96 protein-coding genes and 1 pseudogene (2 of these 97 only partly in view) are annotated in these 115,343 nt (G+C 57.3%); 21 read left to right on the forward strand and 76 right to left on the reverse strand.

All coding sequences use genetic code 11. From position 1 onward, the window contains the following. The 9 genes from FE795_RS16270 to FE795_RS16310 all read right to left on the reverse strand — a co-directional run. On the reverse strand, positions 1-683 hold the 5' portion of the coding sequence (locus tag FE795_RS16270; RefSeq protein ID WP_003805184.1) for an S-(hydroxymethyl)glutathione dehydrogenase/class III alcohol dehydrogenase. 424 nt of this gene lie to the left of the window's left edge; 683 of the gene's 1,107 nt are visible here — the first part of the coding sequence; it begins with the start codon at positions 681-683; its stop codon lies off the left edge, out of view. A gap of 154 nt (positions 684-837) precedes the next feature. Next, on the reverse strand, positions 838-2,079 hold the full coding sequence (gene clsB, locus FE795_RS16275; RefSeq protein WP_003805185.1) for a cardiolipin synthase ClsB: 1,242 nt from the start codon (positions 2,077-2,079) through the stop codon (positions 838-840). Positions 2,080-2,126: 47 nt separating this feature from the next. Then, complete coding sequence (locus FE795_RS16280; RefSeq protein WP_003805186.1) at positions 2,127-2,978, reverse strand: endonuclease/exonuclease/phosphatase family protein; 852 nt, start codon at positions 2,976-2,978, stop codon at positions 2,127-2,129. 18 nt (positions 2,979-2,996) lie between these two features. Beyond that, a complete protein-coding gene (gene aspS, locus FE795_RS16285; RefSeq protein ID WP_003805188.1) occupies positions 2,997-4,784 on the reverse strand; it encodes an aspartate--tRNA ligase in 1,788 nt (595 codons plus the stop codon). A 42-nt stretch (positions 4,785-4,826) separates the two neighbouring features. Beyond that, on the reverse strand, positions 4,827-5,486 hold the full coding sequence (locus tag FE795_RS16290; protein WP_003805190.1) for a DUF502 domain-containing protein: 660 nt from the start codon (positions 5,484-5,486) through the stop codon (positions 4,827-4,829). An 11-nt stretch (positions 5,487-5,497) separates the two neighbouring features. Beyond that, positions 5,498-5,761 (reverse strand): FmdB family zinc ribbon protein, encoded by a 264-nt coding sequence (locus tag FE795_RS16295; RefSeq protein ID WP_003805193.1) that lies wholly within the window; start codon positions 5,759-5,761, stop codon positions 5,498-5,500. Positions 5,762-5,967: 206 nt separating this feature from the next. Continuing rightward, positions 5,968-7,227 (reverse strand): putative Na+/H+ antiporter, encoded by a 1,260-nt coding sequence (locus tag FE795_RS16300; RefSeq protein ID WP_003805195.1) that lies wholly within the window; start codon positions 7,225-7,227, stop codon positions 5,968-5,970. A 43-nt stretch (positions 7,228-7,270) separates the two neighbouring features. Further along, on the reverse strand, positions 7,271-8,215 hold the full coding sequence (gene ubiA / locus FE795_RS16305) for a 4-hydroxybenzoate octaprenyltransferase (protein ID WP_219235329.1): 945 nt from the start codon (positions 8,213-8,215) through the stop codon (positions 7,271-7,273). Between the two features lie 210 nt (positions 8,216-8,425). After that, positions 8,426-9,622: an aminotransferase-like domain-containing protein gene (locus FE795_RS16310; protein WP_003805199.1), complete on the reverse strand. Its 1,197-nt coding sequence runs from the start codon at positions 9,620-9,622 to the stop codon at positions 8,426-8,428. Positions 9,623-9,915: 293 nt separating this feature from the next. Here FE795_RS16310 and FE795_RS16315 point away from each other — a divergent pair, with 293 nt between their 5' ends. From FE795_RS16315 to FE795_RS16325, 3 genes are read left to right on the forward strand one after another with little or no spacing between them, the layout of a single operon-like run. Next, complete coding sequence (locus FE795_RS16315) at positions 9,916-10,521, forward strand: HutD/Ves family protein (protein ID WP_131071063.1); 606 nt, start codon at positions 9,916-9,918, stop codon at positions 10,519-10,521. A gap of 3 nt (positions 10,522-10,524) precedes the next feature. Continuing rightward, the gene (gene hutI / locus FE795_RS16320; RefSeq protein ID WP_131071064.1) at positions 10,525-11,754 is read left to right on the forward strand and encodes an imidazolonepropionase; all 1,230 of its coding nucleotides are present in this window, start codon (positions 10,525-10,527) and stop codon (positions 11,752-11,754) included. Continuing rightward, on the forward strand, positions 11,751-13,172 hold the full coding sequence (locus FE795_RS16325) for a formimidoylglutamate deiminase (RefSeq protein WP_219235332.1): 1,422 nt from the start codon (positions 11,751-11,753) through the stop codon (positions 13,170-13,172). The genes hutI and FE795_RS16325 overlap by 4 nt, the downstream gene beginning before the upstream one ends. Positions 13,173-13,379: 207 nt before the next feature. Here FE795_RS16325 and hutH read toward each other — a convergent pair whose 3' ends face one another. Both hutH and hutU read right to left on the reverse strand, forming a co-directional pair. Next, positions 13,380-14,915 carry a histidine ammonia-lyase gene (gene hutH, locus FE795_RS16330; RefSeq protein WP_219235334.1) on the reverse strand — a complete coding sequence of 512 codons (1,536 nt, stop codon included), beginning with the start codon at positions 14,913-14,915 and terminating at the stop codon, positions 13,380-13,382. An 18-nt stretch (positions 14,916-14,933) separates the two neighbouring features. Continuing rightward, positions 14,934-16,664 (reverse strand): urocanate hydratase, encoded by a 1,731-nt coding sequence (gene hutU / locus FE795_RS16335; RefSeq protein ID WP_059318091.1) that lies wholly within the window; start codon positions 16,662-16,664, stop codon positions 14,934-14,936. 280 nt (positions 16,665-16,944) lie between these two features. On the opposite strand from hutU, the gene hutC reads away from it, so the two are divergent. Further along, positions 16,945-17,676 carry a histidine utilization repressor gene (gene hutC, locus FE795_RS16340; protein ID WP_219235336.1) on the forward strand — a complete coding sequence of 244 codons (732 nt, stop codon included), beginning with the start codon at positions 16,945-16,947 and terminating at the stop codon, positions 17,674-17,676. A 178-nt stretch (positions 17,677-17,854) separates the two neighbouring features. Here hutC and FE795_RS16345 read toward each other — a convergent pair whose 3' ends face one another. Next, positions 17,855-18,709, reverse strand: coding sequence for an AraC family transcriptional regulator (locus FE795_RS16345; protein ID WP_131071068.1), 855 nt, complete (start codon positions 18,707-18,709; stop codon positions 17,855-17,857). A 132-nt stretch (positions 18,710-18,841) separates the two neighbouring features. Between FE795_RS16345 and FE795_RS16350 the strand changes: the two genes are divergently transcribed. After that, positions 18,842-19,396, forward strand: a complete 555-nt coding sequence (locus FE795_RS16350) for a GNAT family N-acetyltransferase (RefSeq protein WP_219235338.1) — start codon at positions 18,842-18,844, stop codon at positions 19,394-19,396. Positions 19,397-19,652: 256 nt separating this feature from the next. On the opposite strand, the gene FE795_RS16355 is transcribed toward FE795_RS16350, so the two are convergent. Further along, a complete protein-coding gene (locus tag FE795_RS16355) occupies positions 19,653-19,787 on the reverse strand; it encodes a DUF2938 family protein (protein ID WP_003805223.1) in 135 nt (44 codons plus the stop codon). Positions 19,788-20,197: 410 nt separating this feature from the next. On the opposite strand from FE795_RS16355, the gene cml reads away from it, so the two are divergent. Continuing rightward, positions 20,198-21,397, forward strand: coding sequence for a CmlA/FloR family chloramphenicol efflux MFS transporter (cml, locus tag FE795_RS16360; RefSeq protein ID WP_131071071.1), 1,200 nt, complete (start codon positions 20,198-20,200; stop codon positions 21,395-21,397). 173 nt (positions 21,398-21,570) lie between these two features. Here the strand turns inward: cml and FE795_RS16365 are convergent, their stop codons facing one another. Genes FE795_RS16365 through FE795_RS16375 form a run of 3 tightly spaced genes read right to left on the reverse strand, consistent with a single transcriptional unit; the run spans position 21,571 to position 23,746 of the window. Next, on the reverse strand, positions 21,571-22,059 hold the full coding sequence (locus tag FE795_RS16365) for a GNAT family N-acetyltransferase (RefSeq protein WP_131071072.1): 489 nt from the start codon (positions 22,057-22,059) through the stop codon (positions 21,571-21,573). A gap of 19 nt (positions 22,060-22,078) precedes the next feature. After that, positions 22,079-23,110 (reverse strand): LLM class oxidoreductase, encoded by a 1,032-nt coding sequence (locus tag FE795_RS16370; RefSeq protein WP_131071073.1) that lies wholly within the window; start codon positions 23,108-23,110, stop codon positions 22,079-22,081. A 12-nt stretch (positions 23,111-23,122) separates the two neighbouring features. Then, positions 23,123-23,746 carry a glutathione S-transferase family protein gene (locus FE795_RS16375; protein WP_003805232.1) on the reverse strand — a complete coding sequence of 208 codons (624 nt, stop codon included), beginning with the start codon at positions 23,744-23,746 and terminating at the stop codon, positions 23,123-23,125. A gap of 145 nt (positions 23,747-23,891) precedes the next feature. On the opposite strand from FE795_RS16375, the gene gcvA reads away from it, so the two are divergent. Next, positions 23,892-24,776 carry a transcriptional regulator GcvA gene (gene gcvA, locus FE795_RS16380; RefSeq protein ID WP_131071074.1) on the forward strand — a complete coding sequence of 295 codons (885 nt, stop codon included), beginning with the start codon at positions 23,892-23,894 and terminating at the stop codon, positions 24,774-24,776. Between the two features lie 262 nt (positions 24,777-25,038). On the opposite strand, the gene FE795_RS16385 is transcribed toward gcvA, so the two are convergent. Together FE795_RS16385 and FE795_RS16390 are read right to left on the reverse strand one after the other, a co-directional pair. Continuing rightward, the gene (locus FE795_RS16385) at positions 25,039-26,256 is read right to left on the reverse strand and encodes an FAD-binding oxidoreductase (RefSeq protein ID WP_131071075.1); all 1,218 of its coding nucleotides are present in this window, start codon (positions 26,254-26,256) and stop codon (positions 25,039-25,041) included. Positions 26,257-26,261: 5 nt separating this feature from the next. Further along, complete coding sequence (locus tag FE795_RS16390) at positions 26,262-27,305, reverse strand: aromatic ring-hydroxylating dioxygenase subunit alpha (protein ID WP_131071076.1); 1,044 nt, start codon at positions 27,303-27,305, stop codon at positions 26,262-26,264. Between the two features lie 184 nt (positions 27,306-27,489). On the opposite strand from FE795_RS16390, the gene FE795_RS16395 reads away from it, so the two are divergent. After that, complete coding sequence (locus FE795_RS16395; RefSeq protein ID WP_003805243.1) at positions 27,490-28,440, forward strand: LysR substrate-binding domain-containing protein; 951 nt, start codon at positions 27,490-27,492, stop codon at positions 28,438-28,440. A 238-nt stretch (positions 28,441-28,678) separates the two neighbouring features. Here FE795_RS16395 and FE795_RS16400 read toward each other — a convergent pair whose 3' ends face one another. Continuing rightward, on the reverse strand, positions 28,679-29,872 hold the full coding sequence (locus FE795_RS16400) for an amino acid aminotransferase (protein WP_003805245.1): 1,194 nt from the start codon (positions 29,870-29,872) through the stop codon (positions 28,679-28,681). A gap of 462 nt (positions 29,873-30,334) precedes the next feature. Between FE795_RS16400 and FE795_RS16405 the strand changes: the two genes are divergently transcribed. After that, complete coding sequence (locus tag FE795_RS16405; RefSeq protein WP_131071077.1) at positions 30,335-31,084, forward strand: tyrosine-protein phosphatase; 750 nt, start codon at positions 30,335-30,337, stop codon at positions 31,082-31,084. Here FE795_RS16405 and FE795_RS16410 read toward each other — a convergent pair. The 8 genes from FE795_RS16410 to FE795_RS16445 all read right to left on the reverse strand — a co-directional run bounded on the left by FE795_RS16410 (position 31,081) and on the right by FE795_RS16445 (position 37,228). After that, on the reverse strand, positions 31,081-32,181 hold the full coding sequence (locus FE795_RS16410) for an MBL fold metallo-hydrolase (protein WP_131071078.1): 1,101 nt from the start codon (positions 32,179-32,181) through the stop codon (positions 31,081-31,083). The genes FE795_RS16405 and FE795_RS16410 overlap by 4 nt on opposite strands. A 349-nt stretch (positions 32,182-32,530) precedes the next feature. Then, entirely contained in the window at positions 32,531-33,637 is a 1,107-nt protein-coding gene (locus FE795_RS16415) for a hypothetical protein (RefSeq protein ID WP_059318084.1), read from the reverse strand. A 26-nt stretch (positions 33,638-33,663) separates the two neighbouring features. Beyond that, a complete protein-coding gene (locus tag FE795_RS16420; RefSeq protein WP_059318325.1) occupies positions 33,664-34,686 on the reverse strand; it encodes a Nif3-like dinuclear metal center hexameric protein in 1,023 nt (340 codons plus the stop codon). A 249-nt stretch (positions 34,687-34,935) separates the two neighbouring features. After that, a complete protein-coding gene (locus FE795_RS16425; protein WP_131071079.1) occupies positions 34,936-35,286 on the reverse strand; it encodes a DUF2294 domain-containing protein in 351 nt (116 codons plus the stop codon). Between the two features lie 42 nt (positions 35,287-35,328). Beyond that, positions 35,329-36,273, reverse strand: coding sequence for an ornithine cyclodeaminase family protein (locus tag FE795_RS16430; protein WP_219235340.1), 945 nt, complete (start codon positions 36,271-36,273; stop codon positions 35,329-35,331). A gap of 12 nt (positions 36,274-36,285) precedes the next feature. Then, positions 36,286-36,564, reverse strand: a complete 279-nt coding sequence (locus FE795_RS16435; RefSeq protein ID WP_003805258.1) for a 2Fe-2S iron-sulfur cluster-binding protein — start codon at positions 36,562-36,564, stop codon at positions 36,286-36,288. An 11-nt stretch (positions 36,565-36,575) separates the two neighbouring features. After that, entirely contained in the window at positions 36,576-36,920 is a 345-nt protein-coding gene (locus FE795_RS16440) for a hypothetical protein (RefSeq protein ID WP_059318082.1), read from the reverse strand. Further along, on the reverse strand, positions 36,920-37,228 hold the full coding sequence (locus tag FE795_RS16445; protein ID WP_003805261.1) for a 2Fe-2S iron-sulfur cluster-binding protein: 309 nt from the start codon (positions 37,226-37,228) through the stop codon (positions 36,920-36,922). Before FE795_RS16445 ends, FE795_RS16440 begins: the two co-directional genes overlap by 1 nt. Before the next feature lie 200 nt (positions 37,229-37,428). Here FE795_RS16445 and FE795_RS16450 point away from each other — a divergent pair, with 200 nt between their 5' ends. After that, entirely contained in the window at positions 37,429-37,620 is a 192-nt protein-coding gene (locus FE795_RS16450) for a hypothetical protein (RefSeq protein ID WP_131071081.1), read from the forward strand. On the opposite strand, the gene FE795_RS16455 is transcribed toward FE795_RS16450, so the two are convergent. From FE795_RS16455 to FE795_RS16480, 6 genes are all read right to left on the reverse strand, one after another. Further along, complete coding sequence (locus FE795_RS16455; protein ID WP_003805265.1) at positions 37,617-38,651, reverse strand: 2Fe-2S iron-sulfur cluster-binding protein; 1,035 nt, start codon at positions 38,649-38,651, stop codon at positions 37,617-37,619. The genes FE795_RS16450 and FE795_RS16455 overlap by 4 nt on opposite strands. Positions 38,652-38,671: 20 nt before the next feature. Further along, positions 38,672-39,151: a GlcG/HbpS family heme-binding protein gene (locus tag FE795_RS16460; protein ID WP_003805267.1), complete on the reverse strand. Its 480-nt coding sequence runs from the start codon at positions 39,149-39,151 to the stop codon at positions 38,672-38,674. A gap of 31 nt (positions 39,152-39,182) precedes the next feature. Further along, positions 39,183-40,643, reverse strand: a complete 1,461-nt coding sequence (locus FE795_RS16465; protein ID WP_131071082.1) for an aldehyde dehydrogenase family protein — start codon at positions 40,641-40,643, stop codon at positions 39,183-39,185. A gap of 60 nt (positions 40,644-40,703) precedes the next feature. Next, positions 40,704-41,438, reverse strand: a complete 735-nt coding sequence (locus tag FE795_RS16470) for a TenA family transcriptional regulator (RefSeq protein ID WP_003805271.1) — start codon at positions 41,436-41,438, stop codon at positions 40,704-40,706. A gap of 124 nt (positions 41,439-41,562) precedes the next feature. Next, positions 41,563-43,044: a gamma-glutamyltransferase family protein gene (locus tag FE795_RS16475; RefSeq protein ID WP_059318079.1), complete on the reverse strand. Its 1,482-nt coding sequence runs from the start codon at positions 43,042-43,044 to the stop codon at positions 41,563-41,565. Then, complete coding sequence (locus FE795_RS16480; RefSeq protein WP_003805276.1) at positions 43,041-44,558, reverse strand: hypothetical protein; 1,518 nt, start codon at positions 44,556-44,558, stop codon at positions 43,041-43,043. Before FE795_RS16480 ends, FE795_RS16475 begins: the two co-directional genes overlap by 4 nt. Positions 44,559-44,728: 170 nt before the next feature. On the opposite strand from FE795_RS16480, the gene FE795_RS16485 reads away from it, so the two are divergent. After that, on the forward strand, positions 44,729-45,469 hold the full coding sequence (locus FE795_RS16485) for a TSUP family transporter (RefSeq protein ID WP_131071083.1): 741 nt from the start codon (positions 44,729-44,731) through the stop codon (positions 45,467-45,469). A 95-nt stretch (positions 45,470-45,564) separates the two neighbouring features. Next, positions 45,565-46,272: a GntR family transcriptional regulator gene (locus tag FE795_RS16490; protein ID WP_003805280.1), complete on the forward strand. Its 708-nt coding sequence runs from the start codon at positions 45,565-45,567 to the stop codon at positions 46,270-46,272. Between the two features lie 146 nt (positions 46,273-46,418). Here the strand turns inward: FE795_RS16490 and FE795_RS17380 are convergent, their stop codons facing one another. Further along, positions 46,419-46,544, reverse strand: coding sequence for a hypothetical protein (locus tag FE795_RS17380; protein WP_268885612.1), 126 nt, complete (start codon positions 46,542-46,544; stop codon positions 46,419-46,421). Positions 46,545-46,592: 48 nt separating this feature from the next. Further along, the gene (locus FE795_RS16495; RefSeq protein ID WP_059318077.1) at positions 46,593-47,141 is read right to left on the reverse strand and encodes a ferritin-like domain-containing protein; all 549 of its coding nucleotides are present in this window, start codon (positions 47,139-47,141) and stop codon (positions 46,593-46,595) included. Between the two features lie 544 nt (positions 47,142-47,685). On the opposite strand from FE795_RS16495, the gene FE795_RS16500 reads away from it, so the two are divergent. Then, positions 47,686-48,228, forward strand: a complete 543-nt coding sequence (locus tag FE795_RS16500) for a Chromate resistance protein ChrB (protein WP_131071084.1) — start codon at positions 47,686-47,688, stop codon at positions 48,226-48,228. Beyond that, positions 48,212-49,435 carry an MFS transporter gene (locus FE795_RS16505; RefSeq protein ID WP_003805288.1) on the forward strand — a complete coding sequence of 408 codons (1,224 nt, stop codon included), beginning with the start codon at positions 48,212-48,214 and terminating at the stop codon, positions 49,433-49,435. Before FE795_RS16500 ends, FE795_RS16505 begins: the two co-directional genes overlap by 17 nt. 250 nt (positions 49,436-49,685) lie before the next feature. On the opposite strand, the gene ssb is transcribed toward FE795_RS16505, so the two are convergent. Together ssb and FE795_RS16515 are read right to left on the reverse strand one after the other, a co-directional pair. Further along, positions 49,686-50,198: a single-stranded DNA-binding protein gene (ssb, locus tag FE795_RS16510; RefSeq protein WP_059318076.1), complete on the reverse strand. Its 513-nt coding sequence runs from the start codon at positions 50,196-50,198 to the stop codon at positions 49,686-49,688. Between the two features lie 258 nt (positions 50,199-50,456). After that, positions 50,457-51,668 carry an MFS transporter gene (locus FE795_RS16515; RefSeq protein ID WP_003805292.1) on the reverse strand — a complete coding sequence of 404 codons (1,212 nt, stop codon included), beginning with the start codon at positions 51,666-51,668 and terminating at the stop codon, positions 50,457-50,459. Between the two features lie 111 nt (positions 51,669-51,779). Between FE795_RS16515 and uvrA the strand changes: the two genes are divergently transcribed. Continuing rightward, a complete protein-coding gene (gene uvrA, locus FE795_RS16520) occupies positions 51,780-54,743 on the forward strand; it encodes an excinuclease ABC subunit UvrA (protein ID WP_131071870.1) in 2,964 nt (987 codons plus the stop codon). 122 nt (positions 54,744-54,865) lie between these two features. On the opposite strand, the gene FE795_RS16525 is transcribed toward uvrA, so the two are convergent. From FE795_RS16525 to FE795_RS17325, 3 genes are read right to left on the reverse strand one after another with little or no spacing between them, the layout of a single operon-like run. After that, positions 54,866-55,990, reverse strand: coding sequence for a deoxyguanosinetriphosphate triphosphohydrolase (locus FE795_RS16525; RefSeq protein ID WP_059318073.1), 1,125 nt, complete (start codon positions 55,988-55,990; stop codon positions 54,866-54,868). A gap of 5 nt (positions 55,991-55,995) precedes the next feature. Then, entirely contained in the window at positions 55,996-57,084 is a 1,089-nt protein-coding gene (aroB, locus tag FE795_RS16530) for a 3-dehydroquinate synthase (RefSeq protein WP_003805299.1), read from the reverse strand. After that, positions 57,085-57,690: a shikimate kinase gene (locus FE795_RS17325; protein ID WP_003805300.1), complete on the reverse strand. Its 606-nt coding sequence runs from the start codon at positions 57,688-57,690 to the stop codon at positions 57,085-57,087. Positions 57,691-57,809: 119 nt separating this feature from the next. Between FE795_RS17325 and FE795_RS16535 the strand changes: the two genes are divergently transcribed. The 4 genes from FE795_RS16535 to FE795_RS16550 all read left to right on the forward strand — a co-directional run bounded on the left by FE795_RS16535 (position 57,810) and on the right by FE795_RS16550 (position 64,905). Beyond that, entirely contained in the window at positions 57,810-60,257 is a 2,448-nt protein-coding gene (locus FE795_RS16535) for a penicillin-binding protein 1A (protein ID WP_003805303.1), read from the forward strand. A 96-nt stretch (positions 60,258-60,353) separates the two neighbouring features. After that, positions 60,354-60,488 carry an LPS translocon maturation chaperone LptM gene (gene lptM, locus FE795_RS16540; protein ID WP_003805306.1) on the forward strand — a complete coding sequence of 45 codons (135 nt, stop codon included), beginning with the start codon at positions 60,354-60,356 and terminating at the stop codon, positions 60,486-60,488. A 41-nt stretch (positions 60,489-60,529) separates the two neighbouring features. Next, positions 60,530-61,798, forward strand: a complete 1,269-nt coding sequence (lysA, locus tag FE795_RS16545) for a diaminopimelate decarboxylase (RefSeq protein WP_003805308.1) — start codon at positions 60,530-60,532, stop codon at positions 61,796-61,798. Between the two features lie 194 nt (positions 61,799-61,992). Then, positions 61,993-64,905: a putative bifunctional diguanylate cyclase/phosphodiesterase gene (locus tag FE795_RS16550; protein ID WP_131071085.1), complete on the forward strand. Its 2,913-nt coding sequence runs from the start codon at positions 61,993-61,995 to the stop codon at positions 64,903-64,905. A gap of 565 nt (positions 64,906-65,470) precedes the next feature. Here the strand turns inward: FE795_RS16550 and ccsB are convergent. From ccsB to FE795_RS16565, 3 genes are all read right to left on the reverse strand, one after another. Next, complete coding sequence (gene ccsB, locus FE795_RS16555) at positions 65,471-66,829, reverse strand: c-type cytochrome biogenesis protein CcsB (protein ID WP_039944080.1); 1,359 nt, start codon at positions 66,827-66,829, stop codon at positions 65,471-65,473. A 12-nt stretch (positions 66,830-66,841) separates the two neighbouring features. After that, complete coding sequence (locus FE795_RS16560) at positions 66,842-68,884, reverse strand: cytochrome c biogenesis protein ResB (protein ID WP_131071086.1); 2,043 nt, start codon at positions 68,882-68,884, stop codon at positions 66,842-66,844. A gap of 222 nt (positions 68,885-69,106) precedes the next feature. Continuing rightward, positions 69,107-69,811, reverse strand: a complete 705-nt coding sequence (locus FE795_RS16565; RefSeq protein WP_051010476.1) for a c-type cytochrome — start codon at positions 69,809-69,811, stop codon at positions 69,107-69,109. A 157-nt stretch (positions 69,812-69,968) separates the two neighbouring features. On the opposite strand from FE795_RS16565, the gene yihA reads away from it, so the two are divergent. Together yihA and hemB are read left to right on the forward strand one after the other, a co-directional pair. Then, a complete protein-coding gene (gene yihA / locus FE795_RS16570; RefSeq protein WP_003805318.1) occupies positions 69,969-70,592 on the forward strand; it encodes a ribosome biogenesis GTP-binding protein YihA/YsxC in 624 nt (207 codons plus the stop codon). Continuing rightward, a complete protein-coding gene (hemB, locus tag FE795_RS16575) occupies positions 70,589-71,608 on the forward strand; it encodes a porphobilinogen synthase (RefSeq protein WP_003805319.1) in 1,020 nt (339 codons plus the stop codon). The genes yihA and hemB overlap by 4 nt, the downstream gene beginning before the upstream one ends. 118 nt (positions 71,609-71,726) lie before the next feature. Here hemB and dsbD read toward each other — a convergent pair whose 3' ends face one another. The 33 genes and pseudogenes from dsbD to FE795_RS16745 all read right to left on the reverse strand — a co-directional run. After that, the gene (gene dsbD, locus FE795_RS16580; protein WP_131071087.1) at positions 71,727-73,652 is read right to left on the reverse strand and encodes a protein-disulfide reductase DsbD; all 1,926 of its coding nucleotides are present in this window, start codon (positions 73,650-73,652) and stop codon (positions 71,727-71,729) included. Between the two features lie 37 nt (positions 73,653-73,689). After that, on the reverse strand, positions 73,690-74,076 hold the full coding sequence (gene cutA / locus FE795_RS16585; RefSeq protein ID WP_219235342.1) for a divalent-cation tolerance protein CutA: 387 nt from the start codon (positions 74,074-74,076) through the stop codon (positions 73,690-73,692). A gap of 47 nt (positions 74,077-74,123) precedes the next feature. After that, positions 74,124-75,098, reverse strand: coding sequence for an AraC family transcriptional regulator (locus tag FE795_RS16590; RefSeq protein WP_003805326.1), 975 nt, complete (start codon positions 75,096-75,098; stop codon positions 74,124-74,126). Between the two features lie 122 nt (positions 75,099-75,220). Next, positions 75,221-75,766, reverse strand: a complete 546-nt coding sequence (locus tag FE795_RS16595; protein ID WP_003805328.1) for a flavin reductase family protein — start codon at positions 75,764-75,766, stop codon at positions 75,221-75,223. A gap of 121 nt (positions 75,767-75,887) precedes the next feature. Beyond that, on the reverse strand, positions 75,888-76,973 hold the full coding sequence (locus tag FE795_RS16600) for an LLM class flavin-dependent oxidoreductase (protein ID WP_003805331.1): 1,086 nt from the start codon (positions 76,971-76,973) through the stop codon (positions 75,888-75,890). A gap of 508 nt (positions 76,974-77,481) precedes the next feature. Further along, on the reverse strand, positions 77,482-77,868 hold the full coding sequence (rplQ, locus tag FE795_RS16605; protein WP_003805334.1) for a 50S ribosomal protein L17: 387 nt from the start codon (positions 77,866-77,868) through the stop codon (positions 77,482-77,484). A 204-nt stretch (positions 77,869-78,072) separates the two neighbouring features. Then, positions 78,073-79,056 (reverse strand): DNA-directed RNA polymerase subunit alpha, encoded by a 984-nt coding sequence (locus FE795_RS16610; RefSeq protein WP_003805337.1) that lies wholly within the window; start codon positions 79,054-79,056, stop codon positions 78,073-78,075. A gap of 152 nt (positions 79,057-79,208) precedes the next feature. Beyond that, entirely contained in the window at positions 79,209-79,832 is a 624-nt protein-coding gene (rpsD, locus tag FE795_RS16615) for a 30S ribosomal protein S4 (RefSeq protein ID WP_003805341.1), read from the reverse strand. An 11-nt stretch (positions 79,833-79,843) separates the two neighbouring features. Continuing rightward, positions 79,844-80,242, reverse strand: a complete 399-nt coding sequence (rpsK, locus tag FE795_RS16620) for a 30S ribosomal protein S11 (RefSeq protein ID WP_003805343.1) — start codon at positions 80,240-80,242, stop codon at positions 79,844-79,846. 14 nt (positions 80,243-80,256) lie between these two features. Beyond that, a complete protein-coding gene (rpsM, locus tag FE795_RS16625) occupies positions 80,257-80,622 on the reverse strand; it encodes a 30S ribosomal protein S13 (protein WP_003805346.1) in 366 nt (121 codons plus the stop codon). Positions 80,623-80,658: 36 nt separating this feature from the next. Next, complete coding sequence (rpmJ, locus tag FE795_RS16630) at positions 80,659-80,772, reverse strand: 50S ribosomal protein L36 (RefSeq protein ID WP_003805360.1); 114 nt, start codon at positions 80,770-80,772, stop codon at positions 80,659-80,661. A 32-nt stretch (positions 80,773-80,804) separates the two neighbouring features. Beyond that, the gene (gene infA, locus FE795_RS16635; RefSeq protein ID WP_003805361.1) at positions 80,805-81,023 is read right to left on the reverse strand and encodes a translation initiation factor IF-1; all 219 of its coding nucleotides are present in this window, start codon (positions 81,021-81,023) and stop codon (positions 80,805-80,807) included. 9 nt (positions 81,024-81,032) lie between these two features. After that, entirely contained in the window at positions 81,033-82,358 is a 1,326-nt protein-coding gene (secY, locus tag FE795_RS16640; RefSeq protein ID WP_003805363.1) for a preprotein translocase subunit SecY, read from the reverse strand. A 12-nt stretch (positions 82,359-82,370) separates the two neighbouring features. Beyond that, positions 82,371-82,811 carry a 50S ribosomal protein L15 gene (gene rplO, locus FE795_RS16645; protein WP_022983333.1) on the reverse strand — a complete coding sequence of 147 codons (441 nt, stop codon included), beginning with the start codon at positions 82,809-82,811 and terminating at the stop codon, positions 82,371-82,373. Positions 82,812-82,822: 11 nt separating this feature from the next. After that, positions 82,823-83,008, reverse strand: coding sequence for a 50S ribosomal protein L30 (gene rpmD / locus FE795_RS16650; RefSeq protein WP_003805366.1), 186 nt, complete (start codon positions 83,006-83,008; stop codon positions 82,823-82,825). A 3-nt stretch (positions 83,009-83,011) separates the two neighbouring features. Then, on the reverse strand, positions 83,012-83,533 hold the full coding sequence (gene rpsE, locus FE795_RS16655) for a 30S ribosomal protein S5 (protein ID WP_003805367.1): 522 nt from the start codon (positions 83,531-83,533) through the stop codon (positions 83,012-83,014). A gap of 12 nt (positions 83,534-83,545) precedes the next feature. Then, positions 83,546-83,899: a 50S ribosomal protein L18 gene (rplR, locus tag FE795_RS16660; RefSeq protein ID WP_003805368.1), complete on the reverse strand. Its 354-nt coding sequence runs from the start codon at positions 83,897-83,899 to the stop codon at positions 83,546-83,548. Positions 83,900-83,920: 21 nt separating this feature from the next. Continuing rightward, positions 83,921-84,454 (reverse strand): 50S ribosomal protein L6, encoded by a 534-nt coding sequence (gene rplF, locus FE795_RS16665; protein WP_003805369.1) that lies wholly within the window; start codon positions 84,452-84,454, stop codon positions 83,921-83,923. Between the two features lie 12 nt (positions 84,455-84,466). Then, positions 84,467-84,862: a 30S ribosomal protein S8 gene (rpsH, locus tag FE795_RS16670; protein ID WP_003805370.1), complete on the reverse strand. Its 396-nt coding sequence runs from the start codon at positions 84,860-84,862 to the stop codon at positions 84,467-84,469. Positions 84,863-84,873: 11 nt separating this feature from the next. Then, positions 84,874-85,179, reverse strand: coding sequence for a 30S ribosomal protein S14 (gene rpsN, locus FE795_RS16675; RefSeq protein WP_003805371.1), 306 nt, complete (start codon positions 85,177-85,179; stop codon positions 84,874-84,876). Between the two features lie 10 nt (positions 85,180-85,189). Then, positions 85,190-85,729 (reverse strand): 50S ribosomal protein L5, encoded by a 540-nt coding sequence (gene rplE / locus FE795_RS16680; RefSeq protein ID WP_003805372.1) that lies wholly within the window; start codon positions 85,727-85,729, stop codon positions 85,190-85,192. Positions 85,730-85,741: 12 nt separating this feature from the next. Beyond that, positions 85,742-86,062 carry a 50S ribosomal protein L24 gene (rplX, locus tag FE795_RS16685; RefSeq protein ID WP_003805373.1) on the reverse strand — a complete coding sequence of 107 codons (321 nt, stop codon included), beginning with the start codon at positions 86,060-86,062 and terminating at the stop codon, positions 85,742-85,744. A 13-nt stretch (positions 86,063-86,075) separates the two neighbouring features. Further along, a complete protein-coding gene (gene rplN / locus FE795_RS16690; protein WP_003805375.1) occupies positions 86,076-86,444 on the reverse strand; it encodes a 50S ribosomal protein L14 in 369 nt (122 codons plus the stop codon). Between the two features lie 279 nt (positions 86,445-86,723). Then, positions 86,724-88,664 carry a bifunctional diguanylate cyclase/phosphodiesterase gene (locus tag FE795_RS16695; RefSeq protein WP_131071089.1) on the reverse strand — a complete coding sequence of 647 codons (1,941 nt, stop codon included), beginning with the start codon at positions 88,662-88,664 and terminating at the stop codon, positions 86,724-86,726. 105 nt (positions 88,665-88,769) lie between these two features. After that, positions 88,770-89,402 carry a transglutaminase-like cysteine peptidase gene (locus tag FE795_RS16700; protein WP_219235345.1) on the reverse strand — a complete coding sequence of 211 codons (633 nt, stop codon included), beginning with the start codon at positions 89,400-89,402 and terminating at the stop codon, positions 88,770-88,772. A gap of 455 nt (positions 89,403-89,857) precedes the next feature. Continuing rightward, a complete protein-coding gene (locus tag FE795_RS17385; RefSeq protein WP_268885621.1) occupies positions 89,858-90,391 on the reverse strand; it encodes a type I secretion C-terminal target domain-containing protein in 534 nt (177 codons plus the stop codon). Between the two features lie 23 nt (positions 90,392-90,414). After that, a pseudogene (locus FE795_RS17335) lies at positions 90,415-101,183 on the reverse strand (Ig-like domain-containing protein). After that, positions 101,170-110,595 carry a retention module-containing protein gene (locus tag FE795_RS16720; protein WP_219235351.1) on the reverse strand — a complete coding sequence of 3,142 codons (9,426 nt, stop codon included), beginning with the start codon at positions 110,593-110,595 and terminating at the stop codon, positions 101,170-101,172. Before FE795_RS16720 ends, FE795_RS17335 begins: the two are co-directional and overlap by 14 nt. 175 nt (positions 110,596-110,770) lie before the next feature. After that, positions 110,771-111,385: a response regulator transcription factor gene (locus FE795_RS16725; RefSeq protein WP_003802989.1), complete on the reverse strand. Its 615-nt coding sequence runs from the start codon at positions 111,383-111,385 to the stop codon at positions 110,771-110,773. Between the two features lie 108 nt (positions 111,386-111,493). Next, the gene (locus FE795_RS16730; protein WP_230406343.1) at positions 111,494-112,780 is read right to left on the reverse strand and encodes an HlyD family type I secretion periplasmic adaptor subunit; all 1,287 of its coding nucleotides are present in this window, start codon (positions 112,778-112,780) and stop codon (positions 111,494-111,496) included. Positions 112,781-112,851: 71 nt separating this feature from the next. Then, positions 112,852-115,035 (reverse strand): type I secretion system permease/ATPase, encoded by a 2,184-nt coding sequence (locus FE795_RS16735; RefSeq protein ID WP_100214874.1) that lies wholly within the window; start codon positions 115,033-115,035, stop codon positions 112,852-112,854. Continuing rightward, the gene (locus tag FE795_RS16740) at positions 115,019-115,240 is read right to left on the reverse strand and encodes a hypothetical protein (protein ID WP_003802992.1); all 222 of its coding nucleotides are present in this window, start codon (positions 115,238-115,240) and stop codon (positions 115,019-115,021) included. Before FE795_RS16740 ends, FE795_RS16735 begins: the two co-directional genes overlap by 17 nt. 41 nt (positions 115,241-115,281) lie before the next feature. Then, positions 115,282-115,343, reverse strand: partial view of a TolC family outer membrane protein gene (locus FE795_RS16745; protein ID WP_080584989.1) — the end only. It continues 1,480 nt past the right edge of the window; only the last 62 of its 1,542 coding nucleotides appear in the window; its start codon lies beyond the right edge, outside the window; its stop codon occupies positions 115,282-115,284.

The raw sequence follows: 115,343 nt of genomic DNA on the forward strand, positions 1-115,343 counted from the left end.
CGGGCCATGGCTTCGCGCTCGGGGTTGATATCCACGCCAATGATCTTGTCCGCACCCACCATCTTGGCGCCCTGGATCACGTTCAGGCCAATCCCGCCCAAACCAAACACCACCACGTTGGCGCCCGCTTCCACCTTGGCAGTAAACAGGACAGCGCCCAGGCCGGTGGTCACGCCACAGCCGATGTAGCACACCTTGTCGAACGGAGCATCACTACGGATCTTGGCCAGCGCAATTTCAGGCACCACGATATGGTTGGCGAAGGTCGATGTGCCCATGTAATGGTGAACCGGTTTGCCGCCGATGGAGAAACGCGAGGTGCCATCGGGCATCAAACCCTTGCCCTGGGTAGAGCGAATGGCTGTACACAGATTGGTCTTGCGCGACAGGCAGGATTTGCACTGACGACATTCGGGCGTGTACAGGGGGATTACATGATCGCCAGGGCGCAGGCTGGTGACACCCGCGCCGACATCCAACACCACGCCTGCACCTTCATGGCCCAAAATGGCGGGAAACAAACCTTCCGGGTCAGCGCCCGACAGGGTGTAGTAATCAGTATGGCAAATGCCTGTCGCCTTGATCTCGACCAACACTTCGCCTGCTTTGGGGCCTGCCAGATCGACCTCTTCAATCGTTAGCGGCGCGCCCGCTTTCCAGGCAACAGCTGCACGTGTTTTCATGTGGTCCACCCTCCGGGTAAAAGTAATTATGGTTACGGTCAACTCGGTCCTTCGGGACCAAACTATTAAAGTATAAGAAATATTTTATAAGGCGCGGCCTGTCGGCCGACTCCTTGTATGGGTAAAGCCCCGCCTGAGCAAAGCCGCACCGACCTCAGTACAAGGACGATTTGCCCGTCAAGAGCACACCCAGACGCAACATACCATATGCCAGATAATCGACCAGCCTGCTCAGCCAACCCAGACGCTGATAGTGTTCCTGATGAACCCGCGTGGCATTGTGCTCGATTTCGTATTCCAGCTTGGCCTGCAAATCCCGGGTGAACGGCGCATCCTGAATCAGGACATTGGCCTCACGCGCCAGCAACAGGCTGAACGGGTCCAGATTGGATGAGCCCACCATGGAGTAATCATCAATGACCGCCACTTTGGCGTGCAAGTAACTGGCCTTGTACTCGTACAGCTCGATGCCGTGGTCCAGCAACTGCCCGTACATAAATCTACAGGCCCGATATTGCAGAAAATACTCGGCATGACCTTGCAGCAACAAACGCACCCGCACGCCCCGCTGTGCCGTCTGCTCAATGCGTCGCCGCAGGCTGCGGCCCGGGAAAAAGTAAGCATTGGCCAAAATCACCTGTTGCTGCGCCTTGCCCAGCAGGTGCAAGTAAGCCTGCTCAATCTGCTGACGATAGCGCACATTATCCCGCAGCAACAAGGTGGCCCGGACCCCCTCGAACACCTCTCCGGCCTGCTGCGCTTTCTTGCGAGCCTGACGCCGTTTGCGCCACTCGCGCCAAGTGGTGAAGCGTTGCGTAAAACTGTCCCAGTCCTTGCGTCTGCGCCAGGCCATGCGCAGCCACAAGGCCTGTTGGGCGCGCACCATATCATCGACGATCGGCCCCTCGCAGCGCACGGCAAAATCAAAACGTGGCCTGCCCTTCCCATCGATTAGCGGCACCTCATCAAAATCATCCAGGATATTGATGCCGCCCACAAAACCAATGCGCTCATCAACCACCAGCATCTTGCGGTGCAACCGGCGCAAACGTCGTAGGGATAGACGCGGCTCCCGCCATCCTTTGGGCTTGGGTCGGTAAATTCGATAACGCGCTCGCATGGCCTTTAACTGCTCAGCGATCTGCAAGGCATAGACATCACTGCCAAAGCCGTCGATCACCACACGCACGCGTACCCCTCGCTCACAGGCCCGACGCAAGGCGTCCAGAACACTGTGACCGCTATCATCCAGGTTGAAGATATAGGTTTCCAGATGCAGGCGCTTGGTGGCCTGATCGATCGCCTGACAAATAGCCGGAAAAAACTCCTGCCCATTTTGCAGCAAGGTGATCTGATTACCATCGTGCCAAAGTGGATCGCGCTTCAGACTCGGCATGTTTGCAAGGCCTATGCGTTAAGAAACCACTGAACGGCAAAGCTCCTTCAGGGCAGCTCCAGCTCAGTCAGGATAGGGGCATGATCAGACAACTGCTTCCAGGGGTCCCCCACCAGCACACGGGCATTACGGACCGCGAAACCACGCTGATAAACCCGATCCAGTCGTAGCCAGGGGAATGCCGCTGGGAACGTGCGGGGAGGAGGCGTCATGCGCGCTGCGCCGTTCACACCCAGTTGTATGCCCTGCTCAGGCACCACCAACCCGCTTTTACGCCGGGTACGCAGCCACTTGATGGGCTGGCGCAAGCGGAAACGGTTATCAACCTGTCCGCGAGGCGAGAAAGAAAACACTTCGTACAGGTTCAATTGCTGCACAAAAATCGGGGCCAGCCGGTTATTCCAGTCATTGAAGTCGCCCGCAATCAGCAACGGCTCATCGGCCGGGACAATGCGCTTGATGCGATCGAGCAGCGCCTGCACCTGACGAACCCGGCCACTGTTAAACAGTCCCAGGTGGACCACAATGCAGTGCACCGGGCGGCCATCAATATCAATGACCGCATGGAGTAGACCACGCTGCTCCATGCGGTGATCCGAAATATCCTGGTTTTCATACTGCAGGATAGGAAAACGCGATAGCAAGGCATTGCCGTGGTCCGTATACGGACGAACCACATTGCAGCCATAGGCCGTATTCATGCGCAAGGCCGCAGCCAAAGACTCATGCTGGGCGTCCAGACTGCTTTGCAGCTGGTTGCGCCCCTGCACTTCCTGCAAAAACAGCAAGTCGGGAGACAGTCCGTACAGTCCCAGGCGCAAATCCGCCAAGGACTCTCGTTTGCCAGAAGCCGAGCGTCCTTTGTGAATGTTGTAGCTGACTACCCGAATCACTGACACGCCGTCCCCCGATTTGACTTATTTGTTGTCCACGGCCCGCAGACGGATATGCAACTCGCGCAGTTGCTGCTCATCCACCGCCGAGGGGGCCTGAGTCAGCAAACACTGAGCACGCTGCGTCTTGGGGAACGCGATCACGTCACGAATCGAATCCGCGCCCGCCATCAGGGTAACCAGTCGGTCCAGACCCATGGCCAGACCGCCGTGTGGAGGCGCACCGTATTGCAAGGCATCGAGCAGGAAGCCAAATTTGAGCTGAGCTTCTTCAGGGCCAATCTTCAAGGCATTGAATACTTTGCTTTGAACATCGGCGCGGTGGATACGGACCGAGCCGCCACCCACTTCCCAACCGTTCAGCACCATGTCGTAGGCCTTGGCAAAGGCCTTGCCGGGATCGGTTTCCAACAGATCTTCGTGACCATCTTTGGGGCTGGTGAACGGGTGGTGAGCGGCGAAGTAGCGGTTCTCGCCCTCGTCGTACTCGAACATGGGGAAGTCCACCACCCACAGAGGTTTCCAGCCTTCTTCAAATAGGCCGTTTTCCTTGCCGAACTCGCTGTGACCGATCTTGATACGCAGCGCGCCGATCGCATCGTTGACGATCTTGGCCTTGTCGGCACCAAAGAAGATCAGGTCACCATTCTGAGCACCTGTGCGCTCCATCAACTGCTTCAGAACCTCTACATTGATGTTCTTGACGATGGGCGACTGCAGGCCCTCAGGAATCGAGGTCACATCGTTGACCTTGATGTAGGCCAGGCCCTTGGCGCCGTAAATACCGACAAACTTGGTGTAGGCGTCGATTTCGCTGCGGGGCATGGCGCCACCGCCAGGAATGCGCAAGGCAACCACACGGCAGCTTGGGTCGTTGGCCGGTGCGGAAAAGACCTTGAAATCCACTTCACGCATCAGGTCAGCCACATCCACGAACTCCAGCTTGACGCGCAGATCAGGCTTGTCCGAGCCGTAGCGCTGCATGGCTTCAGTCCAGCTCATGGTGGGGAACTTGGGCAGCTCCACATTTTGCACCGTGCGGAAAATATGTGTGACCATGCCCTCGAAAATCTCGCGAATCTGCTCTTCGTTCAGGAAAGAGGTTTCGCAGTCGATCTGGGTAAATTCGGGCTGGCGGTCCGCACGCAAGTCCTCATCGCGAAAGCACTTGGTGATCTGGTAGTAGCGGTCAAAGCCCGACACCATCAGCATCTGCTTGAACAGTTGGGGCGACTGGGGCAGCGCAAAAAATTCGCCGGCGTTCACACGCGAAGGCACCAGATAGTCGCGAGCGCCTTCGGGGGTGCTCTTGGTCAACATGGGCGTTTCAATATCGATGAACCCCAGGTCGTCCAGGTAGCGACGGGCCTGCATGGACACTTTGTAGCGCAGCATCAGGTTGTTCTGCATTTGCGGACGGCGCAAATCCAGGACACGGTGCGTCAAACGGGTGGTTTCGGACAGATTGTCATCATCAAGCTGGAAAGCGGGTGTGACCGAAGCGTTCAGGATCTCGATTTCGTCACAGACGATCTCGATTTCGCCCGAGCGCAGATCCGAATTGACCGTGCCTTCGGGACGAGCCTGAACGCGACCGGTAATGCGCAGGCAGTACTCATTACGGATGCGCTCAGCCACTTCAAAGGCCTGCACGTTGTCAGGATTGACCACAACCTGCGCCAGACCCTCACGGTCGCGCAGATCAATGAAAATCACACCCCCGTGGTCGCGGCGACGATGTACCCAGCCAAACAAATTGACCGTCTGGCCCAGGTATTCTTTGGAAACCTCGCCGGTATAACACGTACGCATCTAGGATGACTCCGAAATAGTAAAAACTGCAAATTGGAAAATTCAGGTTCCAGCCAAAGGGGGCGTCCCTTCAGGGCCCGCAGGCTGGTCAGAAACTGGGGGTAGGGCTATGGGCTCGACAGGGCTGACCACGCCCATGGATACGATGTATTTAAGCGCTGCATCCACCGTCATGTCGAGCTTGTGAACGTCCGCCCGAGGCATCATCAGGAAAAAACCGGAGGTCGGGTTGGGCGTCGTGGGCACGTAGACACTGACAAAGTCGTCTCCCAGTATCTGCGCCACTTGTCCGCCCGGTGTACCGGTTAAAAAGGCAATGGTCCAGGAGCCGGCCCTGGGATACTGCACCAGGACAGCCTCGCGAAAAGCCTGACCGTCGGGTGCCAACACCGTATCGCTGACTTGCTTGACCGAATTATAAATGGAACGAACCAAAGGAATACGCCCAAGTAGCAATTCCCAACGATCCACCATCGCACGGCCCAGGTAATTGGCCGCCAGCAAACCCGTGCCGAACAAGACCGCCAGCACCAGCAAAATTCTAAAACCGGGAATCCGCAGGCCAAACAAGGCCTGCGAAGACAGGAACTCCGGCACAACGCTCTCCAGCGTCTCGATCAGCAAGGTCAGCACCCAGACTGTAATGACCAGGGGCACCCAAATGAGCAGACCAGTGACGAAATAACGCTTGAAGGGGCGCATAAGAAATAGTGTTAACTGGACGTTGAAGGCGCAGGCGCCGACGAAGCAGCTGGCGTGGATGCCGAGCCGCTGTCCGCAGGCTTGCTGCCACCCTGGTTACGGAAGTCCGTTACATACCAGCCCGTACCCTTGAGCTGGAACCCGGCCGCCGTTACCTGTTTGGTAAAGGTGGGCTGATTGCATTCTGGACAAACCTCTAAAACGGGGTCCGACATTTTTTGCAGCACATCTTTTTCGTATTGGCACGAGCTGCATTTATACGCATAGATTGGCACGACTCATCCTAACTAAAAAAAGCCGAAACAAATTTCGAGATACCAGTAAATGGGGGCGGCACCTGCCCATTTCAAGCCGGCGCCCCGCTCAACGAGCCCCCGCAAACACGTCACGGGAGCGCTTCTGGCTTGATTTTAGCCCTTTTGGCGTTCAATCGCACTGAACTTGCACCCCACCAGAGTCACCGCGCAAGGTGGCACCAGGTTCAGATCAGAAACAGGCAGGCAGCAACCAGGGTGGGCGCGGCCGCACTGAGCAACAAGCGCAACGGCGAGATGGCGCCGTCCGGGAAACTGCCTTTCAAAATGGAGAAACCGGCTGGATTGGGCGCATTGGCGATCACTGTCAAACCGCCCCCTGTGACCGCACCCGCGACCAACATGTAACGCCAGATTTCCGAGGTCCCCTCAACCAGGGAGCCCAGGTAAGTCAAGGCCGCGTTGTCGGTGACAGCCGTCAAGGCGGTAGCCCCCCAGAACAGCACCGTGGGCGACAGACCACCCAGCAGATCCTGAAGCCACCATTTTTGTAGTCCACCCAGCACCACCAGCCCTGCCAGGAAAAAGCCGACCATCAAACCTTCACGCACCAGCAAGGGGCTTTGGTAGTGTTTGTACGAGTGGGCATAGCCGATGAACAGCATCAACAAGGCCATGAACACAATTGGATGATGCGCGCCCAAGACAATCGCAACCAGAAAAGCCACATGAATGGCCATGACGGTCACAGGCACGGAACGCTGCGTCTTGGCTTCCTGGGGCATGCCCTGGCCCATTTCCAGCAAGGCCTTGCGGCACACCAGCGTGACCAACGTGGCATTGATCAGCACCGCGACGACCGCACGCCACCCGAAGTGGGTGGACATATAGGCTGTATCCCAGCCAAAGGTACTGGCCACCATCAGGACGGGCGGGGCCGCATAGGCCGTCAGGACGCCGCCGATGGAGACGTTCACAAACAGAACACCCACGGTCAAATACTTGAAGCCGGCATGGCCTTGATGACGGAAATAGGCTTTATGCAGCAGGAGCGCCGCCAGGGTCATGGCGGCCGGCTCGGTAATCAGCGAACCGGCCAGAGGCACCACGGAAATCGTAATGAAATACGTGGAAATCTTGTCAGACATGGGAAGCGCACGGGCCAGGACGGACACCGTCTTGTTCACCAGCTCTAAAATGGGACGGCTGGCCGCGACCACCATGATCGCAAACACGAACATGGGTTCGGTAAAGTTGCGCCCTTCCAGATACTCAATCGCCGACTGTAAATCCACAAAAACAGCCATATAGGCCACCAGCACACAGGCCCACACGCCAAACACCGCCTCAACCTCGGACAACATGTGCCACAGCCCTGCATGGCTGCCGCCTTTATTGGCCAAGCGTGCAAACACCGGAACCGAAAAGGTGTGGACGATGGCAATGGCAAACAGCGCCGTTGCAACATACTCAAGAGGAGAGGCCATTTTTCAAACCTTTAAAACTTTACGTAAATTGCTTGAATACGTATCAAGCCAAACGGAGAGTGCCGGCCAAAGCAGCCACCACCAGCAAGACACCAACCCAGATGTTGGCACGGAAAAGGCGCAGGCCTCGTTCGGGATAGCGCACGTCAAAATGCCGCATTTGCCACAGCAGATGCAGCGCAATCAGCGCCATGACCGCGTAATACAGAATACGCTCGTTCAGCAGATAACCGCCGATCAGCCAGCACAACATGGCGGCAATGTAAAAACCGCTGATCCAGGTCTTGCCTGCCTCGCGAAAACGCAGCGCCGTGGAGTGCAGACCCAGCTTGGTATCGTCAGCCATGTCGATATAGGCATAGATGGAGTCGTAGCCAACCTGCCACAAAATCGCGCCCACCCACATCAGGATGGCACCAAAAGGCACCATGTTCTGGGTGTCCGACCAGGCCATCAACATGCCCCAGTTAAAGCAGATGCCCAGGACCACTTGCGGCCAATAGGTAAAACGCTTGCACAGGGGATAAATCATCACAATCGGGAGCAAGGCCAGCGCCAGCCACCGGCTGTATTCATTGATCGCCAACAGCAGCAAGGCACACACGGCCATTTGCGCCAGCACGAAGAGCACGGCCTGACGCATGGTGATCTGGCCACTGGTCAAGGGACGAAAACGGGTACGCTCGACCTGATGGTCGAAATTGCGATCCGCCATATCGTTAAAGCAGCAGCCAATACCGCGCATCAGCAAAGCGCCCAGGGAAAAGATCACCAGACGCCACAAGGTGGGCAGTCCGTCCGCGGCCTGCACCAGAGCGGCAAGCGCGGGCAGCAGAGTCAACCAGGTGCCTACTGGCCTATCCAAGCGGCACAGCCGGGCATACGGCCCCCAGGAGGCAGGCAGATAGCGGGCTACCCAATCATTGTTGGGGCGCATATCAGACAGATCTGGACGCGGGGGGGCTTTCGAAGCGGATGGAGATGTCATAGAGGTAAAACCCAAATCCAGGCCCTGGGCCATAGACCGAAAACAAGCATACCCTCTGACAGAGGGTATGCGGTGGATTCCAGAAACCCGTTCACGCTCTGGGAGCCAAGAAAGTGCAATAAGCGGCGCTGAAAACCACAACGCTGGCTGAGCCAGCGCTTGAAAAGGCGCAAACCCGTCTGGCTGCGCCCCATGCCCGTCAGATAGCGATCAGGCTTCTTTGATGAGTTTACCCAAGATGGCAATGCCTTCGCGAATTTTTTCCTCGGGTACGGTCGCAAAGCTCAGGCGCAATGTGTTGCGCTTGACGCCATTGCCCGCGTAGAACGGCTCACCAGGCACAAAGGCCACCAGATTTTCAATGGCTTTTTGCAACAGGGCCGTGGCATCCACGTGCTCGGGCAAGGTCACCCAAATGAACATGCCACCCTCAGGACGGGTCCATTGGGCCGTGTCCGGGAAGTTCTTGTCCATGGCGTCCAGCATGATGGCGCACTGTTTCTGGTAAATATCGCGCACTTTGGGCAGGTGCTGTTCCAGGAAACCGTTATGTACGGCTTCGTAAACCGCCATCTGTGTCAGTGTGGACGTGTGCAAGTCCGTGGCCTGCTTGATCTGCACCAGTTTGTCGATGATTTTGGCAGGGGCCACGATGTAACCCAGGCGCAGGCCGGGAGCCAGCACTTTGGAGAACGTGCCCAAACGCACCACTGTCGCGCCTGCCTTGCGCCCCAGGGACAGCAGGCTGGGCAGGCGCTCGCCGGCATAACGCAACTCGCCGTAGGGATCGTCCTCGATAATAGGAATATGGGCCGCAGCGCAGCGCTCCACCAGATCCTGGCGGCGTTCCAACGGCAGACGCAAGCCGGTCGGATTCTGGAAATTGGGCAAGGCGTACAACAGACGAGCGCCCATGGCCTCCGGTGCCGAGACATATTCGGGAATCATGCCCTGACCGTCAGTCGGAATGGCGACGAAAGAAGGATCGTAGACCGACAAGGCTTGCAAAGCGCCCAGATAGGTCGGGGACTCCACCAATACCTTGCTACCCTCGTCAATGAACAGCTTGCCCAGCATGTCCAGCGCCTGCTGGGAACCGTTCACCAGCAAAATCTCATCGGCCTGAACGGGCGCGCCTTCGGCGCTCATTTGCTCGGCCAACCATTGGCGCAGCGGCAGATATCCTTCAGTCGTGGTGTATTGCAGCGCAGTCCGCCCCTGCTCGCTCAATACCTTGTTGAACGCGCTTTGCATTTCCTCGACAGGAAAGCCGACTGGAGTGGGCAGACCGCCCGCAAAGGAAATAATCTCGGGTCGCGCCGTGACCTTGAGAATTTCACGAATTGCGGAGCCACTCAGTTTCTGGGCACGTTGGGAAAAGGTAAAAGGCTGCGAGAGGGTATCCATGATTCGGAAAAGTCCTGAAGAAGAACGATTAAATACTTCATATGCAAACTTTATAGCTTGCAACAATGAACGCAGGATGCCGGAAAACCAGGCATCCTGCACCTTTGAATGAATTATGACGCGGGTTTATTAGCGTATACCTTGCCACCAAGCGGCTTGCAGCGCAAGTAGCCAACGCGCATCCGCTCCGGATTTACCCTGAAAAAACAAGCTCTCGGCCCAGACAAACGTCGCGCTTTGTCTATACTTCATTATTGTATATACAATTAAAATCCGCATGGAGCCCTGCCACCATGAGCCAGCCCCACCCAAGCACTTTGTTTGGTCTGCTAACCATCAGTAAGCTGCCCGTGCAAAACTGGAAAAATGGGGGCGGCACCACACGCGAGATCCTGTGCCATCCCCCCCAAGCAGGATATGAAAGCTTTGACTGGCGCCTTAGCCTGGCCCATGTGCAGACCTCCGGTGATTTTTCCCGTTTTCCCGGTATAGAGCGCCATATCCTGCTCATCGAAGGCGAGCACATGCAGTTGATTCACAACGAACAGCGCCATGCACTGCATCCCCTCCAACCCTATGTCTTTGCGGGTGAGGACAAGGTTAGCTGCTTCTTGGCGCAGGGCCCTACCCAGGATTTGAATCTGATGGTGCGCCGGGGCCGGGCCCAGGGCCGTCTGCAGGCATGGGCGGGACGCGACACTCCTGTGCAGCTGGAGGCAGGCACGCACTTTCTGTACGCACCACGCGGCGGCTATACATGTCAGGCTGGAACCGCAAGCTGGGCTCTGACCGCAGAACAGGCCCTGATCGGCTCCACCTCTGTCTCCGTCTCCTTGCAACTGACCGCCGATCATGCCGCGGCCCCGCTGGTCTACGCGTATATCGCCCCTACGGAATGACTGATGAACTACACACTCTGGACTGATTTACGTCTGGCTCCCCGCGCCGACCCCGAACACGTCATTGAGGATGCCTGCCTGGTCGAACAAGCGGGCCGCATCGTCTGGATGGGGCCCCGGCATGCACTCCCCCCCCAATGGCAACAGGCCAAACACGTACACAAGCTGGACAATCGCTGGGTCACCCCCGGCCTGATCGACTGTCACACTCACCTGGTTTACGGTGGCACCCGAGCCCAGGAATTCGCTTTGCGGCTGGCCGGAGCCTCCTATGAGGAAATAGCCCGCCAGGGAGGCGGTATTGTTTCAACGGTTCAGGCCACCCGTTGCCTGAGCGAGGAGCAACTGCTGGCCCAGTCCCTGCGTCGTCTGGATGCTTTGTTGGACGAAGGCGTGACCGCAATCGAAATCAAGTCGGGCTACGGCCTGGATCTGGACAGCGAGCGAAAAATGCTGCGCGTGGCCCGGCGTTTAGGAGAGTTGCGCCCGGTCACAGTGCGCACTACCTTTTTAGGTGCTCATGCCCTACCCCCGGAGTTCGCAGGTCAAACCGACGCCTATGTGGATCAGGTCTGCAGCCAGATGATGCCCACCCTGGCACAAGAGGGGTTGATTGACGCTGTGGATGTATTTTGTGAACGCATCGCCTTTGATCTGAGACAGTCCGAGCACGTACTGAAAGCGGCCCAAGCCCTAAAACTACCTGTAAAAATGCATGCCGAGCAGCTCTCCAATCTAGGGGGCACAGCAATGGCGACACGCTACCGCGCCCTGTCCACCGATCATCTGGAGTATCTGGATGAAGCAGGGGTGCTCGCCATGAAAGAAGCCGGAACGGTTGCCGTACTGCTGCCCGGCGCCTATTACTTCCTGCGTGAAACCCAGTTGCCCCCGATCGAGCTGCTGCGCAAGCACGGCGTACCCATGGCCTTGTCCACCGACAGCAACCCCGGCACCTCTCCCTGCACCTCCCTTCTGTTGATGCTGAACATGGGCAGCACCTTATTCAGGCTAACGGTGCCTGAGGCCCTGGCCGCCGTCACCCATCATGCCGCCCAAGCCCTGGGAGCCCCGGACATCCGCGGAGAACTGAGCATTGGGTCCCGCGCCGATTTTGTCGCCTGGGATATCGAGTCACTGTCGGAACTGGTCTACTGGCTGGGCCTGCCCCGCTGCGCCCTGGTGGTGTACCAAGGCGCCATCAGCCGCGATCTGCGCAAGGAGTCATCATGAACCCTGTCCAACAGCATGAAGCCCTGTGGGCGCCCTGGGCCTATTTGGACGGCCACTGGCAAGCCGATGTGCTGATGCGCTGGGACATGCACGGCACGCTGACGCAGGTTCTGCCTGGAACCTGCCCGCCCGCCAAGGACGCGAGCGATAAGGTGTATCGGGCACAGGGCGCCGTGCTGCCAGGGATGCCCAATCTGCATTCGCACGCTTTTCAAAGTGCCATGGCAGGCTTGACGGAATTTCGGGGACAAGACCAGGACAGCTTTTGGAGCTGGCGCGACCTGATGTACCGTTTCGCCGCCCGTCTGGAGCCTGAACACCTGTATGCGATTGCCCACTGGCTTTACATACAAATGCTCAAGGCCGGCTATACCAGCGTCTGCGAGTTTCACTACCTGCATCACCCGCGTGAGGGAGGCCGATACAGGCCATCGGGTCTGCTGGCCCAAGGGATTCTGGAGGCGGCCAGCGCCAGCGGACTGGCGATCACCCTGCTGCCGGTGTTGTATCAGTACAGCGACTTCAGCCGCAAAGCACCGCGACCGGACCAAGAGCGCTTCCTGAACAGCCCCACGCAACTGCTGTACCTGCTGGAATCCTTGCACAGCAGCCACCCTTTGAACGTGGACCGGCGCTATGGCGTGGCGCCCCATTCCCTGCGTGCCACCGATGTGGGTTCCATCAGCACGCTGATCGACGGCCTGCATAGCCTGCCCTCCCGCCATCAGATTCACATCCATATTGCCGAGCAGATGGCCGAAGTGCTGGCGTGCCAGGAGCTCAAGGGTTGCAGTCCGGTCGCCTACCTGTTCGATAACTTCAATGTGGACGAGCGCTGGTGCCTGGTTCATGCCACTCACATTGGCGAGCCGGAGCGTCAGCAAATTGCCCGCAGTGGCGCAGTGGCGGGCCTATGCCCGACAACCGAAGCCAATCTGGGGGACGGCCTGTTTCCGGCCGCTGCTTTTCTGGCCGACCATGGCCACTTGGGCATCGGATCAGACAGCCACATCTGCGTGGACTGGCGCGCCGAACTGCGTCTGCTCGAATATGGCCAACGTTTAAGCCGTCAGCAACGCAACGTGCTGGCTTCGCCTCGACAGCCCTATGTCGCAGACTATTTATTTGGGACCTGCGCCCGCGGTGGGGCGCAGGCGTCAGGGCGGGCCACGGGGCAGCTTGCCCCCGAGCATCAGGCCGACCTGATGGTGATTGATCTGGCTCACCCCAGTTTGGCGGGACTGGATCAATCACATTGGCTCTCCGCCCTGGTCTTTTCAGAGCGCGCCCACACCAATCCGATTCGCGACGTATTCGTCAGTGGCAAAGCCTGTGTGATCGACGGCCAGCACCCCCAGGAGGAAACGGCGTTTGCCGCCTATCAAGACACACTGAGCCAGCTGTTGGACCGCGCCTGAAAAAACGAGCCTGAAAGCCTTACCCGGCAGGCCCTAGTCCGCGCTCGGCCCGACAGTCCTTGGCTCGCCATCGCGGTCAACAAAGCCTGGCGCAGTCGTTTTTCACTGGGTTGTCCGCCACGTCATTATGCAAAAAACCTGGCTCCGCCCATCTGGGCCAGGGCCACTGGCATGAAGACAACAAGGCTCGGGAGTACGCCCTGGACCCTAAAACAGGTCGGCTGCCGTGCCAGCCAGACTCTCGTCCAGCACCAGGGCTTTCAGGGCCTCGATATCGGGAGCCAGATAACGATCCTGATCGTAAAAAGGCACGGCCTGACGAATCGCGTCCTGCACCTTTCTCAAGTGCTCGGAAGTCAGCAAAGGAGCATGAAAATCAATGCCCTGCGCCGCACACAGCAATTCAATCGCCACAATTGCAGCGGTATTTTGTGCCATATCCTCCAGTCTGCGCGCTGCAAAGGTCGCCATGCTGACGTGGTCTTCCTGGTTAGCCGACGTAGGCAGGCTATCCACGCTGGCAGGATGTGCCAAGGACTTGTTTTCCGAAGCCAGCGCCGCCGCGGTCACATGGGCAATCATGAAGCCCGAATTCAAACCGGCAGAAGGCACCAGAAACGGTGGCAAACCGGAAATGCTGGCATCAATCAACAACGCGACTCGACGCTCTGCCAAGGCACCCATTTCGGCAATCGCCAGGGCCAGGCCGTCGGCGGCGAAGGCCACCGGCTCGGCGTGGAAGTTGCCGCCGGAAATCACCTGATCGGGCTCACCGTTCTTGCCGGGGAATACCAGCGGGTTGTCCGTGACGGCATTGGCCTCGATCAGCAAGCTGCGCTCATTTTGCGTGATGAGATCGTGGATCGCGCCCATCACCTGGGGCTGGCAACGCAAGCTGTAGGGGTCCTGCACCTTGTTGTCATTGTCCCGATGCGACTGGCGAATCTGGCTGCCAGCCAGCAGCTCCCTATACAAGCGGGCCGCGTAAATCTGTCCTGGCTGTCCACGCACCTCATGGATACGCGCATCAAAAGGCGCATCACTGCCTTTGGCGGCGTCCACACTCAAGGCTCCGGCCAAAATCGCATTGCGGAACAAGGTCTGGGTGCGGAACAAGCCATGCAATGCCAGGGCCGTAGACACTTGCGTGCCATTGATCAGAGCTAGCCCCTCCTTGGCGGCCAGCACAATCGGGGTGATACCAGCCTTGGCCAAAGCCTGCTGGGCAGGCATCCATTCGCCCTGCCACTTGGCCTGCCCTTCCCCGATCAGCGTCAAGGTCATGTGCGACAAGGGTGCCAAATCACCCGATGCGCCCACCGAACCTTTGGACGGAATGAAAGGCACCACGCCCGCATTCAGAATATCCAGCAAGGTCGTGACCACATGCGAGTGTATGCCCGAAAAGCCACGCGCCAGACTGGCAATCTTCATGGCCATAATCAGCCGTGCCACCGCATCGGAAACCGGCTCACCCACCCCTACGGAATGCGACAGAATCAGGTTCTTTTGCAGCTGTTCCAGATCGTGGTCGGGAATGCGTTGCTGGGCCAGCTTGCCAAAGCCGGTATTGATGCCATAGGCAGGATGACCTGCACGGATGATCTTGGCCACAATGGCCGAGGACGCGTCCATCGCCCCCACCGCCTCTGCCGGCAGAGTCAGAACAGTCGGTTTCTGCCAGATCTGGCGCAGTTGCGCCAAAGTCAGTGCGCCGGGAGAAAGCTCGATACTCTTGCTCATTTATCTGTCCTGTTTTTCTTACTTGATCATGGGCAGTGTCAGCCCGAAATTCTTGGCCGTTTGAATCGCCAGCTCGTAACCTGCATCCGCATGACGCATCACACCACTGGCGCAATCGTTAATCAAGACCCGCTCCAGACGGGCCGCAGCCTGCTCGCTGCCATCGGCCACGATCACCATCCCCGCGTGCTGGCTGTAGCCCATGCCCACGCCGCCGCCGTGATGCAGCGACACCCAGCTGGCCCCCCCAGCTGTGTTCAAGAGCGCATTGAGCAAAGGCCAGTCCGACACGGCATCCGTGCCGTCCCGCATGCTTTCGGTTTCGCGATTGGGACTGGCTACCGAACCGGTGTCCAGATGGTCACGTCCAATCACAATCGGCGCTTTCAGCTCACCCTTGCGCACCATTTCGTTAAAGGCCAAACCGGCACGATGACGCTCGCCCAGCCCCAGCCAACAAATTCGAGCAGGCAGACCCTGGAAAGCGATACGTTCCTGTGCCATGTCCAGCCAGCGATGCACGTGCTCATTGTCGGGGAACAGCTCTTTGATTTTCTGGTCGGTTTTATAGATATCTTCCGGGTCGCCCGACAAGGCCACCCAACGGAACGGGCCTTTGCCCTCGCAAAACAAGGGGCGAATATAGGCTGGCACAAAACCGGGGAAATCGAAGGCATTGGCCACGCCCTCATCAAACGCCACTTGGCGAATGTTATTGCCGTAATCCACAACCGGAATGCCCATTTTCTGGAAATCCAGCATGGCTTTTACATGGATGGCGCAAGACTGGGCAGCAGCTTGCTGAATGCGGACGTGTTGCGCCGGATCTTTCTGAGCGGCCTGCCACTGCTCCACCGTCCAGCCTGAAGGCAAATAGCCATTGAGCAGATCGTGGGCAGAGGTCTGGTCCGTCACCAGATCAGGCTTCAAACCACCGGCTTGAGCGCGTCGCACCAGTTCGGGCAGCACATCGGCGGCATTGCCCAGCAAGCCAATCGACACGGCTTCTTTAGCAGCCGTGTGTTGGGCAATCAGCTCCAGTGCATGGTCCAGATCGCGCGCCTGCTTATCCAGATAACGAGTCTGCAAACGGAAGTCGATACTGCTTTGCTTGCATTCAATCGTCAGCGATACCGCACCGGCAAAGCTGGCAGCCAAAGGCTGTGCGCCGCCCATCCCCCCCAGGCCAGCCGTCAGAATCCAGCGCCCGGCCAGCGAACCCCCAAAATGCTGACGACCTGCCTCAGCAAAAGTCTCGTACGTGCCTTGCACAATGCCCTGGCTGCCGATGTAGATCCAGCTGCCCGCCGTCATCTGTCCGTACATGAACAACCCGGCCTGATCCAGCTCGTGAAACTTCTCCCACGTGGCCCATTTGGGCACCAGATTCGAGTTGGCCAGCAGCACGCGCGGCGCATCACGGTGGGTACGGAACACGCCCACCGGCTTGCCGGACTGAATCAGCAAGGTCTGGTCATCCTCGAGTTGGCGCAGACTGGCCAGAATCTGGTCATAGCACGCCCAGTTTCGAGCCGCACGCCCGATGCCACCGTACACCACCAGATGTTGGGGGTTCTCGGCCACGGCCGGGTCCAGATTGTTCTGAATCATGCGGTACGCGGCTTCTGCCACCCAGTTCTTGCAACTGAGCTGTGTACCCGTGGGGGCATGAATCTCCCGCGCAGGATCGAAACGGGGGTCCTGGCTGGCCGTCGAAGTGTGATGATCAGGCATGGTGCTGTCCTCCATCTGAGGTGTCTCTGGATACGCGCTGGTTCTATCTGGCAGACTGTTTCCACCCAGGGAAGGCAGGTCCAAGCGCCGACAAAACAACGGTTTTCTTGTAAGCTTTTGCCAATGTATAGTCATTTCCAATAGTTGTCTATACATATGCCTGCCCTGGCAGCGCCGCGAAAACAGACGGCCAGGGACACTGTCGGGGTATTAGAATCATGGCCGGTGCAGCACCCCCGATGGTTGCCTGCACAAACCCTTGAGTGTGAACACGTCCCTACAGGAAAGCATCAGCATGGTTGCCCCTTTGACGAGCAACTCGTCCTCCGAATCGGCTCTCCCCGTCTATGTACAGATCAAGAACTATGTCGTGGAAAAGATTCAGACCGGACAATGGCGGGAAGGCGATCTGATTCCCACAGAGCTGGCCTTATGTGAGCAGTTTGGCGTATCACGCATGACGGTCAACCGGGCCCTGCGCGAACTGACCAACGATGGACTGCTGATCCGCATCAAGGGTTCGGGCACGTATGTAGCCCAACCCAAATTCCAGTCCACGCTGATCGAGATACGCAGCATTGCACAAGACATACGCGAGCGCGGTCATCAACATAGCTGTCAAGTGCTGAGCATGGAGCGGCTGCAGGCCAGCCCGGCACAGGCACGCCTGTACGGCATTGCTCCGGGCGCGGCGCTGTTTCATTCCATTATTGTGCATGCCGAGAACGGCCTGCCTATCCAGTACGAAGATCGTCTGGTGGATGCGCGCATGGCACCCGACTATATGGAGCAGGACTGGAGTCAGATCACGCCTAACGAATATCTGGTGCGGGTCGCCCCCTTGCCAACCGGCTTTTACAGCATTGAAGTGCTGGTGCCACCCACCGGAATCGCACAGGCCCTGCATATGAAAGAGCAGCAGCCCTGTTTGGTGATGGACCGCCGCACGTTTTCCAGTGAGCAGTTCACTACTCACGCTAGGTTCTGGCATCCTGGCGATCGCTACAAATTCACGGGACGGATGTAGGCCCCAAACCGGCGCCGCTTCGAGTTTGCTTCCCAAACATAACTCTCAAGCGCAGCGGCACCTCGCCTTCCGGGCCACACAACACCGCCATGTTCGTGCCGCACGGACCTGACACGACCCGCACCACTGGCCTGTTCGCTTGCGAACCACGCCAGAGCGGGCCTGCTCACACTCTCGATCAGCCCGGCGTGCGTTCACCTTGCGCATGCTGGCGATAACGGCTCAAAGACAGCCCGGTGTGGCGCTTGAAGTAGCGACACAGATACGAGGGGTCCCCAAAGTTGAGCTGATCGGCGATCTGCCCCATCGCCAACTGGCTGTAGGAAAGCAGCGCCTTGATTTCCAGCACCACTTGCCTGTCGATCAAGGCCTTGGGGCTGTCGTTGAAAAACTCTTTGGTCAGCTGGGACAGGTAAAACGGGGTGATATTGAGCGCATCCGCGTAAAACTTGACCTCACGATGCTGCCTGCACTGCTGTCCAACCCGTTCCCAGAACCGCCAACTGATCTGCTCCTTGCGGCTGAACGTCTTTCCGCCTTGATACTCGGGCGGAATCTGATCGGCAATCCGCAGAAAGAAATTCTGCAACTGATTGCGCAGCATGATGTGCTGATACAGCGTGCGGGTTCGCACAATCTCGCGCAGTTGCACCAGCCAAGCCGCCAGCAAGGCCCGGTCTTGTTGCGGGGGCACGCACAGTGGATGGTCATGCAGGAACACAAACAAGGCATTAGGCAATTGATACGCCACTTCTGACGCCAGGCTCTTGGGCATCAACAGGAAAAACACCTTGAAACCGCGCGAACGCTTTTTCAGCAGCGCAATCGTGTCCTCCGCCAAAACCAGCACATCCTGAGGCCGTACAGGCTGATCCTTGAAGTTCAGGCTGATCAGAGCGTGGCCCGACAGGCAGATCATCAAGGTCATATAGGCATGACCAAAAGACAACGGCATGCCCATGCTGTCAGCCAGCGTTGTCTCGCCCGTCAGCCAGCCGTCTTGGGTGCTGAGTAATTGTGGAGTGTGATGCATGATGTTGTCCTGCTCTTTAGCACTCGGCACCCTGCAAGACTTGCTAAAAGTACCGAAACTACCAAGGTCCTGCTCTGTTCGCTCACGCCGCCCGCTTCTATTCTGTTTTCTGCTTCATTGTGAGTAAAGAAAATGACACTTCAAACAGAAAGACTCATTTTACGCCCCTGGCAGAACAGCGACGCCGAGGATTTGTATGTATACGCCAACGACGAGCGAGTCGGCCCGATTGCCGGTTGGCCTGCTCATACCAGCGTTGAGGAAAGTGCCGAAATTATCCGCACAGTTTTCAATATGCCCGAAGTGTATGCCGTCGAACAGAGAGACAATGGCCGGGCTATTGGATGCATTGGCATACTGATCGGCAAGAACAGCAACTTCAAGCTCAGTGAAGAAGAAGGTGAAATTGCCTATTGGATTGGCGTCCCCTACTGGGGTCAGGGCTTGATCCCCGAGGCCGTGCGCGAAGTGATGCGACACGCGTTTGAAACGCTGAAACTGAACGCACTGTGGTGCGGCTACTTTGCCAACAATACCCAATCACACCGTGTGCAGGCCAAATGCGGGTTTCGCCATCACCGCACCGAGGAAAACAAATACAACCCGTTCCTGCGAGACTACCGGACTGAACACATCAGCCGCATTACGGCCCAGGAATGGCTGGCCTTGCCCAAACAACAGGCCTAATCCCAGCCACCACCCTCCGGTCAGCTGGAATCGGCATCCTGGGGCTGACTTACACACGAGAACAGCTCCTGGACTTCTTCGATGCTCAATGTCAGACCCAATCGTGACTGCAAGCACTCAGCCCAGGATGTCGCCCATCAGAAACACGACACTGCCCATGGCAAACAGGCTCAGGGCAAGCAGAGAGACGGCCGACGGGAAGGTGCCGGTAGTTTTCAGATTACTCATGACAGATGTCCCAACAAATTACATCGCCTTAGGCCACTTGCTGGGTCAGCAAGGCCGCAAGGTACATGCCCAGACCGAAAATCGCGTGTGTCAGCAAACTATGCAAACGATGGGTCCAAGGCGTAGGGGTACGCGACGCAGCCAATGCCCCGCCGCCAACCATACGCAATGTCCGACATTCCCGCGCTTGCTGAAAGCCGCTGCGATCCGGGTCAGGAAGAACAAGACCGGCAGCCCCAGCGAGGCAGTGTCGCGTCTGGCCAAACCTTTGCCGGGCAAAAAACCACCAGCCATCACAAGCTGAGGCTTCAAGACCGTAAAAGCCTCCCCCTATAATGAGCAACTGTCGCGCCACATCCCTTTCAACTGGGCAGATGCCGCCATGCAGCGTTTCCCCCGCGACACATCTTCAAGCTATTTCTGTGAGGAGCCGTCTGAATGACGAGCACAAAGTCAGCAACTGAGTAAGCCGCAACAAGCTCTTGTCTTGTTGCGGCGCTCTGTACTTCCAATCCCGCTGATTGATAACAAACAGACGCCGCCCGATTCCTTTTTTCGAGTGGTAATTTTGTTATGTCTTGCTCACGCTCTTCCTGGGCTCATACGCTGCCAGCCGCCTTGCTGTTGATGGCGCCTTTTGACATCCTCGCGTCCCTGGGGATGGATATCTACTTGCCCGTCGTACCGGCCATGCCGGAGCTTCTGGGCACGACCCCAGCCCTCATCCAGCTGACCCTTAGCCTGTACATGCTGCTATTGGGTGCGGGGCAACTGATCTTTGGCCCTCTGTCGGACCGCATAGGCCGACGACCAGTTTTGCTGGCCGGAGCCGCGCTGTTCGTGCTGGCCTCAATCGCCGCCGCCTTATCCAGCACCGCCTGGGCTTTTGTAGGTTTCAGAGTGCTGCAAGCACTGGGGGCCTCGGCCACCCTGGTGGCCTTGTTTGCCACCGTACGCGATGTCTACGCCGATCGTGCCGAAGGGGTGGTGATCTACGGCCTGTTTAGCGCCATCCTGGCATTCGTACCCGCCTTGGGGCCTATTGCAGGTGCTCTGATTGCCCGTGCGGGCGGGTGGCAGGCCATCTTCCTGAGCCTGGCCGGAATGGGTCTGCTGGCCTGGCTCCACGCGCTGTTCCGTTGGCAGGAAACTCGGCCTGCCAAACCACTGCATTCACAACAGTCCGCGCTGGCCGTCTTCAAAAGCCCAGCCTTTTGGGTCTATACCCTGGGTTTCTCCACCGGGATGGGGACATTTTTCGTCTACTTCTCCACGGCCCCACGCGTCCTGATCGGACAAGCGGGTTACTCAGAAATGAGCTTCAGCCTGGCCTTTGCCAGTGTTGCCCTGGTGATGATTGCCACCACCCGCCTGTCCAAAACCTTTGTGGCCCGCTGGGGAACCGCCGGGAGCCTGAAGCGCGGCATGGGCGTGATCCTTCTTGCCACCCTCTTGCTGGCAACCGGGCAGATCTTGCTGGAACCTTCCTTTACCAGCTTTATCCTGCCCATGTGGCTGGCCGCCATCGGCATTGTGATGACCGTATCCGTCACCGCCAATGGCGCCTTGGCTCAATTCAACGACGTGGCCGGCTCCGCCGTGGCGATCTACTTTTGCGTGGAAAGCCTGATCGTTAGCGTGATCGGCACCTTGGCAGTGACCTTATTGGATGGGGATACGGCGTGGCCGCTGGTGGTGTTTGGACTAGGGATGAGCAGTGTGGTGTTGCTTGCTTTGATGTTGCTGGAGGCAAAGAGCAAACGCGAGGTTTGAAGATAAAAAAGGGAAGGTTTTCGGTATGCCTTCCCTCCATTTGGATCACCCGCCGCCACTGTTCATGAGTAATCTCAGGAGCGAGCTACGGCGGACAACAATGCAATCAAGCGTCCCCATGTCCGTAATCCCAGTTCCAAGAACACATAAGGACTGGGATTACGGGCATTAAGTCAGCAAGCCGTCCCCAAACTCAAGTCATACGTCACCCAAACGGTTGCCTGAGCCAGACCATCGTATAGCCTTCGCGCCTGGGCATTGTCCTGCGCCGTAATCCAGCGCAGGAACGGCCAGCCTTGCTCCTTACCTGCCTGGGAGACTGCCTCAATCAAACGGCGGCCCAGCCCGCCGCCTCGCTGTTCCGGCAACACAAACAAGTCATCCAGAAAACCAGCCTCCTTGCCCAGCAAGGGCTCCGGGAAAGGACGGTAATGCGCCAAACCCAGCAGCACACCATTCGCCGTAGCTACCACCTTCCCCTGCAAAGGATGCTGCGCATCCAGCAGCCAGGACCAGGTACGAGCCAGGATCTCTTCATTCATGGGCTCTTTGTAAAACTCGGCGTACTGCCGATACAGTAACTCCCAAGCGACACGGTCTTGCGGCTGCAAATCCCGGATCTGAATACCACCGGCTATCGGCTGTTCTGCACGGCTAGTCATGCTTGTGTTCCCCTGTCGCTTACCATGCTGTTGCAAGGGCAGGCTGCGCCTGGTGAGAGGCAAAATGTGGCAGCACATACTCAGCCAACTCCTGGATAATTCCCGCCGCCGGTCGCTGCGCAAACTGAATACCCAAAGCAGCATGATTCACACCGGCTGCCTGCCATTCTTCCAGCAAGGTGATCAGCCCCTTGCGACCGGTACGCAGTGTAAAACCACCGCGCAACGGTGTGCGTGGGTAATCGGGGTCATCCACCAAATCCAGCCATTCATTGGTCATGTGCGGACGGAAACCGCCATCTGGAATCCGGGCGCGCCAAGCCCGAATTTTGGCAGCCAGCTTTTGCGGACCTAGCGGTGTATGTGTGGCTTCCGGATAGGTCAGCCAACCATCGGCATGTTCGGCGATCCATTCGGGCGACTGCCCCGAGGAGCTGGTGACAATCAAGGGAATGGAGCCATGCACAGGCTTGGGTAACAGCTCTGCGGTATCGAAGCGACCTAGCGGAGAGTCGATATCCAGTTGCCCCGCTTGCGTTAGCTGACGGAAATAGCTGACAGCCTGCGCAAAACGCTCTGCCCGTTCGGCCCGCTCCACGCCATAGGCGGGAAACTCCACGGGCCTGTCCCCGGAAGCAATACCCAGCACCAAGCGTCCACCGGACAACTGATCAATGGTGAAAGCGGATTTCGCCAGGTCGATCGGGTGACGCAGGGAGAAAATCGTGCTGCCCGTGGCCAAGGCCACCCGCTTGGTGCGAGCAGCCAGAAAAGCCAGGTAAGTAAAGGGATCGAACACCTGCCCCGCATCTCCGAAACTTGGATCATACAAGGGCACATCACGTACCCACACCGCTGCAAAATCCTGGCGGTCTATCTCCTCTAGCAGCGCTGCCTGCCCGGCCAGCACACTCATATCGCCTTGATAAAAACGCAGAGGCAGGAAGATCCCCATGGTCAGACGACCCGGCGCAAACATGCGGCTATAGCCAGGGTGATTGGCAAAGGCAGGGAAAGATGCGCCTTGAGTCAGGCTTGTTTCAATCGTCATGCTGTTTTCCCCTCAGGCGCCAGTAGCAGGTTCAGGCAAGGTGATGCCTTTACGGACTGCGGGGCGTTGGGCCACGCGATCATGCCAGGCACTCATGTGCGGGTACTGGCTGAAATCAAAGTCGATAATCCGCGCAATATGCATCCAGCCAAAATGCGCAATATCGGCAATGGAATAGTCCTGTCCCGCCAGATAAGGATGGTCTGCCAAGCGTGTATCCAGCACGGTGAACAGATCATTCACCAGACGGCGGTAGCGCTCGATGGCGGCCGGAATCTTCTCTTGCGCGAACAGCTCGAAATGCACGCGCTGGCCCAGAATCGGCCCCACGCTGGAGGAATGAAATTGCAGCCATTTGATCGTTTCCCAGCGCTGAACAGGATCTTTTGAAAGCAATTGGCCGGTTTTTCCCGCCAGATACAGCAGGATCGCGGCGGACTCGAACAGAACAACAGCTGTTTCATCATCCGTCATCACCGGGATACGCCCATGTGGATTCAGGGCCAGAAACTCCGGCTGCTTATGCTCATTCGCTTCGATACGCACGTGATGCAGGCGATACGGAAGTGCCAGCTCTTCCAGGGCGATGGTCACCTTAAAGCCGTTAGGCGAACTATCGGTGTACAGATCAATCATGGCGTGGCTCCCAAACAGAAAGTTCGCTCTTCTTTTGGATATAGATAAGCTAAACTTTAAAAACGATTCAGAAGCCCATTTTCCCCATTTAGATAGCCAAAGAAAAACGATTAAATCTGCTTGATAGATTTAGATAAACTAAATCATGAATCCTGTCTTTCCTTTACAAGCTCTGCGCGCCTTTACCGAAGTCGGACGCTACGGCAGCATCAAGCTGGCCGCCCAGGCACTAGGCGTAACCTCGGGCGCAGTCAGCCAGCAAATCCGGCTGCTGGAAGACCGCTTGGGCGTGACACTGTTTGTGCGCAGCCACCACAAAATGAGCCTGAGTCAAGCAGGTGAACAGGTCTACCCTGCCCTGCTGACGGCGTTTGACCAGATCGAACAGGCCATGCATACGCTGGAAGCCACCAAGCACAGGAAGACACTGACGATCAGCACCGTGCCTTCCTTTGCCGCTTCCTGGCTGATTCCCCGGCTGGCCGATTTCAAGCAACGCCATCCCGATATCGAAATCCGTGTGGAGGCGTCCCCCACGCTGGTGGACCTGCGTCGCGACAAAGTGGATATCGCCATTCGCCACGGCTTGGGCGTATACCCCGGCTTGCAGGCCGAGCCCTTGATGGCCCCTGTCTTGCTGCCTGTAGCCAGCCCTGCGTTGCTGCAAGACAAGCCAGTCATTCAGGAGCCAGCAGATTGCCTGGAGTGGCCACTGCTACAAGATGCCGACCGGGCCGACTGGGCGCTTTGGCTGTCTGCCCACGGGGTGGAGGACGATGCACGCGCCGATAGAGGCACAGCTTTTGAGGATGATTACCTGCTGATACGCGGCGCGATTGCGGGCCTGGGACTGGCTTTGATACCGCAAGAATATGCGCAAGATGAAATAGCCGCAGGCCGCTTGGTGCAAGTGTTGGACAAGCCCTGGCCAGCCCGCTTTGCCTACTACCTGGTGACCTTGCCCGATACGAGGCAAAAAACAGAGGTCCGTGCCTTTAGTGATTGGATAAGCGAGCAAGCCCATTCATAGCAAGGTAACCAAGCTTCTTCCTGCTGCTGTGGTGGTAACAATGACCGCTATCGCACAGCGGTAGGGAGAAACAGACAGCACCTCATCGCTTCCCAATCCAGTCTCCGTAGGACCACCACGTCAACAGCCCTCATGGCCACGTCCCCCGGCTCCAGACATTGAAAATCCGCCTGACTTCCAACAAGGAAGCATATGATTTTTTTTGAAAAAAAACCCCGTCCCAAAAGGACGGGGCCAACCTCAACAAGCAATTGAAAAACTCTTAAGGCAATTCCACGGCCACCGGACCACGGGGACGGGAACAGCACAGCAAGACTTTGCCCTCTGGCACAGGGTCCAGAGGCTCTTCAAAATAATCGACCTCGCCCGATACCAGGGTGCACATACAGGTATTGCACAGGCCGGCCCGGCAATTAAAGTCCGGACTCAAGCCCGTTTCCTCAGCCAGATCCAGCAGGGAAGGACAGTCCTCATGCCATTGGGCCTGACGACCGTCGGGCAGGAACGTCACGGTTTGCGTCGCATCCACGGCGGTTTCCGCACTGGTTTGCGCAGCAGCTTCAGTGATGGCGGGGAGCAACGCCTGCTCTGCGTTCACCCCTGCGGCGCTGGAGACCACGGCCGTTTGCCCCTCAGGCTGAACCGTGCTGGCGGCAGTATCGCCAGCCAGGGTGTTTTCCAGCACCGTGGCCGGGCCAAAAAACTCGTAGTGAATGCGCTCTCGCGTCACTCCCAGACTACGCAGAACGCCGTAATTGCTCTGCATGAAGGCACCAGGCCCACACAGGTAAAACTCGTAATCATCCAGCGGTAGCCAACGCTGCAAATGCTCACGGGTAATCAGTCCCGCCACATGGTGCAAACCGGCTTGTACGTCATCTTCAGTCGGGTTGCGATAGCAGAAGTAAAGTTGCACGCCGTCACGCTGTGTGGCCAGTTCACGCATTTCATCCGCAAAGGCATGAACCGAGCCGTTATCGCAGGCGTGAATCACGTAGACCTTACGCTGACTGCGTTTCAGCAAACGATGCAGCATGGCCAGCAAGGGAGTCTGGCCCACGCCGCCACTTAGCAGCACCACAGGCCGCTGGCTGCTCTCGTCCAGCACAAACTCGCCAAGTGGCCCTGCCGCGCTCAGCACATCACCTGGCTGCACCTGTTGATGCAGATAGGAGGAGGCCAGACCATCGGCCACGCTTAACCCTACCGGGGCCTTCTCGTGTTTGACGGAAATACGCAAGCGGTCCGTGCTGTCGGGGTCCCCCGACAGACTGTAATTACGCAGCACGGTTTGTCCGTCAATTTCCAGACGAAACACCAGATACTGGCCTGGCTGATAAGGCGGCATCACACCGTCCACCGGGGCCAGCACAAAGGAGGTAATCACATCGCTTTCACGCTGTTTTTCCAGAACACGGTAATCCCGAAAACGGCGGCTGGCCGGGGATGCAGTGGACGCAGATGAGGCAGTCGGGCTCATGACGCTCAAGCCGCCGGGGTCTCGCTGGCGTCCGTCTGCTCGGCCTGGATCAGCTGGCTGATCTTGCGACGGAAGCGCAAGGGGCCGGAATCCAGCGGCAAGTCCAAGGCAGCGGGACGCTCTTTCAGGGCTTTATGCACCTCTTCCAGAACCACTTTGTCTTCCAGGAACGCATGGCGCACGTCTTCGTTGAAAATCTTGGAAATGGCCTCGTCATCCGGGCTGAAGTTGCGCAGCTGGAACCAGAAGTAGCGGGTGTGTTCCTCGTCGATGGGGGTCAGGAAGTTATAGGAGTCCATCAGGAAAACGTCTGGGTGGTACTCGCTGGGCTGCTCGGTGGCGGCACCGGCAGGCAGGAAGATGGCCTTGATAACGGCCAGCGACGGGAAGCGTACTTCGTATTGCTGCTTGCGGTCGCAATTGCCTTCAAATTTCACAAACTGCTTGTAAAACGGCGCAACTTCCACGTTTTTTGACCAGCGCGAGACCGTCACGCCATTGTCCTCAACCTTCACCGTCAGGGGCAGGCCGATGATGTCGGGGCTACCAAACGAGCTTTGGTGTACCCAGGATACGTGCGAGGGGTCCAGCAAATTGTCGGTGACGTACAAGTAATTGCAGTCCAGTTCCATGGCATCGCCACGATTCACGCCCCATTCGGGATTGTCCCACTCGGGGATATCAATCAATTTGGACGGGTCTGCCAGCGCAGGGTCCCCCATCCAGACCCAGACCAGACCATAACGCTCCGCACAAGGATAACTACGTACCACCGCACTTTTAGGAATTTGCGCCACGCCGGGCGCCTTGGTACAGGAGCCGCTGCAATCAAAGGTCAGGCCGTGATAGCCACACTCCACCTGATCACCAATCAAGCGACCTTTGGACAAGGGCAGACGACGGTGCGGACAGGAATCTTCCAAAGCAACCGGCTGGCCGTCTTCTCGACGGTACAGCACCAGATTTTCGCTAAGCATACGCACGGGCAGCAAGCTGCGGCCAAGCTGCGCAGCTAAAGCGCCAACATACCAAGCATTACGTACAAACATGGTTTACTCCCAACTCTGAATGCGACGCATGAAGGCGAAACGCATCCACCCATGCTCTATGTGTCTTTGAAGAATGCCGAGCCAAGGCCCAGGATCATCATAAACGCAATTAAATTCAGGCTACTATCCATTTCGTTTAGAATTTCTAAACCTAAATGACTGTTCTGAACGGGGCCTACCGATCATGGATACTTTGCCTCCCCTACGTGCCTTGCAAGTCTTTGAAACGCTGGGCCATAGCCAAAGCCTGCAAGAAGCCGCCCGACGTCTAAAAATTACACCCGGTGCGATCAGCCAGCAATTACGGTTGCTGGAACAGTCGCTGGGCTGCAGCTTGACCTACAAGGAAGGCAAGCGCCTGCGGCTGACGGCGGCCGGGGTACGCTTTCACGAAATTTGCACCCAGGCTTTTGAGCTCCTGCGTGACGGCCGGCAAGAAATGGAGCGGTCGCGCAATACCAGCCTGTTATCCATCAGCGCCCTGCCATCCATGCTGAAAACCTGGATGGCCCCGCTGGCATTTCGATGGCAAGAGCACTATGACCCAGAACTGACGCTGCATCTGAAAGGCAGCCATGCCGAGCCTGATCTGGAAGCAGAACAGATTGATTTTCGGATTACCTATGGGCAAGCAGCCGCCCGCCCCCGCAGCTTTACCGAACTGTATACCGATCGAGTCGTCCCCGCCTGCAGCCCGCTTCTGCTGCAAGGGCAGGCTCCGTTGCGGCATCCACGTGATCTGCTGAACTATCCGTTGCTGTCCTCGGACTGGCAGCCGCGCTTTACCTCGCCACCGTCCTGGCGAGACTGGTTTGAATCGCTGAGCGTCGACCCCGGCGAGCTGCCCTTGGATCGCTTCCGCGTTTTTTCGCTCTCGCATATGGCTTTGGAATGCGCTGTCGCCGGTCAAGGGTTTGTTTTAGCCCAATGCTCGATGATAGAAAAAGAAGTCCGCCACGGGCAGCTTATCCTGCCCTTCTCCCATTCCTTACCCCTGCCCTGGCCCTACGTGTTGACTCGACGGGCAGGCGCCTTTGAATCGCCCCATAGTCAGGACTTTCACCGCTATTTACTAAACCGGGCTCGACAACAGGAGCAGATCAATCAGGAGATTCTGTCCCGGGCGTTAGCCTAAGTCCGCCGCCGACAGCCGGTTTCAAGAGGGCTGGGTTGAACCGGCCCAATACAGGCAAGCGACTTACCGGCCAGGATGCTGGGTGATCCAGCGGCCTGATCTGGATGGACGGGTCGGGCTGCGTTGCCGCTCAGTCTGGGTAGACTTCCTTTCCTCCAATTCACCGAAAAAAAACGTGTTGCCGGCCCCACAAAGGCTGGCAACACGTTCTTGGCTTCGTCAGCAACGACGGTACGGTTTAGGCCACGACTGCCGCCATCGACTCCGCAAAATAATCAACGTTGGACTGATTCAGGCCAGGCACGCTGATGCGGCCCGATTCCAGCACGTACACGCCATAATCGTCACGCAGCTTCTGAATCTGCTCTTTGCTCAGCCCGGTGTAGCAGAACATGCCTTGTTGTTTGACGAAATAGCTGCTGTCGTACTGGGGCGCCAGTTCTTTCAAACGCTCGTGTACACGCTTGCGCATGGCAGCGATACGCTGACGCATGGTTTCCACGTCAGCCGACCATTCCGCCAGCAAGGTTTCATCCGACAAGACCGAGGCAATCGCCTGACCACCATGCGAGGGAGGATTGGAGTAAATGCGACGTACCACCGCTTTCAACTGCCCCAGAACACGATCTGCTTCATCGGCGCTCTGGCACACCACCGACAACCCGCCGCAACGCTCGGAGTAATAGGAAAAGTTCTTGGAAAACGAGTTTGCCAGCAGGAAGCTCAACCCGGCATCCACCATGGCACGTACGGCAAAGGCGTCTTCATCCAGACTACGACCAAACCCTTGATAGGCCATATCCAGGAAAGGAATCAGCTTGCGCTGCTGCAGCACAGGAATCAGTTGCAGCCACTGCTCATCGCTCAGATCGGCCCCGGTGGGGTTATGACAACAAGGATGCAACAAGACAATGCTGTACTCGGGCAGCACGGAAATGTCCTCCATCAACCCAGTGAAGTCCAGACCGCGAGTGGCTGGATCGTAGTAGCGATAGGTATGGGTACGAATGCCCGATCCCCGGAAAATGGAGTGGTGGTTATCCCAGGCCGGGTCACTGATCCACATTTCACTCTCGGGGTAGGCTTCGTGCAAAAAGTCGCCCCCGACTTTCAAGGCGCCGGAGCCACCCAGTGTCTGAATGGTCGCCACACGTCCTTCCTGCAGCACCTTGCTGTCGGCACCAAACACCAGCTTCTGTACAGCGCTGCGGTAAGAAGCCAAGCCTTCAATAGGCAGATAGCCACGTGGCTGGCCCTTGGCGGCCCATTGCTCTTCAGCGCGGCGAGCCACGTCCAGCAGGGGCAGACGGCCTTGCTCGTCGTAATACAGACCAATGGTCAGGTTAACCTTGCGATCGCGCGGATCGGCGTGAAATGCCTCATTCAAGCGGAAAATCGGATCACCACCATAGGCCTGCAAATGCTCAAACATGCTTGTTCCTTGAAAAATTACGGTTCTGGGCCGTCCGGTTGGTCGACGGTCTGTCCAAATATGCATTGACCTTATACCTTGGGCCTGCTTTAGCCACTATATCGGGGATCTTTTGGCAGCACCTGAGCATGCGAGCGATGCGTGAATGCCTCATCAGACTTGTCCCCCCTGACCAGGCACCACACCTGTTCTTGTCTAGTCGGTGCAGGCAACGCATCGCGCGCCTCCCTATCTCGCCTTGGGTCAGTCGGATTCAAGGGACATGAAGGCATGATGGCGGTCGCGTTGCCTGGGCCTTGCCAGCAAAGAATATACATGGCTTTTTCGCGATGCAGGAAGCCTCGTCAGCGCTGGGCGGGGTTTTGCCCGACCTGCCGTTCCTATGTCACCGTATTGTCATATGCAGATCCTGCTCAAGACCGTTAACATGAGACTTTCATCGTTTCCACACAGGAGTCCGCCGTGCCCGTATCGTCGCTGCCCAGTCCCGTATCCTGCCCTTTAAAAGGGGCCAGCAATTTCCGTGATATTGGCGGCTATGCCACGGACTCCGGCTCTTTTCGTAAAGGTCGTGTCTACCGCTCGGACCATCTGGCAGATTTAAGCCAGCAGGATCTGGACATCCTCAAGGAGCTGGGCATTGCGCGCTCCCTGGATTTTCGCGGGGCGCACGAGCGCAAACGTTCGCCTTACCAGTACAGCTTTTTGACCAGTCACGCCCTGATAGTCGAACCCACCGTCTTACCCGATTTTCTGGACATGCTGGCTCAAGGCCAGGGGGATGTGCAGGCTGCGCACGCCACGATGAACAAGACCTACACCGAGTTCGTAACCACCCATGCCCGCACCTTTGCCCAGGTCTTTGATCAACTGCTGCAAGCCGATACGCCCGTGGTGATGCACTGTACGGCCGGGAAAGACCGGACTGGCTTTGCCGTGGCCTTGTTGCACCGCGCCGCTGGCGTCCATCCAGATGATGTCATGCACGACTATCTGCTGACCAAGCAGTTCTTCCGCCGCCCCGATCTGCCTGATAACCGGGGTATCCGCGACGAAGTACTGGATATTCTGTGGGGTGTTCAGCCCGAGTTTTTGGAAACCGCCTTCAAGACTATTGATGCTACCCACGGCAGCCTGGATCGGTTTTTCCAGGATGCCTTACAGCTCAGCTCCGCCCGACGCGAGGCCCTGCTGGAACGCTACGTCGCCTAAACCACCCTCACGGAGGTCGCGGGCAGTTCCCAGTGACCTTCCAGACTCAAGGCCGGTCCCAGCACATTGCGCCAGGTTGGCAGATCATGCATTTGCGTGAACAAGGGCATGCAATAACGCGGCTGCACCATATCCACCAGCCAGCGCAAATCGGACAGACGGGGATGCACATTCCAGCACAAGGTGTGAGTGCCGCGCGGCGCGTGCGGGGCGACATAGCCGGTGTGTATCAGCAAGCGGCTGCCGGGCGCTGCCTCCGGGTCCAGGGAGTGCAGCCGATGCTCCCGGATCAGCTCGCCCGCTTTGCCCTGACACCCGTCCGGTTCGCCGGCCAGCACCAGGTGAGCATGCGGATCAAAGGCGGCAGCACGCGGCATGAGCTCGCGCAACGCCTGTTGCACCCCAGGCAATAACAGGTCACTGCTCTGACTGATCATGCGGGTCAGGTTTTCATAGCAGGACGCATCCATGCTCCAGTCCTCGTATCCTTGCTGCTGACGCCACAGGGCAATCTCTATTGCCCGGCCCGAAGGCGGCACCGGCAACAAGGCGGGATGAGACTGTAACAAGGATTCCAGAATGCTCCAGGCCACATGATGCGACTGGTCGTACAACCCGTAAGAGGCGTCCAGTAAAGCCAGATGCGCAGGTGGTGGCAAGTCAAACGGAAACAGCAGGGATTCGCAGGAAAAATCCCCGCTATAAAATAGCCCGCCCCCCACATCCAGATGCAGCCAGACACCTCCCAGCGCGTGGCCGGACAAGCCGGTACGCACAGCAATATCACCGATATAGGTCGTGCCGCGCGTGGGCAGCTCGCGCCAGGTTCGCCCGGCAGGCAAACTGCGTGCGGTGGAGGCGGTGGCATAGACAGGAATATGCTCGGGCAGCTTGGACAGCGCGCCGATATGGTCCTGGTGATCATGGGTGACCAGGATGGCATCCACCTCCAGTCCGTGATACCAGTCGCACGCCTGCCCGGGATACAGCGGGCCGCCTGCATCCAGCAGGAGTCGCAGGCCACAGGCCTGTACAAGGATAGCGGCGGGCGCCTTGCCTCCATAACCGCTCAACACCGTCACCTGGGTCTGGTTCATGGTCCTTCCCCCACAAGGCCGTGTGATCCACACATCGCCAAGCCACACCCGGCATCCTGCTGTGTCGCAGGGCTAAGCACCGGGCACACAGGCAAAGCATCGATTAGCGCAATAGGCCGCAGCACAGGCTGCCGGACAGAAAAAGGCATCAACTTAAAGAACCAGAGTCACCGAAGTGCCCTGCCTTAAAAAGACTACGACAGGCTCAGGTTAAACAAGAGTTCTTTCAGCCCTGTTACAGTTTTATGGCAGTTCGATGGCAGTGTGGGCTCGCGGACAAAACCGGCAAAAATAAAAAAAAGAGCGCCAACATCAGCGCTCCGAAAGTGGGGGAACAACAAACAGGATTTCAGACAATCAAAGGCGTCAAGAACACAGCCAGCACCACCGCAGTCAGCAAGCGCATCACGATGCCCAAAACAGCCGCTACCATGACCTCCTTTTCATTCAGATCCGAGCATTCGGCCCAGACCACGGGAATCTGCCCAAAGACCGCAGACAAGGGCAAGCCGGAGGACGCCAGTACAAACGAGCCCACCACCAACGACGGGTCCAGGGTCGAGGCAATCGCCTGCAATTTGCCCATCGCCAGGGTAGGGCTGACCAGCATGGCCAGCAAACCGGTTTCAGGGTGAATGTTCAAGGCCAGCAAACCACGCTCAAGCACCGCACTGATCGGCGCCCAGACGCCGATATGCTCAAGCAGGCCAATGACGCAAAACACCAGAGCCACTGCCGGGATCAGAATCAACAGCAAGAGCTCTACCCCTTCCCGGGCCGCCTTGAACAACATGGGCGCAAAATCGATATTCGGCGTAAAGCGGGGGGCCGCGAGTAAATCCACCGAACGAACATTGCGGTAGACCAGGCGTGACAACAGCAGGGGGGACAGCAGCAAAGGACCGAAGATCGCAATCAGCACCACGGCAAAGACATTGACCCCCGCAAAGGTCAGCGCCATCATGCCCAACATGAAGGTCGAGAACGACTGTTGGGACTGCACCATCGTGGCCACTGCAATCTTCTGCTCGTCCTTGGTGGCCCCGGCCTGGCGCAACAAAGGTCCCGAGATACGGCCAGCCGCGTTGATGTCGCCAAAAATGTTGTACACACTGGGAATAATCACCGCTGGATTGATCCCGATAGCGCGCATGGCGGGCATAAAGACCCGCATCATGGCGTCGGTAAAACCCAGGCGCTCCAGCAGGCGTCCAATGATGACGCTGATAATGACCGCCACCCCCACCTGTCCGGTCAAGAACACATCCACCACGACCGGTTTGACCTTGTTGAGCACGGTATCAAAGGCACCGGACAAGGTAGCGGGATAGAAAAACAGCGTCAGCATGGCCAGGATCAACAAGCCCAGGCCGACTGCCTCAATACGCTCCAAAGGACGACGTCCCGCAGGCGCTACATGCACTACTTTGTCGATTTCTATTGTTTTGTTATCCATGTCTCTCTCCGTTCAGGAAGCTGGACCTACTGGAAGCTCAACACGTTCTTGCCCATCAGATGGGCGGTCGAAAAGTGCTGGGCGTAGTCGCGCAAGCGGGCGCCTCCTACCTGATGCACGGGTGTGGAGGTGACCCGGTCACGGAACATCACCACCTCGACACCCTCGAGCAAGGCGCTCAAGGCATAAGCCAGCGGCAGCCCATTTTCCAGAATTTCCAGCACATGACTGTTACCCACCAGGAAATTCAGGCCCAGCTCCCGAGCACACTCAATCAGTGCATGACCGTCATAAACCCGGCTGATCGACGCCAGCACCGTATCCACCCCCGGATTCTCGGCCACCGCCTGGCGCAGATGTTCGGGGCTGAAACCGGTATGGGGGAAAATATGCAAAATGCGACCCACCCGGCTGCTGCGTTCCCCCAGACGAATCGCGCCGCGGGTCAGGGTGCTGGTCTCCAGAATGCTCTCGTTGCCCTTGATGCGACGTTCCGCCTGCAATAGTTGATCCTCCAGATCCAGACCCATGAATCCGTCCAGGCGATCGAGCATATCGCCCAAGGTGCTGACCTCCTCCAAGGGTTCACCCACGAACATGACATTGCCATGAATGGCCCCGTAGGCGATATCGCTTTTTACGACTTTGTGACCATGCAGATACGCAATACCCGGATGCAGGCCGTGAAACGCCTCGTGGCATTCCAGCGCCGCCACGCCGTACAGGTCCAGATAATCCTTCAAGGTCACGCCCCCACAACTGGCCGCATCGGCAATCGGGTGGTGCGCGACAATGGCATCCACACCCGTAGCGCCAGCCAGCTCAATACTTAGCTCGGACATGGTCATGCACACTGCCACCTTGCGCACTTCCTTGTTGGGATCACCATGAATCAAGCCGGGTATCTCCAAGACTTCCTTACCGTAAATCCCCGAGGACTTCCAGATCACGAAGGGATGATGGCCGCACTTGACCTCATCCATACAGGACACCATGCGTCCCCCTGTGATTACATTCAATGCATCTAGCAAATCGGCTACATAGGCCATGATTTTGTCTCCAAATAAAAAGCCGGCCTCCGGCCCTGGGAATTCCCAGGGCCCGAGGCCGGCGGTATGCAAGCACTTCCTGTCGGCAACTTCCCCGAAGCAGGCCTGTCACGGCCTGAACCCGGCTCCGCAGCCCGATGCACACAGCACATCCGGCTTCAGAAGGAAGGACAACAAGACTGTCTACCAGTCAGCTTCTTTTTATCGATTTGGAATTCAGGGCGGCCGCTCACACCACCGCCACTGCATTCACACTCCTTTTTGCAACAACACCATGGTGGAAGACAACTGCGCGACGGCATCGTAGTCCTTGAAGATGGCCACAACATCCAACCCGTACTCTTCCACCAAAACCTGCTTCATCTCCTTTTTGAAGGCCTTGATCAAATACAGATCGGCCAGATCCGCAATATGCGCATTTTCCCGGCTCAGGGTCTGCAAAGCGGGCTGACGCTTGTGCACCGCCAACATGCTGATCCTGTCCTCCGTTACATCTATTTTCAGTGTCACGACACCAGATGCAAAAATACTGCTATTGATGCGGTTGTAATCCCGGGTCAGCGCCTGCTTGAATTCGCCTATAGAAGAAAAGCCTGCCATTCCCATTGCCTACCCCCAACATGCTTGAATTATTGTCGTTTTTCAGTGTGCAGCAACGACCTCCTGCGCCGCCTTGCCAAGCTGATAACGGCGATACGCCAGTCCAGCGACCGCAATATCCTCAATTGCCACACCCACTGATTTATACACGCAAATACCCTGTGCGTCGTAGCCCTGACCCGGGTCTAATTGCAACCAATCGCTGAGCTCGCACAACTTGCCGTGGATACCACAGTCCGGTGCCGCCAGAATCAAGTCTCCAGCCTCAGCCAGTGTCTGCTCCCCCCACTCCACCACAACCGTGCCCGCCCGCTCCAGACAGGCATCGTCCAGCTCCCGCGCAACCGGCAAACTGGAGCCGACCGCCGCCACAAAGCAGCCGGGCTTGAGTGTGCGTCCATCAAACAGGGGCTCCCGACTCCGGCTGGCCGTCACCAGAATGTCCGCCTGTACGGCGATCTCCTCAGGACGCATGGCACGCACCGGTACACCGCATTCCAGCTCCAGCTTGCGACAACGCTCCTCGTTCACATTCGGGCTCCAGACCAGAAGCCGACGCACGTCAAAAGCCTGACAAAACTGCATGGCATGCGCGATCCCTTGAGCGCCCAGACCCAGCACGCCCAGGGTTTGGGCTTGAGGATTGGCACCCCGACGCGCCGCCAACACCGAACAGGCTGCTGTGCGCCATTGCGTAATCGCACCGGCCTCCAGCGTGGCCAAGGCCTGACCACTGAGAGCATCAAACAACACGATGACAAAGTTGAACGCGCCCCGCACCGTCGTGTAGATCTTGGCCCCTGCCACCTGTTGGCTTGGTATGACCGCCCCCAGGGTGGACAGACGCGTCTCCCCCACCTGCGTGCGCACACGACGCTGCTGGGCCGCGCGCCCCTGTCCAAACTCCAGAAAGGCCTGCTCCAGCACACCCTGCACGGCGGCAGCGTCAAGCAGTTCATGGAGTTGCTGATCGGTCAAATGCAGCATGGGCGACTCCTCTTACCAGCTCACCGTGACATCGCCACGAACAAAGGTCTGGCACGCCATGCGAAAGCCCTCTGCCAGGTCCTGCTCCGACAAATGCTTGTGTTCTTTGGCCTTGACCTCATCCGTATTGTCCAGTCCTTCGGTAATACGGCATTTGCAAGTCCCGCAAATGCCTCCTCCGCACTTGAACGGTATACCGCCCCGCTCCCGGATTGAGACCCGCAGCAAGTTGCTGTTTTCTGCGGCGGACACCACTAAGTCATTGTTCGATGCAAATGTAATCTGAACCATATTCTGCTACCTCAGGATTGCTGCTGTGCCGGGGTCTGGTCCCCAGCCTGGTGACCGACGGCCTGACACTGACGCAACTCGGCCTGGATGCTGCCAAACTGCGTCAGCCCGGCCAGCTCTTCATAAGCCTGCTCGGCGGTTGCAAACTTTTCCATTTGCCGGGTAGGAATGTCATTGATCGTGCCGTTGGGCGTCTCTTCCACAATACGCACGCGCGACCCTTCCTGAATGCGCGCGATGGCAAACACCGCTTTGAAACGTCCCTGAAAATGGTATTCATACGCTGCCACCGTCTCCACACCCACACCCGGCTCCGTGCGATATTCCCCCGGCTTGCTGGTCAGTACCACATACATCACTGCACCTCCTGCATTTCAGCCTGCTCCAGAACAATGTCCTGCGTAATCCACAACTGGCAGGCCAGCCGCCAGCCCTGATCCAGGCGTTCACCCAATTGCTTTTTCTCTTTCCAGTTGGCGGCAGGCAGATGCTCGGCCCCGTCCAGCACACGACACGCGCATTTGGCGCACTTGCCCATGCCGCAACCGTAGGTCAAATGAGGAAAGGGGAATTGCTTGATGCCCGCCCTGACCACCAAATTCGTGTTCTCCTGCACTTCGCCCACATGAGTCTGGCCGTTTTTATGAAAAGTAATGGTTGGCATAAGACCTCCTGCTTGCTGCCAATGATGCGACCGGATTGCGAGCCCTGACCGCCTGAAAAACCAAGAACGGTATACCAAGTCAAAAAATGCGCTTTCTCCGCAACAGATTTCCTTAGTTTTAAACACAAATTTCTGTCAATTTGAGTAGAAACCCCTATTGCGGTATACTTAATTCAATTAAAACCTTAAACGAGACTGTCATGAAAACCCCCGTCGAACGTCGCTATTTGCAGCGTCCCGTCGGCGAGCAGTTGCTGCCTCATTTGGCTCAGCGCAAGCATCTGCGCCGTCGTATTCCACTCATCAATCTGCCCTCGCTCACTGAGCTGTTTGGTAGCCGAAAGAAGCGCGACCCCAAAGCGGCCCACGATCAGCTCCCGCACAACGCCTAGGCAAGAGAAGGCTCTGCCGCACGGGTATCGGACTGAAAGTTGAAGGCATCGGCATACATGAACTGCTCATTGGCACCATGTTCCTTGAACAGGCCACGTGCCTGCTCAATCATCACGGGCGAGCCGCACAAGTAGATGGCATGCTCTGACAGGTCGGGTTCATCCCGGCATACCTGTTGTTGCACATAGCCCCGAGCGCCTTGCCAGCTCTCGTCAGCATGGGAGAGCACCGGGACAAAACGGAACTCGCACAAGCGGTCCGCCCAAGACTCGATTTCCTGGGCCAGATACAAATCCTCGGGTCGGTTCATCCCCCAGTACAGGCTCACGGGCGGGCAATCTTCCTTGTCCAGCAAGGACTCCAGAATTGCCTTGATCGGTGCAATACCCGTACCGGTGGCCACCATGACCATGGGCCTCCAATCTCGCTCACGCCAATAGAACACGCCCAAGGGCAGTTCCAGTCGCAGTTCGTCTCCAGCCTTCAAGGCTGGCAGATGCACCTGGGTAAAACGACCGCCTTCCACTTCCCGCACATGCAGTTCAATCCGACCCTGTGCCGCATCGGCATTGGCCATGGAAAAACTGCGCGCACGCCCGTCCTCGAGCAGGATGTTCAGATACTGACCCGGACGAAACTGCACTTGCACGTCCTGGGGCAACTGCAAGGTCAAGCGCCAGATTCCCTGGCACGCCCGCTCCACGCGATGAACCTGCGCCCTGACTTGCTGCACTTCAGGCAGCTCATCACGATGGGCAGCCAGACTGATTTCAATATCGGCATCCAGTCGAGCCTGGCAGGCGGCGGCATGGCCCTGCTCGTGTTCTTCATCAGTAATGCTCATGGGCAGGCTGTCATCCTCGTAACACACCTTTCCGCGAGTGACCTGAATGCGGCATGTGCCACAGCCACCGAACTCGCAGTCGCTGTAAATACGTACGCCTTGGCGCTGGGCGGCCTGCAAGAGGGTCTCCTGCGGTTCTACCCAAAACTGCTCGCCTGTTTCCTTGATATCGACACGATGGGCCATGACCCGTCCTCCTGATGCCACTATTTCTTGATATCGGCCTGAACCAATACATCCAGACCCTCATCCTTCAAGGCCTCGGCCAGCGCCTGCAAGCCAGCAACCCCGGCTGCCGTGTCCTGCTCGCCATTACCACCACTCAGGCCTATGCCACCAATCACTTCGCCATTGACCACAATGGGGTAGCCACCCACAAAGGCGGCAAAACGCCCCTCAAAGCTCAGCTGAATACCGAAAGCCTCATTGCCGGGCAAGGCCGGACCATTGGGCGCGGTAGTGAACAAATGGGTCGAGCGCTTATGGCCCGCCGCTGTAAATGCCTTGTTCCAGGCAATCTGGGCACCCGTGATACGCGCGCCGTCCATGCGTTCCATCACAATGGGATAGCCGCCCTCATCGACCACACACACTGTCTCCAGCACACCAATCTCTTTGGATTTGGCAATCGCCGCGTCCACCATCAAGCGCGCTTCGCGCTGTTCCAGACGTAGGATCTTTTTCATAATGCTTCTCGGTAAATCGGGTTAATAAAATTCAGATGCCGCGATACACGGTCTTGATCTGGGTGTAGAACTCCAGACCCGCACGACCGGATTCACGGAAGGTAGACGTGCTGGACTGTTTCAGCCCGCCAAACGGAGCATTGATCAGATTACCGGTCGTCGTGCGGTTAATCTTGACGGTCCCGGCCTCGATATCATTGGCAAAGCGATGCGCATACTCGGCACTGCGTGTCACGATGGCAGCCGACAAGCCGTATTCGGTATCGTTGGCCATGGCCAACGCCTGCTCATAGGAATCGATTTCCAGCAAGGCAATCACGGGTCCAAAAATTTCTTCACGGGCAATACGCATCTGCTGGGTCACGTCCGTAAACAAAGCCGGGCGCATGAACAGGCCGCGTGCGTAGTCGCCTTCGGTCAAACGTTCGCCGCCCAGTAAATGGGTGGCTTCCTGCTTGCCAATGGCCACATATTCCAGAATGCTTTCCAACTGGCTTTCGGTGGCAATAGGCCCCAGATCGGGATTGCCATTCAAACCATTACCCACGGTCAAGGCGCTGACTTTCTCTACCAAGCGCCGCGTGAATTCTGCTTTGACCTGACGATGCACCAGCACACGGCTGGTCCCTGTGCAGGCTTGCCCACTCAGAGAAAAGCCACCCTGCACCACCAGCTTGACGGCCAGATCCAGGTCGGCGTCCTCCATGACAATCAAGGGATTCTTGCCACCCAGCTCCATTTGGGTCCGGGTGCTCATACGTGCCTGACGACAAATGTCTTCACCCGCCTGGGTCGAGCCAGTAAACGAAATAGCGCGTACCTGAGGGGATTGCACCAGCGTGGGCCCTACTTCACTGGCCCTGCCATGCACCAGATTCAGCACACCAGCCGGAATCCCCGCTTGTGCAAAGGCTTCACACAGGTAGTAGCCGGTCAAGGGCGTATCAGACGACGGCTTGAACACAACGGTATTCCCGGTGATCAGAGCGGGGGCAATCTTGCGTGCCGGGATGGAGATGGGGAAATTCCAGGGCGCAATCACTGACACCACACCCAATGGCTCGCGCTGGGTATAGACCAGTTGCTGCGCATCATCCTGGGGAAATGTCTCGCCGGTGTAGGTCTGGCCTTCAACCGCATAAAAGCGCAGGGTCTGGGCCGAGCGCCCGACTTCCATCTTGCTTTGCGCCAGCGTCTTGCCTTCTTCCCGCGTCAAGCCTTGCGCAATGCGCTCCACATTGGCATCGAGCCACGTGGCCGCTGCATTCAATATACGTGCCCGAGTGGTGATCGGCGTGGCCCGCCATCCGGCAAAGGCAGCCTGGGCAGCAGCCACGGCGGCCTGCGCATCCTGCGCTGTGGATAGCGGGAAAATGCCCACTACATCGTCCCGATCAGCCGGATTCAGATTGGGCTGCGTACGTCCGCTCTGGCTGGGTTGCCATTGCCCATCAATAAAATTGTCGAAAACGACGTCCTTGAGATTTTCCACCGCTGTACTTCCTTGTCTCTAGATTGGCGGGCAGCCCATCTGCCCGCCCGACTTTCCGGCTCAGGCCGCTTCCAGTTGCAATTCCTGCAGGCTGATCTCGTCTTTGACGTAGTCGTTGTACAAGGAAGTTGTATACAGTAGACGCATTTCGGCGCCAATTTCACAGATACGCAGGCAGCGCTGCTGCAGTTCCACGGTGTTGGCGTGCTCCAGCACGATCTGGTAGCCGCGTTCGCCATGAATCTCGTCGGACACGATATGCAGGTCGAAAAACTCCACCTCTTCGTCGGTAAAGCCGTACTTTTCGCGCAATGTGGGCGTTTGCTTGCGATAAATCGAAGGCACCTGGGACTCCAGGCCCACCACCAGACCAGCAACCGCCACCACCGGATCTTCACGCATGGCAATGGCGTAGCACCAGGCCTGCAGCGCACGCGTGGTGGCATTCATATTGTCAGGGTTTTCAATACGGGCCCGTGTCGTGCCGCAAGCCTCGCCAAAGCGGATCAGCAGATCGGTGTGGCGGTCACCACCAATTTCCTCTTCGTACATATTGGCCAGCAAGAAGTCTTTGGCTTCCACGTATTCGGCGGGAGTGCGGGCATACAGATAACCCAGGTAATCGGCAAAAGGGCCCACATAGTGATAGTGGTTTTCAGCCCAGCGAGCCAGATGCTCACGGCTTAATTTGCCAGTTGCCCAGGCAATGCTGAAAGGAGAGGTGTTGGCACTTTTGCCCTTGATGGCGGTTTCCAGTGCGGTGCGAAATTCATCGCGATTCAGCAGTTTTTCCATGACTGTTTCCTTGTTGAAAGACGTCGCCCTTTGCTGCAGTCGACGAAAGATGAGGTTTGGACTATTTAAGTATATTGTATACCGTCTACTATTTTAGAAAGTAGGGAATAACCCTGCCTGGCTCTCAGCCCAGCGCGACACAACCATCTTTGCGCGGATCGGAAACGGCCTTCAAACGGCCGTCCGCCAAACGTTCGACCGCCTGGGCGCCACCGAAATCGCTGCGACCTGCCAGCTCGCCGACTCCCTTATCAGGCGGTCCATACGCCGAACCACGCAAGAAAGCGGCGCAATGTGCATCAAACCCCTCTTCCAAAGCCAGTCTGCCCGCTGCCTCCAGACGCCAGCGTGGGGCAAACAAAGCGCGCTCTAGCGGCCAGCCGTCGCGCAGCACACGTGTCCAGATCTGGATCTGGCCCTGCGGCTGCATCAAACCGCCCACCACACCCAAGCCCATATGAAAGCGGCCGGAGCGCAAAGCTACGGAAGGCACGACGGTGTGATAAGGCCGTTTTCCTGGCCCTGGCCCATTGACATGCCCCGGCCCGGAAAACCCGAACCCCCGGTTTTGCAACACAAATCCACAACCGGGCACCGCATAGCCCGAGCCAAACCGTTTGAAAATACTGGACATGAACGTGACCGCCAGACCCTGTCCATCCACCACTACCGTGCAGACGGTGTTGCCTGCCGGATCGCACACCACCCGGGAAGCCTGAGCCATGGCCGCTTCAGTGGCTTGAACCAGCGCCAGTTCAGCAGCCGCCTCGTCGGCCGGCCGATGCCAGGCAGCCTGAACCGCCTCCAGCACGGCGACGCCATGTGTATTGGGAGGACACTCAAAAAGACTGAATTCACCAAGAGCCGTGCTCACCGGTTCACAGAAAAAGCCCTGATGCCGCTGAAAGTCCTGGGCACGCAATAAGCCCCGTACCTGCTTCATGGCCCGTTCCGCCTGCTGGGCGGGACGCCCCAGATAAAAAGCATCTGGCCCCTGCTCGGCAATCTCTTGGAGCACAAGCGCCAACTCGGGATTCACATAGCGCTCACCCGCCTTGGGGGGATTGCCAGCACGATATAAGGCGGCACAGGCCGGATCACGGTGTAGAACAAAGTCAAAGATGTGCCATTCCCGGGCTGCCACGGGCGCCACGGCAAAACCCTCCCGCGCGGCCTCGATAGCCGGCTGGAACAGGCTTGCCCAAGCCAGGCGCCCATAACGCTGATGCATATCCCACCAACCCCGCACCAGTCCCGGCGTGGTGATCGACAAGACATGGCGCTCGGGAATACGTTCTCCTGGCAAGGCCTGAACCTGCTGAGCCGTCAGCAGCAAAGGGGCTGCTCCGCTGCCGTTATAGGCCACAGGCGTACTGTCTGGCGGCGCAATCATGGCCAACAGATCGCCCCCTATACCCGTGGCCATGGGTTCGACCACCCCCATCACGGCATCGGCAGCAATCGCGGCATCGACCGCAGTGCCCTTGAGCTCCAGCATGCGCTGCGCTGCCCGTACAGCCAGAGGATGACCCGCCGCCACCGCCCACTGCTGTCCCAGCCCTTGCTTTTCGCCCGCACGATAGGCTGTCGTCTCCATATCGCTCATCCAAATATCAGCACTGCGCAGATCGTCGAGAGCGCCATCCCACTTAGCACGGGTATCGTCAACGCGCGCACCAGATCCAGAATGTGTACACGGGCGAAACCCGCCACGGCAATCAATGACGACCAGGCAATCAGAGTGCCTCCTCCCGTCCAGATAGCGCCGATCTGTCCTACTGCAGCCAAGGTTTCCACTTCCAGGCCGGAGACCGGGCTCAAAGCCGAGGCCAGGGTGCCGGTCAAAGGCAAGCCCGAAAAGCCCGAACCATCAATGCCCGAGATCATACCGACCAGCAGCACACCAAAAGCCACCAGGAAATGATTGTCCGGAATCAGGTGCTGACCGGCTGAAATCAGCTCGAACAGCAAGCTGGGCGTCTGATCCAGCGGCGTACCCAAAATAGCGGACGTTGCTTCACTAGCCCCCAGAAAGAAGAAGCCGGCAATGGGCAAGACCGAACCCATGGCGCGAAACGCGAACACAAAACCATCGGTCATATGATCCGGGCAGGTATCCAGCATACGTCGCGGGCCTTCGGCCATACAGGTGGCAATCATCATCAGCACAAAGGCCACGCCACCCACCAGACCGGCAGCATCCCCGCCCCGCAGCACCGGCAGGGATGGAATAAAGCGCGGCAAAAGCATGATGCCAATGACACCCAGAAAGGCCAGCGGCGTGGCCCAGGCGAGGATGCGCGAATAACGCTCTTCCTTGGCTGTCAGCCCCACATGCACCGTATGCTCATTCCCGGCGGTGCCACGGGCAATCTCTGCCTTGTCATACGTTCCTTGGGACTCGACCTCATCCAAGGTACTGTCCGGGGCCTGTCGCATCCAGGCATCCAGCAAACGGCTGTCTGCCGGTTTGAAATGACGCCGCATCAGCAAAAACGCCAGACTCAGGGCGACCCCACCCGTAATCCAGGACAAGACCAGCGCACGATCTGCCAGGACAGCCACATCCGCACCGACACCGGCCGCCTTGGCGCTGATACCGGGAGCCACGCCGATAATGTAATCTGACGACAAGGCCATACCCTGCCCGCAAATGGCAATGGCCATGGCCCCCACCAGGGGCGGCAGGCCTGCGGCGATGGCAGCGGGAAGCAGGATGGCCGAGACCAGTGGCACCGCAGGTGTAGGCCAGAAAAACAAGGAAATGAAATAGGTAGCCGCCGCAATCATCAAAAACGACGATCCACTATTGACCATGACCTTACGAAAGGGGGCCACCATCTTTACATCGGCTTCCAGGCGCTTCAAGGAATTGAGCAGCGCCGTCATGAAGGTAATTACCAGGAAAATATTGAACAGTTCCTGGGCCGCCACAAAACTGGCTGAAAAAATGCTGATGAAGCCCTGAATCGGGCTGCCTGTTATGGCGGTAACAACGGCCAAGGTGCCAATCACGGATGGCACCACCACGTTGGCCCGGAAGATCATCGTAATGATGATCACCAGAACGCTGATCAAATAAGCCCAGTGCGCCGCACTGAGCACCACGTCGCTTTGCATGTATCCCCCTTTCCTTCTCTTTTTTCTGACTATCGAGCACACCTGAAACGGTATACTATCTTCAATCTTTATTTCATATCAGAAAAATCTACCGGAAATTGGGGAAAACTCTGAGAGTTTGAAGAGTAAAACTTCCGGATTGAATACCTTATACAAATAAAAGGATGGGTATGGCGGCTTTAATCGATCTTGTGGACCCGCTATCCTGGTTGCTGATGGCGTGTCTGGTGGTTCTGGCCGCTTTTCTGCAAGGAGTAGGCGGGATTGGCTTTGCCATGCTGGTGGCCCCCATTGCAGCACTGATCTTCCCGCAACTGGTTCCTGGCCCCTTACTGGCTCTGGGTGGCAGTGTCTCCTTGCTGGCCGCGCTGCGAGAGCGCACCTATATCGTGCCGCATGTCGTGACCTGCGCGCTAGGGGGACGTGCTGTGGGTTCGGTCATAGCCGTACTGGGCATGACACAGCTGCCTCTGGAAGCCGTTAACCTGGGTTTTGCGGTCGCTATCCTGGCCGCCGTCGCACTGAGCGCCTGGGGCCTGCGCATCCTGCCCTCCCTGCGCAACATGATTCTGGCCGGCATTGCATCGGGCATCATGGGCACACTGACCTCGGTGGGCGCCCCTGCCCTGGCCATGGCCATGCAAAATCTGGCTCCTGCACAGCTACGCGCTTCTCTGGGTCTGATTTTATTTTTAGGCGCCAGCCTGTCACTGCTACTGCTTATTCTGGCAGGCCTGTTCACCCTGCAGCAGGCCATGCTCAGCATCGTGCTGTATCCGTTCATGCTGCTGGGCTTTGCGTTGTCAGGACAGCTACGCCATAAAGTCAGCCTGACCTTGATGCGCAGGCTGCTGTTGGGCATCTGCTCGCTCAGCGCACTCGCGTTGATTGCACGGACTTTATGGAATTGATTGCTTAGGGGCCAAACTGTATACCATATTCAGAAAAGCACGCTCACGCCGTATAATCATGCCTGGCCCTTTTGCCCGATTGCACAGGTCGTACCATGAATATCCCCAGCTTCAGCCTTCCTCATTCCTTGACCGGCTCAGACAACCGTCGTCTGGGTGATCAGCACGCGTCATTGTTTGCGGTCATCCGTGATCAATTACGCGAGCGCATTCTGAGTGGCGAATTTCACCCCGGTGACCGACTGGTGGAGGGCAAGCTGGCTACCGAGCTGGGCGTCTCGCGCATACCGGTACGAGAAGCCCTGCGAGAACTGGCCTCAGAAGGGCTGGTCACTATTGAGCCACGCCGTGGTGCCTCGGTGGCCGTGCTGTCGGCAGAGATCGCCTACAACATGGCTGAAGTACGCGCCACCTTGGAAGGCCTCAACGCAAAGCTGGCTGCCCAGCGTCGCGATCCCGCCAATATCGAGAAGCTGCAAGCTATTCTGACCCAAGGCCACGACGCGATGGACGCTGGCAATCTGGACTTGCTCAAATCCCTGAACCGGCAATTTCATGAAACCCTGGCCACCATGTCGGGCAATATCGTGCTAACCGAACTGATGCGCTCCTTGCGTGATCGCACCGCATTGCTCTTTGCGCCCAGCAATTTGCAACGCATCCGCCAAAACTGGGAAGATCACGCTCAGATTCTGAATGCCGTCGTAGCCGGCAATGGTGATCTGGCCAACCTGCTGGCCACCCAGCATGTCCATAATGCGGCCAAAGCGTATCAGGACGCCCAAAGCGGCGAGAAACCCTGATCGATCAAGTCGGCGTGCTCCACCTCCAGCGCTGGACCTGAGCCCGTGCACAGGGTTCGTCGACCCTGAAAGACGCGTGCCCCAGCGTCCGCATTGATTTGACTGTTGAAAGTCGCAGCGCGCGTGCCGTGGGCAGCCTGCACGCCCTACTCTTGAGTCACACGACGTGCCAGGCTGGCCTTGCACAGGGGCTTCGTCACGACGGTGCCCACCTCCCCGGCCATGGCTCGCCACTCGCCCCATCGCTGCCCTGCTTTTTCAGAATCAGACAATAAAAACCCCGGCAATGACCGGGGTTGGCTGGGCTATGATCAGCTCAGTTAAATGTCCAGCAGATCTCCCATATCATCTGCGTGTTCTTCCTCAACAGCCATAATCTCAATCAGCATCTGGCGGGTCGTGGGGTCGGTGTCGCCGATACGTTCAATCATCTGCCGGTAGGACTCAATGGCAATACGCTCGGCAATCAGATTGGCACGGATCATGGATTTAATATCACTGCTGTCGTCATATTCCGCGTGGCTGCGTTCAACCAGATTCTGAGGATTGAAGTCTGGCTCGCCGTTCAGTTGTACGATCCGCTCGGCAATACGGTCGGCATGCTCGGCTTCTTGCCGGGCATGCTCCAGAAACTCGGCTTTGATAGGTTCATTGTTCAAACCGGTGGCGGTGAAATAGTGGCGCTTGTAGCGCATCACACAGACTAGCTCGGTGGCCAGAGCTTCATTGAGCATCTGAATGATTTCTTCGCGATTGCCCTTATAGCCGGACGCCACCGCCCCATCGTCCACAAACTTCTTGGCAGCCGCGCGAATAGCGGCAACATCAAAGGGACCGTGGTTTGGTGTCACAACTTTATGCTTACTCATTGCATTCCTCCGTATTGATTCCCACCGCGAACGCGCGGCGCCGTATCACGCAACAACCGGAAACGAACACACGGACTTCAGAACCAACCAGAGCTTGCGTTAAGAACAAGCACGTTACCTAAGCCTGGGTTTGAAGTCTGCACGCTGCTTGTGGTTGAGACCGGTCGTGCAAGAAACTGAACAAAGTGGATAGGCTGTTTCATAGTAGCGACTGCTCTCGCGCTTGAAAAGCTGAAAACGGCGGCAGGCGTCAGCCGACACACAGGCAGATTTACGCAGCAGGGCTGGCAAGCACTCACCCCTAAAACACGGAAAACTGACGAGCCATGCGGCTTAGCCAGGACATGGGGTGCCGGCACAAGAGGCCGGAACACGCCCTCATTGTGTTCAAGCCGAGATACAAGACCAAACACTTGGATACAGGCGCACGCTGTTTTCAGGGTGGAAGCGTCCCTTGGCCTCGTAGGCCAGATAAGGCCGATGCCTATTTTAAGAATCAATGGATTCTATTAATATGAATCGACCGTTACTTTTATTGCGGACAATGACTTCAAGAAGCTGGATACTACTGACTTACAAAGTCCCTGCGGAACCCAGTGCCAAACGTCTGGCACTGTGGCGACGCTTGAAAAGCCTGGGGGCGGTTTATCTGCAAAACGGTGTGTGCGTCCTGCCCAAAACGGATGAGCATGTGCGTCGCCTGAAAGTGCTGGAAAATGACATCGCGACCATGCAAGGCGAGTGTGTCCTGCTAGAGACGGTTGCCCTGGACAAAGCCCAGGAGGATAAAGTGATCGCCCGCTTCACGCACGAGCGCAACGATCAATACCAGGAACTGCTGGGTTGCTGCCGGGACTTCGAAGCCGAGATCGACAAGGAAATATCGATTCAGAAATTCACCTATGCCGAGCTCGACGAAGAGGAAACCGACCTGAAGAAACTGGAGAGCTGGTACGAAAAAATCCAGAAACTGGATTTTTATGGCGCTCCCCTGGCACAGATTGCTCAAGAGCGTCTGCAAGCGTGCAGGGCCCGACTGGAAGCCTATGCCCAAATGGTCTACGACGCCCATGAAGAAAACCGCTGATCCCATGCCTGCCCAGGCCCTCGCCTCCCGAGCCAACATTCACCGTAGCGTCTGGGCGCTGGGTTTCGTGTCCATGTTCATGGACATTTCCTCCGAGCTGATCCATGCCCTGCTGCCTATCTACATGGTTACGGTCCTTGGCACCTCGGTACTGGCAGTGGGCCTGATCGAAGGTATTGCCGAAGCCACAGCCTCCATCATGAAAGTGTTTTCCGGTGCCCTCAGCGACCGTTTTGGCAAGCGCAAGCTGCTGGCCGTCATTGGCTATGGCCTGGCTGCCCTGACCAAACCGATTTTCCCCCTGGCGAACTCCTTGGACTGGCTGGTCGGCGCCCGTTTTGTCGATCGCATTGGCAAAGGCATACGCGGCGCCCCCCGCGACGCTCTGGTTGCCGATGTCACTCCACCCGAACTGCGCGGCGCAGCCTATGGCCTACGGCAAACGCTCGATACCATTGGCGCATTTATCGGCCCTTTACTGGCAATCGGACTGATGTGGTGGACGGCCAATAACTACCAGCTAATCTTCTGGGTCGCAGTCCTGCCCGCCTTTACGGCCCTTGCTATTTTGGTGTTCTTTGTACGCGAACCCAAGCTACCCGCCACAAACCGCCCCCGCACACTGCCGCTGAACCGGCAAGAATTAGGCCGCCTGGGCTCCCGTTACTGGTGGGTAATCGTGATTGGTCTGGCCTTTACCCTGGCCCGTTTTAGCGAAGCCTTCCTGATTCTGCGCGGCGAATCCAGCGGACTGCCACCCATGTGGGCCCCAGCCGTGCTGGTCCTGATGAGTGTGGCCTTCTCGCTGTCTGCCTACCCTGCCGGTGTCCTGTCCGACCGCATGCGTAAAACCGATCTGCTCCTGATCGGCGTGGCCTTGCTGATTGCAGCAGACCTGATTCTAGCCTTCGTCCCCGGCCTGTTTGGCCTCGGTTTAGGGGTAGCGCTGTGGGGACTGCACATGGGATTTACTCAAGGCCTGTTCAATGTACTGATCGCTGACAGCGCCCCCGCCGAACTACGCGGCACTGCCTTTGGCCTGTTCCACCTGCTCACCGGCATTGCACTGCTGCTGGCCAGTGTGATTGCGGGCCTGCTGTGGGACTCCATCGGCTTTCAGGGGACATTTGCCGCTGGCGCACTCTTTGCCGTCTTGACGGGAGCTGGTCTGATCGCCCTACGGCGCTCTGCCCAAGGACACTTTTAAAACGCCGCCTGAGACGATGCAGCAAACGCAGACTCGGGTTCTGCCCACCGTGCCGCCCAACGGGGTTGGAGCTAGCTACCTACCCTCAACGGCTCACTGGTTTTCGCCACGCGAGTCGGGACTGCGCAGCCAGGGCGTCAAACGGGGCCCTGCCTCATTGCGAACCGTCGACCTCGTCGACGACGACCCACAAAAAACCCTGGCCCGCACGCTGCTAACCAGGGTTTCTGAGCCTGAAGGCTGCTGGGAATTAGAACGGAATGTCGTCATCCATATCGGCCAGATTATCCGACATGGGTGCGGGGTTGCGGGGGGCCTGTTGCGGTGCCTGCTGCGCAGGAGCAGGACGCTGAGCGCGCTGAGGAGCCGGCGCACCACCGCCGTATTCGCCACCGCCCATGCTGCCACCACCCATCTCGCCGCCACCATCACGACCACCCAGCATTTGCATTTGCTCGGCAATGATTTCAGTCGTGAAGCGTTCCTGGCCGTCCTGACCCGTCCATTTACGGGTACGCAGACGACCTTCCACGTAGACGGGACGGCCTTTGCGAAGGTACTCACCGGCAATTTCAGCCAGGCGGTTGTAGAACACCACGCGGTGCCATTCCGTTTCCTCGCGGCGTTCGCCGGAGGTACGGTCTTTCCACTGCGAAGTCGTGGCAATGGAAATATTGCAGATGGCCGAACCTTCCGCGCTGTAGCGTACTTCTGGGTCACGGCCAAGATTGCCCACCAGAATGACTTTATTTACCGATGCCATGAAAAAATCCTGTAGTCAAAATTTCAATATCAAGCCGTATTATCGTGGATTCGTGCCTTAATTAACACTCCCACGCGGCTGCCGGCGAGACTGTTTTGCCCATGCCGACCATCCCCGTACGACACCTTGAAAGGCCTGTCAGGCTCTGCAGCCCAACCCTGTCGCAGCCATGCCCAGCTCTTGCTACCTGGGCCCATCCGGTCACCTTACAGGCGCCTGCCCGCCCGCTTGTTGCACAGGCGTAACCAACACCGCCTTTCAGTATTTGTCTTTGAACCCACGCGCCGTCAGTAGCCAGAGCACGGCCAGGGCGGCACCCGTCCACAACACCCATTGGATTTGCCCACGACCCGCCAGGACGCCCCCGACCAGCCCACCCGCAAATACGCCCAGGGACTGAGAGGTGTTGTAAAAACCCAGCGCCAAGCCCTTATATTCGGGCGGTGCCACACGCGAGACCAAAGACGGCTGCAAGGCTTCCAGCACGTTAAAACCAATGAAAAACAAGGTCAATGCAGCCACCATGGGCACCAACGCATCGCGTGCCCACGGCATGACAGCCAGTACCACGATCAACAGCAACACAGCCAGTTCCAACGCTTGCTTATGGCGCTTGCGAGTCTCGGTCCAGAACACCGCCGGCACCATCAGTACAAAGGACACCAGGATGACGGGCAGGTACACCTTCCATAAATCCTGCGTTCCATAACCGCCCAAGGTAGCCAGAATACCCGGCACCACGATGAACAAAGACATCAGGATAAAGTGCAGACAGAACACCCCAAAATTCAGGCGCAACAAATCCATATGACGCAAGACCTGCCCAGCCGTGACCCGCACAATCGAAGCGGGCGCTTTAGGGGCGCTGGGCACAGCAAAAGCCGCGATCAACAGACAGACAAAACCCAGCAAACTGATCGCCCAGAACAAGCCTGACAGTCCGAATTGTCCCACCAGAACTGGGGAAAGAACCAGCGATACGGCAAAAGACAGACCAATCGAGCCGCCTACCATGGCCATTGCACGCGTCCGTACCTCAGGGCGCGTGGAGTCAGCCACCCAAGCGGAAATAGCGGCCGAAACCGCCCCCAAACCCTGGATACACCGCCCGACTGTCACCCAGTCGATATGTTGCGCCAGGGCCGAGATCACCCCGCCAATCACAAACAGCGCCATGCCAATGACAATCACCGGACGACGGCCAAAGCGGTCCGAAGCCATGCCCAAGGGAATCTGCAACACGGCCTGTGTCAGGCCATAGGCCCCCAGAGCAAGGCCGACGCGGGCGGCATCATTGCCGCCTGGCAACGCGTGCGCGGCAACAGCGAACACGGGGGTAAGCAAAAACAGGCCCAGCATCCGAGAGGCAAACAACAAAGCAAGCAGGATGCTGGCCTTGCGTTCCTGCCGGGTCAGACTCAGGCGTGCTGGGCGCGAGCCGGCCGTATTCATGGTTTGATGTGTACTCATTTAATACTCTGTCACAACTGGGCTGCCAAGGAGCCCCGTTACCCGTTCACATAAATTCTGACGCAACGCGCTATAGTAGCAAGTTGCCTTTTGACAAGCCTAAATAAAGCGATGGAAGCCATCCGCATTCGTGGTGCCCGTACCCACAACCTGAAAAATGTCTCCGTAGACCTGCCACGCCACCAGCTGGTCGTGCTGACGGGGCTGTCCGGTTCTGGGAAATCCTCTCTTGCCTTCGACACTTTGTATGCCGAGGGCCAGCGGCGCTATGTGGAAAGCCTGTCCGCTTATGCACGCCAGTTTCTGCAACTGATGGACAAACCCGATGTCGACCTGATCGAAGGCTTATCGCCGGCCATTGCCATCGAACAAAAGGCGGCGGGCCATAACCCGCGCTCGACAGTCGGTACCACAACCGAGATCCACGATTATTTGCGCCTATTGTACGCGCGCGTCGGCACACCTTACTGCCCGGACCACCATCTGGCACTGCAGGCCCATAGCGTGAGCCAGATGGTAGACCAGATTCTGCAATGGGAACCAGAAACCCGTATCGCTGTGCTGGCTCCCCTGCACCGCGCCCGGGTAGGCGATTTGCAACTGGAACTGCGTGGCTTGCAGGCCCAAGGCTTTGTGCGGGTACGGGTCGATGGGGAAATCTCCAGCATTGAAGATCTGCCGACGCTCGATGCCGAGCAGGCTCATGATCTGGACCTGGTGATAGACCGGCTGCGTATCCGGCCCGACAGCCAGCAACGTCTGGCAGAAAGCCTGGAAACCGCCCTGTCCACCAGCAATGGGCGCTGCCTGGTGGTCAATCTGGACACCGGTCGGGAACAGCCCTATTCCAGCCACTACGCCTGCCCGGTCTGTGATTACTCCCTGCCCGAGCTGGAACCGCGCCTGTTCAGCTTCAACAATCCGGCCGGCGCCTGCCCGGAATGCAACGGTTTGGGTCAAGTCGATGTGTTCGACCCGGAACGCGTTGTCGCTTTCCCGGAACTGAGCCTGGCCGGCGGTGCGATAGCGGGCTGGGATAGACGCAATGCCTTTACCTATACCCTGCTGACCAGCCTGGCAGCCCATTATCACTTTGATATCGACGCACCCTTCGAGTCCCTGCCCGACGAACTGCGCCACACCGTGCTGTATGGCTCCGGCGCTGAGGAAATTCCTTTTCTCTATTTGAACGAGAAAGGTCGCACCACGGTGAAAACTCACCCCTTTGAAGGTGTGATTCCCAATCTGCAACGTCGCTGGGCGGAAACCGATTCCAGCGCTGTGCGCGAGGAACTGAACAAGCTGCGTCGCACCCAGACCTGCCCAGCCTGCCATGGTGCACGCCTGCGTCTGGAAGCGCGTCACGTCCGTATTGGGGACGACCCGGTTCCCGATCCCACAGAATGCAAGCATCAGGCAGGCGCCGCGCCTGCCAGCCCAGCAGCCCGCAACGTCGACAAATTGCCTGAAAATACTGCGCAGTGCGCACAGGCAAGCGCCACAACTCAAGGACAGGCCAAGGGTCTGGCCATCTATGAAGTCGAAGCCCTGGCTTTGTCTGACTGCCTGGCCTGGTTCGAGCACCTTTCGTTAACAGGGGCAAAAAAAGAGATTGCCGACCGTATCGTGCGTGAAATCCGCCTGCGGCTGGAGTTTCTGAACAATGTGGGTCTGAACTACCTGTCTCTGGACCGCAGTGCCGACACCATCTCGGGTGGCGAGGCGCAGCGTATTCGTCTGGCAAGCCAGATCGGCTCCGGCCTGACCGGGGTAATGTACGTTTTGGATGAGCCCTCGATTGGCCTGCATCAGCGCGATAACGACAAGCTGATCCAGACCCTGCAACACCTGCGGGACCTGGGCAATAGCGTGATTGTGGTCGAACACGACGAGGACATGATCCGCAGCGCCGACTACGTCATTGATATGGGCCCGGGCGCAGGCGAACACGGCGGACAGATCACCGCTCAGGGCTCTCCCACAGAGCTGGCCAGCAACCCGGCCTCGATGACCGGGCAGTACCTGTCCGGGCAACGGAAAATTGCCATTCCCAAACGCCGTCCAGTGGATGACAGCCTGAACTGGCTGCGCTTGTACGGCGCCAGCGGCAATAATCTGAAATCGGTGGATCTGGCGATTCCTGCAGGCCGGCTGGTTTGCATTACCGGGGTATCCGGCTCCGGCAAATCCACCCTCATCAACGACACCCTGGCCACGGCTTTCTCGCATCTGCTGCATCGCGCCCACGCCGAACCTGCCCCCTATGACCGCATGGAAGGGCTGGAACATTTCGACAAGATCATCACGGTGGACCAAACACCGATTGGCCGTACTCCGCGCAGTAACCCAGCCACGTACACCGGCATGTTCACCGCTATTCGCGAGCTGTTTGCCAGTGTGCCCGAGGCTCGCCTGCGCGGCTACGACCCGGGTCGCTTCTCTTTTAACGTCAAGGGCGGTCGCTGCGAGGCTTGCCAGGGCGATGGCGTGGTCAAGGTCGAGATGCACTTTCTGCCCGACGTCTACGTGCCTTGTGATGTCTGCCAGGGCCGTCGCTACAACCGCGAAACCCTGGATATCCGCTACCGGGGTCGCAATATCAGCGAAGTGCTGGATCTGACCGTTGAGCAGGCGCTGGAGTATTTTGATGCGGTCCCCGCAGTGGCCCGCAAACTAAGCACTCTGATCGATGTAGGGCTGTCCTATATACGTCTGGGTCAAAGCGCGACCACTCTGTCCGGGGGTGAGGCTCAACGAGTGAAATTGTCACTGGAGCTGTCCAAACGCAGTACCGGCCAAACCTTGTACGTGCTGGACGAGCCGACCACCGGCCTGCACTTTCAGGATATTGCCGTCTTGTTGGACGTGTTGGACAAGCTGGTCGAGTCTGGCAATAGCGTGGTTGTCATTGAACACAACCTGGATGTCATCAAGACCGCTGACTGGCTTGTGGACATGGGGCCGGAAGGCGGCCAGGGCGGTGGACAGATTGTGGTGCAAGGCACCCCGGAAACGGTTGCCGCCTGTGAACAAAGCCATACCGGGCGCTATCTGAAGCCTTTGTTGCAGCGCTAAGGTCCTGCTTCGCAGGACGCTACCACCAGAGATCCAGGCTTAAAGACCGCTCATTCGCCGCATCCTGGGCCATTAAAGCGGTTTCTACGGCCGTGCCTCCTGGTGAGGTCGATCTATCAGGCCTACATCTTGAATATCGCGTCATGTTCGCGAATGGCATGGCGGTCCGTCATCCCCGCAATGTAGTCGGCGATGGCCCGGGCCTGGGCAATAGGGTCTTCACGACGATGCTCGGCCGCCAGCAGGCGCGGATCATCCAAAAAAGCGTGAAACAGTTCGCGCACAATATTCTGTGCCTTGCTCATCATGCGCACCACTTTGTAATGACGGTATAAGTTGGCATGCAAAAACCGCTTGAGCTCATCAGCCTGAGCGCGTAGTTCCGGCGAGAACCCAGCCAGGCGCGGTAACTGACGAATCGCCTCCACACTATCAGGACGGTGCTCCTCCAGCCTGGCACGCGTGGTTTCGGTTAAATCGACCACCAGGGTATTGATCATGCCACGGATAATTTCAGCTACCAGACGCTGACCACTCAAGCCCGGGTACTGAGTCTGCACATGCTCGTAATGATCACGAAACAGACGCAGCTCCAGCAATTGCTCCAGACGAATCAGGCCGGAGCGCAAACCGTCATCAATATCATGATTGTTGTAAGCAATTTCATCAGCCAGATTGGCCATTTGCGCTTCCAACGACGGTTGGGTGCGATCAATGAAGCGCTGGCCGACCTCGCCCAATTCCCGCGCATGTTTTAGTGAGCAGTGCTTCAAAATCCCTTCGCGGGTTTCAAAGCACAGGTTCAGACCATTGAAGGCGGCATAGCGCTCTTCGAGCTCGTCCACTACCCGCAGGCTTTGCAGATTGTGCTCAAAGCCCCCGGCCTCGGGCCGCAGGCTTTGCATGCAACTATTCAAGGTATCCTGACCCGCATGGCCAAAAGGGGTATGGCCCAGATCATGAGCCAGGGAGATCGCTTCAATCAGGTCTTCGTGCAAGCCCAGATTGCGGGCGATGGCCCGCGCCAGCTGGGCCACTTCCAAACTATGCGTCAAACGTGTCCGAAACAAATCACCTTCGTGGTTAATGAAAACCTGGGTCTTGTATTCCAGCAAACGAAACGCATTGCAGTGAATAATCCGGTCGCGGTCCCGCTGAAAGGCATTCCGGCCTTGGGGCGCTGCCTCTGCATAACGCCGACCGCGGGACTGTTCAGGGTGACAGGCATAAGCGGCAAGCATTTGCATGGGTTTTACTCCTGTTCCACCGTTGTAAAGCGGGCCAAGGCCTGGCGCACCACATCAGGCGCTACCGCCTGAACCTTGGCATGAGCTAATTTATCCAGCAGCACAAAGCGCAACTGGCCACCTTCATTTTTCTTGTCCACCTGCATCAGCTGCAGCCAACGGTCCGCAGGCCATTGTGGTGGCGTGACCGGACATCCGCTGGCTTGAACCAGGGCCTTGATACGGGCCACATCCTGAGCCGGCAGGCCACAAACTAAATGGGACAGTTCAGCGGCCATGATCATGCCGCAGCCGACGGCTTCACCATGCAGCCATTGACCATAGCCCATACCGGACTCAATTGCGTGACCAAAAGTGTGGCCAAAGTTCAAGATAGCGCGCAGACCAGACTCGCGTTCGTCCTGCGAGACCACCTCGGCCTTCACTTCGCAGGAGCGGCGGATCGCATGAGCAATCTGCTCCTGATCCAGACGGCGCATGGCGGCGATCTGCTCCTCACACCAGTTGAAGAAATCCAGATCGTAAATCATGCCGTACTTGATGACTTCAGCCAGACCGGCGGAAATTTCGCGAGCGGGCAGCGTCCTGAGTACATCGGTGTCTATTTCCACCGCGATGGGCTGGTAGAAGGCGCCCACCATATTCTTGCCCAGCGGATGGTTGATGGCTGTCTTGCCACCGACTGAAGAATCCACCTGCGCCAGCAAGGTCGTGGGGACCTGCACAAAGCGCACGCCCCGCATAAAGCAAGCTGCGGCAAAACCGGCCATATCACCAATAACCCCGCCACCCAATGCCACGATCAGAGCTTTGCGATCCAGATGACTGCCCAGCAGTGCGTCAAAAATCAGGTTCAGGGACTCCCAGGTCTTGTAAGCTTCGCCATCGGGCAGTTCAATCACGTGAACCGGTTTGCCAGTGGTGACCAGAGCTTCCTTGACCGGCGCCAGATACAAGGCCGCTACGGTAGGATTGGTGACAATTGCAATGGCGGAGGTATCAGCGGGCACGGTGTCTGCAAGCTGCGCCAGACGTCCGGCAGCGATATGGATGGGATAAGCGCCACCCTGGGCGTCAACATGCACTACGGACATTTAGCAACCTCGTTCTTTCAACAGAGACAATAAATGGCGCACCGCATGATGCACCGGCGCCGAGCCGGTCTCAAAGCGGATGTCGGCCACTTCTTCATAGAGGGGTTCGCGCGCCTGCAGCAACTCCTGAATGCGAGCCCGAGGGTCCGCCGTTTGCAGCAGTGGCCGGTTACGATCTCGGGCCACGCGACGGTACAGTTCATCTACCGTGGCGCACAAGTACACTACGATACCGCGATCTTTGATGATCTGGCGATTGGCCTCGGACAAAATAGCCCCGCCACCCGTTGCCAGCACAATTCCGCTCTGGCGCGAACAAATATCGAGCACTGCAGATTCACGTTTGCGGAACCCTTGCTCACCTTCGAACTCAAAGATAGTGGACACTCGCACCCCGCTTCGGGCTTCCAGCTCGTGGTCCAGGTCCATAAACTCGCGTTTGAGTTCCCGCGCCAATTGACGGCCAATGGTCGTTTTACCGGCCCCCATCATGCCCACCAAAATAATGGGTCGAGGGCCAGTTTGTTGTAAATGGAGCAGCTCGGCGTCTGTTAAGGGATCAGGATGTTCTACAGGCATCAGCTCGGCGGGTAAAGAGTGGTTCATTTGTGTATTATCCCATTAGCCTTCCCTAAGCACAGTCCGCTTGCTTAGTATTATTTTGTTACATTGATACTTGGTATGAGGCCCAGTCCTGCTGCGTTTGGACTTTAAAATCAGCCCTAATGAGTTCTTCTTCCCGCTCCCCCAATTCTAAGCCCGAGCAAAGCTCCGGTTCCTGGCTTGCCCGCCTCATCATCAAGACCTCGGTCTTTTTTGTGGGGCTTGGTCTGTGTGCCGCCCTGCTCGGGTCACTTGCGCTAGCTCTGGCCTGGCCCAACCTGCCCGATCTTAGCGCCATGATCGACTACCGCCCCCGAGTGCCGCTGCGCATTTATACGGCGGACAAGGTCTTGATCGGTGAATTTGGCGAAGAACGCCGCAATGTGCTGCGTTTTGACGAAATCCCCGATGTCATGAAATCGGCCATTCTGGCGGCCGAGGACGACCGTTTCTACCAGCACGGTGGTATTGACTGGATGGGAGTCGGTCGCGCGGCCCTGGCCAACATGACCCATATGTCCAAGACACAAGGGGCCAGTACGATCACCATGCAGGTGGCCCGCAACTTCTACCTGTCTTCGGAAAAAACCTATACCCGCAAGTTCTATGAACTGCTGCTGACCTTCAAGATTGAAGCGACGCTGACTAAAGACCAGATTCTGGATCTGTACATGAACCAGATTTATCTGGGTCATCGTGCCTACGGATTTGCGGCGGCGTCACGAACCTATCTGGGCAAGCCCCTGGGTGAGATCACCACTGCTGAAGCCGCCATGCTGGCCGGCATTCCCAAAGCGCCTTCGCGCTTTAACCCGATCGCCAACTTTGAACGCGCCAAAACTCGCCAGGCCTACGTGCTGGGCCGCATGCGCTCACTGGGCTACATCACGGAGCAGGAATACCAGGATGCGATGGCACAGGAAATCGTGGTGAAGTCAGCCTTGGGCACCCCTGCTGGCGGTTACGCCATTCATGGCGAATACGCGGCTGAACTGGCCCGCCAACTGCTGTACGGTGTCTATCAGGACAATGTGTATTCGCGCGGCTTCAACATCTACACCACCATCAACTCCACCGACCAGGAAGCTGCCTACCTGGCTGTGCGCAACGGTATTTTGGATTACACCCGTCGCGCCCCCTACACAGGCCCGCAAGGTCAGGTGGATCTGCCTGCAGGCATTGAAAACGACCATGCCCAGTTAGATGCCATTTTGGACGACTTGCAGGACAAGTACCCCGATACCGGCGATCTGTTGACCGGTGTGGTGCTCGATGCCAACCCCAATCTGATCCGGGTTGCCCGGACCGCCCAGCAAATTATTGATGTCAACGACAAACGTGCCTTGAAGATCGTTGCGCGGGGCCTGGTGAACAATGCCAAGGCAGACGTGCGCATTCAGCGCGGCTCGGTAGTCTATCTGTTCCGCAATGGCGATTACTGGGAAGTAATCAATATGCCGGCGGTACAAGCGGCTTTTGTGTCGGTCCGCCCGCAAGACGGCGCGATTCAGGCCATGGTGGGCGGCTTTCACTTCTCCGATGGGAAGTTCAACCGCGTCACCCAAGCCTGGCGTCAGCCTGGCTCGGCCTTCAAGCCTTTCATCTACGCGTCCTCGCTGGAGCGCGGCCTGACCCCCGCCACCCAGATTTCAGATGAACCTTTTGTGCTGACCGCGGCCCAGACCGGCTCCAAGCCCTGGACGCCCAAGAACTACGGGCGCACGTACGAGCCCATGTTGACCATGCGTCAAGGTTTGTACAAATCCAAAAACATGGTGTCTATCCGTATCATGCAGGCCGTCGGGCCCAAGTATGTACAGGAGTATGTGACCCGCTTTGGTTTCGACAAGGCACGCCAACCCGCCGTTCTACCTTTGGCTCTGGGCGCGGGCAGCGTAACGCCCTTGCAAATGGCGGGTGCCTACTCGGTCTTTGCCAATGGTGGTTACCGTGTCGAGCCTTACCTGATCGACTACGTCACTGACAGCAGCAACAAGGTCATCATGCGCGCCAAGCCAGTGGTGGCCGGCGATGCCGCCGCCCGGGCTATTGATGCCCGTACGGCTTACGTCATGAACGATCTGCTGCGTGGCGTGGCGACCTCCGGGACGGGTGCGCGCGCGTCACGCGAATTGAAGCGTACCGATATTGGCGGTAAAACAGGCACTACCAACGATTCTCAGGATGCCTGGTTTGCTGGCTACACCCCCGAGCTGGTCGGCATCGCCTGGATGGGCTTTGACAAACCGCGCAGTCTGGGCTCCGGGGAAACCGGCGGCGGTGCCTCCATGCCCATCTGGATCAATTACATGCGCACTGCCCTCAAAGACAAGCCTGTGGTGCCTCCTGGCCCTGTGCCCTCTGGCCTGTCACGCATCAATGGGGACTTTTACTTTGACGAGTTCCCACCCGGTCAGGCCATTGCTCGCGTTGGTTTACCTGCTCCCGGTGACGGCGCCTTGCAACAGGGCGGCGGGGATCAGAACGATGGAATTGGTGACCTGCTGCGGCAGCTGGATTCTGATGCCAGCCCCTCGGGCGCTGCCGCGCAACCCTTTGTTCCCTTTTAAATCACCTACCCAAACGCCGGCCTAGCCGGCGTTTTTTTGCTTTGTCCTTCACAATGGCATAATGCTCTGCATTGTCCGCACTGGTTTCATACCTACATGAACAAACTACGTTCCTCCCGTTTGCTGGCCTTGTTGGCACTGAGCGCCTTGCTGGGCGCCTGCGGTTACAAAGGCCCCTTGTACCATCCCCCAGCGCAGGAATCAGCGGACGCCCAGACAGCGCCGCGCTGATTCCCGCCCTGCTCGCCTAACCTCTGTTATTTGTCGACACCATGACCGTTGCACCTCACTTTCAATTTCAGAACAACACGCTACACGCCGAGCAAATTCCCCTGAGCAAGCTGGCTGAAGAATTCGGCACCCCTCTGTATGTGTATTCCCGCCAAGCCTTGCGCGATGCTTGGGAGTCCTACCGAGTGGCTGGCCAGGACCGCAAGTTGTTGGTGTGCTATGGCATGAAGGCCAACTCCAATCTGGCCATTTTGCAAGAATTTGCCCGCTTGGGTACCGGTTTTGATATCGTCTCGGGCGGCGAGCTGGCCCGTGTCATCGCTGCCGGCGGCGACCCTGGCAAAGTGGTGTTCTCAGGTGTGGGCAAACAGGTTTGGGAAATCGAAGCGGCTCTGAAAGCAGGCGTGAAGTGTTTTAACGTCGAGTCCGAAGCGGAGCTGGAACGTGTAGCACAGGTTGCGGAACGCATGAATGTGAAAGCGCCTGTTTCCTTGCGCGTCAATCCAGACGTGGACGCACGCACCCACCCTTACATCTCTACGGGCCTGAAAGACAACAAGTTCGGCGTGCCCATTGACCAGGCTCCCCGCATCTACGCACGCGCCCAAGCGCTGCCTAGCCTGAACATTGTGGGTGTGGACTGTCATATCGGCTCGCAGATTACCGAAGTCAGCCCCTATCTGGATGCGCTGGACAAACTGATCAAGCTGATCTTGGCCCTGAAGGAACAAGGGGTGAACCTGACTCATCTGGATTTGGGCGGTGGTTTGGGGATTCGCTATACCGACGAGACACTGGTGACCCCCACCCAACTGCTGACCGAAGTCTTTTCCGCCCTGGACACCAATGGCCTGGGCCATCTGGAGATCGTGCTGGAACCCGGCCGCTCCATGGTGGGTAATGCAGGGGTGCTGCTAAGCCGCGTGGAATATCTCAAGCATGGCGAGACTAAAAATTTCGCCATTATTGATGCCGCCATGAACGACCTGATTCGCCCCACGCTGTACGATGCCTGGCACAGCGTGGAAGCGGTAGAGCCTCGCCCAGTGACCGAGACCACTCCCCGCTATGATCTGGTTGGCCCTATCTGCGAAAGCGGCGACTGGCTGGCCCGCGACCGCCAGCTGGAACTGAAACAGGGCGATTTAATTGCCATCATGTCCGCTGGCGCCTATGCCTTTACGATGGCCAGCCAGTACAACACCCGCCCCCGCGCGGCTGAGATTCTGGTCGATGGCGATCAGGTTCACCTGATCCGCCCCCGTGAGACCGTGGACAGTTTGTTTGCCACCGAACGTTTACTTCCCTAAGTCGGGTCTGGATGGCAGATCATAACCATTCAGCCTTAAAGAACTCTCGAATCTGACCGTAAAACAGGCCGGGACTGTACTGCCCTTATCAGGCGCAGCAGTCCCGGCCTGTTGCATCCTTGCCGGGAAAGCACAGATTTCGCTGTCAGTGGCCAGACAGTTCGATGGTAAGCGCTGGAGACTGTACCACCATCATGACCACCCCCGGGATACCGACACACGGCTTCGAGCCGGTTACTTCGGCCAGCGAACGCCTGATTCGCGGCTTAAGTCTTTACGTCATCCCTTTGTTTCTGATCATGCTCACGGTATGGGCATTACTGTTCCTGCCGAATCGCTACCCTTCCGTGCCCGGTCAAAGTTTGAGCATTCAGGCACTGGCCAGCCAGCAAGAGCAGGCGGACGCAGAGTTACTGACGCAATTGGAGAACGCTCCGTCCCGGCAGCGGCTTCACCTGAGCGAGCCCCATTGGCTCCTGTTGACCTTGCCTGCCCCCTTCCCCCAGCAGGAGCAGGTCCTGCACTTTCCTGCCTCTCCCATTTCCTCGCTGCACTGCGTGGATGCTCGCAGTGGACGGCCCTTGCGCAACAGCGAGCTGGACCCGCCGACGCCTCTATCACCAGCGCCGGTCAAAAGCTATACCCTGGAGCTGGGTCAGGTCGACCACCCTGACAGCGTGCTATGCCGCGTCGAGACTTCGCGACCTGCCCTCTTGCAAGCCCAGCTTTGGGCCAGTGCTGACATCAGCCATTCCTCGATTCGACTCAGCCGGGGCATCGGGCTACTGGAGGGCGGCTTACTGACCATGGCCATGTTCATGCTGGTTCTGGCAGCCACCAACCGTGCCTGGATCTATCTGCTGCTATCGGTCTGGCTGATTGGCAACCTGCGCCTGGGCGCGATGGCCATGGGTTGGGATACGCAGTGGCTAGGGCAGAACCTGCCCGCCCAGTACATGCCCGTACTGCGCCAGCTCACGATTGCCTGCTACTTCATTCTGAGCTATTCCCTGTTTACCGTCCTGCTGGGCAACTCCATCACTACTGCCCGCCTGCAGCGCCTGCTCCCCACCGTCGGCATCCTGGGTCTGATCCTGCTGCCGGTCTCCCTGCTGGCGCCGGCCTCGATATTCCAGCCCCTCATGTGGATCAGCACTATCTACGCACTGTGCTGCGTATCCGCCGTGCTGCTGTCCATTCTCCTGCACACCCGCTCGCGCATCTTGCTCTGGCAACTGGTGCTGCTGAGCATGGCGCTGTGCATGCTGATTTCAGCCATTTTTCTGGTGGCGTTTGGCCGCTCCAGCTTTGTCGAGAATTTCAACGGCGTCATCGCTTTCCTGTTGTCCAATCTGATGGTGGCCCTGGCGGTAGGCGAGCGCCTGCGTGAAGACCGTAGTGAATCCCTGCGCGCCCGCAATGAATTGATGGCGCATTATCTGCTTACCCCCGTTGGCATGTTCACCCTCAATGAAGCGGGGATGTTCTTGCGCATCAGCCCCATTCTGGCCCGCATGTTGAACATCGATGCCGATCCGAGCGAGAGCCCCATCCACTGGACCAACTTTTTTCCCGAGCAAGACTGGAAAGCGGTCGCACAAAGCACCCAGAACGGTCAGGATGTGACCATCACTTATTACGACGCAGACGCTCAACCATGTCAGTTCGCCTTGCGTGTAGCGATTGTCAATCAATGTATTGAAGGATCCTTGCAAGATATCACCGCCCGGGCCGAGACGTACCGTCAACTGCGCCTGATGGCTGACAACGATCCGGTCACCAATGTGCTGAACCAGCGCGGTATCGAAAAGGCACTGGAAGGTCTGCTCAATCGTAGCCAGAACGACAAGCCCTGTCTGCTGGCCTATCTGGACCTGAACCACATCAAGTACGTAAACGGCACCTTCGGACACTCGTCAGGGGATGCGCTGCTGCTGAAAGTATGCGAACAGCTGGAATCGGTTCTGCGCAGTAAAGACAAAATAGGCCGCATCGGCAGCGACGAATTCGTAATTATCTTTGAAGACTGCGAGCCAGAGCAGGCGCGCGTGCTGGCCAATGGCGTACTCGAATCACTGAACAAAAGCCCCCTGCTGGCCGGAAACCGCAGCTTTAACCTGCGCAGTACACTGGGTCTGGTCGAAGTCGCTCCCGGCATGGCGCCTCAGGAAGCCATCTCCGCTGCCAGCCGTGCAGCCCGCGATGCCCGCCGCCTGCATCAGGACATGATTATCTACGGGCAGGACTCCAATGCCCTGCAGGAACACGCTGAAGAACTGCGCCTGTTTGAAGAGCTGGAAGGGGGCTCCTCGCGCGCCCTGTACCTGGAAATGCAACCGATTGCGGCCTTGCGCCGCCCCATGGACAGCCTGAACTTCGAGGCTCTGCTACGCGTGCGGGACTCCTCCGGTCAATTGATTCCCACTGGCCGCATTATTGCCGCCGCCGAAGAAAGCGGCACCATCACCATCATCGACAAATGGGTGTTCTCGGCCACGCTGGAGTGGATGGCCAAGCATGAGGCCCAGTTAAGCAAAACCCAGTGGGTCACCATCAACCTGAGCGGTGTGTCCCTGAATGACGACACTTTCATTCAATGGTTCTTTGACATCCTGGCGCGTTTTGAACATCTGGCCCGCCGCCTGTGCGTGGAAATCACTGAGGGCGTAGCACTGGACGACCTGGAGCATACCCGCAACTTCATGCGGCGACTGCAAAAAATGGGTGTGCGCATCGCGCTGGACGACTTTGGAGCGGGCTACACGTCTTTTTCTTACCTGCGCGAATTACCCGCCGACGCCATCAAGATCGATGGTGCGCTGATTTGCGACATGCTAAAGAAAGAAACCAACGTCGCGATCGTACGCACCATCGTCGAGCTTGCCAACAACCTGGGCATGATCAGCATTGCCGAATGGGTAGAAGACGTCCCGACGCTCAGAGCCCTACAGGAATTAGGCGTAGATTACGTACAAGGCTTCATCATTTCCAAAGCCTGCACTCCGGCAGAGCTGCTCAAAGCCAAATCCATGCCGGACCTGGTCCATGACGCCGCCGCCCGACAGTTTCTACTGGACTCCCAGGAAAAATTCCCGCCAACCATGTAAACCAATAGCCACCCAAGGCCCGCAGAGAGCCTGGGTGGCAAATGACAGGGCCTGCCACCACCTGTGGACGCGCACTCGTCTCAAATGCCATGGGGAAGCTATGAGTGCTTTCCTGACACCACCGCCGTCACGCACACACCTAGCCAAGCCCTGTCGCACTCCTTATTACGGCGTGATACCCAACTCTAAAATTTGCACTTCGGAGCGGATACTGCTCCACGTACAGGCGCGTATCTAAGGCAGAAACAGTAAATAGAACGGATAGTCCTGAAGGTCGATAAAGGCATCCCGCTAGCTTTGGCTTTGATGGTCTGGGTCTGGGATCTAAGTCCTGACCTGAGTCTGGCTATGGCTCAATCGAACCATCTCGACACAACAAGCTTCCGATCAGCACCTGGCCCAGAGCACCAGCGGCTCCCCCCAGAGACTACTTCCCTGCAAAGGACGCTTCACCAAACAGTCTGGTCACAAAAAAACCCGAGTCCGGCATCCAGCCAAACTCGGGTTTCTCATTCTCAAGCACGCATTCTGAAACCGATCCCCCAGCCTCAGAACAAGAAAAAACTTATAGTTCCCCGTAGGAGTGCAGCCCCGACAGGAACATATTCACGCCCAGGAAGGCAAAGCTGGTAATGAGCAAACCCGCCAGAGCCCAGTACGCTGCCATCGTGCCACGCAGACCTTTGAGCAAACGCAAGTGCAACCAGGCCGCATAATTCAGCCACACGATCAGGGCCCAGGTCTCTTTCGGGTCCCACTGCCAATACGTACCCCAGGCGTCAGCAGCCCACAAAGCGCCCAGCACGGTTGCTACCGTAAAGAAGGCAAAACCCACCGCAATCGCGCGGTACATGATGTCATCGAGCACTTCCAGCGACGGCAGCTTGCGTGAAATCGGACCCCGGAAATACAGAATCGTGCCCACGATCACGCTACCGATACCGAAATACAGCATCCAGGTTGGCGAGAGCTCCCGAGAACCAAAAATCATGGGTTCGGCACACAGAATAGCACCCAGCAAAAACACCGGAATCAGCTTGGCACGCGAACGGGTTTCGCCATTTTCCTTGACCAGATACGCAAACCCGACCATGGCTGCCAAGGAGAACGTACCGTAACCAATAAAGTTGGCAGGCACGTGCAACTTCATCCACCAGCTTTTGAGTGCTGGCACCAGCGGTTGAATCTGATGGGCATCACGCGTAAAGGAGTACCACAGCAGAAAGATCACCAGCGAACTGATTGCCAGCAGCACAAAGCCACCCAAGGCACGGGTGTTGTAACGACGTTCGTAGTACAGATAGAACAAGGCAGTAACCAGCGCCAGCAACACGAACACTTCGTACAAATTACTGACTGGAATATGGCCGATATCCGGGCCCAGCAAATGGCCTTCACGCCAGCGCACCAGCAACCCCGTCGTACCTGCATACACGGCCGCCCACGTCAGCCCAGAAGCCATCCAGGCTGCTGTATTACTGAAAAAGCCCGCCCAATACATGACGGTGGCCAGAATAAACAGCGCACACATCCACAAGATGGCAGACTGGGACGAAAACAGATATTTCAGCAGGAAAACCGAATCGGCTTTTTCAATGTCGCCGGTGCCAAGGCCATTACCGGTGCTGTAGAGCCAGATCGCCAGCAAGGCTGTCACGCCACATGCCAGCGTCAAGGTACGCAGCGGACGCCACAGCCACCCCAACCAGGCCACAAAAGGCACGAAAGCGACCAGAATGATCTTCTCGTAGTAATCCATGCTGGTGCTGTAGACGTTAAGCGCATAAGCCGCGCCCAAGGCCAGTACCACCAGATACAACACATCCGTCCAGTCAGGACGACCACGAATGCCTCGCCGGTCACCGCTGGAAGCGATATTGTCTTGCCACATCGTTGGAGTGGCCGAAGAAAGGGTCTGCGCCATAGCTACACCTTGTCAGACAGATAGCCGATTGAACGCCGCTTTCAGGCGTTCAAACTCGAGGTTAAAGTCCAAGTTGCGACGTTGAGAAGTCATGGCAGCCATTACGCGACTGCCTTGGTTGTGAGGGCGAATCCAAACCCACACGCGGCGATCCCGGATATAGAACATCGAGAACACGCCAATAATCAAAAACAGACAACCCAAGTACACAATGTACATGCCTGGGCTGCGTGCCACCTGGAATACACTGGCCTGAACCTGTTCAAAACTGTCCAGGGTCAACATCACCGGTGCCGGGTAATCCGGCAGATTAGCAAACGCCAGCACGGCAGATTGAATCCAACGGTTGGCCTCATTATTTTCCTGGCTGTAATCCAGTTCTGGCAAGCCTTGTTGCTGCCTGACCAAATCACGCAATTCCGACAAGGTGAACTGAATCATGGGGATAGCAAAACCCAGGATACGTTCCCGTTCAGCTTCGGGGACACGGCTGATCAAACCATCAAAACCAGCACGTACAAAGGTTTGCAATGCCGTTTTGGACGCCGACAACATCAACTCTTTTTGCTCGGGTGACGAGGAGTTGCGCTCGGCAAAGCGTTCAGCCGCCTGGCTGACCAAGGCCTCATTCTGCGTAGCCGCCCGCAAATCCATGAATTCTTTTAAAGAACCCTTTTCGTCAGCCGGCAGACGCACATAACGAAACGGCTCGGCGGGCGAAAAACGCATCCCGGCCAGAAACACCAGGGTGTCATCCAGTTCCACCGGCAGCATGTAATTCACAAACTCGCGAGACTGCCCCTGGTCGTCAATCAAACGATAGTTCACGCTGGGGCCGACGTTCTTCAAATTCTGGTCTTTCTTGTTGGCAGCGCTACCGGTGACCGCCGCCACGTGCTCAATCATGGCCTTGGGCTGGGGGTCGCCCTCGGACAGGTTTTCCACATTAATGGGACGCAGTTCAGTCAACTGAACAGTCAGAGCATGCTCGCTGGGACTTTGCTGGGCAGTAATGCCCATGCTCTCACCCACTTTCCCATTCAACTCAAAGGGTGCGGCACTCGGACCCACCAGCGGATAGCCCTTCAGACTCAACATACTGCCGCCATCGTCAAAACCGGACTGGTAAACCGTCACACCCTTGTAGCGTAACGGTTCGTTGACCTCGATCGTGCGCTCGAAGGTATCGCCCGTCACGGGATCGGTTACTTCCACTTCGCTCTTGAAACTGCTGGGCATCCCCGTGGAGTAGTACTCCACCAGAAAACGCTTCAACTCCAAGGCGAACGGCAACGGCTGAATCAGCACCCCTTCACCGGAATTGACTACTGCTGTCGCCGTGCGCGCCCCTTCTGGCACCAGCATGTTGGCACGGAAGCTGGGATTGCCCAGACCCAGTCGTCCCGACTCGGGCACCTGGGAAATCAGCATATTTTCGGTAATCGGTTGTTTGCCACCCAACCACACCTGCAAACGCACGGGCAATTCGCTGTCAAGCAAACCGCCGACACAAATCACCACGATGGCCAGGTGCGCAAAAATGTATCCCAGCTTGTTGGCGCTCCCTTTTTTGGCCGCCATCATCATGCTGCCGTCATTATCATGACGCACACGCACCGCATAGCCTTGCGACTGCAGCCAGCCCTGAACCTGTTCACGATTATGCTCAGGGCCACCTGCGCTCTCCAGCTCGACGCGGTGAGGGAAGGCTTTCAGGCTGCCACCGCGCACGTGCTCCTTGAACGTGCGCATTTCACGGATCATCTTGGGCGCATTGCGGATGACGCACAGCGTGGTCGATACCACCAGAAACGCCATAATGACCATGAACCATCCACTGTTGTAGACAGACCAGATCGAGAAATGATCGAACAACTCAAACCAGTAAGGTCCGAATTGATCAATATAGGTATTGGCAGGCTGATTTTGTGCCAGAACGGTGCCGATCAGACTGGCTACGCAAATGAACATCAGCAAGCTGATGGCAAAGCGCATCGAACCGAGCAATTCCAGGAAATCGGCCGCAAAGCGACGCACGGGAGATACTTTTTTCACAAGGGCTAGCTTAGGAGGTGTGGGGGGTTCACCGGAAACATCCAGACTTGGAGCGCAGAACACGCCCAAAGTTCGATTACTGGACAAAACACCAACACGAGACCTGGCCTGAAGCGGCACTGCCCGTTGTTACGGCACCCAAACACTGCGGCCGTCAGGACTCGAAGCCGCAGCGAATACAGGTTTCAGACAGTCAGGGGGCCATTGGCCCCCTTTGACGGATTAACGCAGGCCAGCTGCGAAATCGGATACGGCCGCAATGTCGGCATCCGACAAACGGTCTGCGATGTCATACATCATCGGGCTGTTGGCACGGTCGCCACTACGGAACAACTTGAGCTGATCCGCAATATAGGCGGGGTGCTGACCGGCCAGACGGGGGTACTGGCCGGGCATGCCGGCGCCATCGGGCGAATGGCAAGCCGCACAGGCAGGAACACCGCGCTCGGGCAAACCACCCCGCCAGATCTTCTGGCCACGTACCATGGTGTCTTCCTTGGTCGCGTTAGCGGCCTGGTCCCAGTTCACCGCTTGCTGAGACAGGTAAAACGCCACGTTCTTGATATCGTCTTCAGTCATACCGGCAGCAATGGCAGTCATCAGGCTGTTCGCGCCATCAGGACCACGGCGGGCAGGAACGGACTTCTCGTCCTTGGCACGGAAGTCGTGCAGCTGCTTGACCAGGTACTCGTACGGCTGGTGAGCCAGCGACGGGTTGACCGGAATAATACTGTTGCCGCCATCCCCGTGACAGGTCACACAGGCCAGCACGCCACGCGACATCTCACCTTGCAGGTAGAGCTGCTCGCCTTTGGCGGCATCAGGCTCGGGCAGACCAGCTGCATTGGCCACGTTAGCGGTAAAAACCACAGAGCAAGCCATCGTCAGGCTGCTTGCGATAACGACTCGGGAAAGCGCACGCTTCATTTGGACCTCGATAATCGCGAATCAATCGGGGTGCCGCATGCGCCCCGCAAAAGCCACCGTAAGCCGCTGGTCAGTACCCAGTGGACTACGACATTACTGTTTCAAATCGAGAGATTATACAATAGGCGCTGAACCAATATGGAATTACGCTGCAACCATGTCGATACTGCACCGCGCTCACTTCACGATTTCAGCTGCTCAGATCGATCAGCTGCCTCCTCCCGGACCGCCAGAGGTCTGTTTTGTGGGGCGCTCCAATGCGGGCAAATCCTCCGCCATCAATGTGTTGGCCAACCAACGAAAACTGGCTTTTTCCAGTAAAACGCCAGGGCGAACACGTCTGATCAACATGTTCGGCATCCCCGATCCGCTCTCGCCGGGCGACTATCTGGGCCACCTGGTGGACTTGCCCGGCTATGGCTACGCCGCCGTGGCCCGCCACGAAAAGCAGGACTGGGCCGAGATTCTGGGCGACTACCTGGCCACCCGTCCCTCGATTGCCGGCATTGTGTTGCTGATCGACATCCGGCGCGGCGTGACCGACCTGGACTTGCGCCTGGTCGATTGGATTGCACCGACTGGCAAGCCCGTACTGGTGCTTTTGACCAAGGCCGACAAACTGCCTTATGGTCAACGTATCAAGGCGGTAGCCGAAGTACGTCGCCAGCTCCGGGAAATTGGCGCCCTTCACGCGCTGCCCTTCTCCTCCACTGATCGTATCGGCTTGCCCGAAGCGACCGAATGCATCGAAAACTGGATTTCTCCGAAGGTTGTTCCATGACTCGTTTTATTCCTCCTGCCGACTTTCCTAATACTCGCCTGCGCCGTAACCGCCGCGACGAGTTTTCCCGCCGTCTGGTGCGCGAAAACCGCCTGTCCACTGACGACCTGATCTATCCGGTCTTTGTGCGTGAAGGCGAGAAAGTGCAGGAGCAGGTCGGCTCCATGCCGGGCGTCATGCGCTACTCGCCTGACGAACTGATGCGCGTGGCCGAACAGTGTCTGGAACTGGGCATCCCCGTGCTGTCCCTGTTCCCTTCCATCGACCCGTCGCTGAAAACGCCCGATGGCAGCGAGGCCGCCAACCCGAATGGCCTGATCCCCCGGGTGGTGGGCATGCTCAAGCAGCAGTTTCCCGAGCTGGGCGTGCTGACTGATGTCGCTCTGGACCCCTATACCAGCCACGGCCAGGACGGCATTTTGGACGATGCTGGCCACATCCTGAATGACGAGACGGTGGCCATGCTGATCCGTCAGGCTCACACGCAGGCTCAGGCAGGCGTAGACATTGTGGCTCCCAGCGACATGATGGATGGCCGTATCGGCTCCATCCGCGCCGCCTTGGACAAGGACCAGTTCATCCACACCCGCATCATGGCCTACTCGGCCAAGTACGCCAGTGCCTTCTACGGCCCGTTCCGCGAGGCGGTGGGTTCAGCGGCCAATCTGGGCCGCTCCAACAAGAACACCTACCAGATGGACCCGGCCAACCGTAATGAAGCGCTGCGCGAAGTGGCGGCCGACATTCGCGAAGGTGCCGATATGGTCATGGTCAAGCCCGGCCTGCCTTATCTGGACATTCTGCGCGACGTCAAAGACGCGTTTGGCATGCCGACCTACGCCTACCAAGTCAGTGGCGAATACGCGATGATCAAGGCCGCTGCCCAGAACGGCTGGCTGGATCACGACAAGGTCATGATGGAATCGCTGCTGGCATTCAAGCGTGCCGGTGGGGATGGCATTCTGACCTATTTCGCCATCGAAGCGGCCAAGCTGATGCGCGAACAGAACTGCTGATTCACATCAATCAGAACGCAAAAAACGCAGCCCATGAGCTGCGTTTTTTGTTGCTTGTACGCGACGATCTACCGACTGTTAGGCACCGATAAGCCCGGTTTCGAAAAAATCAACGTCTTCAAGCACCGGCCAGAGCCTCATCCAACACTTTGGAAAAGCGGCTGGCATCCTGAAAACCAATCACGCGCAATTGCTCCAGCTGTTTCCCTTTGGAATCAAAAAACAGGATGCCGGGAGGTCCAAACAAGCGGAAATGTTTCAGCAATGCCCGATCCTCAGGGGTGTTGGCCGTCACATCCACCTGCAGCAACTCAAACTGCGCCATGCGTTGCGCGACGGCGGGATCGCTAAACGTGAAATTCTCCATTTCAATGCAGGACACACACCAGTCTGCGTAGAAATCCAGCATTACGGGGCGAGTGGTCTTGGCCAGACGCCCTTCCAGCTCCTGCAGGGTCAGTACGCGCTGGAACTCAACCTGGCTTTGGGCTGCCGTCACCGTACCCGAGGATTTCAGCCCTTCCAAAGGGCGAATCACGCTGGGGCGACCCAGGGCAATGCTGATCATCATCATGATGGCCCAGACCGCCAGCATCATGCCCACACCCTGTCGCAAGCCCGACCACGGCGTACGTGCAGCCGTGCCGCGCCCAAACGCGCCCAGCAAGGCAGCCGCCCACAAAGCCAGGACAACCCAGCCAAAGACAGCAATCGTGCCAGACATCAGGGGCGAGACCATCCACCAGGCGGTAGCCAGCAACAAGACACCAAAAGCGGTCTTGACGCTTTCCATCCAGGCGCCGGCCTTGGGCAAGACACTGCCCGAACCCGCACCCACAATCAGCAGCAAGACGCCTGAACCCCAGGCCAAGGCAAACAGGGCCGAACCACCCAGGACCACATCCCCCGTCTGCGAGATAAACAGCAGCACGCCCGCCAGAGGCGCTGCCACGCAAGGACCGACAATCAGCGCAGACAGCATGCCCATCAGGAACACGCCACCCATCTGCCCGCCCGGCAAACGGTTCATGGTTTTATTCAAACGATTTTGCAGCGCCGCCGGAGCCTGTACCGTGAAGACATCCAGCATGGACAAGGCCAACACCACCAGGATCAAGGCGAACAGACCCAATACCCACGGGTTCTGCAACCAGCTCGCCAAACCGGCTCCCAGCAAGCCGGCGGCCACACCCAGCAAGGTGTAGACCAGGGACAGACCCAGCACAAAGGCAAACGCCATCTTCAGGCCGTGCCAGCGCGATGGCGCAGGCTGATTCCGTCCAGCAATGATGGACAGCAAAATCGGCACCATCGGCAGGACGCAGGGCGTAAAGGACAGCAGCAAGCCAAACACAAAGCTCAGCAGCACGATCTGACCCCACCCAGCCTGCTTGAGGTAGTCGGCCAGACCCACATCACTCAGGCTCAATGCCGAGGCCACCCCCGCACTACGGGAAGGGGCGACCGTGGAATCGGGGTTCGCCTGGGCCGGATTCTGGCTTGCCCCCTCTCCTGGGGCCGGCACCGACACCACGCCAAAAGGCCCGGCCACTTCCCAGCCCTGCCCGGTGGGGATCAAGGTCAGCGTTTGAGTCGACGGGGAATAGCATAGACCTGCGTCGGCACAACCCTGACTGACCACATCGACCGTCAGATCGTGTCCTATGGAGCTGTCTGCCAGGACCGGTACGCGCAACGTAACCGAATGGCGGTAGACCTCCATGACCTCGTCAAAGGTAGGATCGTAAACCCGCTCTCCTTCGGGCAGTTGAAGCTTGCCTACCTGCTCCGCCTTCTCGGTCGAGACGGCGAAACGCTTGCGATACATATAGTATTCAGGCGCAATCTGAAAGTGGATATCCAGCTGATGGGGCTGACTCATGGCCGCCGTCAACACAAACGCCTGCTCAGGGTCCAGAAACTCTTCTTCTGCCTGCGCCGCCAAGGGCGTTGCCAGCCAAGCCAGCATCAGGGCAAAAAAAACAGCAAACCAGGCCCCAGGGCCGTGGGCGGAAAATGGAGAACGCTTTAAAGACAAAGGCACAAATCTATTCCGATTTATTAGGCTGGGCTAACTGCACTCACGCAGGGCGTGTCTGGGTACGAACCCAATCCAGATAAGCGGTGAAACCACCAACAACCGGAAGCACAATCAATTCTGGCAGCTCGTAAGGATGCTGCTCACACAAGCGATCTGCCAATTCCGGTAGCCGGGCCACTGTGGTTTTGAAAGTCAGCGTGATTTCCTCATCGCCTTGCAACTCCCCTTGCCACATGTACATGGACAAGCTGCTGGGCGCAAGGTTCGCACAAGCGGCAATTCCGTCCTCAACCAGATGATGAGCCAGATATTTGGCCAGCATCATATCCGGCACCGTGGTTTGCGCCAGCACCAGCTGCTGCGCGTCCAGATCGGGCAAGGTCAAGGCTAAGGGCGTTTTGGAATTAGGGGGAGTATCAGCGGACATGCGGGGCTCCTAGTCAGAGCCCTTAGTGTAGCGCCGGATGGCAATGCTTAGCTGCCAGCCCGGGGACGACTCAAGCCGCTCAATGTTTCAGACGGGCGCTCGCCAAAGCTATGCCGGTAATCCGCGGAAAACTGCCCCAAATGCGTAAAACCGCAAGCCAAGGCAACCTCGGTGACCGACATCCCGCCTTGTTGCAAGTAACGCCGGGCTGCCTCCAAACGCATTTGTTTCAAACGTGCCATGGGGGCTACGCCCAGATGCTCCCGGAACCCTGCGTACAGACTGCGCACGCTCACACCGGCCGCCTGGGCAATATCGCCAATGGTGATAGGCTGACCGGCCTGGCTTTCCATGAAGTCCAGGGCACGCCGCAAAACATGGGGCAAAGCGGCCGGCGTCTTGTGCGCAGGCTGATTGTGCTGATGCAGTTCGAACAAGGCATAAATCAGGGTCTGCTCAAACTGGCGCACCTGACGGGGCTGGTCGAACAAGGTGCCATCGGACACTTCGGCAAACTGCCAGTCCAGCAGGCGACGCAGGCTGGCACCACCGGGCGCATCAAAAGGAATGGAGGGCTGAAACTCCAATGGGCCACGCACGGGCTGCGCAAAATAGTCCTGATAATGACGCTCCAGCCCTTGGCGACCTATACGGACGAACAACTTGTCGGCTTCCAGGCTGTGTTCCATGCTGAAAGCTTGCGTCGGGCTGATGATGGAAGCCAGACGTGATGTGGAGGCAAAGCGTCCATGTTCCGTATGGATCTGCTCTTGCCCCGACAGGGGAATCTGCAAGAGATAGAAGTCATCCAGCGGCTGAGGCTCAATCTGCACCTGCGCCCCATAGCGCAAACGACCATAGGCCACATCCTGGCCTTGGCGTAAATACAGACGGGCGTTCAGGCGCTGACGCGTATCCGCCAGGGTCAGGCTGTGCGGACAGAAAACCTGGGAGATATAGTGCTGAACGCAGTCCACATCCTGCGAATGCAGCTGGGCATAGCGATTCAGTATGGTGGTCATGAGCGTCGCAACAAGCGATAAAAAAGCTGTGCCCTAGTGTGACACAGCCTCCCGCACTGCAACATCGAGACAATCCCTAGGCCGGGCTCACAGGGCCGGCCAAAGGTCGCTACGTCGACGAGCTACTGCCCCTGAAACCGTCCAAACCGCCCCTGCCAATACAGCAGGGGCGAATCCTGCTCTTGCTCGGCATGATGCACCTGCAGCACACGGCCCAGCACCAAGGCGTGGCTGTGACGCTCGATGACCTCCACAATCTGGCAAGCCAAAGCGGCAGGGGCCTGTCGAGCCAGCCAAATACCATGCTCGGTACACAGCCAATCGTGCCCGGCATAACGTGCATCACCTTGCTCGCCTTTGAAACCGGCAAACTGCAGAGCCAGGTCAGCCTGTTGGGCACCCAGCATATTTACACCAAACAAACCGCTGTCGCGCATCAAAGGCCAGGACGAGGAGCTTTGATTGACGCAAACCAGCACTTCTGCAGGATCCGCCGCTACCGAGGTCACCGAGGTCGCCGTCAGACCACTGCGCTGACCTTGATGTTCAACCGTAATCACACTGGCTGTGCCGCCCAGATGGCGCATAGCACGTTTGAACTGATCGGCAGAAACTCCCGGCGCCTCAAGCGCTTGTTCTGTCGGTAAGAAAGCCAATTCCACAGGCATGATTCACCTTTTCTAATCGTAGGGGCAGCGCTGTCATCCGAACAGCGCCGCTTGCAGGGCGCACATGTACTGGCTATTCCCCCGGCAAGTCAGCCCCTGCCCGATAGCCAGCCGATCGCTCTTAGCGAATGCCGCGCTGCTGCAACAAAGGCAGCACAGTATCACGGAAATACGGGAATTCCTGAACATAGTCCACAAAGGACAAGGTTGTTCCCCGGAAACCGGCCGCGTGCAGTGCACACAAACCATCAGCCACTTGCTCGGGCGTACCCACCAGCGGGAAGCCGCCATGACCGGCTGCCATACGTTCGCGAATCTGTTCCAGCAGCTCATGCGGGAAGGAGTGCGCATGGGCAAACTGCAGGCGCATCAGATTGTCGACCGCGCCATTGTCGATGTTGCCCATGATGCGCTCCCACTCAGCCTTGGCTTCAGCTTCGGTGGGACGGCACACCACATGCGAAAAGGTCATCACATCGACCTTGCGACCTTGCGACTCGCCCAACGCCTTCAGTTCAGCCACTTCCTTGGCGGAACGGTCCAGCTCCATGGCCGGGGTGAACAGGAAATTGGCATTACGACTGGCGAACTCACGTCCCTGACCGGAACCGGCAGCATTAAAGATAGGCGGATCAAACTCAGGGCGAGGATTGCCATATACTCCCTTGGCCTGGAAATACTTGCCGTCCCAATCGAAACGGCCGTCGTGGTGCCAGATCTTCTTGATCAGGTCGAACCATTCCTGAGCATAGCCATACCGGGTTTCATGATCGTCCGGCAACGTGACTCCCAAGGCGTCGTATTCAGGCTTGTTCCAGCCCGCCACAATATTTAGACCAACCCGATTGCCACTCATCTGCGCCATGGTGGCGATCTGCTTGGCAATCACCACGGGGTGGTTGGCAACGGTATGCACAGTGGCAAACACGCTGATATTGCGAGTGTTAGCCAGCAAGGCCGTCGCCCAGGTCACGGTTTCCAGCACATAGCCATGAAAATCGGTTTCGCCGCCGTAACCGATCCAACGGGCAATGGGCAGCATGAAGTCGATGCCAGCCTCATCCAGCAGCTTGCCCAGCTTCAGATTGTTTTCCCAAGTAGCCTGCCAGCGATCCGGCAAGGTCGATACCGTCATGCCGCCGCCACAATTGGTGGCAAACGTACCCAGCAGAAACTTATCGTGTGTCAGCAATGTATTCTGTGCCATCGCCAGTCTCCTGAAAATCGTCGTTCTTTGCAGCCCGCCACCATGGCAAAGCTGATATAGCGCAGATTTTAGGGAGCGGCCGTCAGCCCTACTATCGAATCACTGCGGGTTTTATCAATTGCCTGCAATTATTTGAACCATAAAGCGATACACAGCACCCATATCAGTAAAAACCCTTATATAACAGCGTCTTGCTGTCAATACAGGCAGCGTTTTCCTGATCACGAAACCAGTAAGCGGGCCTTTACGCTGAACGTGGGATCAATGGGTGCGGGAATTTGAAAACAGTCTCGGCAAGCATGCGAAGGCAGGCGGGGCCTCAAACTTCCTGGTCTAAAGGGGGGCTGCTGCGCGGGCAAACTAAAAACAAATACGGGTGAGGCCGGAACCCCATGCCCGCGTCTGGAACATCCAGAGCCTTCTTCTCAGGGTGCAAGAAAGACCGTGGGAATAAAAAAACGGACTCCTGAGAGTCCGTTTTCAATACTACGAGAGAAACAAGCGATGCTTATTCAGCAGCGGCTTCTTCCTGAACTTCTGGACGATCCACCAGCTCCATGAATGCCATAGGAGCGTTGTCACCCTGACGGAAACCCATTTTCAGGATGCGGGTGTAGCCACCGTTACGCTCTTGGTAACGTGGGCCGAAAACTTCAAACAGCTTGGTCACTGCATCGCGGTCGCGCAGACGGGCGAAAGCCAGACGACGGTTTGCCAAGGTTGGGTTTTTAGCCAAAGTGATCAGGGGCTCAACCACGCGGCGCAGCTCTTTAGCTTTAGGCAGGGTGGTTTTGATGGCTTCGTGGGTCAGCAGGGACACGGACATGTTGCGGAACATGGCCAAACGGTGGCTGCTGGTACGATTCAGTTTACGTAGACCGTGACGGTGACGCATGATGATTTTCCTAAATAATGAATCTTAGTTGGCACGCCGCGTATGCGACATGCGTAAATCCGGTTCTTCTATCAGCTAAGCTGCGGACCAGATGGACAACGTAAAACAATAGCACATTTTTAGCCGCCACCTACACTTTTTGCAGGTGTACCACACCAGAAAAAGTGTAGGCAGCGTCTAAGAAATGACTGTCTTGCTTACTACTTATGGACGCTCAAGACCCAGTGGCGGCCAGTTTTCGAGCTTCATGCCCAAAGTCAGACCACGTGCGGCCAACACTTCCTTGATTTCGTTCAAGGACTTGCGGCCCAGGTTTGGTGTCTTCAACAGTTCGTTTTCGGTACGCTGGATCAGATCGCCGATGTAGTAAATATTTTCGGCTTTCAGGCAGTTGGCGGAACGAACCGTCAGTTCCAGATCGTCGACAGGACGCAGCAACACGGGATCGATCTGTGGAGCGCCACGCACTGGAGCTTCGTAGGCATCGCCCACACCTTCCAGAGCAGCAAACACAGAGATCTGATCCATCAGGATACGAGCAGACTGGCGCACGGCTTCCTCGGGCGAGATCACGCCGTTGGTTTCGATGTCCAGAACCAGCTTGTCCAGGTCAGTACGCTGTTCCACACGGGCGTTTTCGACCGCGTAGCTCACACGACGCACGGGGCTGTAAGATGCGTCCAGCACGATACGACCGATCGTGTGGGTGCGATCATCGGCCAGGGCGCGCACGTTACCAGGAACGTAGCCACGGCCTTGCTCAACCTTGATTTGCATTTCCAGCTTGCCGTCGTCGGTCAAGGTGGCAATCACATGATTGGGGTTGATGATTTCAACGTCGTGCGGCAATTCAATGTCGCTGGCCAGAACTTGACCCGCGCCTTCTTTGCGCAGGATCAGCGTAACTTCTTCACGGCTGTGCAGCTTGAAGACCACGCCCTTCAGGTTCATCAAGATATCAACCACGTCCTCGCCCACGCCTGGCAGCGTGGAGTACTCGTGCACCACACCGGTAATCTGCACTTCAGTCGGTGCATAGCCGGTCATGGAGGACAGCAAGATACGACGCAGTGCGTTGCCCAGAGTGTGGCCGTAGCCGCGCTCGAAAGGCTCCATGATCACCTTGGCGTGATTTTTGCTGATCGGTTCAACTTCGATGGAACGGGGTTTCAAAAAACCTTGAGACATTCGATTTCCTTTTCAATACCCTCGGCTCGTTACACCGATAAGGCTGACGGAAACTGGCCTAAGCCAGCAGAAAGTATCGCAAAGCCCACTTGCCGAAAAACGGGAAGTGGGCCTGCTTTACTGCATTGTATAAGTGGTCTTCGCGTAAAAAATTAACGCGAGTACAACTCAACAACCAGCGATTCGTTAACGTCTTGAGCGACGTCAGCGCGGTCAGGAACTTGCTTGAACACGCCGGACAGCTTGGCAGCGTCCACTTCCACCCACTGAGGCAGGCCAATACCGGTCGCCAGTTCCAAGGATTCCTTGATACGGCTTTGGGATTTGGCTTTCTCACGCACGGCAACCACGTCACCGGCTTTGATCAGCATGGAAGCGATGTCAGCGGTGTGACCGTTGACTTCGATAGCACGGTGGTTAACCAGCTGGCGAGCTTCGGCACGTGTGGAGCCGAAACCCATGCGGTACACCACGTTGTCCAGACGCGATTCCAGCAATTGAATCAGCGTTTCACCGGTGTTGCCACGGCGGCGGTCAGCTTCAACGTAGTATTTGCGGAATTGCTTTTCCAGCACGCCGTACATGCGCTTGAGCTTTTGCTTTTCGCGCAGCTGCAGACCGAAGTCAGACGTACGGGCACCCGAGGTGCGGCCGTGCTGACCAGGACGCGATTCCAGTTTGCACTTGGAATCCAGCGAACGACGAGCGCTCTTCAAAAACAGATCGGTACCCTCGCGACGCGAGAGCTTGCATTTTGGTCCAATATAACGAGCCACTTCGCTTCCCCTTAGATGCGACGACGCTTGGGCGGACGGCAGCCGTTATGCGGAACCGGTGTGATGTCTGCAATGCTGGTGATCTTGATACCCAGAGCATTCAGAGCACGCACAGACGATTCACGGCCTGGACCGGGGCCCTTGATGCGAACTTCAAGATTTTTAATACCGTATTCCATGGCAGTACGGCCGGCTGTTTCAGCGGCAACCTGCGCGGCAAACGGCGTGGATTTACGCGAGCCTTTAAAGCCAGCGCCACCCGACGTAGCCCAGGACAATGCGTTGCCCTGACGGTCAGTAATGGTGATGATCGTGTTGTTAAAAGAAGCGTGGACGTGAGCAATCCCGTCCGACACGCTTTTTTTGACTTTCTTGCGTGCGCGTGAAGCGCTGCTAGAAGCTTTGGCCATCTTCTATTCCTCGATTATTTCTTCAGGGACGCGGCGGCGCGACGCGGACCTTTACGGGTGCGAGCGTTAGTGCGTGTACGTTGGCCGCGCACTGGCAGACCGCGACGATGACGCATGCCACGGTAAGTTCCCAAGTCAGCCAAACGCTTGATCGAGAGCTGAACTTCACGACGCAGGTCACCTTCAACGGTGAACAAGCCGATCTGTTCGCGAATGCGCTCGAGTTCCGCGTCGGTCAGATCTTTGACCTTCTTGGAGTATTCAATACCCGATGCTTCGCAAATCTTGCGAGCGCGGGTGCGACCGATGCCGAAAATCGCGGTAAGACCGATTTCGGCGTGTTGATGCGGCGGGATGTTAATGCCGGCAATACGGGCCATGGTTATTCCTTGTTAAATCGGTTGCGTTTCGGCAACTTAGCCTTGACGCTGCTTATGGCGTGGATCGGTGCAGATGACACGCACCACGCCATGACGTTTAATGATTTTGCAGTTGCGGCAGATCCGCTTTACTGATGCCATTACCTTCATGGTTTGACTCCTAGTTTCCTGTAACCGGCCGCTTATTTGGAGCGGAACACAATTCGTGCTCGGGATAGATCATAGGGCGTGAGCTCCACAGTGACCTTATCGCCCGGCAGAATCCGGATATAGTGCATACGCATTTTGCCTGAAATGTATCCGAGCACTACGTGACCATTTTCCAGCTTGACGCGAAAAGTTGCGTTGGGAAGGTTCTCAAGAACCTGTCCCTGCATTTGAATGACGTCGTCCTTTGCCATTTTCGTGAATTACCGCATCGGCAAGCTCGAGCCTTTGAAGTTAGCCTTCTTGAGCAGCGAGTCGTATTGTTGTGACATGACATAGGCCTGGGCCTGCGCCATGAAGTCCATGGTTACTACAACAATAATCAGCAAGGATGTGCCGCCAAAATAGAACGGTACATTCCAGCGCATTTGCAAGAACTCTGGTACCAGACACACCAAGGTAATGTAGATCGCACCGGCCAAGGTCAAACGCATCAAGATCTTGTCGATATAACGCGCTGTTTGGTCACCGGGACGAATACCTGGTACGAAAGCTCCACTCTTTTTCAGGTTGTCTGCAGTTTCGCGGCTGTTAAACACCAGGGCCGTGTAGAAAAAGCAGAACAAGATGATCAGCGCGGAGAACAAAGTAATGTAAAGCGGCTGACGCGGCGACAAAGCAGCCTCGATTTCACGCAACCAACCCAAACCGGGCGTGCTGGAGAACCAATTAGCAATTGTCGCTGGCAACAGAATGATGGACGAAGCGAAGATCGGAGGGATCACGCCAGCCATGTTCAGTTTCAGCGGCAAATGCGAGCTTTGACCACCATAGATACGGTTGCCTACTTGCCGTTTGGCGTAGTTCACCGTGATACGACGCTGACCACGCTCGACAAAGACGACGAAGTACGTGACGGCGGCTACTAAAACGAGGATAAACAGTGCCGATAGAATCGACATGGAATCCGTACGCACCAGATCAAGCATACCGCCCAAAGCATTAGGCAGACCCGCTACGATACCGGCGAAGATCAGTATGGAAATACCATTGCCCAATCCACGTTCAGTAATCTGCTCACCGAGCCACATGACGAACATGGTGCCAGTGACCAGTGTTACCACTGTCGTGAAGCGAAACAGCATCCCTGGGTCGATAACCAGACCGGGCTGCGATTCTAGAGCGATGGAAATCCCAACTCCCTGGAACAAAGCCAAAAAGACCGTTCCGTAACGGGTGTATTGCGTGATCTTGCGACGACCCGACTCACCCTCTTTTTTGATTGCTTCCAGCGTGGGCACCACAGCGGTCATCAATTGCATGATGATGGACGCAGAGATGTAGGGCATGATTCCCAGTGCGAACACTGAGAATCGCTCTAAAGCACCACCGGAGAACATATTAAACAAACCCAGAATACCACTCTGGTTTTGAGTAAACAGTTCGGACAAGGCATCAGGATTGATGCCTGGTACCGGAATGTGCGTACCCAAGCGGTAGACAATCAGGGCGAGCAACAGGAAAACGAGACGACGTTTTAAATCGCCGTAGCGCGGACCCGACTTACTCTGTGCCTGAGCTTTTGCCACCGTGACCCCTTTTTATTCCAGCGAGCCGCCGGCTGCTTCGATCGCGGCGCGAGCGCCGGCCGTTGCATTAATGCCTTTCAGCGCAACTTTACGGGAAAGTTCACCGGATTTGATGACTTTAGCGTAACGCACCATTTGGCCAACCACGCCAGCCTGCTTCAGTGCCTGGACGTCGATAACTTCGGCATCCATTTTTTGCAGTTCGGACAGACGTACTTCTGCGTACAGGTGGTCGTCCAGGGTGGTGAAACCACGCTTGGGCAAACGACGTTGCAAAGGCATTTGACCGCCTTCGAAACCGACTTTATGAAAACCACCCGAGCGCGATTTCTGGCCTTTATGACCACGTCCGCCGGTTTTACCCAAGCCGGAACCGACACCGCGACCAACACGGCGTGCTGCGTGTTTGGCGCCAGCGGCGGGCTTGAGATTGTTCAATTGCAATTCAGACATCCCGATTCCTTTCAGGCTTCCGAGACCGTAACCAGATAATCCACCTTGCGGATCATCCCACGAACCTCAGGAGTATCAACCAATACACGGCTGGTGTTGACTCGGCGCAGACCCAGGCCGCGAACGGTGTCGCGGTGGCTTTGCTTTGTGCCGATGACCGAACGCACCAACGTAACTTTGATTTGTTTCTGTGCCATGACTTACCCCAGAATTTCTTCAACTGTCTTGCCACGCTTGGCAGCAATGTCAGCAGGTGTCGAGCAAGCACGCAAACCGTTCAATGTAGCGCGAACCATGTTGTATGGGTTGCTGGAACCCAGGCTCTTGGCTACGACGTTGCGCACGCCCATCACTTCGAAGATAGCGCGCATTGGGCCACCGGCGATAACACCAGTACCTTCAGCTGCGGGAGAGATCAGAACGGTGGCTGCACCGTGCTTACCAACTACGGTGTGATGCAAGGTGCCGTTTTTCAGAGGCACTTTGATCAGGCCGCGACGGGCCTGTTCCATTGCCTTCTGAACAGCAACGGGTACTTCGCGGGCTTTGCCCTTACCCATGCCGATACGACCATCGCCGTCACCGACCACGGCCAGCGAAGCAAAGCTCATGGTGCGACCACCCTTAACCACTTTGCTGACGCGGTTGACCGCAATCATTTTTTCTTTCAGGCCATCATCGCGCTCTTGCTCTGGAGCCTGTCTGCCTTGTGCTTTAGCCATTTGATAATTCCTTTAGAATTTCAAGCCGGCTTCACGCGCGGCCTCGGCCAGCGCTTTCACGCGGCCATGGTAACGGAAGCCCGAGCGGTCGAAAGCAACCGTCTCGATGCCAGCAGCCTTCGCCTTTTCGGCGACGCGCTTGCCAACCAGGCTGGCTGCCGCTACGTTGCTGCCAACGGCCAATTCTTTGCGAACTTCGCTCTCGACAGTGGAAGCACTGACCAGAACGCGGTCGCCTTCGGGCGAGATGATGCTCGCGTAAATATGCGTATTCGTGCGATGCACCGACAGGCGGTGTACGCGCAGTTCGGCGATCTTGCGGCGAGTAGCCACTGCACGACGCATACGGGATTGTTTCTTGTCCATGATTCGTCCTTGCCTGCGGGCTTATTTCTTCTTGGTTTCCTTGAGGATGACGCGTTCGCCGACGTAACGTACACCCTTGCCTTTGTAAGGCTCTGGTGGACGATAGCCACGAATTTCAGCGGCAACCTGACCAACCACCTGCTTGTTCGAGCCCTTGATCACGATTTCGGTCGGAGTAGGACACTCGGCTTTGATGCCTTCAGGCAGGTCGTGCACGATGTCGTGCGAGAAACCCAGTTGCAACTTCAAGGCATTACCCTGGACGGAGGCACGGAAACCCACGCCAACCAGACTCAGCTTGCGTTCGAAACCGGCGCTCACGCCAACAACCATGTTGTTGACCAGTTGGCGCACGGTGCCGGACATTGCGTTTGCGTGACGAGTTTCGTTCGCAGCGGCAAAAGACAGCTGACCGTCTTGAAGTTCGATGGTGACGTCGCCAGTCAGAGATTGAACCAAAGTGCCCAGAGGGCCTTTGACCGTGATCTGATCAGCGGCAATAGTCGTTTCTACGCCCTTGGGCAAGGAAACGGGATACTTAGCGATACGTGACATATGATGTTCTCCTTATGCCACGTAGCACAGCACTTCGCCACCGACGCCAGCTGCACGTGCTTTGCGATCGGTCATCACGCCGCGAGACGTGGACACGATGGCAACACCCAAGCCGTTCATGACTTGAGGGATGCTTGTGCTGCTTTTGTAGATGCGCAGTCCAGGACGCGAAACGCGGTCGATGCGCTCGATGACTGGCTGGCCGGCATAGTATTTCAGGGTGACTTCCAGTTCTGGCTTGGCTTTTTCGCCAACGATACGGAAATCTTCGATGTAGCCTTCGTCTTTCAGCACAGCAGCAATAGCTGCTTTCAGCTTCGAGGAGGGCATGCTAACCGATGTCTTGTTGACCATTTGCGCGTTACGCACGCGGGTCAACATATCGGCGATTGGATCGCTCATGCTCATGTGTATTTCTCCTACCAGCTGGCCTTGGTCATACCGGGGATCTCGCCGCGCATTGCCATTTCGCGCACTTTATGGCGAGTCAAACCGAATTTCTTGAAAACACCACGGGGGCGACCGGTGATAACGCAACGGTTGCGTTGACGGGTCGGGTTCGCGTTGCGTGGCAATTGTTGCAACTGCAAACGAGCCTCGTAGCGCTCTTCGTCAGACTTGGACTGGTCGTCAATGATCGCTTTCAGTGCTGCACGCTTGGCGGCGAATTTCTCAGCCAGCTTGGCGCGCTTGATGTCGCGATTGATGAGGGAAAGTTTAGCCACGTTGCGCCCCTTAGTTGCGGAACGGGAAGCTGAACGCGCTAAGCAGCGCCTTGGCCTCTTCGTCCGTCTTGGCAGTTGTAGTGATGCTGATGTTCAGACCACGCACTGCGTCGATTTTGTCGTACTCGATTTCGGGGAAAATGATTTGCTCTTTAACCCCCATGTTGTAGTTGCCACGGCCGTCAAACGCACGACCCGACACACCACGGAAGTCACGTACGCGTGGCAGAGCCACAGCGACCAGACGATCCAGGAATTCGTACATGCGTTGACCGCGCAGGGTCACCATACAACCGATCGGGTAATCTTCGCGAATCTTAAAACCGGCAATAGCTTTGCGGGTTTTCGTGATAACGGGTTTTTGACCAGCAATTTTGGTCATGTCCGATACCGCGTTCTCGATAATCTTCTTGTCAGCAACCGCTTCCGAGACACCCATGTTCAGAGTGATCTTGGTGATGCGCGGTACTTCCATGATGCTCTTGTACTCGAACTGCTTTTGCAGGTCGGCAACCACTTTTTCGCGGTAGAAATCTTGTAAACGTGCCATGTTATCCGCCCCTTAAGCCTTGGCGCCAACGGCCTTGCCGCTGGAACGATAAACACGCGTTTTCTGACCGTCGATCACCTGGATACCAACGCGGTCGCCCTTGCCGGTTTCTGGGTTGAACAGTGCAACGTTCGAGATGTGGATAGGCATGGTCTTGTCGACGATACCACCCTGCGTGCCAGCCATAGGATTGGCTTTAACGTGTTTTTTGACTACGTTGATGCCTTCCACGATAACGTGGTCTGCATCGACGCGTTGCAGTACTGTGCCACGGCGTTTTTTATCACGGCCGGTCAGCACAATAACTTCGTCGCCTTTACGAATTTTTTGCATTTTTTCGCGCTCCTTACAGCACTTCGGGAGCCAAGGACACGATCTTCATGAACTTCTCGGTACGCAGTTCACGCGTAACGGGTCCGAAGATACGGGTGCCGATGGGTTCCAGCTTGGCATTGAGCAATACGGCAGCATTGCCACCGAAACGAATCAGCGAACCGTCTTTACGGCGCACGCCCTTAGCGGTACGAACCACTACAGCGTTGTAGATTTCGCCTTTTTTGACGCGTCCGCGCGGGGCCGCTTCTTTAACGGTAACTTTGATGATGTCACCAATTGCGGCATAACGGCGCTTCGAGCCGCCCAGCACCTTGATGCACATTACGGAACGCGCACCTGTGTTGTCGGCCACGTCCAGCGTGGTCTGCATTTGAATCATGATTTTTCCTGTTCCAACTTAATTGCAACGATCCAGCCAAAATGACTGGGTCACACAACCAGTTTTGGTCCCGTCAGATTCGGATCCAGCCAGTTCGATACCGTAAACCCGATCTCGATCTGGTCCGGCAAGCCGAACCCTAGGTTGAAATCTTGCGAGAGACAAAACGTTGTATTACCAACTTCAATCCGGATAGGCGACTAAAGCCTCTCCGGTCAAAATAAAGAGGTAAGCCACATATACTAGCAAATAAGCCCCAGAAAAACAAGGATTTATTTGCTAAGGCCTTGGCAGCACGGCGTTTTCGCGCAACAACTCGTCCAGTTGGGCGCTATTGCTGGCGCGTGTAACCCGACGCAAGCCAATACCCAGTTCCTGCAAGCTTTGCAGAAACGCCATCAGCAAATGACGTCCTCCGACCTCAGCCTGCAAGGTCTGCGCCCGTTCGTCATCCAGAACGATGTACTTGAGGGCCATCATGTGCAACCACAAAATGGATTCGGGCTGCTCCAGAACGCGACGCAAGCCAAACTGCACGCCCAAAGGACGCAATTTATCCACAAACGCGACCGTTTCCGCATCGTGTTCGCTGAGACAGTAGGCATCCAGTTCAATGATCAGACGCTGGGCCTTGTCACCTGTCTTGGACAGCACATCGGCCACCTGCTGCGCAAAGTCCGGCTTGACCACGGAGGCCCATGACACTCGCACGCTCAGACTGCCTTCATGCGTGGCCAGCCAGTCGCTGGCCAATTGCATGGTACGCAAATCACATTGCGCCGAAAGACCCAGGCGCACCGCCACGGGAATGAAGAGATAAGCGGGCAAACTGGCCTGCCCTGGCTGCTCGGGCAGCAAGTTCAGGGTGGCATCGTAAATCTGGCCTGCCTGACCCCAGACTTCGACACCCGGTTTCACGCTCAGCTCAATACGCCCCTGCTCCAGGCCGCGTTCAATGCGTGAATGCCACTCCTGCTCGCCGATTGAAGAACCCGCCTCGTGATGCCCCCCTTCCGAAGGTCGGTACTCCACCTCCTGGTGCCCCGCCCCTTCAGCGCGCATCAGCGCATTATCCAGGCGTGTCATCACAGCACTGAGCGAATCGTGAGCCTCATAGTTCGTCATCGCCATGGACCAGCGACACAGGCTGCCGTCCGGCAAGGGTTGGCGCAATTCCTGCAAGGCCGTGCGTAGCTCCTGGGCAAAACCCATCACCTGAGGGCCCGTCTGCCCCTTGAGCAGCACAATAAAGTCAGAGCCATTCAAGCGCGCCAGATCACCCACGTCCATACCATTTTCCCGCAACAGCTCAGCGCAACGCTGGGTCACCAATTTCAACCAGGCATCCACTGCATCGCGCGACAAGGAGGTATTCAATGGCAACAAATCTCGCTGTCGAAACAGCAAGACATGACCACCCTGCTCTTGCTGCAGCACTTGCCGGAACAGATTGACAAAGTACTTACGGTTAGCCAGACCAGTGACGGGGTCGCAATTGAGCTCCAGCTGCAACTGTTCGATCCGGGCATTTTGTTCCTGACTGCTGACCCGTATCCGCTTTTGCACGGTACTTAAAGTATGGGCGACCTCTTCCAACTCAGGAATGAGACGTACTTTCTTGCGACCGGGCGCAGAGTCACTTTGATCCATCTGCTGCAATTCGAACTGCACATGGTCACGCAAGGCCCGACGCAACCAGGCCATGACCATCAATACAAACACGCCCCACGCAATCCCGGCGCCCAGCACCAGCAAGGTCACGCGCACAAAGCTTTTCCATAAACTGGCGCGGGCATACTCATCGGCAGGCTTGACCTCAACCGTACCAATCTGGTTCCAGCCATTACTGACATGCGCTAGCGCCACAGGCACCTCAATGGGCAAGGAGTTGGCAAACCATGCCGGTGAGGACGTGCTGACCTGCGTTTCCTGCTGCGTGCTGCGCTCAACCAATACGGCGTTGGCGGTATCAGAGAAGCGGATACGCTCAAACTGCCCGGTGTCGTACAAAGCAGCAATCAACAGCTCTTGGGTGACCGGGTCCTGGTTGCTGGGCTGCGACAAGGTCAAGGCCAGCGAAGTCGCCGCCGACTCTGCCTGGGCCTGCAACTGGCTGCTCAGGTATTGACGTGCCGAATCGACGCTAAACCACAGCGTGCCCACCAAAATAGCAAGAATCGCGCACGAGACACTTAGCAGTAGCTGTTTAAGTAAAGACATAGCGCTTCCGTATATTCCATAAATTCTTGTCTAGTCCGCCTTGAAAGGCCACCCTGGTCGTTGTTTCTGATCGGCGCCCCGACCCGCACAGCCTGGGGCTCATCATCATGGCACAAAGCCTTCCTTACGCATTTTGTCCAGCAAGCCACGCCAACGACTGATGCTGTCTACCGAGCCCTTTTGGGCATTACCGACATACACGCCTTGCGAGTTAAAACTGAACACAGGCGTTAAATCGGGACGCTGGCTGGCGGGACGGATCGAGCCGCTTAAGTTGTCCAGCAGCAAAGGCTCGGACTGCGGCGTAGGGTAATAGCCCAACACCATATGGGCAATGCTTTGGCCACCCACTTGCGCCCTGACATAAATCAATCGGAGTTTTTCATTGGGCACACCCAGATGCAACAAGGAAAAATATTTGCCAATCACAAAGTCTTCACAATCAGCGGCCCCTTTTCCCAGAGTCTCGACGGGGGTTGCCCAATAATCGAGTTGTCCCCAAATATGGATGTCCTCACCTGCCATTGCCGTCATGTTCCAGAAATCATTGACGGCATCGAGCTGGCGGCGCTCGCTTAAGCCCCGCGCAGACTCCAGATTAGCCATCCACCGGTCAATCGCTGTTCCGGCCCGGGCACCAAAGCGGGCGACCGCCGTCTGTCGAATCTTGCTGGCCTCGAACTGCAAGGCTGGCACTGACAAAGGCAGCCACACTCCAACCAGCAGTGTGACCAGCACAAGCAGCGCAACCCTAGATCGAAGAAAAAGGCGTAGCCAGGCAAAAGACAAGAACACGTCAGTCCCAAATAAGCAAACCCTTATAACGGCCTTACAGCTTGCCTATTTAGCGAGAGCCTGGCAATTGCCATAACACCTGAATACCGCATCGGCAGCGTATTTCGGACGCAAAATCAGTCTACCTGCCCCGTCATACTATCGAATCAGGAAGCAAGTCGGCAAACCGGTCGGACGACCACGCACAGACAGGCATACAAAAGGATCTGAAGCGACCAGGGGCTTCATCCCGTCTGATTTCACTGGCTGATTCGCTCGATACTCCAGGATCATAGGCAGAAAAGTCAGACATCTGCTATTGGCGCTGACGACAAGCCACAGACAAAAAACCCCACAAACCCATGCGGATTTGTGGGGCGTAGCGCTATCGATGAGATAGCGCCGTGTCAGCTAACGATTTAGAAATCGGATGACTTCAAAGTACCGTCTTTCAGCGAGTTGGCAATTTGGGCTGCCTTCTCTGCGTCAAAGGCGATATTGTCCAGAATGATCTTCTGATCAATCTGACCGTTGCCTTGAGAGCTGATACCGATCTCCATCTTGCCGCTATCCGAACGGCCTACCGTCAAGTACTGGCTCAAATCACCATTATTGAGGTTATGGCCCGACAACAGATCGGTGATATCCAGCGTATCGGTGCCGGAGTCACCGAAGTCCATCACGTAATCCACAGCCGGCTTGCTGACAGTGCCTTCATCCCCCTTGTTCCACACGAAGGTGTCATTGCCCTCGCCGCCGAACAGGATGTCGTCACCCGCACCGCCGATCAGGGTGTCGGTGCCACCTTGGCCGTACAGGATGTCATTGCCTTTACCGCCATCCAGCGTATCGTCGCCGCCACGCTGGTCACCTGCCACATTAAAGGCGGTGTGATTCTGCTTGATGTACTCGTACAACTCAACGCCGGTTGCGGGTGTACCGCCGTTTTTCATCTGCAGGAACACTTCCAGTGCCTTCAGGCCGGAACCTTCTGGCAGATTATCCGGACGACCACCCACTTCATCCCATGGCAAGACGGAACCATCGGTGTTAATCGTGTCACCGAAGATGATGTCATTACCATCACCGCCCAGAATGGTGTCATTACCTACTGGTGCTGGATCGTTCGTTACCGAACCACCCTTCAGGGCAGCATCCAGGTCTTCCTTGGTATTGACGATGTCGACCTTGTTAACCTCTGTCCAATCCTGAGGATTGCCGGAGGACAACAGCGTTACGTCATCAATGTAGACCTTGTAGTTACTGCTGCTGGAACGATCGTCCACCAGGAACTCGAAGCGGTATTGGCCTTCGCCCACGGGCTTGGTCGTGATGGTGCCGGAGCTACCTGGACGACCGCCTTCCTGCACAACTTCCCAGTTACCTGTCTTCTCGTTGTACTTCTGCAACTGCCACTTAAACACATCTTGGCTGTTACGACCGTCTTCCGAGTAATAAAAGCTCAGTTTGCCGTAGTGTCCAGCAGCCACAGTCATGCCTGGGCCACGAATCGTCGTAGAGGTATCGTTCCCCTTGCTGTAAGTATCGGTAATTTCCAGACGCTTGTCGGCTTCCCAGCGCTGATTCCATGGCCAGCCTACATATTTACCCAAATCTTTGACTTGGACTGTGCCTTGACCATTAACCTTAGCCCAACCGTCGTGACGGCCATTCTCAAAGTCAGTAACGGCCCGGGTACCACCTAACACATCAATGACCTCGGTACCGGTATTGTCATACTTACGCAGAATATCCACGCTGACATCATTACCAATACCGACAGCGTAAACCTTGCTGCCTGAAGAACTCACCAGGCTGTCATACGCACTCTTACCACGCGCATCAGCAGTGGCGTCGTAACTATTGCCAGCACCCTGTGCATTACCATACTGAGTAGGATTCCCGTCAGTCAGGAAGTAGGTGACGTTTTCATACGCGTTGCCGTTCTTGTCCACAGCAGGCGCATCGCTCGTCTTGAACCATGCTTCGGCCGCTTTAAAGGCGGCTTCATAGTTGGTACCACCCTGCTTCGCACTCCAGTCCGCGTTGTAACCGTTCAAGGTGTCGATCGAATTGATCAGGCTCAACAAATCAGCATGAGTCAGATCCTTAAATATCATAGGCTGATCCGCGTAGGTACCAAAGCCGATGATGCTCAGGTTCACCGTACCACCTTCGTGGTTGGCCAGGCTGGTAGCCAACGTCGTCAGCGCAGCCTTGAGCAACTGCATACGGTTCAGACCATCCGTACCAGAGGCTTCCTTCATGCTGTTGGAACGGTCAACCAGAATGGCAATGTTGTAGCTCTGCCCATGAACGATATTTTCCTGGACACCGCCGCGGTCACCAATAATGACATCATCACCCACGCCACCGTTCGGGTTGCCACCGCCGTTACCGTCAACAATCAGTTGATCCAAATCCAGGGTGTAAGCACCTGAATCTTCTGCGGACGCGCTGTTGCCAGCGGAGTCTGTGATCGTTACTTTGGCATCAACCTTATCGTTATTCAGCAGATCCTTCACAGGCACAGGAATCTTGAAGGTCAAGTCGCTACCAACGGTGCCGGGGTACTCCTTACCGCCAATCGTCAGAATAACGGTGTCGCCAGGTTGAACATCCTTGCCAACCGTACCGGTCATATTGATCGTACCTGTACCATCACCTGCCTCATCGTGATCAATCACATTGTTGCCTGCGATCGGGTCCAAAGTGATCTCAGCCTCGGGCGGCGTGGTCTGGACATCAAACTCTACGACATCATCCGCTTCGTACGCATTACCGTACTGATCCTTACCCGTCACCTCGGCCGTGATATCGCCCGGCTGCAGATCTTTCACCGCATCGGCAGGCACCGTCACACTCCAGGTGTTACCTGGCTGCACGGTCGCGGGGTACTCTTTACCACCAATCGTCACGACAACCGCATCGCCTGCTTTCGCGGCACCGCCCACGCTACCGGTGATCGTCTGCTCAACCTTGGACTCGTCCTGATTCAGAACACCGTCAACAAACGGCTGATCAATCTCGATCGTGGCCACGGGCGTCTCGGTCTGAACATCATAGTCACGGCTCGTATCGGCGTCGTACGCATTACCGTACTGATCCTTACCCGTCACCTCGGCCGTGATATCGCCCGGCTGCAGATCTTTCACCGCATCGGCAGGCACCGTCACACTCCAGGTGTTACCTGGCTGCACGGTCGCGGGGTACTCTTTACCGCCAATCGTCACGACAACAGCATCGCCTGCTTTCGCGGCACCGCCCACGCTACCGGTGATCGTCTGCTCAACCTTGGACTCGTCCTGATTCAGAACACCGTCAACAAACGGCTGATCAATCTCGATCGTGGCCACGGGCGTCTCGGTCTGAACATCATAGTCACGGCTCGTATCGGCGTCGTACGCATTACCGTACTGATCCTTACCCGTCACCTCGGCCGTGATATCGCCCGGCTGCAGATCTTTCACCGCATCGGCAGGCACCGTCACACTCCAGGTGTTACCTGGCTGCACGGTCGCGGGGTACTCTTTACCGCCAATCGTCACGACAACCGCATCGCCTGCTTTCGCGGCACCGCCCACGCTACCGGTGATCGTCTGCTCAACCTTGGACTCGTCCTGATTCAGAACACCGTCAACAAACGGCTGATCAATCTCGATCGTGGCCACGGGCGTCTCGGTCTGAACATCATAGTCACGGCTCGTATCGGCGTCGTACGCATTACCGTACTGATCCTTACCCGTCACCTCGGCCGTGATATCGCCCGGCTGCAGATCTTTCACCGCATCGGCAGGCACCGTCACACTCCAGGTGTTACCTGGCTGCACGGTCGCGGGGTACTCTTTACCGCCAATCGTCACGACAACAGCATCGCCTACTTGTGCGGCACCGCCCACGCTACCGGTGATCGTCTGCTCAACCTTGGACTCGTCCTGATTCAGAACACCGTCAACAAACGGCTGATCAATCTCGATCGTGGCCACGGGCGTCTCGGTCTGAACATCATAGTCACGGCTCGTATCGGCGTCGTACGCATTACCGTACTGATCCTTACCCGTCACCTCGGCCGTGATATCGCCCGGCTGCAGATCTTTCACCGCATCGGCAGGCACCGTCACACTCCAGGTGTTACCTGGCTGCACGGTCGCGGGGTACTCTTTACCACCAATCGTCACGACAACAGCATCGCCTACTTGTGCGGCACCGCCCACGCTACCGGTGATCGTCTGCTCAACCTTGGACTCGTCCTGATTCAGAACACCGTCAACAAACGGCTGATCAATCTCGATCGTGGCCACTGGCGTCTCGGTCTGAACATCATAGTCACGGCTCGTATCGGCGTCGTACGCATTACCGTACTGATCCTTACCCGTCACCTCGGCCGTGATATCGCCCGGCTGCAGATCTTTCACCGCATCGGCAGGCACCGTCACACTCCAGGTGTTACCTGGCTGCACGGTCGCGGGGTATTCTTTACCGCCAATCGTCACGACAACCGCATCGCCTGCTTTCGCGGCACCGCCCACGCTACCGGTGATCGTCTGCTCAACCTTGGACTCGTCCTGATTCAGAACACCGTCAACAAACGGCTGATCAATCTCGATCGTGGCCACGGGCGTCTCGGTCTGAACATCATAGTCACGGCTCGTATCGGCGTCGTACGCATTACCGTACTGATCCTTACCCGTCACCTCCGCCGTGATATCGCCCGGCTGCAGATCTTTCACCGCATCGGCAGGCACCGTCACACTCCAGGTGTTACCTGGCTGCACGGTCGCGGGGTATTCTTTACCGCCAATCGTCACGACAACAGCATCGCCTGCTTTCGCGGCACCGCCCACGCTACCGGTGATCGTCTGCTCAACCTTGGACTCGTCCTGATTCAGAACACCGTCAACAAACGGCTGATCAATCTCGATCGTGGCCACGGGCGTCTCGGTCTGAACATCATAGTCACGGCTCGTATCGGCGTCGTACGCATTACCGTACTGATCCTTACCCGTCACCTCGGCCGTGATATCGCCCGGCTGCAGATCTTTCACCGCATCGGCAGGCACCGTCACACTCCAGGTGTTACCTGGCTGCACGGTCGCGGGGTACTCTTTACCGCCAATCGTCACGACAACCGCATCGCCTGCTTTCGCGGCACCGCCCACGCTACCGGTGATCGTCTGCTCAACCTTGGACTCGTCCTGATTCAGAACACCGTCAACAAACGGCTGATCAATCTCGATCGTGGCCACGGGCGTCTCGGTCTGAACATCATAGTCACGGCTCGTATCGGCGTCATACGCATTACCGTACTGATCCTTACCCGTCACCTCGGCCGTGATATCGCCCGGCTGCAGATCTTTCACCGCATCGGCAGGCACCGTCACACTCCAGGTGTTACCTGGCTGCACGGTCGCGGGGTACTCTTTACCACCAATCGTCACGACAACCGCATCGCCTGCTTTCGCGGCACCGCCCACGCTACCGGTGATCGTCTGCTCAACCTTGGACTCGTCCTGATTCAGAACACCGTCAACAAACGGCTGATCAATCTCGATCGTGGCCACGGGCGTCTCGGTCTGAACATCATAGTCACGGCTCGTATCGGCGTCGTACGCATTACCGTACTGATCCTTACCCGTCACCTCGGCCGTGATATCGCCCGGCTGCAGATCTTTCACCGCATCGGCAGGCACCGTCACACTCCAGGTGTTACCTGGCTGCACGGTCGCGGGGTACTCTTTACCGCCAATCGTCACGACAACAGCATCGCCTGCTTTCGCGGCACCGCCCACGCTACCGGTGATCGTCTGCTCAACCTTGGACTCGTCCTGATTCAGAACACCGTCAACAAACGGCTGATCAATCTCGATCGTGGCCACGGGCGTCTCGGTCTGAACATCATAGTCACGGCTCGTATCGGCGTCATACGCATTACCGTACTGATCCTTACCCGTCACCTCGGCCGTGATATCGCCCGGCTGCAGATCTTTCACCGCATCGGCAGGCACCGTCACACTCCAGGTGTTACCTGGCTGCACGGTCGCGGGTACTCTTTACCGCCAATCGTCACGACAACAGCATCGCCTGCTTTCGCGGCACCGCCCACGCTACCGGTGATCGTCTGCTCAACCTTGGACTCGTCCTGATTCAGAACACCGTCAACAAACGGCTGATCAATCTCGATCGTGGCCACGGGCGTCTCGGTCTGAACATCATAGTCACGGCTCGTATCGGCGTCGTACGCATTACCGTACTGATCCTTACCCGTCACCTCGGCCGTGATATCGCCCGGCTGCAGATCTTTCACCGCATCGGCAGGCACCGTCACACTCCAGGTGTTACCTGGCTGCACGGTCGCGGGGTACTCTTTACCGCCAATCGTCACGACAACAGCATCGCCTGCTTTCGCGGCACCGCCCACGCTACCGGTGATCGTCTGCTCAACCTTGGACTCGTCCTGATTCAGAACACCGTCAACAAACGGCTGATCAATCTCGATCGTGGCCACGGGCGTCTCGGTCTGAACATCATAGTCACGGCTCGTATCGGCGTCGTACGCATTACCGTACTGATCCTTACCCGTCACCTCGGCCGTGATATCGCCCGGCTGCAGATCTTTCACCGCATCGGCAGGCACCGTCACACTCCAGGTGTTACCTGGCTGCACGGTCGCGGGGTACTCTTTACCGCCAATCGTCACGACAACAGCATCGCCTGCCTTCGCGGCACCGCCCACGCTACCGGTGATCGTCTGCTCAACCTTGGACTCGTCCTGATTCAGAACACCGTCAACAAACGGCTGATCAATCTCGATCGTGGCCACGGGCGTCTCGGTCTGAACATCATAGTCACGGCTCGTATCGGCGTCGTACGCATTACCGTACTGATCCTTACCCGTCACCTCGGCCGTGATATCGCCCGGCTGCAGATCTTTCACCGCATCGGCAGGCACCGTCACACTCCAGGTGTTACCTGGCTGCACGGTCGCGGGGTACTCTTTACCGCCAATCGTCACGACAACAGCATCGCCTGCCTTCGCGGCACCGCCCACGCTACCGGTGATCGTCTGCTCAACCTTGGACTCGTCCTGATTCAGAACACCGTCAACAAACGGCTGATCAATCTCGATCGTGGCCACGGGCGTCTCGGTCTGAACATCATAGTCACGGCTCGTATCGGCGTCGTACGCATTACCGTACTGATCCTTACCCGTCACCTCGGCCGTGATATCGCCCGGCTGCAGATCTTTCACCGCATCGGCAGGCACCGTCACACTCCAGGTGTTACCTGGCTGCACGGTCGCGGGGTACTCTTTACCGCCAATCGTCACGACAACAGCATCGCCTACTTGTGCGGCACCGCCCACGCTACCGGTGATCGTCTGCTCAACCTTGGACTCGTCCTGATTCAGAACACCGTCAACAAACGGCTGATCAATCTCGATCGTGGCCACGGGCGTCTCGGTCTGAACATCATAGTCACGGCTCGTATCGGCGTCATACGCATTACCGTACTGATCCTTACCCGTCACCTCGGCCGTGATATCGCCCGGCTGCAGATCTTTCACCGCATCGGCAGGCACCGTCACACTCCAGGTGTTACCTGGCTGCACGGTCGCGGGGTACTCTTTACCGCCAATCGTCACGACAACAGCATCGCCTGCTTTCGCGGCACCGCCCACGCTACCGGTGATCGTCTGCTCAACCTTGGACTCGTCCTGATTCAGAACACCGTCAACAAACGGCTGATCAATCTCGATCGTGGCCACGGGCGTCTCGGTCTGAACATCATAGTCACGGCTCGTATCGGCGTCGTACGCATTACCGTACTGATCCTTACCCGTCACCTCGGCCGTGATATCGCCCGGCTGCAGATCTTTCACCGCATCGGCAGGCACCGTCACACTCCAGGTGTTACCTGGCTGCACGGTCGCGGGGTATTCTTTACCGCCAATCGTCACGACAACAGCATCGCCTGCTTTCGCGGCACCGCCCACGCTACCGGTGATCGTCTGCTCAACCTTGGACTCGTCCTGATTCAGAACACCGTCAACAAACGGCTGATCAATCTCGATCGTGGCCACGGGCGTCTCGGTCTGAACATCATAGTCACGGCTCGTATCGGCGTCGTACGCATTACCGTACTGATCCTTACCCGTCACCTCGGCCGTGATATCGCCCGGCTGCAGATCTTTCACCGCATCGGCAGGCACCGTCACACTCCAGGTGTTACCTGGCTGCACGGTCGCGGGGTACTCTTTACCGCCAATCGTCACGACAACAGCATCGCCTGCTTTCGCGGCACCGCCCACGCTACCGGTGATCGTCTGCTCAACCTTGGACTCGTCCTGATTCAGAACACCGTCAACAAACGGCTGATCAATCTCGATCGTGGCCACGGGCGTCTCGGTCTGAACATCATAGTCACGGCTCGTATCGGCGTCGTACGCATTACCGTACTGATCCTTACCCGTCACCTCGGCCGTGATATCGCCCGGCTGCAGATCTTTCACCGCATCGGCAGGCACCGTCACACTCCAGGTGTTACCTGGCTGCACGGTCGCGGGGTACTCTTTACCGCCAATCGTCACGACAACAGCATCGCCTGCTTTCGCGGCACCGCCCACGCTACCGGTGATCGTCTGCTCAACCTTGGACTCGTCCTGATTCAGAACACCGTCAACAAACGGCTGATCAATCTCGATCGTGGCCACGGGCGTCTCGGTCTGAACATCATAGTCACGGCTCGTATCGGCGTCGTACGCATTACCGTACTGATCCTTACCCGTCACCTCGGCCGTGATATCGCCCGGCTGCAGATCTTTCACCGCATCGGCAGGCACCGTCACACTCCAGGTGTTACCTGGCTGCACGGTCGCGGGGTACTCTTTACCGCCAATCGTCACGACAACCGCATCGCCTGCTTTCGCGGCACCGCCCACGCTACCGGTGATCGTCTGCTCAACCTTGGACTCGTCCTGATTCAGAACACCGTCAACAAACGGCTGATCAATCTCGATCGTGGCCACGGGCGTCTCGGTCTGAACATCATAGTCACGGCTCGTATCGGCGTCGTACGCATTACCGTACTGATCCTTACCCGTCACCTCGGCCGTGATATCGCCCGGCTGCAGATCTTTCACCGCATCGGCAGGCACCGTCACACTCCAGGTGTTACCTGGCTGCACGGTCGCGGGGTACTCTTTACCGCCAATCGTCACGACAACCGCATCGCCTGCTTTCGCGGCACCGCCCACGCTACCGGTGATCGTCTGCTCAACCTTGGACTCGTCCTGATTCAGAACACCGTCAACAAACGGCTGATCAATCTCGATCGTAGCCACGGGCGTCTCGGTCTGAACATCATAGTCACGGCTCGTATCGGCGTCGTACGCATTACCGTACTGATCCTTACCCGTCACCTCGGCCGTGATATCGCCCGGCTGCAGATCTTTCACCGCATCGGCAGGCACCGTCACACTCCAGGTGTTACCTGGCTGCACGGTCGCGGGGTACTCTTTACCGCCAATCGTCACGACAACAGCATCGCCTGCTTTCGCGGCACCGCCCACGCTACCGGTGATCGTCTGCTCAACCTTGGACTCGTCCTGATTCAGAACACCGTCAACAAACGGCTGATCAATCTCGATCGTGGCCACGGGCGTCTCGGTCTGAACATCATAGTCACGGCTCGTATCGGCGTCGTACGCATTACCGTACTGATCCTTACCCGTCACCTCGGCCGTGATATCGCCCGGCTGCAGATCTTTCACCGCATCGGCAGGCACCGTCACACTCCAGGTGTTACCTGGCTGCACGGTCGCGGGGTACTCTTTACCGCCAATCGTCACGACAACCGCATCGCCTGCTTTCGCGGCACCGCCCACGCTACCGGTGATCGTCTGCTCAACCTTGGACTCGTCCTGATTCAGAACACCGTCAACAAACGGCTGATCAATCTCGATCGTGGCCACGGGCGTCTCGGTCTGAACATCATAGTCACGGCTCGTATCGGCGTCGTACGCATTACCGTACTGATCCTTACCCGTCACCTCGGCCGTGATATCGCCCGGCTGCAGATCTTTCACCGCATCGGCAGGCACCGTCACACTCCAGGTGTTACCTGGCTGCACGGTCGCGGGGTACTCTTTACCGCCAATCGTCACGACAACCGCATCGCCTACTTGTGCGGCACCGCCCACGCTACCGGTGATCGTCTGCTCAACCTTGGACTCGTCCTGATTCAGAACACCGTCAACAAACGGCTGATCAATCTCGATCGTGGCCACGGGCGTCTCGGTCTGAACATCATAGTCACGGCTCGTATCGGCGTCGTACGCATTACCGTACTGATCCTTACCCGTCACCTCGGCCGTGATATCGCCCGGCTGCAGATCTTTCACCGCATCGGCAGGCACCGTCACACTCCAGGTGTTACCTGGCTGCACGGTCGCGGGGTACTCTTTACCACCAATCGTCACGACAACAGCATCGCCTACTTGTGCGGCACCGCCCACGCTACCGGTGATCGTCTGCTCAACCTTGGACTCGTCCTGATTCAGAACACCGTCAACAAACGGCTGATCAATCTCGATCGTGGCCACTGGCGTCTCGGTCTGAACATCATAGTCACGGCTCGTATCGGCGTCGTACGCATTACCGTACTGATCCTTACCCGTCACCTCGGCCGTGATATCGCCCGGCTGCAGATCTTTCACCGCATCGGCAGGCACCGTCACACTCCAGGTGTTACCTGGCTGCACGGTCGCGGGGTATTCTTTACCGCCAATCGTCACGACAACCGCATCGCCTGCTTTCGCGGCACCGCCCACGCTACCGGTGATCGTCTGCTCAACCTTGGACTCGTCCTGATTCAGAACACCGTCAACAAACGGCTGATCAATCTCGATCGTGGCCACGGGCGTCTCGGTCTGAACATCATAGTCACGGCTCGTATCGGCGTCGTACGCATTACCGTACTGATCCTTACCCGTCACCTCCGCCGTGATATCGCCCGGCTGCAGATCTTTCACCGCATCGGCAGGCACCGTCACACTCCAGGTGTTACCTGGCTGCACGGTCGCGGGGTATCTTTACCACCAATCGTCACGACAACAGCATCGCCTGCTTTCGCGGCACCGCCCACGCTACCGGTGATCGTCTGCTCAACCTTGGACTCGTCCTGATTCAGAACACCGTCAACAAACGGCTGATCAATCTCGATCGTAGCCACGGGCGTCTCGGTCTGAACATCATAGTCACGGCTCGTATCGGCGTCGTACGCATTACCGTACTGATCCTTACCCGTCACCTCGGCCGTGATATCGCCCGGCTGCAGATCTTTCACCGCATCGGCAGGCACCGTCACACTCCAGGTGTTACCTGGCTGCACGGTCGCGGGGTACTCTTTACCGCCAATCGTCACGACAACCGCATCGCCTGCTTTCGCGGCACCGCCCACGCTACCGGTGATCGTCTGCTCAACCTTGGACTCGTCCTGATTCAGAACACCGTCAACAAACGGCTGATCAATCTCGATCGTGGCCACGGGCGTCTCGGTCTGAACATCATAGTCACGGCTCGTATCGGCGTCATACGCATTACCGTACTGATCCTTACCCGTCACCTCGGCCGTGATATCGCCCGGCTGCAGATCTTTCACCGCATCGGCAGGCACCGTCACACTCCAGGTGTTACCTGGCTGCACGGTCGCGGGGTACTCTTTACCCCAATCGTCACGACAACGCATCGCCTGCTTTCGCGGCACCGCCCACGCTACCGGTGATCGTCTGCTCAACCTTGGACTCGTCCTGATTCAGAACACCGTCAACAAACGGCTGATCAATCTCGATCGTGGCCACGGGCGTCTCGGTCTGAACATCATAGTCACGGCTCGTATCGGCGTCGTACGCATTACCGTACTGATCCTTACCCGTCACCTCGGCCGTGATATCGCCCGGCTGCAGATCTTTCACCGCATCGGCAGGCACCGTCACACTCCAGGTGTTACCTGGCTGCACGGTCGCGGGGTACTCTTTACCGCCAATCGTCACGACAACAGCATCGCCTGCTTTCGCGGCACCGCCCACGCTACCGGTGATCGTCTGCTCAACCTTGGACTCGTCCTGATTCAGAACACCGTCAACAAACGGCTGATCAATCTCGATCGTGGCCACGGGCGTCTCGGTCTGAACATCATAGTCACGGCTCGTATCGGCGTCATACGCATTACCGTACTGATCCTTACCCGTCACCTCGGCCGTGATATCGCCCGGCTGCAGATCTTTCACCGCATCGGCAGGCACCGTCACACTCCAGGTGTTACCTGGCTGCACGGTCGCGGGGTACTCTTTACCGCCAATCGTCACGACAACAGCATCGCCTGCTTTCGCGGCACCGCCCACGCTACCGGTGATCGTCTGCTCAACCTTGGACTCGTCCTGATTCAGAACACCGTCAACAAACGGCTGATCAATCTCGATCGTGGCCACGGGCGTCTCGGTCTGAACATCATAGTCACGGCTCGTATCGGCGTCGTACGCATTACCGTACTGATCCTTACCCGTCACCTCGGCCGTGATATCGCCCGGCTGCAGATCTTTCACCGCATCGGCAGGCACCGTCACACTCCAGGTGTTACCTGGCTGCACGGTCGCGGGGTACTCTTTACCGCCAATCGTCACGACAACAGCATCGCCTGCTTTCGCGGCACCGCCCACGCTACCGGTGATCGTCTGCTCAACCTTGGACTCGTCCTGATTCAGAACACCGTCAACAAACGGCTGATCAATCTCGATCGTGGCCACGGGCGTCTCGGTCTGAACATCATAGTCACGGCTCGTATCGGCGTCGTACGCATTACCGTACTGATCCTTACCCGTCACCTCGGCCGTGATATCGCCCGGCTGCAGATCTTTCACCGCATCGGCAGGCACCGTCACACTCCAGGTGTTACCTGGCTGCACGGTCGCGGGGTACTCTTTACCGCCAATCGTCACGACAACAGCATCGCCTGCCTTCGCGGCACCGCCCACGCTACCGGTGATCGTCTGCTCAACCTTGGACTCGTCCTGATTCAGAACACCGTCAACAAACGGCTGATCAATCTCGATCGTGGCCACGGGCGTCTCGGTCTGAACATCATAGTCACGGCTCGTATCGGCGTCGTACGCATTACCGTACTGATCCTTACCCGTCACCTCGGCCGTGATATCGCCCGGCTGCAGATCTTTCACCGCATCGGCAGGCACCGTCACACTCCAGGTGTTACCTGGCTGCACGGTCGCGGGGTACTCTTTACCGCCAATCGTCACGACAACAGCATCGCCTGCCTTCGCGGCACCGCCCACGCTACCGGTGATCGTCTGCTCAACCTTGGACTCGTCCTGATTCAGAACACCGTCAACAAACGGCTGATCAATCTCGATCGTGGCCACGGGCGTCTCGGTCTGAACATCATAGTCACGGCTCGTATCGGCGTCGTACGCATTACCGTACTGATCCTTACCCGTCACCTCGGCCGTGATATCGCCCGGCTGCAGATCTTTCACCGCATCGGCAGGCACCGTCACACTCCAGGTGTTACCTGGCTGCACGGTCGCGGGGTACTCTTTACCGCCAATCGTCACGACAACAGCATCGCCTACTTGTGCGGCACCGCCCACGCTACCGGTGATCGTCTGCTCAACCTTGGACTCGTCCTGATTCAGAACACCGTCAACAAACGGCTGATCAATCTCGATCGTGGCCACGGGCGTCTCGGTCTGAACATCATAGTCACGGCTCGTATCGGCGTCATACGCATTACCGTACTGATCCTTACCCGTCACCTCGGCCGTGATATCGCCCGGCTGCAGATCTTTCACCGCATCGGCAGGCACCGTCACACTCCAGGTGTTACCTGGCTGCACGGTCGCGGGGTACTCTTTACCGCCAATCGTCACGACAACAGCATCGCCTGCTTTCGCGGCACCGCCCACGCTACCGGTGATCGTCTGCTCAACCTTGGACTCGTCCTGATTCAGAACACCGTCAACAAACGGCTGATCAATCTCGATCGTGGCCACGGGCGTCTCGGTCTGAACATCATAGTCACGGCTCGTATCGGCGTCGTACGCATTACCGTACTGATCCTTACCCGTCACCTCGGCCGTGATATCGCCCGGCTGCAGATCTTTCACCGCATCGGCAGGCACCGTCACACTCCAGGTGTTACCTGGCTGCACGGTCGCGGGGTATTCTTTACCGCCAATCGTCACGACAACAGCATCGCCTGCTTTCGCGGCACCGCCCACGCTACCGGTGATCGTCTGCTCAACCTTGGACTCGTCCTGATTCAGAACACCGTCAACAAACGGCTGATCAATCTCGATCGTGGCCACGGGCGTCTCGGTCTGAACATCATAGTCACGGCTCGTATCGGCGTCGTACGCATTACCGTACTGATCCTTACCCGTCACCTCGGCCGTGATATCGCCCGGCTGCAGATCTTTCACCGCATCGGCAGGCACCGTCACACTCCAGGTGTTACCTGGCTGCACGGTCGCGGGGTACTCTTTACCGCCAATCGTCACGACAACAGCATCGCCTGCTTTCGCGGCACCGCCCACGCTACCGGTGATCGTCTGCTCAACCTTGGACTCGTCCTGATTCAGAACACCGTCAACAAACGGCTGATCAATCTCGATCGTGGCCACGGGCGTCTCGGTCTGAACATCATAGTCACGGCTCGTATCGGCGTCGTACGCATTACCGTACTGATCCTTACCCGTCACCTCGGCCGTGATATCGCCCGGCTGCAGATCTTTCACCGCATCGGCAGGCACCGTCACACTCCAGGTGTTACCTGGCTGCACGGTCGCGGGGTACTCTTTACCGCCAATCGTCACGACAACAGCATCGCCTGCTTTCGCGGCACCGCCCACGCTACCGGTGATCGTCTGCTCAACCTTGGACTCGTCCTGATTCAGAACACCGTCAACAAACGGCTGATCAATCTCGATCGTGGCCACGGGCGTCTCGGTCTGAACATCATAGTCACGGCTCGTATCGGCGTCGTACGCATTACCGTACTGATCCTTACCCGTCACCTCGGCCGTGATATCGCCCGGCTGCAGATCTTTCACCGCATCGGCAGGCACCGTCACACTCCAGGTGTTACCTGGCTGCACGGTCGCGGGGTACTCTTTACCGCCAATCGTCACGACAACCGCATCGCCTGCTTTCGCGGCACCGCCCACGCTACCGGTGATCGTCTGCTCAACCTTGGACTCGTCCTGATTCAGAACACCGTCAACAAACGGCTGATCAATCTCGATCGTGGCCACGGGCGTCTCGGTCTGAACATCATAGTCACGGCTCGTATCGGCGTCGTACGCATTACCGTACTGATCCTTACCCGTCACCTCGGCCGTGATATCGCCCGGCTGCAGATCTTTCACCGCATCGGCAGGCACCGTCACACTCCAGGTGTTACCTGGCTGCACGGTCGCGGGGTACTCTTTACCGCCAATCGTCACGACAACCGCATCGCCTGCTTTCGCGGCACCGCCCACGCTACCGGTGATCGTCTGCTCAACCTTGGACTCGTCCTGATTCAGAACACCGTCAACAAACGGCTGATCAATCTCGATCGTAGCCACGGGCGTCTCGGTCTGAACATCATAGTCACGGCTCGTATCGGCGTCGTACGCATTACCGTACTGATCCTTACCCGTCACCTCGGCCGTGATATCGCCCGGCTGCAGATCTTTCACCGCATCGGCAGGCACCGTCACACTCCAGGTGTTACCTGGCTGCACGGTCGCGGGGTACTCTTTACCGCCAATCGTCACGACAACAGCATCGCCTGCTTTCGCGGCACCGCCCACGCTACCGGTGATCGTCTGCTCAACCTTGGACTCGTCCTGATTCAGAACACCGTCAACAAACGGCTGATCAATCTCGATCGTGGCCACGGGCGTCTCGGTCTGAACATCATAGTCACGGCTCGTATCGGCGTCGTACGCATTACCGTACTGATCCTTACCCGTCACCTCGGCCGTGATATCGCCCGGCTGCAGATCTTTCACCGCATCGGCAGGCACCGTCACACTCCAGGTGTTACCTGGCTGCACGGTCGCGGGGTACTCTTTACCGCCAATCGTCACGACAACCGCATCGCCTGCTTTCGCGGCACCGCCCACGCTACCGGTGATCGTCTGCTCAACCTTGGACTCGTCCTGATTCAGAACACCGTCAACAAACGGCTGATCAATCTCGATCGTGGCCACGGGCGTCTCGGTCTGAACATCATAGTCACGGCTCGTATCGGCGTCGTACGCATTACCGTACTGATCCTTACCCGTCACCTCGGCCGTGATATCGCCCGGCTGCAGATCTTTCACCGCATCGGCAGGCACCGTCACACTCCAGGTGTTACCTGGCTGCACGGTCGCGGGGTACTCTTTACCGCCAATCGTCACGACAACCGCATCGCCTACTTGTGCGGCACCGCCCACGCTACCGGTGATCGTCTGCTCAACCTTGGACTCGTCCTGATTCAGAACACCGTCAACAAACGGCTGATCAATCTCGATCGTGGCCACGGGCGTCTCGGTCTGAACATCATAGTCACGGCTCGTATCGGCGTCGTACGCATTACCGTACTGATCCTTACCCGTCACCTCGGCCGTGATATCGCCCGGCTGCAGATCTTTCACCGCATCGGCAGGCACCGTCACACTCCAGGTGTTACCTGGCTGCACGGTCGCGGGGTACTCTTTACCACCAATCGTCACGACAACAGCATCGCCTACTTGTGCGGCACCGCCCACGCTACCGGTGATCGTCTGCTCAACCTTGGACTCGTCCTGATTCAGAACACCGTCAACAAACGGCTGATCAATCTCGATCGTGGCCACTGGCGTCTCGGTCTGAACATCATAGTCACGGCTCGTATCGGCGTCGTACGCATTACCGTACTGATCCTTACCCGTCACCTCGGCCGTGATATCGCCCGGCTGCAGATCTTTCACCGCATCGGCAGGCACCGTCACACTCCAGGTGTTACCTGGCTGCACGGTCGCGGGGTATTCTTTACCGCCAATCGTCACGACAACCGCATCGCCTGCTTTCGCGGCACCGCCCACGCTACCGGTGATCGTCTGCTCAACCTTGGACTCGTCCTGATTCAGAACACCGTCAACAAACGGCTGATCAATCTCGATCGTGGCCACGGGCGTCTCGGTCTGAACATCATAGTCACGGCTCGTATCGGCGTCGTACGCATTACCGTACTGATCCTTACCCGTCACCTCCGCCGTGATATCGCCCGGCTGCAGATCTTTCACCGCATCGGCAGGCACCGTCACACTCCAGGTGTTACCTGGCTGCACGGTCGCGGGGTACTCTTTACCACCAATCGTCACGACAACAGCATCGCCTGCTTTCGCGGCACCGCCCACGCTACCGGTGATCGTCTGCTCAACCTTGGACTCGTCCTGATTCAGAACACCGTCAACAAACGGCTGATCAATCTCGATCGTAGCCACGGGCGTCTCGGTCTGAACATCATAGTCACGGCTCGTATCGGCGTCGTACGCATTACCGTACTGATCCTTACCCGTCACCTCGGCCGTGATATCGCCCGGCTGCAGATCTTTCACCGCATCGGCAGGCACCGTCACACTCCAGGTGTTACCTGGCTGCACGGTCGCGGGGTACTCTTTACCGCCAATCGTCACGACAACCGCATCGCCTGCTTTCGCGGCACCGCCCACGCTACCGGTGATCGTCTGCTCAACCTTGGACTCGTCCTGATTCAGAACACCGTCAACAAACGGCTGATCAATCTCGATCGTGGCCACGGGCGTCTCGGTCTGAACATCATAGTCACGGCTCGTATCGGCGTCGTACGCATTACCGTACTGATCCTTACCCGTCACCTCGGCCGTGATATCGCCCGGCTGCAGATCTTTCACCGCATCGGCAGGCACCGTCACACTCCAGGTGTTACCTGGCTGCACGGTCGCGGGGTACTCTTTACCGCCAATCGTCACGACAACAGCATCGCCTGCTTTCGCGGCACCGCCCACGCTACCGGTGATCGTCTGCTCAACCTTGGACTCGTCCTGATTCAGAACACCGTCAACAAACGGCTGATCAATCTCGATCGTGGCCACTGGCGTCTCGGTCTGAACATCATAGTCACGGCTCGTATCGGCGTCGTACGCATTACCGTACTGATCCTTACCCGTCACCTCGGCCGTGATATCGCCCGGCTGCAGATCTTTCACCGCATCGGCAGGCACCGTCACACTCCAGGTGTTACCTGGCTGCACGGTCGCGGGGTACTCTTTACCGCCAATCGTCACGACAACCGCATCGCCTGCTTTCGCGGCACCGCCCACGCTACCGGTGATCGTCTGCTCAACCTTGGACTCGTCCTGATTCAGAACACCGTCAACAAACGGCTGATCAATCTCGATCGTGGCCACGGGCGTCTCGGTCTGAACATCATAGTCACGGCTCGTATCGGCGTCATACGCATTACCGTACTGATCCTTACCCGTCACCTCGGCCGTGATATCGCCCGGCTGCAGATCTTTCACCGCATCGGCAGGCACCGTCACACTCCAGGTGTTACCTGGCTGCACGGTCGCGGGGTACTCTTTACCGCCAATCGTCACGACAACAGCATCGCCTGCTTTCGCGGCACCGCCCACGCTACCGGTGATCGTCTGCTCAACCTTGGACTCGTCCTGATTCAGAACACCGTCAACAAACGGCTGATCAATCTCGATCGTGGCCACGGGCGTCTCGGTCTGAACATCATAGTCACGGCTCGTATCGGCGTCGTACGCATTACCGTACTGATCCTTACCCGTCACCTCGGCCGTGATATCGCCCGGCTGCAGATCTTTCACCGCATCGGCAGGCACCGTCACACTCCAGGTGTTACCTGGCTGCACGGTCGCGGGGTATTCTTTACCGCCAATCGTCACGACAACAGCATCGCCTGCTTTCGCGGCACCGCCCACGCTACCGGTGATCGTCTGCTCAACCTTGGACTCGTCCTGATTCAGAACACCGTCAACAAACGGCTGATCAATCTCGATCGTGGCCACGGGCGTCTCGGTCTGAACATCATAGTCACGGCTCGTATCGGCGTCGTACGCATTACCGTACTGATCCTTACCCGTCACCTCGGCCGTGATATCGCCCGGCTGCAGATCTTTCACCGCATCGGCAGGCACCGTCACACTCCAGGTGTTACCTGGCTGCACGGTCGCGGGGTACTCTTTACCGCCAATCGTCACGACAACAGCATCGCCTGCTTTCGCGGCACCGCCCACGCTACCGGTGATCGTCTGCTCAAGCTTGGACTCGTCCTGATTCAGAACACCGTCAACAAACGGCTGATCAATCTCGATCGTGGCCACTGGCGTCTCGGTCTGAACATCATAGTCACGGCTCGTATCGGCGTCATACGCATTACCGTACTGATCCTTACCCGTCACCTCGGCCGTGATATCGCCCGGCTGCAGATCTTTCACCGCATCGGCAGGCACCGTCACACTCCAGGTGTTACCTGGCTGCACAGTCGCGGGGTACTCTTTACCACCAATCGTCACGACGACCGCATCGCCTACTTGTGCGGCACCGCCCACGCTACCGGTGATCGTCTGCTCAACCTTGGACTCGTCCTGATTCAGAACACCGTCAACAAACGGCTGATCAATCTCGATCGTGGCCACGGGCGTCTCGGTCTGAACATCATAGTCACGCTCAGTACCCACGGTAACAGTGTTCCCTGCGTCGTCCGTGGTGGTGACCTTGGCCTCAACCTTGTCGTTGTTGACCAGCTCGGAGCCTGGAACGTCCACGTTCCAGGTCTTACCGTCCGGATTAACCGTGGTTTCGTATTCTTTGCCGCCAACCGTAACGGTGACTTTGTCACCGGGTTTAACGTCTTTACCAACCGTACCGGTGATCGTGACGTCACCGCCCGATTCATCCTTGTTGATCACATCGTCATCCGTAATCGGATCAATCGTGATCTCGGCTTCAGGAGATGTGACGTCTACGCCGTAAGGCTTCTCGTCAGTCGCAGTTGTCGTGTTCCCTGCGTCGTCCGTGGTGGTGACCTTGGCCTCAACCTTGTCGTTGTTGACCAGCTCGGAGCCAGGAACGTCCACGCTCCAGGTCTTACCGTCCGGATTAACCGTGGTTTCGTATTCTTTGCCGCCAACCGTAACGGTGACTTTGTCACCCGGTTTAACGTCTTTACCAACGGTGCCAGTGATGGTTACGTCGCCGTCAGACTCCTCTTTATTAACCACGCCGTCGCCCGTGATGGGGTCGAGCGTGATTTCAGCCTCGGGAGGCAGAGTGTCAACCGTCGTCGTGTCCTGACCGCCGTTACCAGGGGTCCCAGCTTCGTTGGTGTAGCTGCCATCAGGCACTGTGATGGTAATGTCGCCTTCGTAGTTCGGTGGAGGAACCAGCGTACCCGTCCAGTTTTTTGGATCATTGTTATCGGGCGTCAGGCCTTCAATGCGACCGCCGCCAGTGACCACAATGTCTCCAACATCGAAGCCAAATGGCACTTCAGTGAAGGTGAAGGTAACCGTGCCGTCATCATTGATCTTGACCGTAACAGAGGGAGGAACCAGGGGGCCGGCTTCCTCTTCGCCTGTACCGCTGTAACCGCCCAAGCGCACGTTTTCAACAGTGGGCACGCCAGGACGTGGATATTCCAACGCCAAGGGACGGGTAGTTTCCACAATGCTGACCAGACGGGTAAAGCTGCTGCCACCGCCTTCGCCACCACCGGTCAAGACCGCAGCGGTAGGATCAAGTTGGGAAAATGGGTCATCGCCGGCTTCCAAAGCGGCCAACACAGCCGTAATGGCTGGATCGTCGGGATTGGCCAAGGCGGCTGCAACAGGGTCTACATCCGTTTCTGCAATATCGCCGCTCACCAGGAAGGAGCGGTTGTCAGAAATAGTCATGGGCGGGCTGCCCGGAATTTCTAGTTCAACGGTCGCGCCGGTCTCGGTAATGATTTCAGCATTGACAGGGACGCGCATCCCTTCTTTAACAGCTACTTTGGAGCCATCGCTGGTACGAATCCATGCCGTACCTTCAACTCGTGTCACTAAAACTGTATCCAGTGCCATGACTGTCTGATTCCTAAAAAAAGACTGCCGCAACGCAGCAGTCAGAAATGGACTTTCTTTGTTTAGAGAATAGCGAGTTGGGTCGCTACTCGGTATTGGCGTCGCCGCCAGTTCGCTGTTTTATTTATAGTTATTGACTGAACTTAACAATGCGAACAAGACGGCAAGCAGCTTGTTAGGCTATGCCGTGTACTTTTAGCGCCAACATCAAACGATCTGTTACATTTAGTTTTTCGAAAACAGCCTGAAGGTGGGCACGAACCGTCCTTTCAGTGATACCCAGATCATCTGCAATCAATTGATTGGAATGGCCCAGAGAGGCACGTTGCGCAACCTCGATTTCCCGACTGGTCAGCGAGCTTTCCCAGCCCGACTTGGGTTCCAGACGGCGGGTCACGTCACTGAGCAAACGGCTCAACAGCGACTCGCCCACCCAGACCTGACCGCTTGCAACATGATCCAAAGCCTGAATCAGTAAAGGCGACGAGCTGTAAGCGTGAATATAGCCACGAGCGCCCTGAGCCAGAACGGCCTGACCTTCGGTATCCGAAGGACGGGGGCTGGCGACAATAATTTTCATGCCCTGCACCGCCTGAGCCCATTGTGGATGGTTCCACAATGCCAAGGCGCTATCGACCACCACCAGATCTCGATGCTGTTGTTTCCAACGCAACAAATCGTCCATCCCGTGTCCTCTGGCAGGCAGCCAGGTGACGGAATCCAGATGACGCCAATGCTGCCACAACGCCTCATCGGCCGTCAGAAATAAAACCGAATTTACTTGTCGCATACCGCTTTTCCCTTACTGGTAACACGAGCTATAAGCCATCAGCTCTTGGTCTGACTCGGGTGTTACACCTCTATCGTCAGCGCTACTCCCCCAACGGACCAATCGGCCTTAACGCTCCCTGAATGCGTTGGATCTGGCCCTGAGAATAGGTTTGAGTAAGTACTGCATAACGGTCCGCTTACCCGTCAGAATGTGCACTTCGGCCACCATGCCAGGCAGGATCGGACGGTTATCGTCACCGACATACACCGTGTCAGTACGTACTTTAGCTATATAAAATGAATTGCCTTTTTCATCGGTAATGGTGTCAGCACTGGTCTGCTCCAGCACGCCGGGCAGCCCGCCGTAAATGGCAAAGTCATAGGCAGTGAACTTCACTTCGGCACTTTGACCAGCGTGCAAAAACCCGATATCGCGTGGGTTGATGCGCACTTCCAGCAACAAGGTGTCATCGGTAGGCACGATCTCCAGGATGTCCTTGCCAGGTTGAACCACTCCACCTACGGTATTGGCCGACAAGGTTTTGATGGTGCCACGCACGGGCGAACGCACTTCAGCCAGTCGTACCCGATCGGCCAAGGCACGTTGGCCCTGTTCCAAAGAAGCCAGCTTGGCGCGTGTTTCCGCCAGCTCGGTACGAGCCTGATTGCGGAACGTAATTTCCACCTCACCGATCCGGTTTTGAGCTTCCTGAATCGAAGCCTGAATACGACTGATCTGAGCCGTGGCCGCTTTTTGCTCACCACAGTAACGAGCCACATCGCGCTGCAGGCGCAGCAAATCCACCTCGGACACCGCTCCGCTTTTGAGCAAAGGACGGGTCATTTGCAACTCTTGCGAGGTCAAACCGCAACTGGACGCCGCCTGATCACGATTAGCTTGTGTTTCGCGCAATTCCTGCTGGCGCTGATTCAACTGTTCCTGAGCCACGGAAATATTGGAACGCAGCTCCTCAGTGCGAGCCAGCCAGACGCGGCGCTCCCCTTCGGCCAGATCCGGGGCCTTTTCCAGAACTTCGGCAGGCATGTCCAGGGGCTGGTCGGCGGCAATGGCTTCCAAACGAGCCGCCTTGGCCTTCAAGGACAAGGATTCTGCTTCGTTCTCCCCCAACGAGGAGGAGGCGCGCGTGGGGTCAATACGCAACAGCACCTCACCGGCTTCCACAGACTGGCCGGGGCGCACCAGAATTTCTTCTACTACCCCGCCATCCAGACTCTGCACGACCTGAACCTGGCGAGACGGGACCACTTTACCCTCACCACGTACCACTTCATCAATACTGGCCAGACTTGCCCAGACGATCAGCAAGCAGATGGCCAGCAAAGTCAGCCAGATCAGCAGCGTGGAACCTCTGACGTCCTGGTATCGGGCGGTCCATGATGCATTTTTGAGCATATTGCTGCCCGGCGGCGGCGAAGTGGTATCTTGAAGCTGCGCACGCACCCAATTGATCAGGTTCTGTATCTTCATGCTGCACTCCGGGCCTTGCCAATCTGCCCGCTACGCAAAGCGGCAATAACCTGATCTTTAGGGCCATCCGCCACAATGCGCCCCATATCCATCACGATCAGTCGATCGACCAATTCCAGCAACGCTGTGCGGTGTGTCACCAGCACTACGGTCTTGCCTTCACATTCTTTCTGCAAGCTGCGACGCAGGGCAGATTCGCTCTGGTTATCCATATTGCTGCTGGGCTCATCGAGCAGCAATATGGACGGGTTGCCGATCAAGGCACGGGCCACGGCAATGGCCTGACGCTGGCCCCCAGACAGGGAATCACCCCGCTCGCCAATCATCATGTCGTATCCATCGGGATGGAGTCGGGCGAAATCATCTACCCCTGCCTGGCGGGCGGCCGCCAGCATCTGATCATCGGTCGCGTAAGGAGTACCCATCATCAGATTGTGTTTGAGGCTGCCGTAAAACAGCATGGGGTCCTGCGAGACATAACCCATGGAGCGACGTACGTCTGCCGGGTCGATCTGCTGGCTATCGATACCATCCAGCACCACAGTCCCGCCCGTAGGCTTGTACAAGCCCAGAATCAGCTTGGACAAGGTGGTTTTACCGGAGCCGATGCGACCAATAATGCCGACCTTCTCGCCCGCCTTCAAAGAGAAGCTGACTTTATCAAGCACGTTCTGGCTTGCACCCGGATACGCAAAACTGACGCTACGAAACTCGATGGAACCTTCCAGGTAAGGCCGCGGCACAAAATGTCTATCTTCCGGATGCTCGATGGGCATCGTCATGTAGGTATCCACCGACCCCAATGACGTTCGGGCATTCTGGTATTGCATCATCAGGCCGGCGACCTGCCCCAAGGGCGCAAGGCAGCGTCCCGCAATCATGGACGCAGCAATGATGCCCCCCATGGACAATTTCGTCTCCTGAACCAGATACACACCAATAATGACCACGCTGATAGTGACCATTTGCTGCAGCATCTGTACCGTGTTGACGGTCAAGGTCGAGGTCATCTTGATGCGTGCACCCTGTCGCGCCAGATACTCGGTGGACTGTTCCCAATCGCGCTGGGCATTGCTTTGCGCGTTCAGAACCTTCAGAGTTTCCATACCGGCCAGGGATTCGATGAGGCCGGCGTTACGCTGGGCAGCTGCCTGAAAGGTTTGCTTGGTCAGACGTTCCATACGCGCCTGAGCAAACCAGGAGATGCCCAAGATGACCACAATGGCCACCACGGGCGGGATCAGCATCCAAGGCGAAATCCAGGCCAGCACCGCCAAAAACAGCAGCACAAACGGCAAGTCGACCAGCGTGGTCAGACTGGCCGAAGCGATAAAGTCGCGCACTGATTCAAAAGAGCGCAGATTGGCCGCGAAAGAGCCTACCGACGGCGGCCGGTTTTCCATCCGCAAGTCCAGCACCCGCTCCATAATCCGCGCGGACAGCTGGATGTCCACCCGTTTACTCGCGACATCGACCACGTAGGCACGCACTGTACTGAGCACCATGTTCATGATCAGCACCAGTCCGATCCCGATCGACAGCACCCACAAGGTTTCAAGCGCCTTGTTGGGAACCACCCGGTCGTACACGTTCATGGTGTAGAGCGGAAGGGCCAAGGCAAACAGATTGATCAACAAGGCAGCGCCAAGCGCATCGCGATACAGTCGCCAGTTCTGCACCACGGCGGTCCAGAACCAGTGCTTGCCCTTCATAGGAGCTACACCATCCTTGGCACGCGCCTCAACCCGGAAATCGGGTTTGACAACGACCAACAGCCCGGAATACTGCGCTTGCAGATCATCCAGGCTGATTTCGCTGGGGCTCCCGCTTTCGGGGAAATGAACGTGCGCACGGCCTTCTTCCAGCCCCAGCAAGACACATGCCCGGTTGTTCTTCAACAACAAAATGACCGGGAACAAGCTGGCGTCCAGCTCGGTAAATACCCGGCGCCAGATCCGCGCCGTGCAATGACCGCGTGCCGCCGCCCGATTCAACAGTGCAGGCGTCAAGCGCCCCCGCTGCAAAGGCAAGCCCGCAGACAAGTGCTGGGGCGTGCAGGGATTACCGTGTATACGGGTAATCTCCGCCAGGCAGGTTAGAAGAGGATCATCATGAGTCAGATGAGGCGGGACACTGAATTCCCCGCTTGTTGGTGCCGTGCTATCAGATGAGTGGTTCATCGTCATTAATCAAATCCAACGAATCCCGCAGGCGCTGGCGGGTCAGTTTGCGCTCATTCAACTTGGCCAAAGCCTGGGGAGGCAGATCAGTCATGCGAAGCACACCGTTTGCAACCAGTGCGTCAATCAAATCTTCCAGTACCCGGATAAAACTCGCATCCGAGGCCGAAAGCTCTTGTTTGTAATCGTCTTCGTTCTGACTCATCCATGCCTCCTTTTTCTATCTAGTACGCCATCAGGCAGATATTAAAGTCCGGCTGCCTTCTCGCGCAGGACAGGCGGGGCCATGCCGTCGCGATAATCAACAG

Origin of the sequence: Alcaligenes ammonioxydans (assembly GCF_019343455.1) — a bacterium.
Classification (GTDB): Bacteria; Pseudomonadota; Gammaproteobacteria; order Burkholderiales; family Burkholderiaceae_B; genus Alcaligenes; species Alcaligenes ammonioxydans.

Excerpts from the sequence above, each read along its gene's own strand:
- clsB (WP_003805185.1), bottom strand. The coding sequence starts at position 2,079 with ATGCCGAGTCTGAAGCGCGATCCACTTTGGCACGATGGTAATCAGATC.
- aspS (WP_003805188.1), bottom strand. The coding sequence starts at position 4,784 with ATGCGTACGTGTTATACCGGCGAGGTTTCCAAAGAATACCTGGGCCAG.
- FE795_RS16290 (WP_003805190.1), bottom strand. The coding sequence starts at position 5,486 with ATGCGCCCCTTCAAGCGTTATTTCGTCACTGGTCTGCTCATTTGGGTG.
- FE795_RS16300 (WP_003805195.1), bottom strand. The coding sequence starts at position 7,227 with ATGGCCTCTCCTCTTGAGTATGTTGCAACGGCGCTGTTTGCCATTGCC.
- ubiA (WP_219235329.1), bottom strand. The coding sequence starts at position 8,215 with ATGACATCTCCATCCGCTTCGAAAGCCCCCCCGCGTCCAGATCTGTCT.
- FE795_RS16310 (WP_003805199.1), bottom strand. The coding sequence starts at position 9,622 with ATGGATACCCTCTCGCAGCCTTTTACCTTTTCCCAACGTGCCCAGAAA.
- FE795_RS16315 (WP_131071063.1), top strand. The coding sequence starts at position 9,916 with ATGAGCCAGCCCCACCCAAGCACTTTGTTTGGTCTGCTAACCATCAGT.
- hutI (WP_131071064.1), top strand. The coding sequence starts at position 10,525 with ATGAACTACACACTCTGGACTGATTTACGTCTGGCTCCCCGCGCCGAC.
- FE795_RS16325 (WP_219235332.1), top strand. The coding sequence starts at position 11,751 with ATGAACCCTGTCCAACAGCATGAAGCCCTGTGGGCGCCCTGGGCCTAT.
- hutH (WP_219235334.1), bottom strand. The coding sequence starts at position 14,915 with ATGAGCAAGAGTATCGAGCTTTCTCCCGGCGCACTGACTTTGGCGCAA.
- hutU (WP_059318091.1), bottom strand. The coding sequence starts at position 16,664 with ATGGAGGACAGCACCATGCCTGATCATCACACTTCGACGGCCAGCCAG.
- hutC (WP_219235336.1), top strand. The coding sequence starts at position 16,945 with ATGGTTGCCCCTTTGACGAGCAACTCGTCCTCCGAATCGGCTCTCCCC.
- FE795_RS16345 (WP_131071068.1), bottom strand. The coding sequence starts at position 18,709 with ATGCATCACACTCCACAATTACTCAGCACCCAAGACGGCTGGCTGACG.
- FE795_RS16350 (WP_219235338.1), top strand. The coding sequence starts at position 18,842 with ATGACACTTCAAACAGAAAGACTCATTTTACGCCCCTGGCAGAACAGC.
- FE795_RS16355 (WP_003805223.1), bottom strand. The coding sequence starts at position 19,787 with ATGGTTGGCGGCGGGGCATTGGCTGCGTCGCGTACCCCTACGCCTTGG.
- cml (WP_131071071.1), top strand. The coding sequence starts at position 20,198 with ATGTCTTGCTCACGCTCTTCCTGGGCTCATACGCTGCCAGCCGCCTTG.
- FE795_RS16365 (WP_131071072.1), bottom strand. The coding sequence starts at position 22,059 with ATGACTAGCCGTGCAGAACAGCCGATAGCCGGTGGTATTCAGATCCGG.
- FE795_RS16370 (WP_131071073.1), bottom strand. The coding sequence starts at position 23,110 with ATGACGATTGAAACAAGCCTGACTCAAGGCGCATCTTTCCCTGCCTTT.
- FE795_RS16375 (WP_003805232.1), bottom strand. The coding sequence starts at position 23,746 with ATGATTGATCTGTACACCGATAGTTCGCCTAACGGCTTTAAGGTGACC.
- gcvA (WP_131071074.1), top strand. The coding sequence starts at position 23,892 with ATGAATCCTGTCTTTCCTTTACAAGCTCTGCGCGCCTTTACCGAAGTC.
- FE795_RS16385 (WP_131071075.1), bottom strand. The coding sequence starts at position 26,256 with ATGAGCCCGACTGCCTCATCTGCGTCCACTGCATCCCCGGCCAGCCGC.
- FE795_RS16390 (WP_131071076.1), bottom strand. The coding sequence starts at position 27,305 with ATGTTTGTACGTAATGCTTGGTATGTTGGCGCTTTAGCTGCGCAGCTT.
- FE795_RS16395 (WP_003805243.1), top strand. The coding sequence starts at position 27,490 with ATGGATACTTTGCCTCCCCTACGTGCCTTGCAAGTCTTTGAAACGCTG.
- FE795_RS16400 (WP_003805245.1), bottom strand. The coding sequence starts at position 29,872 with ATGTTTGAGCATTTGCAGGCCTATGGTGGTGATCCGATTTTCCGCTTG.
- FE795_RS16410 (WP_131071078.1), bottom strand. The coding sequence starts at position 32,181 with ATGAACCAGACCCAGGTGACGGTGTTGAGCGGTTATGGAGGCAAGGCG.
- FE795_RS16415 (WP_059318084.1), bottom strand. The coding sequence starts at position 33,637 with ATGGATAACAAAACAATAGAAATCGACAAAGTAGTGCATGTAGCGCCT.
- FE795_RS16420 (WP_059318325.1), bottom strand. The coding sequence starts at position 34,686 with ATGGCCTATGTAGCCGATTTGCTAGATGCATTGAATGTAATCACAGGG.
- FE795_RS16425 (WP_131071079.1), bottom strand. The coding sequence starts at position 35,286 with ATGGCAGGCTTTTCTTCTATAGGCGAATTCAAGCAGGCGCTGACCCGG.
- FE795_RS16430 (WP_219235340.1), bottom strand. The coding sequence starts at position 36,273 with ATGCTGCATTTGACCGATCAGCAACTCCATGAACTGCTTGACGCTGCC.
- FE795_RS16435 (WP_003805258.1), bottom strand. The coding sequence starts at position 36,564 with ATGGTTCAGATTACATTTGCATCGAACAATGACTTAGTGGTGTCCGCC.
- FE795_RS16440 (WP_059318082.1), bottom strand. The coding sequence starts at position 36,920 with ATGTATGTGGTACTGACCAGCAAGCCGGGGGAATATCGCACGGAGCCG.
- FE795_RS16445 (WP_003805261.1), bottom strand. The coding sequence starts at position 37,228 with ATGCCAACCATTACTTTTCATAAAAACGGCCAGACTCATGTGGGCGAA.
- FE795_RS16450 (WP_131071081.1), top strand. The coding sequence starts at position 37,429 with ATGAAAACCCCCGTCGAACGTCGCTATTTGCAGCGTCCCGTCGGCGAG.
- FE795_RS16455 (WP_003805265.1), bottom strand. The coding sequence starts at position 38,651 with ATGGCCCATCGTGTCGATATCAAGGAAACAGGCGAGCAGTTTTGGGTA.
- FE795_RS16460 (WP_003805267.1), bottom strand. The coding sequence starts at position 39,151 with ATGAAAAAGATCCTACGTCTGGAACAGCGCGAAGCGCGCTTGATGGTG.
- FE795_RS16470 (WP_003805271.1), bottom strand. The coding sequence starts at position 41,438 with ATGGAAAAACTGCTGAATCGCGATGAATTTCGCACCGCACTGGAAACC.
- FE795_RS16475 (WP_059318079.1), bottom strand. The coding sequence starts at position 43,044 with ATGAGCGATATGGAGACGACAGCCTATCGTGCGGGCGAAAAGCAAGGG.
- FE795_RS16480 (WP_003805276.1), bottom strand. The coding sequence starts at position 44,558 with ATGCAAAGCGACGTGGTGCTCAGTGCGGCGCACTGGGCTTATTTGATC.
- FE795_RS16485 (WP_131071083.1), top strand. The coding sequence starts at position 44,729 with ATGGCGGCTTTAATCGATCTTGTGGACCCGCTATCCTGGTTGCTGATG.
- FE795_RS16490 (WP_003805280.1), top strand. The coding sequence starts at position 45,565 with ATGAATATCCCCAGCTTCAGCCTTCCTCATTCCTTGACCGGCTCAGAC.
- FE795_RS16495 (WP_059318077.1), bottom strand. The coding sequence starts at position 47,141 with ATGAGTAAGCATAAAGTTGTGACACCAAACCACGGTCCCTTTGATGTT.
- FE795_RS16500 (WP_131071084.1), top strand. The coding sequence starts at position 47,686 with ATGACTTCAAGAAGCTGGATACTACTGACTTACAAAGTCCCTGCGGAA.
- FE795_RS16505 (WP_003805288.1), top strand. The coding sequence starts at position 48,212 with ATGAAGAAAACCGCTGATCCCATGCCTGCCCAGGCCCTCGCCTCCCGA.
- ssb (WP_059318076.1), bottom strand. The coding sequence starts at position 50,198 with ATGGCATCGGTAAATAAAGTCATTCTGGTGGGCAATCTTGGCCGTGAC.
- FE795_RS16515 (WP_003805292.1), bottom strand. The coding sequence starts at position 51,668 with ATGAGTACACATCAAACCATGAATACGGCCGGCTCGCGCCCAGCACGC.
- uvrA (WP_131071870.1), top strand. The coding sequence starts at position 51,780 with ATGGAAGCCATCCGCATTCGTGGTGCCCGTACCCACAACCTGAAAAAT.
- FE795_RS16525 (WP_059318073.1), bottom strand. The coding sequence starts at position 55,990 with ATGCAAATGCTTGCCGCTTATGCCTGTCACCCTGAACAGTCCCGCGGT.
- aroB (WP_003805299.1), bottom strand. The coding sequence starts at position 57,084 with ATGTCCGTAGTGCATGTTGACGCCCAGGGTGGCGCTTATCCCATCCAT.
- FE795_RS17325 (WP_003805300.1), bottom strand. The coding sequence starts at position 57,690 with ATGAACCACTCTTTACCCGCCGAGCTGATGCCTGTAGAACATCCTGAT.
- FE795_RS16535 (WP_003805303.1), top strand. The coding sequence starts at position 57,810 with ATGAGTTCTTCTTCCCGCTCCCCCAATTCTAAGCCCGAGCAAAGCTCC.
- lptM (WP_003805306.1), top strand. The coding sequence starts at position 60,354 with ATGAACAAACTACGTTCCTCCCGTTTGCTGGCCTTGTTGGCACTGAGC.
- lysA (WP_003805308.1), top strand. The coding sequence starts at position 60,530 with ATGACCGTTGCACCTCACTTTCAATTTCAGAACAACACGCTACACGCC.
- FE795_RS16550 (WP_131071085.1), top strand. The coding sequence starts at position 61,993 with ATGACCACCCCCGGGATACCGACACACGGCTTCGAGCCGGTTACTTCG.
- ccsB (WP_039944080.1), bottom strand. The coding sequence starts at position 66,829 with ATGGCGCAGACCCTTTCTTCGGCCACTCCAACGATGTGGCAAGACAAT.
- FE795_RS16565 (WP_051010476.1), bottom strand. The coding sequence starts at position 69,811 with ATGAAGCGTGCGCTTTCCCGAGTCGTTATCGCAAGCAGCCTGACGATG.
- yihA (WP_003805318.1), top strand. The coding sequence starts at position 69,969 with ATGTCGATACTGCACCGCGCTCACTTCACGATTTCAGCTGCTCAGATC.
- hemB (WP_003805319.1), top strand. The coding sequence starts at position 70,589 with ATGACTCGTTTTATTCCTCCTGCCGACTTTCCTAATACTCGCCTGCGC.
- cutA (WP_219235342.1), bottom strand. The coding sequence starts at position 74,076 with ATGTCCGCTGATACTCCCCCTAATTCCAAAACGCCCTTAGCCTTGACC.
- FE795_RS16590 (WP_003805326.1), bottom strand. The coding sequence starts at position 75,098 with ATGACCACCATACTGAATCGCTATGCCCAGCTGCATTCGCAGGATGTG.
- FE795_RS16595 (WP_003805328.1), bottom strand. The coding sequence starts at position 75,766 with ATGCCTGTGGAATTGGCTTTCTTACCGACAGAACAAGCGCTTGAGGCG.
- FE795_RS16600 (WP_003805331.1), bottom strand. The coding sequence starts at position 76,973 with ATGGCACAGAATACATTGCTGACACACGATAAGTTTCTGCTGGGTACG.
- rplQ (WP_003805334.1), bottom strand. The coding sequence starts at position 77,868 with ATGCGTCACCGTCACGGTCTACGTAAACTGAATCGTACCAGCAGCCAC.
- FE795_RS16610 (WP_003805337.1), bottom strand. The coding sequence starts at position 79,056 with ATGTCTCAAGGTTTTTTGAAACCCCGTTCCATCGAAGTTGAACCGATC.
- rpsK (WP_003805343.1), bottom strand. The coding sequence starts at position 80,242 with ATGGCCAAAGCTTCTAGCAGCGCTTCACGCGCACGCAAGAAAGTCAAA.
- rpsM (WP_003805346.1), bottom strand. The coding sequence starts at position 80,622 with ATGGCCCGTATTGCCGGCATTAACATCCCGCCGCATCAACACGCCGAA.
- rpmJ (WP_003805360.1), bottom strand. The coding sequence starts at position 80,772 with ATGAAGGTAATGGCATCAGTAAAGCGGATCTGCCGCAACTGCAAAATC.
- infA (WP_003805361.1), bottom strand. The coding sequence starts at position 81,023 with ATGGCAAAGGACGACGTCATTCAAATGCAGGGACAGGTTCTTGAGAAC.
- rplO (WP_022983333.1), bottom strand. The coding sequence starts at position 82,811 with ATGTCTGAATTGCAATTGAACAATCTCAAGCCCGCCGCTGGCGCCAAA.
- rpmD (WP_003805366.1), bottom strand. The coding sequence starts at position 83,008 with ATGGCACAGAAACAAATCAAAGTTACGTTGGTGCGTTCGGTCATCGGC.
- rpsE (WP_003805367.1), bottom strand. The coding sequence starts at position 83,533 with ATGGCTAAAGCACAAGGCAGACAGGCTCCAGAGCAAGAGCGCGATGAT.
- rplR (WP_003805368.1), bottom strand. The coding sequence starts at position 83,899 with ATGGACAAGAAACAATCCCGTATGCGTCGTGCAGTGGCTACTCGCCGC.
- rplF (WP_003805369.1), bottom strand. The coding sequence starts at position 84,454 with ATGTCACGTATCGCTAAGTATCCCGTTTCCTTGCCCAAGGGCGTAGAA.
- rpsH (WP_003805370.1), bottom strand. The coding sequence starts at position 84,862 with ATGAGCATGAGCGATCCAATCGCCGATATGTTGACCCGCGTGCGTAAC.
- rplE (WP_003805372.1), bottom strand. The coding sequence starts at position 85,729 with ATGGCACGTTTACAAGATTTCTACCGCGAAAAAGTGGTTGCCGACCTG.
- rplX (WP_003805373.1), bottom strand. The coding sequence starts at position 86,062 with ATGCAAAAAATTCGTAAAGGCGACGAAGTTATTGTGCTGACCGGCCGT.
- rplN (WP_003805375.1), bottom strand. The coding sequence starts at position 86,444 with ATGATTCAAATGCAGACCACGCTGGACGTGGCCGACAACACAGGTGCG.
- FE795_RS16695 (WP_131071089.1), bottom strand. The coding sequence starts at position 88,664 with ATGTCTTTACTTAAACAGCTACTGCTAAGTGTCTCGTGCGCGATTCTT.
- FE795_RS17385 (WP_268885621.1), bottom strand. The coding sequence starts at position 90,391 with ATGAAAAACGGCGGTACACCCGCAACCGGCGTTGAGTTGTACGAGTAC.
- FE795_RS16720 (WP_219235351.1), bottom strand. The coding sequence starts at position 110,595 with ATGGCACTGGATACAGTTTTAGTGACACGAGTTGAAGGTACGGCATGG.
- FE795_RS16725 (WP_003802989.1), bottom strand. The coding sequence starts at position 111,385 with ATGCGACAAGTAAATTCGGTTTTATTTCTGACGGCCGATGAGGCGTTG.
- FE795_RS16730 (WP_230406343.1), bottom strand. The coding sequence starts at position 112,780 with ATGCTCAAAAATGCATCATGGACCGCCCGATACCAGGACGTCAGAGGT.
- FE795_RS16735 (WP_100214874.1), bottom strand. The coding sequence starts at position 115,035 with ATGAACCACTCATCTGATAGCACGGCACCAACAAGCGGGGAATTCAGT.
- FE795_RS16740 (WP_003802992.1), bottom strand. The coding sequence starts at position 115,240 with ATGAGTCAGAACGAAGACGATTACAAACAAGAGCTTTCGGCCTCGGAT.